Raw genomic sequence first — 112,866 nt, forward strand, 5'->3', positions numbered from 1 at the left:
TGTTGAGGGTGACGTAGACCTTTTTGCCGTTGCCGTGGGCGTAGGCGGTCATGCGCTCCATCTGGGAGAGGCTGAAGTTCTTCGCTTTGGCGCGTGCCGAGAAGTCCTTGAGACCTGCGTAGACCGCGTCGGCTCCCTTTTCCATGGCGGCGAAAAAGGCCTCCAGAGAGCCGGCGGGTGAGAGAAGTTCGGGTTTATTGATGACGTTGCTATTCTGTTTTAATGACATCCGCCTAGAGTACCTAAAGGGGTGGCACGGGTCAAGCGGGATCATCAGTGTGACGGGCGTTTAGCCGTTCAAGTGGCTGCCGGATGTGATCACTTCACGGGCTGGACGGGGATGTAACGGTAGCGGCGCTTCTTGCCGGTCAGGTCGGCCAGGGAGTAGAGGTCGGATTGCGAGATGCTCCAGCCGGACGACTCCTTCTTGAGGTTAATCCCCTTGGTGACGAACTCGGTGCCGGGTGTGCTGGCTTCGAAGCCCAGGCGTGCGTGCACCACGGCGCTATGGGCGGTTTTCATGGTCACGCGCGGTTCCTGGATCTTTTCCCAGCAGCAGGCGGGTTTGCGCGGCGCGGAGGAGAGTTTGTCGGTGAACTTTTCCTTGCTGTCTTTGCCGCCGGTGGTGCGCTGGTAAAGCTCTTCGTATTTGCCGTCGCGCCAGAGGTCGAGGATGGTTTCGAAGTCGCTAAGCACCTCGGCCTGGCCGGTGGTTGCGGTTTGACCGGCAGAGCCGGTGCCGCGTCTTGCTGCTTCGGCGGCGGGGACGGCGGCGAGCATGAAGACGACCAGCACAAGAAGCGTCAAGGGGCGCAGTAACATGGTTCACCTCCGGGCAAAGTTCTCCGAAAGCATACACGGAATGGGAACTTGCGCCAGCGCCGGTCAAAACAGTGGACCCGGCGGGCCGGTGAAGCTGGGGGGCGCAAAACTCCTTTCCCCGGAGGGGGGAGGCTGGGAGGGGGAATACTGCCCCTCCTGCCCCCCCATCTCCTGTTTTACAGCGTCTTCTCGGCTGCTTCAGCGAAGAGTCTGAGACGGTCCATCAGGGCGTGGAACTTCTTCGGCTTCAACGACTGCGGACCGTCGGAGGAGGCTTTCTCGGGATCGGGATGCACTTCGATGATGAGACCGTCGGCTCCGGCGGCTACCGCTGCGTACGACATCGGTGCGATGTAGTTGTAATGCCCGGTGCCGTGTGAGGGGTCGATGACGATGGGAAGATGGGTCTTCGATTTCAACACGGGAATCGCGGAGAGGTCGAGGGTGTTCCTCGTGGCGGTCTCGAAGGTCCTGATGCCGCGCTCGCACAAGATGACGGACTGGTTACCCTCGCTCATCACGTACTCGGCACTCATCAGGAATTCCTGGATGGTCATGGACATGCCGCGCTTCAGAAGTATCGGCTTGTTGATCTGCCCCACTTTCTTCAGAAGGGCGAAGTTCTGGGCGTTGCGGGCGCCGATCTGGAGCATGTCGGAGTAGGAGGCGACGAGATCGACGGAGTCGGGATCGATGACTTCGGTGACGAAGGGAAGCCCGGTGATCTCGCGGGCCTTGGCAAGAAGCTTGAGCCCTTCTTCTTCAAGCCCCTGGAAGGAGTATGGGGAGGTGCGCGGCTTGAAGGCGCCACCCCTTAGCATCTGCGCTCCGGCCGCCTTGACGGCGATGGCGGACTCGATGATCTGCTCCTCGTTCTCCACGGAACAGGGACCGGCCATCACCACCAGTTCCTTGCCGCCGATGGCGAGGGTGTCCGAGATGCGCACCACACTCGGCTCTTTCTTCACTTCCTTCGACGCGAGCTTGTACGGCTGCAGGATGGGAACCACGCTCTCAACGCCCTGCATCGACTCGATGGTCTGCAAGACGCTCTTGCCGCGCTCGTCCCCTACCGCGCCGATCACGTCGCGCAGCGTGCCGCGGATGATGTGCGCCGTGTACCCAAGCTCCTTGATCCTCTTCGTTACCGCATCCCTGTCCTTCTTCGCCGCTCCTGCCTTCATTACCACGATCATACTCACGCTCCTTTGGTCCCCGAAAGCGAAAGGGCCGGAGGATTGCTCCCCCGGCCCTTGTATGATGTTCGATGTTTACTTTGATCTGCTTCGAACCGTAAAGGGGGAGGAGAGTCCTGCCACCCCAGCTTTCGGTTCGGAATTTAGTACCTGCTACCTAAATTACACCTCTACCCGGGGCGACGGCCTAAAATAAAAGCCGTACCAAAAGTAAAAGTTAGTAAAGGTAAAGTAGCCGGTGTTGATCATGTCAGCGTAAATGCCACCTCGTGACTTTAATGTCAACACAAAAATGTCACCCTGATTAATTTCGATACATTGCCACCACATTCTAATGGAATGCTGTTTGACAATCAGCACCCTTTCCGCTAATTTGACCGGAATGCACGAGTGGCTGGTCAATTACGGGTTTTATTCCCTGTTTCTGCTGAGTTTTCTGGCCGCCACCCTCCTGCCGCTCGGCTCCGAGTGGCTGGTGGTCGCGCTCCTCGTTGCGCGGCAAAATCCGCCGGCCGTCGTGCTGGTCGCCACCGCAGGGAACTACCTCGGGGCGCTCAGCACCTACTGGATCGGTCTCTACGGCGGGGACTTCCTGACGCACCGGGTATTGCGCATGGACGAGGAGAGCACGCGCAGGGCGGAGCGGTTCTACCGGCGCTTCGGTTCCTTGTCGCTACTCCTTAGTTTCCTGCCGGTCATCGGTGACCCGCTCTGCCTGGTCGGCGGCGTGCTGCGTGTCGGTTTCATCCGCTTTTCTCTACTGGTGCTGACCGGCAAGCTCGCCCGCTACGCGGCGGTTGCCTGGCTTACCCTGAAGGGGGCGGCACTCTGAAGTTCGGAGGTTAGATGTTCAGTTGTACCAAGAAGGTCCTCCCCAACGGGTTGCGCCTCGTCTCGGTCGAGATGCCGCACCTGCACAGCGCGGAGATCGCCATCTACATAAAGGCGGGAGGGCGCAACGACACTCCCGGCAAGGCTGGTATCTCCCACTTCCTCGAGCACATGCTCTTTCGCGGCTCAAGCGAGTTCGCCTCCAATCTCGAACTCGAGATCGCCTTTGAGGCGATCGGCGGCAGCGTGAATGCGGCGACTGACGAGGAGACCACCTGCTACTTCTCGCGGGTGCATCCAGACCAGATCGGCGAGGGGATTCGCCTGTTCTCCTCGATGCTGCTCACTCCCACCCTTGAGGGGCTGGAGATCGAGAAGCGTATCATCACCGAGGAGGCGCTAGAGGACATCAACGAGCGCGGCGAGGAGACCAACACCAGCAACCTCTGCAGCAAGCTGTTGTGGCCGGACCATCCGCTTGGCACCCCGACTATCGGTTATCTCGAGAGCATCAAGGGAATCACTGTCGAGGATCTGCGCGCCTATCTCGCCGCCCATTACGTGCCGGGAAACGCCCTGATCGTCGCGGCAGGAAGGCACGATTCCGATGCGTTCTTCGCCGCCTGCGAGAGCCACTTCGCGGGATGGGGGGGAGGCAGGCCTCCTGCGCTGCTGCCGCCGGTCGAGCTGCAGGACGAGCCGCGCTCGCTCTTCGTGAAGGATTCCGACAGCCAAGTGAACCTGCAGATCGCCTTCCGCGGTTTCGCGCGGCAGGACAAGCGGCTCATGATCTTAAGGCTCATGCGGCGCATCCTCTGCGGCGGCGGGACCTCTCGTCTGCACCTCTCATTGAGGGAGAAGCTCGGCATCGTCTACTCCGTGGACGCTTCGCTTTCCGCCTACGAGGAGACCGGCGCCTTCGCCGTCGAGCTTGCCACTGCGCCGGAGAACCTGGTGCTTGCCGTATCCGAGGTGCTGCGCGAGGTGAAGAGTCTTGCCTTCGAGGAGGTGGGGGAGGCGGAGCTCGCGCGGGTCAAGGAAGGGTACTTCTACGATCTCGAGTACAGCGCCGATTCCACTTACGAGATGCAGGTGCGTTACGGCTGGGGCGAGCTTATGTCGCTTGTCCGGAGCATCGATGAGGATCGCATCGAGGCCGGTGCCATCGGGGGCGAGCAGCTCATGCACACCGCACACGCCCTCTTCGCGCCGAAGAACCTTACCCTCGCCGCAGTTGGGCCCTGGAAAGCCGGTGCGAAGCGCGCCGTGGAGAAGCTGATCCACGAGTACCAGAAAGGGTGGATGTAACGGCGGAACGGCCGTTCAAGGTTCAACGTTCAACGTTCGAGCCTGTACATCCATTTATGGCAACCTAACGGCGGCGGCAAGTACCCGAAGCCGAGGTGGGGATGCCAACGCCAAACAATTCAATTGAACGCTGAACGTTGAACGCTGAACGTTTTTCGAGGTTTTTATGAAGACAGCTTTGTTGCTCATGGCGCACGGCAGCAGGATCGCCGAGGCGAACAACGCGGTGAACGAGATCGCGGCCCGTGTTAAAAAGATGACCCAGTTCGAGATCGTCGAGGTCTCGTTCCGCGAACAGCACCTCCCGAACATCCAGCAGGGGGTCGACGCCTGCGTCGCCCAAGGGGCGGAGCGCATCCTCCTCGTCCCCTATTTCCTCTACATGGGCGCCCACGTACAGGAGGACCTCCCGGAAGAACTGGAAGAGGCGAGAAAGCGCCACCCCGGCGTGGAAATGGTGCTCGGCAAGCATCTAGGCGTGCACGACAAGCTGGCCGAGGTGGTGGTGGAGCGCGTCGCGGAAAGCCTCACCGAGCAGAGGTGGCACTGATGTCGGTGCACCTGCGCCCCGAGGAGATCGAGGCGGAATCCTTCCGGATCATCGAGGAGGAACTGGGGCAGCACGACTGGAACGCCCAGATGTGGCCCCTCGTGCGCCGCGCCATCCACACGAGCGCCGATTTCGATTACGCCCGCAGCATGGTGATCACGGAAAAGGCGGTGGCAAGCGGCATCGCGGCGCTCCGCGACGGACTCGGCGTGGTCACCGATACCAACATGATCATCTCCGGGATGAGCAAGGAACGGCTCGGACGCTTCAAGGTGCAGGCCTCCTGCTTCGTCGCGGACCCGCAGGTGGCGAAGGAAGCGAAAGAGCAGGGCGTCACCCGTTCCATCCTCGCCATGCGCAAGGCGGCAAGGGATGCGGCAAACGGCATCTTCGTCATCGGCAACGCACCGACCGCGTTATTCGAGCTGATCAGGCTCGTACGCGAGGAAGGGGTCCGTCCCAGGCTGATCGTGGCGCTGCCGGTCGGTTTCGTCGGCGCCGCGGAGAGCAAGGAAGCCATGAAGGAACTGGCCCGGGAATTCCCTGAGCTGCAGTTCGTCTCCAACACCGGCCGCAAGGGGGGCTCCAACGTGGCCGCCGCGGTGATGAACGCGATACTGATCCAGGCGGAAGCATCCGCATCGGCGCTTTGATGTAGTTTTGCCGGGACCCGTTACCGGCCTGCATTTGTGATGCAATTCAATAGAATGGTTTTCGTCTTCAGATGGGATGAAATATGAGCGGGAAAGAATTGAGATACGGCTACACGACAGGAGCCTGTGCCGCTGCTGCCGTTAAGGGCGCCGCCCAGATGCTACGCGACCAGACCCTGGTCGAGGAAGTTCAGCTCACGCTCCCCTGCGGCAAGGGTGCGCGTTTCCGGATCCACGGGGGCGTGCTGCGCGACAACACGGCATCCTGTTACGTGGTGAAAGACGCCGGCGATGATCCGGACGTGACCAACGGCGCGGAGATCCATGTCACCGCCAAGGCGGACATGTTCACCAAGAACCGCATCGTCGTCAAGGGGGGCGTCGGCATCGGTAAGGTAACCAAGCCGGGGCTCGCAGTCCCGGTGGGTGAATGGGCCATCAACCCGGTGCCGCGCAGCATGATCATGGAGGTGGTGAAGGAAGTCTTCGCCCTGCGCTGCATCCCGGCGACGCTCACCTTCACCATAAGCATCCCCAACGGCGAGGAACTCGCGAAGAAGACGCTCAACGAGCGGCTGGGAATCGTAGGGGGACTGTCCATCCTCGGCACCACCGGGATCGTCAAGCCGATTTCCACCAGGGCCTGGACCGACACGGTCGATGCTTCCATAGATGTCGCGCTCGCCTGCGGCTCCCGTCTCGTGGTCCTCTCAACGGGACGCACCTCCGAGCTCGTGGCCCAGCAGCAGCTTAAACTCACCGATGAATCCTTCATTATGATGGGGGATCATTTCGGTTACTCGCTGAAGAGCTGCGCAAAGAAAGGGGTGCCAGAGGTCGTGGTCGCCGGGCAGTTCGCCAAGCTGGTGAAGATCGCCTGCGGGCATGAACAGACCCACGTCACCTCGTCGGAACTGGATTTGGTCACGCTGGCATCGTGGATGAAGGCCGATCCGCGGACGGCGCACCTTGAGCATCTGGCCCACGGGGCGAACACGGCGCGTCATGTGCTCGAGGCTTCGGGTAACGACCCGGCGCTGATCGAACTGGTCTGCGGGAAGGTGGCGCAGGCCTGTTCCGATTTGGCGCCTTGGGTGAAGGCCCGGGTGCTCCTCGCGGGTTACCAGGGCGAGGTGCTCTACCTCGATAAATGATTTTCGCCCGCAGTACGGCTTCCCTCTGACGGGTCTCCTCTTTTCGCTTCGCGGCGGAAGGGAGAGCGGCCGAAGGGGGGGGCGTCTGGGGCGGCTTGAAGTTAGACCTTTGAATTGCGATGAAGAAAGGAGCGGGCCATGGCGGAGCAAAAGATCTATCTTGTCGGCGCCGGTATCGAAGGATGGGAAGGTTTCGGCAAACAGGCACTCGAGGTGATCGACCAGGCCGAGGTACTAATCGGCCACAAGCGTCTCCTGGACATCTTCCCCGACTTCAAGGGGGAGAAGCGTCCCCTGGAAGACCTCTCCATCATGCTGGAGCACCTGAAGCACACGGAAAAGCGGACCGTCGTTCTCGGCTCCGGCGATCCCAACTTCTTCGGTGTCGCGCGTTTCCTGCTCAGGAACCTCCCCAAGGAGCGGGTCGAGATCTACCCGAACGTCACCAGCATCCAGTACGCCTTTGCGAGAATCAAGGAGCCCTGGGACGACGCAACCTTCGTCTCGGTGCACGGCAGGGGGATCAAACCCGCCCTTGACCGCATCATCGCCTCGGAAAAGATCGCCGTCCTCACCGACAGCGTCAACACCCCGGCCGTCATCGCCAAGGAACTGATCGGGCGCGGCGCCGAGGGGTACGAAGCCTGGGTCTGCGAGGACCTGGGGCTCCCCACCGAGAAGTTCACCAAAACCGACATCCGCGGGCTGGCGGAAGTAACCTGCTCGCCGCTCAACATCCTCATCCTCATCAAGACCTGGGAGCCTAACCTCCAGAACTACCCGATGATCGGCATCAGGGACGACGAGTTCGCCACCGCCAAGAAGCTGATCACCAAGGAAGAGGTGCGCGCCATCACGCTCGGCAAGCTGCAGCTCCAGGACGACCTGGTGATGTGGGATATCGGCGCAGGGAGCGGATCGGTCTCCATCGAGGCGGGGAACCTGATGCCCAACGGGCGCATCTTCGCACTCGAAAAGAACCCGCAGTACCTGAGCTTTCTGAAGGAAAACCTCAAGAAGTTCGTGGCCAGAAATGTCACCGTGATGGAAACCTACGCCCCGGAAGGGCTGGAGGATCTCCCCGACCCGGACCGCGTCTTCATTGGCGGCTCCGGTGGCATGCTGGAGGAGATCATCGAGGCGGTCGACAAGCGCCTGAAGCCCGACGGCTTTATCGTGCTGAACGCGGTGACCCTGGACACCCTCACCAAGTCGGTGGAATTCCTCGAAGACCACGGCTACACCGTCGAGGTCACCTGCGTCAACATCTCCAAGACCCGCAGCCTCACCGAATACAAGATGTTCGCTGCCCATAACCCGGTCTACGTCATCTCGGCCTGGAAAGGGGAGGAGTAGTGGCGGTTGTCTACGCGGTAGGGGTAGGGCCGGGCGATCCGGAGCTGTTGACCAGGAAGGCGGAGCGGATTTTGAGGAGCGTGGATGTCATCTGCGCTCCGACCGGGGCGGCGGAAGGCGGGAGCTACGCGCTTTCCATCGTCGAGGAGTTCATCGATCGCAGCCGGCAGGAGGTGCTGGTCCAGCTCTTCCCGATGGTGAAGGATATGAAGGGGCTCGATCCTTATTGGGAGGAGGCCGCAGACCAGGTCGCGCAGCGCATCGCCCAGGGGAAGGACGTGGCCTTCGTCACCATCGGCGACCCGTTTCTTTACTCCACCTACCTCTACATCCACCGGATCTTCCTCGCCAAGTATCCCGAAATAAAGATAGAAGTGGTGCCGGGGATCTCCAGCATCCTCGCCTCCTCGGCCGTTTCCGGACTGCCGCTGGGGCTTGGGGCGGATCGGATCGCCATCCTTCCCGCCACCTACGAGAAGGACGAGCTGAAGCGGACTCTCGAGGAGTTCGATACCGTCGTGCTCATGAAGGTGAACCGGGTCTTCGATGCCGTGTACGCGGCGTTGAAGGAGCTGGGGCGCGAGAAAAGCGGCGTCTTCGTGCGTCGGGTCGGCTCCGCCGATGAAGAGGTGCACCACGACCTGGAGGCGCTCCTCGGGCGGAAACTCGATTACCTCTCCATGCTGATCGTCAGGAAGAATCTGCTGTAACGGACTGCAAACCATTAACGCAAAGGCGCAAAGGCGCGGAGACGCAAAGGTGAAACGGCATGAAGACCTCGTTTTTTGCCTTTACCCGTTTTACTTGTTTTCTTCGCGTCTTGGCGGCTTTGCGTCTTTGCGTTAAATGAATTGGGATTTGAAAGCATGATCCCTTTTTTGAAAGGTATCCCGTGTCGAAAGAGAACATAGTCCATTTTGTCGGCGCCGGCCCCGGCGACGCTGAGCTTATAACCGTTAAGGGAGCGCGCCTTTTGGGCGAAGCGGATGTCGTCGTGTACGCCGGAAGCCTCGTCGACCGCGAACTGGTGCGCACCTACGCCCCAAACGCGCGGGTCTGGGATTCGGCCGGCATGGATCTCGAGGAGACCACCGCCGTTCTGGCGGAAGCGATCGTTGAGGGACAACGCGTGGTACGGCTGCACACCGGCGATCCCTCGATCTACGGCGCCATCCAGGAGCAGATGGAGGAACTCGACCGCCTCGGCATCGGCTACGACGTTGTTCCCGGCGTCACGAGCGCCTTCGCGGCTGCGGCCGCGCTCAAGCAGGAACTGACCCTGCCGGAGGTGTCGCAGACGGTGGTCATCACCCGTCTCGCGGGGAGGACCCCGGTGCCGGAGCGGGAGCAGCTCTCCAGCATCGCCCGGATCGGCGCCACCCTGGTCATCTACCTTTCCGTCTCCATGATCGGGAAGGTGGTTGAGGAGCTTCTTTCCGGCGCCTACACGGAAGAGACGCCGGTGGCCGTGGTGGCGAAGGCGTCTTGGGCGGACGAGCAGGTAATCACCGGGACCCTCGCCGACATCGCCGCGAAGGTGGCTGAGGCGGGGATCGTAAAGCAGGCCCTCATCGTGGTGGGCGACGTGCTGCGCGCCCGCAGCGAAGGGATGAAGGCGAAGTCGCTTCTCTACGACAAGGGGTTCACGCACGGGTGCAGGGGGTAAAACCCCGTTCAACGTTCTGCGTTCAACGTTCTACGTTTTAGGTTAAAAAAACATGCGCGTTGCCATCATCGCAATAACCGCCAACGGCGCGAAGCTCGGGGCGACGCTTAAGAGCGGACTGCCGCTCACCTCGCTCTTCGTCCTTGAGAAGCATGCGACGGGTGAGGCCGTGCCTTTTGCGGAACGGGTACCGACTCTCATGGCGCGGCTTTGGCCCGACTTCGACGGCTTCGTCTGCATCATGGCGACGGGAATCGTGGTCCGGTCGATCGCGCCGCTGCTGAAAGGGAAGGATGAGGACCCGGCGGTGGTGGCGATCGATGACGCAGGACGCTTCGCCGTCTCTCTTCTTTCCGGTCACTTGGGCGGCGCCAACGCGCTTTCCGCAAGCTGCGCCGAACTTACCGGTGCCACGCCGGTGATCACCACCGCGACCGACGCGAACGAACTCCCCTCCTTCGACATGCTCGCCAAGGAAAACGGCTGGCGCATCGATGACCTATCTCGGGTTAAGGTGCTGAACGCACTGCTGCTCGAAGGAAAACGTATCGCCGTTCTCGACCCGACCGGCAAGGTGGCGGACTACTGCGGGGGGAAGGGGAACCTGCTCTTTTGCCGCGACGCGGATGACGCGCTTGCCGCCAGTGCGGACGGCATGGTCGTCGTCACCAGCGGGGCGGTGCCGCAAGGGCTCGATCCTTCACGGACCCTGGTCCTGCGCCCTGTCGAACTCTGCCTCGGCATCGGCTGCAACCGGGGGACTTCCGCTGACGAAATCGAAGCGGTGGTGGAGCGGCATCTTTCCCTGCTCTCACTTTCGATGAAAAGCGTTCGCTGCATGGCTTCTGCCGAGGCGAAGGCGGATGAGGAAGGGCTGCTGGCCTGTGCCGGAAGGAAAGGGCTCCCGCTTCTTTTCTTCAGCAGCGACGAGTTGAACAAGGTGGCGGTTCCCTCGCCGCCGTCCGAGCACGCCTTTGCCGCGATAGGGGCTCGCGGCGTCGCCGAACCGGCCGCGCTGCTCGCCTCGGACGGGGGCTCGCTCATTTTGAAAAAGGTGAAGGACGGCAACGTCACCATCGCCATCGCCATCGCACGCTGCGCCCATTACTGACTCGCCTGTTTCCCCCTCGCCCTCCGGGAGAGGGGCAGGGGTGAGGGCGTCGGCAGATGCAAATTACTCACTTCGTGGCAACGCCCTCACCCGCCCTGCGGGCACCCTCTCCCGGAGGGCGAGGGGGCTAGCCCAGCACACTTCGTAATAGAGGTCCAAGTTTAATGTCACAACTTTTCGTAGTAGGTATCGGCCCGGGCGGGCTAAACCACATGACTTTCGAGGCGCGCGAGGCGATCGAGAAGGCGGACGTGGTGGTCGGCTACCGGACCTACCTTGAATTCATCGAACCCCTTCTCGTCAACAAGACCCTCTTTTCCTCGGGGATGATGCGCGAGGTGGAGCGCTGCTCGCAGGCGCTCGCCATCGCCGCCTCGGGCAAGACTGTTGCCCTCATCTCCAGCGGCGACGCGGGGATCTACGGCATGGCCGGTCTCGCCATGGAACTCGCCGACGAACCGGACGCTCCCTTCGAAAACGTCGAGATCGTGGTGGTCCCCGGCGTCTCGGCTGTGCAGGCCGCAGCTTCGGTGCTGGGCGCGCCGCTCATGCACGATTTTGCCGTGATCTCGCTCTCCGACCTGCTCACGCCGCTTCCGAAAATCCGGAAACGTTTGAAGGCCGCCGCGAGCGCAGATTTCGTGGTGGCGCTTTACAACCCACGCAGCAAGGGGCGTGTCACCCAGATCGAAGAGGCGAGGGACATCCTGATCGCGGCGCGCGGTCCTCAGGTCCCCGTCGGCATCGTCCGCAACGCCTGCCGCGACGGCGAGGAGTGCATCATCACCACGCTCGGCGAGATGTTGCAGCATCCCATCGACATGTTCTCGCTGGTAATCATCGGCAACTCCTCGACGCGCCTTTGCCGCGACGGACGCATCGTCACCCCGCGCGGTTATGCCACCCGCGGCGACGACCAGAACCCCAACCGCAAAAAGCGCGCAGCCGTGGCGTCTCTGGGAGAGGTTAGCGAAGATCCGCATGCGGTGATGTTCTGCGGCACCGGTTCCGACGTCGGGAAGTCGGTGCTCGCGGCCGGTTTCTGCCGCATCCTGAAGCGTCGCGGCATCTCGGTGGCACCCTTCAAGTCCCAGAACATGGCGCTCAACTCCGCGGTTACCCCCGAGGGAGGGGAGATCGGCCGCGCCCAAGGGGTACAGGCGGAGGCCTGCGGCATCGCACCTCATACCGACATGAACCCGATCCTGTTGAAGCCCAACTCCGACACCGGAAGTCAGGTGATCGTGCAGGGCAAGGTCGTGCGCAACATGGGGGTCAAGGAGTACAACGCCTACAAGCCGAAGGCCTTTTTGAAGGCGCGGGAGAGTTTCGCCAGGTTGCGCGACCGCTACTCCTTCATCGTCATTGAGGGGGCCGGCAGCATCGCCGAGATCAACCTGCGCGACCACGATATCGCCAACCTGAAGGTGGCGGGCATGGCTGGCGCTCCCGTGATCCTCATTGCCGACATCGACCGGGGCGGCGTCTTCGCACAGATCGTCGGCACCCTTGAACTCCTGCAGCCGGAAGAAAAGGCGCTCGTGAAAGGGGTCATCATCAACAAGTTCCGGGGCGATGCTTCGCTGCTGGCCTCCGGCATCAAGTATGTCGAGGAGCGGACCGGGGTGCCCGTGCTCGGGGTGCTTCCCTGGTACAAAGGGCTGGCCCTGCCCGAGGAGGACAGCGTCGCCCTGCAGAAGAAGGAAACCGCGCCCCAAACGACGGAGCGGGGTGACAAGCTGCGCATCGGGGTGCTTCGCCTTCCGCGGATCTCGAACTACACCGACTTTGCGGCGTTGGAGGCGGAGCCGGACGTGGAGCTTTACTACGTCCGCTCGCCCTGGCTCGTCGAGACCATGGACCTCCTGATCCTGCCGGGCACGAAGGCCACCCTCGCCGATCTCGAGTCGATCAGGGATGAGGGGATCGCCGAGGCGGTTACCCGTTTCCGGGGACCGGTCGTCGGCATCTGCGGCGGATACCAGATGCTAGGGAAAACCGTGCTCGACCCGGAAAGGGTGGAGTCGGGTCCTGAACGCGTCGATGGGCTGGGACTTTTCGACGTGGTGACCACCATGCTGAAGGAGAAACAGACCCACCAGGCGGAAGCCAAGCTCTCCGCTGCAGGTGCGTCGGTAGCACCCGGCTGTGACGCTGCGGTAACCGGATACGAGATCCACATGGGTGAAAGCGTCCTCGGTCAGGGAGTCACCCCCTTTGCGCGCATCACCAGCCGTTCCGGAGAGGGCGTCACCGTGGATGACGGTGCCGTATCCGCCGATGGGCGGGTCTTCGGCACTTACCTGCACGGCATTTTCGACAATCACGGTTTCAGGACTGCCTTTCTGAACCGGATCAGGCGTGCGAAAGGACTGCCGGAGCAGGCGGAAGCGGTCCCGATGCCCGACCCGTTCGATGCCCTCGCGGCGCACATGGAGCGGCACCTGGATCTGGAGCGGATCTTCCGGATCTGCGGCATCTCGCCGCTGCGCGCCATGAGCAGTACGGCCGGTGATGGCACTCCTTGACCCGCACATAGCGATAGTGCTCGGCGCGGTGGTCATGGACCTCTTTCTCGGCGACCCGCGCACCCTGCCGCATCCGGTGGTCATCATCGGATGGTTGATTTCGTGGCTTGAACGGGTGTTGCGCCAAAGGATCTCCGATCCCCGCCTGGCAGGCGTTGCGCTGCTCGTCGTCACCGTCGGCGTCAGCTATCTCGTTGCCGCGGGGCTCATCTACCTGGGAACGCTGGTCGCCCCGGCGGTCGGCTTCCTTGTGGCGCTTTACCTCGCCTGGGTCTCCATTGCGGCCCGTTCGCTGCACGTCGAGTCGGCAAAGGTGGCGAAGGCCCTGGAACGGGGTGACCTTCCCGCCGCAAGGGTTGCGCTTTCCTACATCGTGGGACGCGAGACTGCGCAGTTGGACGAGCCGGAGGTCATCAGGGGGGCGGTGGAGACCGTGGCGGAGAATACCGGCGACGGCGTCGTCGCGCCCCTTTTCTATCTGATGCTGGGAGGCCCGGCGCTGGCGATCGCGTACAAGGCGGTCAACACGCTCGACTCCATGGTGGGGTACAAAAACGAGCGCTATCTGGAATTCGGCTGGGCCTCGGCGCGTTTCGACGACCTCGCCAACTTCATCCCGGCGCGGCTCACCGGCCTGCTCATGGTGCTTGCGGCGCCTCTTTGCGGCTTGAGCAGTGCGGGGAGTTGGCGCATCCTGCACCGGGACTGCCGCAACCACGCCTCCCCCAACAGCGGTTATCCGGAAGCGGCGGCAGCCGGTGCGCTCGGTGTCAGACTCGGCGGCGCGAACCGCTACTTCGGCAGGATCGTGGAGAAGCCGACCATCGGGGATCCGGTGCGGCCGCTCTCCCTTGAGGCATACGCGGGCGTGGTTCGCCTCATGTATTGCAGCGAGGCGATCATGGTGCTCGGGTGGATGGCGCTCATGCTGGCTTTGAAGGTGACGATATAACGGCCAAGTCTTCTCTAGGGCGAGGCCCTCACCCCCGCCCCTCTCCCGGAGGGCGAGGGGAGATATCTGCAGGGTTGGTAACAATGGCAATCCCACACGAACATGGCGGCAACGTTTTTGCCGTGGCAAGGGACCTCGGTCTTGCGCCGGAGCAGCTCCTGGACTTCTCGGCCAGCATCAACCCGCTTGGGATGGCGCCGGGGGTGCGCGAGGCGCTGACGGCGAGCTATGAGCGTCTGCTGCACTACCCGGACAAGGGGGCGACGGAGCTGAAGCTTGCTCTGGCCGCCTACCACGGCTGCGCGCCGGACGAGATCGCCGTCGGCAACGGTTCGACTGAGTTGATTCACCTGCTCCCGCGCGTCTTTTCCGGTCGCCGTGCCCTCGTCGTTGCTCCCGCCTTCGCCGAGTACGCGCTCGCCCTGGAGCGGGGGGGATGGCAGACTGACTACTTCAACCTCTCCCCTGCCGACGCTTTCGCACTGTCGGTCGATGCGCTGAAAGAGCGGCTTGGAGAGGGTTACGACATGCTCTTCATCTGCAATCCGGGAAACCCTGCGGGTAACCTGGTGCCGAAGGGGGATGTCGCCGGGATCGTCGACGCCTGCCGCGAGTGCGGTACCTTCCTGGTTCTGGACGAGGCCTTCATCGACTTCTGCGAGGAGGAGTCGGCTAAAGACCTGATTCGGACTGCGCCGCGCGCCGTCTTGCTGCGCTCCATGACCAAGTTCTTCGGCATCCCGGGGTTGCGGCTCGGTTACGCGCTTGCCCGCCCCGAGACCATCGCGGCGATTGCGGCACAGCAGGACCCTTGGAACGTGAACACGGCGGCACAGGTGGCGGGGATCGCGTCGCTTGCCGCGTCGGAATATTGCCACCGCACGAGAAGCTATATTGACGCGGAGCGGGTACGCTTTGCCGCGGCACTTTCCGCGCTTCCCGGTCTCGAGGTCTTTCCGGCCTGGGCCAATTATCTGCTGGTGCGGATAACGCGGGAGGGGATGACCGCAGGGCAACTGCGCGAGGCGTTGAAAGGTAAGGGGATTCTGGTCAGGGACTGCAGCAACTTCCAGGGGCTGGGCACCCGTTATTTCAGGATTGCGGTGCGGCTTAGCGAGGAAAACGACCTGCTGGTGAAGAGTCTCGCTGCGGTGTTTGCAGGATAGGCTACAACTCCTGAGGGACGCAGAACTCACTGAAAAAAAGGCCGGCGGATCTTCCGCTGGCCTTATTCATTGCAACTGCGCTCTATTCTATATCTCAGTCTGGTGAAGCATTAGCTGGTCGGTATGGAGTAGAAGTCCTTACGGCACATCCTGATGCGCTTGATCTCTTCGTTGCAGACGTAACGGACAATGGCGTCGCGGTCGCGCTCGTTGATGTGCATGAAACGCAGGCCCGCGCTGAATACGATCCCTTCGTTGCGGCGCAGCTCCTCGCTGTGCATCACCTGGGCGACGACAGGCACGATCTTCGGCTCGGGAAGCGGCAGGTGGAAGGTGGCATAGACGATGTCGTCGCGGGTCATCTCCATCTCGGTCTCGGTGCGCAGGCCGCCGCCGCTGATATTTACGATACGCGGCAGGCTGTTCTGCGCAGCCACCCGCAGTCCGGCGGCGCCGCTCTCTTCAGCGGTGCCGGCGGTCACGTTGAACAGGATCACCGGGATGTCGGTGCCGAGGCGGAAATATTCGCGCTGATCTTCGGGAGTTACCTTCTCCACGAACCCCACCCGCAGGTCCTCTTCAGCGTGATCGGCTAAGACTACGCATTTGCAGCGGTAGCTGTTGCCGCTCACCCCTACGCGTACCACCAGGGGGGATTCGCGACGCAGCAGCATACCATCGGGGAGCTTCTCCCTGGAAAGACGCAGGCGGATTCCTGTGTCGTCGATCTCCGTGACCACTGCGCCGTCGTTGAAAACCGTATCCCCCGATAATGACACCTCTACCCGGGCCTTCTGCCCGGCATGGAAGTAATCCTTATAGTTGTACGTTTCTCTTCGCATGTGACGCCGTCCGACTGGTGAAATAACCGCTTTGATGAATCATGAATTTTATGCAATACAAACGCCAAGAACCGCCACGGTCTGCGCCCGGTCAGCAACTCCCTAATCTGGCAGTGATGTCGCTTTTGAAGTGGTTAATGTTGGTGGTCCGGTTTACGTGAAAGGCCTGTTCCTCTGTGTCATTTGACCGAATCAGCCCGCTATGGCTACGGGAAGGTAGCACAAAGGCCCGTCGGGTGACATAAATTTTCTTGACTTTGAGACCCCGCCCGCTATTTTAAAACGAAATCATTTCTATTTAGAGGCTGGTATGGAGCAGCGTCACGCGACGGTACTCAAAGCGGCTGGTATGAAAGCGACCCCGAAACGGTTGGCCATTCTCGAGCTGCTTGAGGCTGAGTCGGGGTACGCGAGTCCCGAGGAACTCTGGAAGACGTTGAAGGGACGCTTCGATCGTCTCGGGTTACCCACGGTGTACCGCAACCTGGAGGAACTTTCCGAGAGCGGCGTCCTCACCAAGGTGATCCATCCCAACCGCCAGCTGTACTACTACTTCTGCAGCAACCCGGAACACCATCACCACTTCGTATGCCTTTCGTGCCGCAAGGTTGAGGACATCCCTTCTTGCGGCATCGATGCGTTGGAGCGTGAGGTGAGCATCCGTAACGGCGGGAAGGTGCTATCGCACATCCTGCAGTTGAACGGTCTGTGCGGCGGTTGCGCTAAAAAAGGGGAAAAGGCATGAAATGGCTTACGATGTTGCTCCTGGCCCTGGTCCTGATGCTGCCGGGATGCAGCCGTCAGGAGAGGCAAAGCGGAAAGCTGCAAGTAGTGACGACCCTGTTCCCTCTCTACGACTTCGCAAGGACGATCGGTGGCGACAAGGCGCAGGTGACGCTGCTCCTTCCGCCGGGAGTCGAGCCGCACAGCTTCGAACCGCGGCCGGAAGACGTGGTGCGGGTGAACCGGGCCGACCTCTTCGTCTACACCAATGCGGTGATGGAACCGTGGGCGGCTAACATCATCTCGGGGCTGGATAAGGGCAAGGTGGCGGTGGTTGAAGGAGGAAGGGGGATTCACCTCATGCAGGGGCCGGTATCGGACCAGCACCGCGAAGGGCACGATGATGCCCACGACGGGAAGGGGGGCGACCCGCACATCTGGCTCGACTTCGACAACGCGCGCACCATCGTAAGAAACATCCTCGCCGCCTACGTCACACGCGATCCCGCCAACAAGGCGTACTACGAGCAGAATGCCGCCGGGTTGGACCGGCAGCTGGCTGCACTGGACCAGCGCTTCAAGGATACCCTTGCCAACTGCCCGAAGAAGGTGCTGCTGCACGGCGGACACTATGCCTTCGGCTACATGGCGAGAAGGTACGGCCTGAAGTACATCTCGGCCTCCGCGGTGAACGCCGATGCAGAACCCACCCCGGCTAAGCTCGCTGAACTTGTGCAGATAATGCGCCGCGAGCATTTGGGTTACGTCTATACCGAGGAGTTGCTGAGTCCCCGCGTGGCCGAGACCATAGCGCGCGAGACCGGGGCCAAGGTCCTCATGCTGCGTGCCGGGCACAACGTCACTAAGGACGAGCTGCAAAAGGGCGTCACCTTCGTCTCCCTCATGGAAGAAAACCTCAAGAATTTGAAGACGGGGCTGCAATGACAGACAAAGCTCTCACCGTGCAGAACCTCTGCGCCGGCTATCACGGGACCGAGGTGCTGCAGGACGTCTCTTTCACGGTAAATCCGGGCGACTACGTGGGCATCTGCGGGCCGAACGGTTCCGGGAAGAGCACCATGATAAAGATCATCCTGGGACTTCTCGCTCCCACCTCCGGCGCCATTTCCGTCCTCGGTAAGCCGCTCGGGGGCTTCCACGACTGGCGCCGGATCGGGTACCTGCCGCAGGGGTTGCAGTTCTTCAACCCGCACTTCCCGGCCACCGTCGACGAGGTGATCCGGCTCGGCCGGCTTTCCGCGAAGAAATTCCCGCGGCGTTTCACGAAGGACGATACGCGAGCCGTGGAACAGACCATGGAGTGGATGGGGATCTCCCACATCAGGGGGAAGATGATCGGCGAGCTTTCCGGTGGGCTCAGGCAGCGGGTGCTCCTGGCGCGGGCGCTGGTGAACGACCCCGCGCTGCTCGTGATGGACGAACCGACGACGGCGCTCGACCCGGAGACCAGGGAGAGCTTCTACAAGCTCATCTTCGAGATGAACCGGGAGAAGAAGGTCACGGTGCTGCTGGTGACCCATGACACGGCCACCATCGGGAAATACGCCTCGCACCTGCTTTACCTGGACAAGAAGGTTATTTTCTACGGCAGCTTCGACGATTTCTGCAATTCCACCGAGATGACCGGGTTCTTCGGCGAGCACGGCCAGCACCTGGTTTGCCACAGGCACTAAATGACGGCGCAGGCAGGGCGGGCGAATGATGCTCCGCCCCCGCTTTTGAGGTTTATATGGATCTGAACGAGATGCTAAGTTACGGCTTCATGCAGAGGGCGCTCATCGGCGGGTCGCTGATCGCCATCCTCTGCTCTGTACTCGGCGTGTTCCTAGTGCTGCGCAGGCTTTCGCTGATCGGCGACGGTCTCGCCCACGTCACCTTCGGAAGCGTCGCACTCACGCTCCTTTTCCGCCTCCAATCGGTCTACATGACCCTCGCCGTCATCCCGGTGGTGCTCGCCTCGGCCCTCGGGATCCTGAAACTCGCCCAGAAGGCGCGCATCTACGGAGACGCCGCCATCGGCATGGTCTCCGCCATCGGGATCGCCACCGGCGTCCTCCTGGCCAGCGTTGCCGGGGGCTTCAACGTCGACCTCTTCAGCTACCTTTTCGGCAACATACTCTCCATCAGCTCGAGCGAGCTTGCCATCGCGGCGGGGCTCTTCGTCATCGTCATCGCCGGTGTCATCATGTTCTACAACGAACTCTTCGCCAGCACCTTCGACGAGGAACTCGCCAAAAGCTCAGGCCTGGACACGGACCGCATCAACGCCGTCCTCGTGCTCCTGACCGCGCTCACCGTGGTGCTCGCCATGAAGGTGGTGGGCATCATGCTGATATCGGCGCTGCTCATCCTCCCTGCCGTCACGGCGTTGCAGGTCGCCAAGGGGTTCAAGGCGGCCATAATCTCCGCGGCCGCCATCGGGGTCGGCACCGTCATCTGCGGCATCTCGGTATCCTTCGTCCTGAACCTCCCCACCGGCGCCACCATCGTCATCATCAACTTCGTCGTCTTCCTCTTGGCCTTTGCCCTGCGCGGCCTGCTGCGCCATTCCTAGCCGTTCCGCAACGCCGCAAGATTGCCGTCAACTTTCCCGACGCTCTGCCGATAAGCTCCAAGTGGAGCAGTCAAACTGATGACCGAGGCGGCCGGGATGGTAGAGGTAAAGGGTTGGATCAGCGCGGGCGACATAGCACGGCACACCGGTCACAAACGGGTGCTGTGCCTCATCGCCTGGCTCCTGGTCGGGCTGGTACTGCTCGACTCCTACCTGGTACCCTTCCCGGGGCGCGGAACTCTGCTCGTATCGATCCTCTCACTCACCCTCATCGGCAGCCTCACGCTAACCCGCATCTTCCTGAAAAACTTCCAGATGAAGGCCTCCCTCGACCTCGCCCTGCTGCTCGGCTATCTTGTGGCGGTCTGCTGGTTCACCGGGAAGGCCGACAGCCCCTTCGTCCCGGTCATCTACCTGATCTTGATGGCCACCTCGCTGATTCTCGGGAGACGGACCACCTACCTCATGGCGGGACTCGCGGTCGCCTGCTATTTCCTGCTCCTGGCCGGCGCCTCGCCCGCCTTTCTGGGCAACATCACCGGTCATCTCATCAGGGTGGTCCCCTTCGTCCTCATGGCGCACGTGGGGGCGATGCTCTCCGGCGAGGCCGAAGGGGCACGGGCCAACGTGGAGCGCCTGTCGCTCACCGACGACCTCACGGGACTTAACAACATGCGCAGCTTCGAGACTCTCGCCCTGCAGCAGGAGAAGATCTCGCGCCGCTACGGCACCCCCTTCGCCATCTGCATGCTGGACGCGGACAACCTGAAGCAGATCAACGATCGCTACGGGCATCTGGCCGGCACCGAGCTCATCAAGTGGACCGCCCGCATCATCCAGGCCAACATCAGGGAGAGCGACGTCGCGGCGCGCTTCGGGGGGGACGAGTTCATCGTCATGTACAACGACCACGACAGGGAGCAGATCCGTCCCGCCGTGGAGCGGATCGTGCGGGCCATGGACCACTGTCCCTTCAGTTACGAGGGGGAACTGATAGACTGCACCCTTTCCGCGGGAATTGCCTCTTACCCCGCGGACGGCGGCGATCTGAAGAGCGTGCTGAAGCAGGCCGATCTCGCCATGTACCGCAGTAAGCGCATGGGCAAGAACCGGGTCTCCCTGGCGGGATCCGGGGGGACGGAAACGGGTTAAAGGTAGGGGGAGAAGAGCTTCGCGGCTGCGTCGCGCAGCTTCGCGGCGAGCGGGCGGGCGTCCATCTCGGCGAGGGTGATCTCCCGGGATAGGGCGAGGGTGGCCATGCAGCGCCCCTCGAGGGCGGCGGCGAACTCCAGGTCGTAGACCTCCAGGTTGAACTCGAAGTTGAGCCGGAGGCTCCTCGGGTCGAGGTTGGCGCTTCCGATCAGGCTCCAGCTCCGGTCCACCACCATGAACTTCGTGTGCACGAACGGGGCGGGCTGGGCGTAGATGCGTACCCCCTGTTGCAGAAGTTCCCACAGGTAGGAGCGGCTCGCCCACTGCACGTAGGGGAGGTTGTTCACCTCGGGAAGCACCAGGGTGATCTCGACGCCGCGCAAAGCCGCCGTGATCAGCGACGAGATGAGCGGGCGGTCCGGGATGAAGTAGGGGGTCACGATGGTCACCGTCCTGCGGGCGCAGGAAAGGGCACCGAGGATGATCCAGTTGAGCTTGCGGAAGTCCTTGTCCGGCCCGTCGCTCACCGCCCGGGCGAGGGCGCTTCCAGCCTCTGCGAGTTCGGGGAAGTAGCGCGCGTCGGTCAGTTGTTTCCCCTTGGCGAAGTGCCAGTCTTCGACGAAGGTTCTCTGCAGGTCCGCCACCACCGGGCCGAGCACCTGGAAGTGCAGGTCCTTCACCACCGGCGCGGGCGTGGTCACCATGTGCCTGCTGCCGATGTTCATGCCGCCGGTGAATCCGATAGCCCCGTCCACGACCAGGATCTTTCTGTGGTTGCGCAGGTTCAGGTACCCTCCCGGACGCAGCGGCAGGAAATGGCGGAATTTCACGCCGCTCCCCTTCAATAGCTCCCGCGCCGTAGGCCTTGAGTACTTTTCCCCCAGGCTGTCCACGATCACCCGCACCTCGACCCCGCGGTCCGCCGCCCGGGCGAGGGCGGCGACGAAGCGCCTGCCGGTGTCGTCACCGTCGAAGATGTAGGTGGAGAGGTGCACCGAAGAGACGGCCGCATCGATGGAGGCAAGCATGGCCGGGTAGGCCTCCTCGCCGTTTTCAAGGGGGATCAGGTGGTTGCCCGGGAGAAGCCTCGTGCTTACGACGCGCTCGGAGAGGTTTCTTAATTCCCTCAGGTAGGCGAGCTCACCCGGGAGGCGCGCCGTGGGGACGTCCTTCACCGTCGGTGGGATGATGGGGAGGGCACCTGACTCGCGGTGCCAGCGCTTGGCGCGGCTGTAGATGCGGTTGACACCCATCCCCCAGTAGAAGATGGGGCCGAAAAGCGGAATGGCGAGGCAGGTGAGGATCCAGCCGAGCGCAGAGCGGGGATCGCGCTTGTTGACGAGGGCGTGCCCGGCCGAGAGGAGCGCGAGGGCAGCCAGCGAGGCGAAGAGAAGTCCGGTGAAAATGTGGTCCAGGGCATGCATCATAGAATCACATCATGAAAAGGGGGCGGCATGGCTGCCGCCCCCCATGTGGAATAAAAACCTGGTGCGGCTGAAAAGATCAAAGCAGGGTGAACGGCTCGGCGCGCCTTGTCCAGTCGCTCTCGGGATACTGGCTGGAGAGCTGCTGATAGATGTCTTTGAGGGCCGTCGGGTCGTGGCTCGCACTGAAACGCGCCACGCCGCGCAGGTAGACCGCTTCGGGTGCCGACGCGCTCTTCGGGCAACCGTTTAAAAGGGTGTTGAACTGGATCACCGCTTCGTTGAACTGCCCGTTGTCCAGGCAGACCTTGCCCATGCCGAGGAGCACCGAGCCGATCATGTCGGCGGGGGGAAGGAAGCCGACGCTGCGCTGGTGTTCGCGGCCGTACAGGTCGAGGGTGATGAGGGTAGGGGTCGAGCTCACCCGGAAGTCGGCGGTCTGGGTGACGGAACTGACCGGGATCCTTACCGGTATGACGTGGTCCGAGATGAAGTTGACGACCTGCGGGTCGGCGAAAGTTACCGCCTCCATCTGTTTGCAGCCGATGCATTCCGGGCTGAAGAACTCAAGCAGCAGTGTCTTCTGTTCCGCCTTCCCCCGAGCCAGCGCTTTTCCCATGTCCGTTTCCCAAGGTATCATGGTAAACCCTCCTCTCGGTTATCATTAAACCCAGGCTAAAGGGTAGCCCCTGTATTTCCTATGTCAAGTGCCCTAACCGCTTGCGATTTTGGGCGAAATGCATATAATGATTCCGGCCTCGCCCAGATCTTCACCCCTGAAAGGAAGTAATTTGTCCAGCAAAAACCCACGCCGCGCCGCCTTCGATATCCTGCTCCGGATCGAAAAAGAAAAGTCCTTCGCAGACATCCTCATAGACCACGAGCTCTCCAAGGACATCATCAAGGGGGCCGATAGAGGCCTTCTGACCGAACTGGTGTACGGCGTCCTGCGCCGCCAGGGGACCCTGGATTACATCATCGGGCAGTTCTCCAAGCAGAGGACCGAGAAGCTCGAGCTCTACGTGCTCCTCTTGCTGCGCCTCGGGCTCTACCAGTGCTTCTTCCTCGACCGCGTCCCGGTTTCCGCCGCGGTGAACGAGACGGTGAAGCTCGCCAAGGAGCTCGCGCCGCGCGCGTCCGGCTTCATCAACGCCATCCTTAGAAACGCGGACCGAAACCGCGACAACATCCGCTACCCGGACCGCGCCGAGAACCCGGCAGGGTACCTCGCCGTGCGCTACTCGCACCCCGCATGGCTCACCCGGCAGTGGGTCGAGCAGATGGGTGTGGAGGAGGCCGAGGCGCTGGCGGCTGCCATGTCGGAGCCCCCGCCGCTGACCGTGAGGGTGAACACGCTGCGCGTCTCGCGCGAGGCGCTCTTGGAGCGTCTGACCGCCGAGGGGGTGAGCTGCAGCGCGACCCGCTGGTCTCCGGACGGGATCAGGCTGAACCAGTCCGGGCAGATCACGAGGCTTGCCTCCTTCCGCGACGGCCTCTTCACGGTGCAGGACGAGTCGAGCCAGCTCGCCCCGCTCTTTCTCTCGCCGGAGAAGGGGGACCGTGTGCTCGACGCCTGCGCGGCGCCCGGCGGCAAGTCGACGCAGATCGCCCAGCTCATGGGGGATTCCGGCGAGATCTACGCCTGCGACGTGAACCACAAGAAACTTCGGCTCATCAAGGATACCTGCGACCGTCTCGGCATCGCCTCGGTGCGCACCTTCACCATGGACGCCACCTCCCCCTCCCCCGCGATCAAGGAGGTCGTCTTCCAGAGGATCCTGGTGGACGCCCCCTGCTCGGGGCTCGGCGTGATCCGGCGCAACCCGGAAGGGAAGTGGAGCAAGTCCGGCGACGATCTCCTGCAGCTCGCCCGGACCCAGATCTCCATCCTGGAGAACCTCTGCAAGTACCTGGAGAAGGGGGGGACGCTCCTCTACGCGACCTGCTCCACCAGCGTCCAGGAAAACGAGTTCGTGGTGGACACTTTCCTGCGCGACCACCCCGAATTCGTCGCAGAGGACCTGCGCGGGCTCTTCCCCGAACTGACCCCGCTTTTCACGGAGCGCGGCTTCTTCAGAAGCTGGCCGCACCGCGACGGCATGGACGGCTTCTTCGCCGCCCGGCTCAAGAAAATCAAGTAGGAGAAACCATGAAAAAGATCGCACCCTCCATACTTTCCGCCGACTTCGCCCGCCTGGGCGAGGAGATCAAGGCCATCGAGGCGGCAGGCGCCGATTACGTACACGTCGATGTCATGGACGGCCAGTTCGTCCCCAACATCACCATCGGCCCGCTCATCGTGGAGGCGGCGCGCCGTGCGACCACCCTGCCGCTCGACGTACACCTGATGATCGTCGACCCGGACCGCTACATCCCGGACTTCGCCAAGGCGGGGAGCGACATCATCGTGGTTCACGCCGAGGCGACCAACCACCTGCACCGCACCGTCCAGCTCATCAAGTCGTTCGGGAAGAAGGCTGGTGTGTCGCTCAACCCGGCGACGCCGCTGAACGTCCTTGACTACGTCATGGAGGAGCTCGACCTGATCCTGCTCATGACGGTGAACCCGGGCTTCGGGGGGCAGTCCTTCATCGAGGCGTGCATCCCGAAGATCCAGGCGCTCCGCTCCACCATGGACCGCCGCGGCATCGAGGCGGAGCTCGAGGTGGACGGCGGCGTGAAGATCGACAACATCGCCCGCATCGCCCACGCCGGTGCCGACGTCTTCGTGGCGGGGAGTGCCGTCTTCAACTCCCCCGACTACGCCGCCACCATCGCGGAGCTCAAGAAAAGGGCCAAGGAGCCGGTGCTCTGACCGCGGAAAACGGTCAGGACAGGGCGTTGGAGCCTGCCGAAGTGCGGGAGAGGCTGAAGCGCTCTCTCGCCGAGCGCCGGCGCGTCCCGATGGAGGCCGGGCCGGTTCCCGCCGCCGTCCTGATCCCGCTTTTCATGAAAGACGGCGAGTACCACGTCCTCTTCACGAAGAGGACCACCCACCTCACGCACCACAGCGGCGAGATCTCCTTTCCGGGGGGGCGCTGCGAGGAAAGCGACCGCGACAGCGCCGACACGGCGACGCGCGAGGCGTGGGAGGAGGTGGGGATCGATCCCGGGGACGTCGAGATCCTGGGCGAGCTGGACGACTGCCACTCCATCCACAACTACCTGGTCACCCCGGTGGTCGGGATCTTCCCGGAAAACTACCTCCTCACCGTGAACGACGCCGAGATCGAGCGGCTGATCAAGGTGCCGCTGTCGCACTTCTCGAAGCCCGGCGTCTACCGCGTCGAATACTGGAACCACAAGGGAATCGAGAACTACCCGATGTACTTCTACCTCTACGGCGAGGACGAGATCTGGGGACTGACCGCGCGCATCCTCAAGAACTTCCTGGACGTGCTCTGGGGGGTGGAGCAGGCGGGTGAGGATTCCGAACAGTTCTAGCTACTTCTTATTCGCCTCGGCGATGGTTTTGAAGTCCACGCCGAGGCGCTTCTTTTCTTCCTTCAGCACGAAGCCACGCTCTTTCACCCCGGCCTCAATCCCCTTCATGTGCAGCGCGCCCCAAGGGATCACCACGGTGTCGTATCCCTTCAGGGCCCGGTCCAGGTAGCTAAGGACCACCTCGTTGCGGCGGGTGAGGATGTCCTCCCTGATGACGTCGTACATCTTCGGGGTAACGTTCTTCTCGGCCCAGCTGTTGAGGCTCAGGACCCCATCGGCGACGGAGCCGTGGCTCCCGAGCTCCTTGCCGACCTGGTTCAGAAAGAGCAGGGTGTCCGGCCGGAAGGTGGCGAGGTCCGTGTCGGCGAGCACGATGTCGGGCCCCTTGCCCGCGGGGCGGCGCGCAGCGTCGAGTGCCTTTTCGTCGATGACGTTGCCGGAAAAGAGCATCTTCTCCTGGGAGGCGAGCCCCAGGAAGTCGGCCACCTTTCGGTAATCGAAGCGGTTTTTCAGCACCTGGCTGCGGTCGGTCACCCCTTCCGCCAGCACGACGGTGCGCCCCTGCACCGGCCCCTTGGTCACGTCCTCGTAGTAACCCTTCTCACCCACGTGGATCATCCCGGAAAGCTTCACGGTCTGGTTCCCCCGCTTGTAGACGCGCTCGGTCATGTACAGGCCGCCCGGCGCCACGCGCACGAAGCCCGCGGTGTTGAGGTTGGTCCAGGCGTCGGCGCTGCTAAGGGTGAAGAGGGTGAGAAAGACCGGGAGCGCCACCACGTTCGCCGCGGTGAACAAAAGGGTGTTTTTAAGGCCGAACACGGGGCCTTCGAAGCGCCATGGGGGTAGGGTAAGTCCGGGCTCCTTGCCGTCGCGGTACTGCGCGATGAGCATGGGAGGGACCCCGACCTGGATCAAGGACATGAGTATAGAGTAGATCCGTGATTCGCCGAGCGCCGGGATGAGCCAGGCGAGCATGGGGACCGCGAACGGGAAGAGGATCAGCGGGAGGAAGAGCCGCTTGGGGATGCGCCGGTCCACCCACATGCAGATGTAGAGGAGCACGGCGAAGAAAAGCACCGTGCTGGCGACCTGCATCCGGAACAGGGAGAGCGGCTCCACCGGTCCGAAAAGCGAGGAAATCTCGTCAAGAACGGAGAGGAAGCCGTCGGCGAAGAAGAGGATCAGGAAGACGTTGGCGAAGTTTCTCATGTGGCTCTCTATAAGGGTGTGGCGCAGCAGCAGGCGGCTTTCAGCGGGCATCCGTCGCAGACGGGCGTTTTCCGGCAGTGGCGCTTGCAGTGCTCCACGATCTGGGCGTGGTATTCGTTGAACAGCGGTACGTCGGGGGGGAGATGCTCCATGAACAGGGCGCGCACCTCGTGGTAGTCGTCCTTCTCACTGACCAGCCCCAGACGCGAGAATAGGCGGCGGGTGTAGGCGTCCACCACGAAAGATGGCTTGTGCCCGGCGTAGAGGAGGATCGAATCGCAGGTCTCCGGTCCGATCCCGGGGACCCTGACGAGCTCGTCGCGCAGCGGACGCCACTCTCCGGCGAACATCACGTCGAGGCTTCCGTGGCGTGTTAAGAGCCACTCCACGAACCCCTTGAGCCGCACCGTTTTCACGTTGAAAAAGCCGGAGGGGCGTATCAACTCGGCGAGCCGCTCCGGTTGCGTATCCCGGATCGCCTCGACCGAGAGGAGCCCCTCCCGTTTCAGGTTCGCTATCGCCTTTTCTACGTTCCCCCAGTTGGTGTTCTGGGTGAGGATGGCGCCGACGCAAACCTCGAAGGGGGTGTCGGCAGGCCACCAGTTGAGGGCGCCGTAGCGCTTGAAGAGCGCGTCGAAGAGCTCCATGAGCTGTTCGCGCCGGCGCGGAATCGTCTCCCCGCCCGTGTTGTTTTCCATCGTATGCATCGTCTCCGGACCGCGGCGGGCCCCGGTGAATCTTCTACTCGTTGTCGGTGCGGCGCGGCGTCGCCGGGTCTTCCATGAACTCGCGGGAGTAGCGGACGTAGTTTCCGGCCGAGCGTCCGAGCCAGGCGATCTCGTTCTCGGTCAGGTCCCGCTTGTACTTCGCGGGGGAGCCGACCCAGAGGGTGCCGGGTGGGATCACGGTTCCCTCGGTGACCAGAGCCCGGGCGCCGACGAGCGCCCCCTTGCCGACGACCGCCTTATCCATGATCATCGCCTGCATCCCGATGAAGGCGCCGTCCTCGATGGTGCAGCCGTGCAGGGTGACGCTGTGTCCGACGGTCACGTCGTTGCCGATGACGAGCGGAGCGCCCGGGTCCTCGGCGTGTTTCTTGTGCGTTACGTGCAGCATGGAGAGGTCCTGGATGTTGGTCCGGTCCCCGATGGTGATGGAGTTCACGTCGCCGCGCACAACGCAGTTGTACCAGATGCTCGACTCCTTGCCGATACTCACCTCGCCGATGATGACGGCACCCTCGGCGATGAAGGCGGAAGGGTCGATCTTGGGGTTCATGCCTTTGAAGGATCGGATCATGCGTCTCTCCTGTTTTAGTCCCTCGGGATGGCAAGCATGCGGTCCAGCGCACGCTTGGCCGGGACGCGGGTCTCCTCGGGAACCTTCACCACCGGGCGCATGTTGACGAGCGCCTCGTGCACGTCCTCCAGGGAGGTGAGCTTCATGTTCGGGCAGATGAGGGCAGGGGAGGCGAGGATGAACTCCTTGTCCGGGTTCTCGCGCTTGAGGCGCCAGAGGATGCCCGCCTCCGTGCCGATGATGAAGCGTTTCGCGCTTGATTTGCGGCAGTAGTCGTACATCCCGGTGGTGGAGCAGACGTGGTCGGCCAGCGCCACCACGGCCGGGTTGCACTCCGGATGGCAGACGAACGGGGCGCCCGGGTGCTGGTCCTTCAGCTCCACGACCACCTCGGGCCTCAGCCGCTCGTGGGTCGGGCAGTACCCTTCCCAGAGGTGGAACTTCTTGTCGGTGAAACGGGCGACGTAGCTGCCGAGGTTCTTGTCCGGGGCGAAGATGATCTCGTTCTCGCTCATGGACTGCACCACCTTGAGCGCGTTCGCCGAGGTGCAGCAGATGTCGCTCTCGGCCTTCACCGCGGCGGAGGAGTTCACGTAGGTCACCACCGGTACACCCGGGTACCTAGCCTTGAGCTCCTTCAGCCCTTCCACGGTGACCATGTCGGCCATCGGGCAACCGGCATCGAGGCGGGGGAGCAGCACGGTCTTTTCCGGTGCGAGGATCGAGGCGGATTCTGCCATGAAGTGAACGCCACAGAAGACGATCACGTCGGCGTCGGTTTTGGCCGCTTCCATTGAGAGGGCGAGGGAGTCCCCGGTAATGTCGGCGATCTCCTGAACCTCGTCGCGCATGTAGTTATGTGCCAGGAGCACGGCATTACGCTTCCTGAGCAAAGATTTAATATCTGACTTTAAAGTTTCCTGCGCCATGTTTATCACCACCAAAGCAATGTTTCTCATTTGAAATATATGGTAAACAGGACCGATAGTAGACAATGTTAGAGTCCATGTCAAACCAATTAAGACCGCGGCTTTGCAAGCTTGACACCGGTAGTCAAAACCTCTATTATTTCATCGAAATTTTACATATCTGACGGGCGTTTAAACGCCGCACACGCGAGGTAAATAGTATGTTTGGAATCGGGATGCCTGAACTGGTCATCATTTTGGTTATAGCGCTCATCGTCATCGGGCCGCAGAAGCTCCCTGACCTGGCGAAGTCCCTTGGGAAGGGGCTGGCCGAGTTCAAGAAGGCGACGGACGATTTCAAGCAGACCATCGAGGCGGACAGCAGGACCGACGAGGAGAAGGAACACCTGGCGAAGCTCGCCGAGGCTAAGAAGAAGGCCGAGGAGGAGAAGGCCAAGGAGGCCGAGGAGCTCAGGGCAAAGGTGGAAGGAAACGTCGCCGAGCCGGTGGCCGCCGCGGCAGCAACCGAGCCGGAAAAGAAGGCTTAGCCATATCGAAAAGAAACGTACTGGAAAAGGCGGGGTGACCCGCCTTTTTTTGTATCCGCAAACCCGGTATACTCTAGCATCCCAATCCCGCAGGTGACGCCATGTTCAACTGGTTCAGAAAGAAGCAAGAGGTGCTGCAGTTTGCCGACGCCCGGAGCGCCTTCGCGCACGCCTGCTCGATCGGCTACACCCCTCTCATCGGGGGGCTGGTCCCCGCGCTGGTCGAGGAATCCGGCGGGATGAACCGCGACGGCGAGCGCACCTTCATGGTGAGCCTCGCCGCCCCGGAAGGGGAGCTGAAGCTCTGGAGCTGCACCTTGAAGGGGGCCCCCGGATACCCGGAGGAGGGGGATTTCGTAGGCTTCCGGGTGGTCACCATCGCCTCCGACCTCCCCGAGCCCGCGAATCTGATCGGCTACATCGCCTGCCGTCTGCAGCCCTTGCTCGTCACGGGGAAGGGGTGGGCCGTCGGAGAGAACTTCACCCCCGAGAACATCAAGCCCGCCTTCAGGCCGCTGTAGGCGCCTCTTTCTTATCCCTTCTGCGTGAGCTTAAGCTCGGCCGGAACAGGCTCCGTCTCCCAGGTGATCTCCGGGTAGAGGGATTTGTCCAGCTTCAGGTAGGTACCGTCCACGCCGGTTTCAGCCCACCAGCACTCCTTCCCCTTGGTCGGGAGCTTGTCGAAAAGGTAAAGGTCGTTGTTTTTGTCTCTGGCCAGGAACATCGTCGTCTCCTTTGCTCTTGTACGTGTGGTGCCGAAACGGGAAGGCCCTCCCGTTTTTGGCAGGAGGGCCTTCTCGGAGTCCTTCCTGTGTTGCGGCTTACTTGATTTTGTATTTCTCCCTGGCGACCTTGGCTTCTTCGCTCTTCGGGTGCTCCTCCACCAGTTTTCTCATGATGTAGGCTGCGCTCTTGTTGTCGCCAAGTTCCCTGAAGGCCATACCCTGCTTAAGCATCGCCGCCGGAGTTTTTTCGCTCGAAGGGTAGTTCTTGATCACTTCCTGGAATTCCAGCACCGCCTGTTCCCAGTTCTTCTCGGAATAGTAACTCTCGCCGATCCAGTACTGTGCGTTGGCTGCCAGGGGCTGCTTGGGGAACTGGAGCAGGAATGAAGCGAAGATCTCGCGCGCTTTCGCCCTCTCTCCGCCCTTCAGTGCGTCATAGCCTTGCTGGTAGAGCACCTCCGGGGTAACCGGCGCAGGGAGCTGCTTCTTCTTCTGCTCCTCGAGCCCTTTCTCCAGCTTCGTCATGCGCTCTTCGATGGCGGACAGCCGCTTGTTCAGGTCTTCCTTTAACAGGGCGATGTCGTCTGCGGGCTTTTGGGCCATGATGCGGACGTCATCGATCTTTCCGGTGAGAAGCTGCATGTCCACCCGAGCGCTCTCGAGTGTTGCCTGCAGGTCGGCGCCCCCCTTGCGGATGGAGGCCATATCCTTCTGGTAGCCTGCGACGTCCGTCTGCAGCGTCTCCAGACTATGGCGGTAACCGGCCAGCGACTTCTCAACCCCTTCTTTCACCTCGCCGCGGACTTCGTTCAGCCCTTTGTCCAGGGTGAAGATGCGGTTCTTCATCTCATCCGTGTCGCGGCGGACCGATTCCAGATCACTCTGGCTGGCGCAGCCGAAAAAGGTGAGCAGAACCAGCGCACCCAGCGCCACCCTCGTCATTGACATGTCAGAACCTCCTAGTTAGCTGCCCTAAAGATAAAAAAAGGAGCCCGTAGGCTCCTTTTGTCGGTGCGCGCACGCGTTACTTGACGACGACGAATTCGTCCCTTCTGTTCTTCGCCCAAGCCGCCTCGTCGTGGCCCTGGTCTACGGGCTTTTCCTCGCCGTAGCTGATGGTGCTGATCCGGTCGGCGGCGATTCCGAGGTTGACGAGGTAATCCTTCGCCGACTTGGCCCTTCTCTCGCCCAGAGCCATGTTGTAGTCGTCGGAGCCGCGCTCGTCGCAGTTCCCTTCGATGCGGATCTTGATCCCCTGCTGTTTGCTGAGGTATTCCGCGTTCTTCGAGAGGGTGCTGCGGGAGTCTTCGGAGAGGTCCGAAGAGTCGAAGTTGAAGTAGACCTTCTGCAACTGCCCCTGCAAGTCGGTGCCCGTGGAACCAGTCGTCTGCCTGGTCGGTTCCGGGGCCACCACCGGCTCGCGTACCGGGGTCTGCTCGGTGACCGGGGCCTGCGGCTGTGCCTGCGGCTGGGCCGGTTTGGACACTTCTGGGGCGGGGGCCGTAACAGCCGGAGCCTGCTCCTCGGGCTTCACGATCTCTTTCTTGGCGCAGCCTCCCGCTACCAGCGCTCCTAAACTGAGAACAACAAGGCATCCGGTGATTTTATTGCGCATTCCCCACTCCTTTTACTCATATGGAATATGGCCGTAGGCGCCCGCCTCGTGCCCTGGAAAAAACGTCAGAAGTATACCCATCTTTTACCGGTTAATCAATGAACATTGAAAGAAGCATATCCTACCAGTTCACCGACCAGGTGGGGTGGGTGTTTAGTCCCTTGTTGGGGGAGATCCTGGTCTGAGTGCTGCCGTCGGCGCGCATCAGGTAGAGTCCCTCGCCGCCGTCCCGGGTGGAACTGAAGACGATGAAGCGGCCGTCCGGGGAGAATCGAGGATGCTCGTTGCTCCCGGTGCTGGTGAGCTGGGTGTCCTGGGTCCCGTCCGGATTGATGGCGTAGATCTGGAAAGCGCCTTCCTTGCGGGCGTAGACGATGCGGTCTCCCTTGGGCGACCAGCGCGGCGTCACGTTGTAGGAGCCGCTCGTGGTGAGGCGTCTTACGTTGCCGCCGTCAGAGTCCATCACGAAGATCTGGGGTTTGCCGAGGCGGTCGGAGACGAAGGCGATCTTTGAGCCGTCGGGCGACCAGGCCGGGGAAACGTCGATGGCGTGGTTTTTCGTCAGTCGGGAAAGTTCCTTTCCGTCTCGCGCAATGACGTAGATCTCGGAGTTGCCGTCCTTGGAGAGTACGAGGGCGATCCTGTTGCCGTCGGGAGAGAAGACCCCCATGGCGTTCAGGCCGCTGCGGAACGAGACGCGCGCCTCGAGGCCGGTGAAGAGCTCGCGACGGTAGAGGTCCGGGTTCCCCTTCTTATATGAGGTGTAGATGACCTCCTTGCCGGAAGGAGCGAAGTCGGGGTAGAGGTTGATCGAGCCGTTGTTGGAGAGCCGCTGGGCGTTGTGCCCGTCGTAGTCCATGATGTAGATCTCTTTGTTGCCGGAGACCTTGGATACATAGGCTATTTTGCCGGTGAAGGGACCCTTCTGGCCGGTCAAAGCGCGCAACACCTCGTCGGAGAAGGCATGCCCCATGCGGCGCAGGTCCTTGACCCTGCCGGTGTAGCGCTTGGCCGCCACCTCACGGTTCAGCACCTGGTCCACCAGGCGGCACTCGATGGTGGCCGTTTCGCCCTGCACGCCTACGGAGCTTTTCAATATCAGCGGGCTTGTCGCGTCAGCGCTGATATCGAAGGGACCGGCGATGGCAAGGTCGAAGCCGAAGAGCTCCGGGAGCTCCTTCGCCGTTTCGGCCGGGGCCTGACCGGAGAGCACGGTGGTCGGGGCGATGAAGAGCTTCAGCTTTCCGGAGACCGGAGCCGTTACGTCGATGTACCCCTCGGCGGCGAAGAGCCGGGGCGCCAAGAGGAGGAAAAACAGAAGGAAAAATGTTCTCATTTTATACCGACCCCTTCAGGCCTGAAACGAAACACCCGCTTGAAATAGGCGCCGTTCGGTGGTGGGACCAGCGTCTTTCCTGCGAGCGTCACGGCGCGCCGTACCGCGTCGTCGAAAAGCGGGTCTCCTGATGGTTTCTCCACGTGGTAGTCGATGTATCCGTCCGGCGACACGGTGATGGTCGCCATCACCTGCGGTGCCTTGGCCTGCATCGCCATGGTCTCTTTTAGCGCGTCTTTCAGGCGGGACTGCAGGTACGAGGAATAGTCACTTCCTGCCTGTGTTCCTTTGCCGCCGGGCATCCCGGTCCGGGCACTCCCCTTTTTCTTCAGCGCGTCGAGCGCTGCGGTCTGACGCCGGTCTTCCGCCTGCTGTTCCATCTTCGCCATGCGCTCGTTGAACGCCTTGGCCTCGGCCGCCTCCTTCTGCTGTTCCGCCTTGGCTTTTGCCGTTGGTGCTTTTGCGGCGGGCTTGGTCGGCAGAGCCATGGCCGGAGCGGCCGGTGCGGGAGGGGCCGGAGCCGGCGCGGCAGGGGCCTTGCTCTCCTGTTGGGAGGGTGCAGGGGTGCCGCTTTGCGGCGAGGCTACCGGGAGGGTAACCATGTCGACGTACGTGACCGGGGTTTCATCCTCATGGAACTGGGGCCGGATGTGCCAGTAGGCGATGACCAGGAACACGACCAGGTGGCAGATGAAGGAGAGTGCGAACATCCCCCCCGGTCCCGGGTAGTTGCGCCTTAACGCGTTTATCATTGCCGCTGCGGGGACTCCGTCACCATGCCGAGGCGTTCAACCCCGGCTCCCTTGATCTGGGCCATCACCTTGACCACGTCGCCGTAGGGAACGGCACGGTCGGCCTTGAGGAAAACCTCGCGTTTCTCCCTGCCGGCCAGCATGGTGGTGAGTTTCTCCTTCAGAAGGTCAGGGGAGATTTCCGAGGAGTTGATGAAGGTCTTTCCCGACTGTTCGATCGAGACTACCAGGGTGTCCTCCTTGGGCGCGAGAGACTTCGTCTCCGCCTTGGGGAGGTTGACCTGGACCCCCTGCTGCATCATCGGTGCGGTGACCATGAAGATGATCAGGAGCACCAGCATGACGTCGACCAGCGGGGTGACGTTTATCTGCGACATGGTGCCGCGATCGCCGTTTTCCCTGTTGCCGAACTCCATGGTTTATCTCCCGAAGTTGCGCTGCACGATGTTGAGGAACTCGGTGGAGAAACTGTCCATCTCGGAGATGAGCACCTTGATCTTGTGCTGGAAATGGTTGTAGCCCATGACGGCCGGGATGGCGGCTACGAGGCCGATCGCGGTGGCGATGAGCGCTTCGGCGATACCCGGTGCGACGACGGCGAGCGATGCGGAGCCGCTTTTGCCGATCTGCTCGAATGCGGTCATGATGCCCCAGACGGTGCCGAAGAGCCCGACGAACGGGGCGGTGGCGCCGGTGGTGGCGAGGAAGGTGAGGTACTTCTCCAGCCTGGTGATCTCGGAGGTGGTGGCGCGGCGCAGGGCGCGGGCTATGTTGTCCACCCCGCCCAGATCGGTGCTGACGATGTTGGGATCGGCCTTTTCCTCTACCTTTTCCTGCAGCCTTTTCAGTTCGCCGTACCCTTCCTGGAAGAGGACGGTGAGAGGGGAATGCTCGAAGCGGTCCAACTGGGAGCTGATGGCGTCGAAACGTTTGGCTTTCCAGAAGAATTCGAGGAAGCGCTCGGAGGCGCCGTTGGCGCGGTACACCTGAAGCAGCTTGTAGAAGATGATGCCCCAGGAAACGACCGAGAAATAGAGCAACAGCATAAGAACCAGTTTTACGACCAGGCCAGTCGAAGCAAGCATGCCCACGTAGCAACCTCCGCGGTTTGGGTTGAAATCAATCAGCAAAAAATATGCTTTACCATCGGCGAAGTCAACAGGAAAGACATGCCCCGCCCCGGGCTATACACCTCTTATTTCTCCTGAAGTCACCGATTCATCTTAGCCAAGACGCGTTTCCCCTCCGTCAGCCGCGTTGCAGCCTCGCTGCCGCTCGTCATCCGTTGCAGCAAGGTATAGGTCCGGAGGGCGGAATTGAGGTTTGGAAACTTGAGTGTCCGGTTCGGTTCGACGCACGAAGTGGAAGGTTTGGTGCGTGAATTGAAGTTTTGTTGAACGAAGTGAAGGTTCGCTGCGCAAAGTGACGTTTCGCTGAACGAAGTGAAGGTTCGCTGCGCGAAGTGACGTTTCGCTGCACGAAGTGATAGGTTCGATGAACGAAGTGATAGGTTCGATGAATTTGGCCGCCGAAGTGGCGGCCGTGTCCGTCGGTAGATGTCGTCTCGCCTATACGAGCCGTTTTGTCGGATGGAGTCGCGCTTTAGTAGCACTCCGGCCGTCTGTCCTGGAAGCAGTTGATGCTCTGACGCCAGGCCGTCACCTCGGCCGGGTCAAGAATCGCGGTCGGTTCGCAGTTTTCGTAACCTCCCTCGGCGAGGATTTCACCCTTCGGTCCGATCAAGAGGGAGGAGCCGAAGAAGTCGAGCTTGCCGACCAAGCCGCAGGTGTTGGCGGCGACGAGGAAGAGCTGGTTCTCGATGGCGCGGGCTCGGATCAGCGTGCGCCAGTGCTCCTCGCGCGGCTTGGGCCATTCGCCCGGTACCACGATGATCTCGGCTCCGTCCACCGCGAGGCGGCGGGCGAGTTCCGGGAAACGGAGGTCGTAGCAGATCATGGCGCCGATCTTGCCTACGCTGGTATCCACGAGGCAGGCGGAGTCGCCGCGGTCCAGGTGGCGGTCCTCGCCCATCATGCCGAAGAGGTGCATCTTACGGTAGCTCCCGGCAAGTCTGCCGCGGTCCATTATATAAGAGGTGTTGAAGACCTTATCGCCGTGCGGCTCCGGGAGGCTCCCGACGATAACCATGGAAAGTTCCGCGCTGAGGGCCTGTATCTTTTCGAGCACCTCCGGGGTGCGTTGCGCCAGGTTGTTCAGCTCCCGGTAGGCGAAGCCGCAGCTCCACATCTCCGGCAGAACGGCGAGCTCCACCCCTTCCCGGGCCAACTGGCGCAGCTTCTCAGTCGCATAGGCGACGTTGGTTTCGATATCCCCAAGCGCGATATTGAACTGCACCGCAGCGGCTTTGATGCTTTTATCCATATGAGTTTCCTCCTGTCATGCTGGTCTTACTTAGTCCTCGCCCCCGGAGGGGGAGGGTTAGGTAGGGGGCGCGCAGCGTCATGCTTCCCCCCTACCCAGCCTCCCCCCTCCGGGGGGAGGAGCAACTTGGGCGGCTGCGACCCGGGCGAAGCGGAGTGTAATCCGAGCATTAAAGTATTTCAAGCAGTATCGTAGGGTTGCGGTGCTTTTACGTGACAAGGAGAAGGCACTTCTGCTAGAAAGTTAGCTGGTGTATCAAGGAGCACCCAAGCATGCGAGCAGGTCTGTATGTACATTTCCCCTTCTGCCTGAAAAAATGCCTCTACTGCGACTTCAATTCCGCTGCCGGAACCGGCGAGGATGCGGAGCGCTACGTGGAGCTTCTGCTGCGCGAGATGGAGCTGCGTCATGCGGCGCTCCCGGAAGCGGTAGAGGCCCCGACCCTCTACTTCGGCGGTGGCACGCCCTCCCTCATGGCGCCGGAGCAGGTCGGACGAGCAATCGATGCGGCGGCCCGGCGCTTCGGTCTTGCAGCCGACGCCGAGGTCACCCTGGAGGCGAACCCGGGTACGGTCACCCCGGAGCGGCTTGCGGGGTATCGCGCTGCGGGGGTGAACCGGCTCTCCCTGGGGGTACAGTCCTTCGACGAGCGCCTGCTGCAAATGCTCGGCAGGGTGCACACGCTCAAGGAGGCCGTCTCCGTTTTTGACGAGGCGCGTCGTGCCGGTTTCGACAACCTGAGCATCGACCTCATGCACTCCCTCCCCGGACAGACGCTTGAAGAGTGGCGCGCCGCGCTCCGCCGTGCCATCGAACTCGCACCCGAGCACATCTCCGCTTACGCCCTCTCGGTGGAGGAGGGGACTCCGTTCGAGCGCCTCTACGACGAGGGGACGCTCGTTCTTCCCGGCGAGGAGGAGGCAGCGCGCATGTTCGAGACAACCTCGGAGATGCTGCAAAACGGCGGCTACCTGCACTACGAGATCTCCAACTTCGCCCGTCCCGGACGCTTTTCCCGCCACAACCTCTCCTACTGGAGCCGTCAAAGCTACCTGGGTTTCGGCAGCGGGGCCCACTCCTTCTGGAACACCGACGGGATCGGCCGACGCTGGAGTAACGCGGCCGATGCTGCTTCCTACCGGGACGAAGTCTCCGCTTCGGTGCTCCCTGAGCGCGACCGGCTTGAGCTCACGCCGGACGACGCAGTGGCTGAGAGCTTCTTTCTGGGCTTGCGCGTCCTGACCGGTCTTGACCTCGCCCCGCTCAAGGCTGCCTTCGATGACGAGCTGCTGGCGCCCCGCCTGGCGCAGGTGGACGAGCTTTTGCGCGATGGCCTTCTCGTCGCCGAAGGCGACACCATAAGGCTCGCCGACAGCAGCGTGATCATAGCCAACAGCATCTTCTCCCGCTTTCTCTAAATCCCCTTTTTCCCAGCTAGAGAACCCTTGACAAACCTTAGGGGCGTTGCTAACTTGAAGCGCGTTAGCACTCTGAGTTTTTGAGTGCTAATCGCTTTTGAGGGACAAGCCATGGAAGAACAACTTTCCGATCGCGGCAAACGCATCCTCGAGGCAGTCATCGAGGACTATATACAAACGGCCGAGCCGGTGGGTAGCAGGACCATCACCCGCAGCCACGCGCTCGCCCTTTCGCCGGCCACGGTGCGCAACGTCATGTCCGATCTCGAGGAGATGGGGCTTTTGACTTCGCCGCACACCTCGGCCGGTCGCATCCCCACGGACAAGGCCTACCGCCTCTACGTCAACTCGATCCTCGAGGCGAGGCAGAACCTGACCGCCGGCAAGCGCGACGAGATCCGCAGGCGCTGCCGGATGGCCGGAAAGGACCCGGCCGAGGTGCTCAAGGAGGCGAGCCGTCTTCTCTCCAGTACCTCGAGCTACATGGGGGTGGTGATCGCGCCCCGCATGGCCGCCAACGTCTTCCACCAGATGGAATTCGTGAAGCTCTCGAGCCACCGTATCCTGGCCATCCTGGTCTCTCAGAACGGGACGGTGCAGAACCGGCTCCTGGAGATCGACGAGGAGATCGCCCAGGAAGACCTGGTCCGGATGGCCAACTACCTGAACGGGATGCTGCAGGGGCTCACCATCGGGCAGGTGCGTGAGCGGCTTTTGGCCGAGCTGCAGAGCGAGAAGGTGCAGTACGACTCGCTGATGAAGAAGGCGCTCGCGCTTTCCGAGCAGACCATCAGGACCGATAGCGCGGAGATCTTTCTCGAAGGTCAGGCGAACATCCTCGAACAGCCCGAATTCGCCGATGCGGCCAAGATGCGCGAGATCTTCCGCGCCTTCGAGAAGAAGAGTACGCTCCTCGACCTCCTGGACCGCTCGATGCTGGCCGAGGGGGTGCAGATCTTCATCGGGGCGGAGTCGCCGCTTTTGAAGATGGAAGGGATGAGCCTCGTTACTTCGACCTACCTTACCGGTAAGGACACGGTGGGCGTTTTGGGGGTCATCGGACCGACCCGTATGGGGTACGGACGCGTGATCCCGATCGTGGACTACACCGCAAAGCTGATTAGCCGCATGCTCGAAGGCGAGTAGCGGGAGAAAAGGAGAGATTACAGGGATGGACAAGAAAAAACACGATGCGCACCAGCACGATAAGAAGGCGGAAGCCCATTCCGAGGAAAATGTGGAACTGACGCAGCCGCTTTCCGACGCGGATCGTATCAAGGAACTGGAAGAGGCGCTCGCCGCCAAGGGACTCGAGTCCGCGGCGAACTGGGACAGGTACCTGCGTGAGCGGGCCGATCTTGAAAACTACCGGAAGAGGGTGCAGAAGGAGAAGGAGGAGATCCTCAAGTACGGCAACGAGCAGATCGTACTCGAGGTGCTCCCGGCTCTGGACAACCTGGAGCGCGCCATCGACCACGCGAGCGAAGAGGACCCCATCATCGAGGGGGTTAGGCTCACGCTCACCATGCTCCTTTCCACCCTGAAGAAGTTCGGCGTGACCCCGATCGAAACGCCGCAGGGCACCCCCTTCGATTCGCAGTACCACCAGGCGATGACCCAGGTCCCCGCCCCGGACCAGGAGCCGAACACCATCGTGAACGTGTTCCAGAAGGGTTACATGATCAACGACCGTCTGCTCCGCCCGGCGATGGTCACCGTAGCCGTAAAGGCTTAAGGTCGGGACGGGCCCGGATTCAGGCCCGGAACTTTTTTTTACCGGTCCCCTTGTTTTTTAAAGGGGGCATTACTAGCTTGCTGAGTGACAGTTACCATATGAGGAGGCAAACACATGAGTAGAGTAATAGGAATCGACCTCGGGACCACCAACTCCTGCGTGGCAGTGATGGAAGGTGGGGAGCCGGTTGTCATAGCGAACGCAGAGGGTAGCCGCACCACCCCGTCCATGATCGCCTTCGCTGAAAGCGGCGAGCGGCTGGTGGGCCAGCAGGCCAAGCGCCAGGCGGTCACCAACCCCGAGAACACCCTTTACGCCATCAAGCGCCTGATCGGGCGCAAGTTCGATACCGAAGCGGTGAAGAAGGATATCGGCATCTCCCCGTTCAAGATCGTCAAAGCGGACAACGCGGATGCCTGGGTTGAGGTGCGCGGCCAGAAGTACTCGCCGCCGGAAATCTCCGCCATGGTGCTCATGAAGATGAAGAAGACCGCGGAGGACTACCTGGGCGAGACCGTCACCGACGCCGTCATCACCGTCCCCGCTTACTTCGACGACTCCCAGCGTCAGGCCACCAAGGACGCCGGCAAGATCGCGGGCCTGAACGTCCTGCGCATCATCAACGAGCCGACCGCCGCGGCGCTTGCCTACGGCCTCGACAAGAAGAAGGACGAGAAGATCGCCGTATTCGACCTGGGCGGCGGTACCTTCGATATCTCCATCCTGGAACTCGGCGAAGGGGTCTTCGAGGTGAAGTCCACCAACGGTGACACCTTCCTCGGCGGCGAGGACTTCGACCAGAAGATCATCGACCACATCGCAGACGAGTTCAAGAAGGATCAGGGGATCGACCTCCGTGGCGACAAGATGGCGCTGCAGAGGCTGAAAGAGGCGGGTGAGAAGGCGAAGTGCGAACTCTCCACCTCGCTTGAGACCGACATCAACCTCCCCTTCATCACCGCCGACGCTTCCGGTCCGAAACACCTGACCATGAAGCTCACCCGTGCGAAGCTTGAGGCGATCTGCGCCGAGCTGATCAACAAGCTCGAAGGTCCCTGCCGCACCGCGCTGAAGGACGCCGGTCTCTCGCCGTCCGACATCGACGAGGTCATCCTCGTGGGCGGCATGACCCGCATGCCGATCGTGCAGAAGAAGGTCCAGGACATCTTCGGCAAGGTTCCCAACCGCGGCGTCAACCCGGACGAGGTGGTCGCCATCGGCGCCGCCATCCAGGGCGGCGTGCTGCGCGGTGACGTGAAGGACGTGCTCCTGCTCGACGTCACCCCGCTCTCCCTCGGCATCGAGACCCTGGGCGGCGTGATGACGAAGCTGATCGACAAGAACTCCACCATCCCGTGCAGAAAGAGCCAGGTCTTCTCCACCGCGGCGGACAACCAGCCGGCGGTTTCCATTCACGTCCTGCAGGGCGAGCGCGAGATGTCTTCCGACAACAAGACCCTCGGGAACTTCGAGCTCTCCGGGATCCCGTCCGCTCCGCGCGGCGTGCCCCAGATCGAGGTTACCTTCGACATTGACGCGAACGGCATCGTCCACGTCTCCGCTAAGGACCTCGGCACCGGCAAGGAGCAGTCCATCCGCATCACCGCTTCCTCCGGCCTCTCCAAAGAGGAGGTCGAGAAGATGGTGCGCGAGGCCGAGGCGCATGCCGCCGAGGACAAGAAAAAGCGCGAGCTGATCGAGGCGAAGAACCAGGGGGACAACCTGGTCTACTCCACCGAGAAATCCCTCAATGAGTTCGGCGACAAGATCGACGCCGCCGAGAAGCAGAAGATCGAGGAAGGGATCGCAGGCCTCAAGAAGGCGCTCGAGGGGACCGATCTCGACGAGATCAAGAAGGCGAGCGACAGCCTCATGCAGGCCTCGCACAAGCTTGCCGAGGCGGTTTACGCCAAGACCCAGTCCGCCGGTGCCGAGGGTGGCGAAGCCCACGCCGAGCCGGAGGCTGGCGCCGCCAAAGGCGAGAAGGTGGTCGACGCCGACTTCGAGGAAGTGAAGGACGACAAGAAGTAAGAAATGGTTGCAAACCGGTGCCGCTTTGATAGAAGATGGCACCTTGTTAAATAACAACCGCGCAACGGGCAGCGTCTTCCGGATGGGGGACGCTGCTCTTTGTGTTACGAGGGACTAGCTTGGCTAACGGTGAAAAACAGGATTACTACGAACTGCTCGAGGTGAACAAAAACGCCTCCGAGACCGAGATCAAGAAGGCGTACCGGCGTCTGGCCATCAAATACCACCCGGACAAGAACCCAGGCGACAAGAGCGCCGAGGACAAGTTCAAGGAGGTCTCGGAGGCCTACGAGGTGCTCTCCGATGCGGAGAAACGCGCCCGTTACGACCAGTTCGGCCATGCCGGGGTGGGTGGCAACGGCTTCAACTCCGGCTTCAACGGGTTCGGCAATTCCCCCTTCGGCGACATCTTCGGGGACATCTTCGGAGAGGTGTTCGGCGGACGCCAGAAGGCCTCGCGCGGCAAGCGCGGCGACGACCTGCAGTACAACCTGGAGGTCACCTTCGAGGAGGCGGCCTTCGGGGCCGAGAAGAAGATCGACATCCCCTACGCGAAGCGCTGCGAGGCGTGCGGCGGCTCCGGTGCCAAGCCGGGGACCCAGCCGAAGACCTGCCCCACCTGCCAGGGTGCCGGGCAGATGCGCTTCCAGCAGGGCTTTTTCAGCGTTTCCAAAACCTGCTCGCACTGCAACGGCGAGGGGCGCGTGGTCGAGCATCCCTGCTCGAGCTGCCGCGGCGCGGGGACCGTGCGTGACAAGAAGACCATCTCGGTGAAGGTCCCCGCAGGTGTGGAGACCGGCATCCGCCTGAAGCTCACAGGCGAAGGGGGGCAGGGGACCAAGGGAGGCGCCAACGGCGACCTCTACGTCGCACTCAGCGTGCGCGAGCACCCGATCTTCAGACGCGAGGACAACGACGTTATCTGCGAGATTCCCATCAGCTTCACCCAGGCGGCCCTCGGCTGCGAGATCGAGGTGCCGACCCTGGACGGCAGGGTCAATATGAAGATCCCGGAAGGGACCCAGTCCGGCGCCATCTTCAGGATGCGCGGAAAAGGGGTGCCGGCGCTGCAGGGTTACGGGCGCGGCGACCACATGGTGATCGCCAAGGTGGAGACCCCCACGAACCTGAACAGGCAGCAGCGTGACCTCCTTGAGGAACTGGCTCGGATCAGCGGCGAGGACGTCAATCCGATGGGCAAGAACTTCTTCTCCAAGGTCATGGACATCTTCAGTTGAGAAAGGCCCTGGGCAGGGGCGCGGTGCTGGTCTTTTCCGTCCTTCTTTGGAACGGGCATCCCGCACCCGCCCTCTGCGCTCCGGCCGAGGCGACCGTCCTCGCCGATGCCTCCTACCAGGGGACTCTCAGGGAAAAGATACGCGGGGCGAAGAGGCGCATCATCTGCGCCTTTTACCTTTTCAAGGCCACCGATCGCAAGGGGAACGCCCCGGCGCTCATCGCCGCTGACCTCGCCGATGCGAAAAGGCGAGGGGTGGAGGTGAAGGTGATCCTCGAAGGGGACGACGAGGTGGCGCGTGAGAACCGCGCCGTCGCCGGGTACCTGACGCGCAAGGGGGTGCAGGTTCTCTTCCCGCGCGGCAGGAGGACCACCCATGCGAAGGCGGTGGTAATCGACGACCGCTTCGTCCTGATCGGAAGCCACAACCTCTCCCACGCGGCGCTCACAAAAAACCGGGAGCTCTCGGTGCTGCTGGATGCACCGGAACTCGCGGCGCAGGTGACGCGGTATCTGGACGAGCTCAGGTGAGCCGGATGGTGGGGGCGAGCCGGCGGACGGCTAAAACGGGCGAATGATTATTCGCCCCTACGGCACCCCTTGCTGATTACGAATCAGCTAGTCGAGCAACTCAGACTGGTAGGGGCGAATAATCATTCGCCCAGCGCTGTTGCCATATCATCTTCCCCTGCCATGGGGAAACCATAAGAACAACATCGGCGTCCACCTCCTTAAAAGGAGTAGCAACCTTGCTTTCCCGTCGGCACGCAGCAATCAAGAAGCTCTTCTCTCCCGTTCTCCTTCTCCTTGCGCTTTCCTTTGCAGTCTCCGCGCACGCCTCCATCGCGACCTACCCGGAACTCCCCACCGGCTACAGTTCCATCCGGGTCTTCGACGTGCAAAATCGTTACGTCGGGCGCATCCTCCCCACACAGCGCTACTGGGTCTCCATCGACCGCATCCCGCTCTTTTTGCGCAAGGCGCTGGTCGCCACCGAGGACGCCCGCTTCTACGAGCATGGCGGCATCGACGTGCGCGGTATTGCCCGCGCCCTGGTGAAGGACGTGGTGAAGGGGAGGCTCGCCGAAGGCGGCTCCACCATCACGCAGCAGCTGATCAAGAACAAGTTCCTGACCGGGGAAAAGTCGATCGACAGGAAAGTGAAGGAAGTCCAGCTCGCCATGGACTTCGAGAAGAAGTACACCAAGGACCAGATCCTCGAGATGTACTTCAACGAGATCTACTTCGGCAACGGCGCCTGGGGAATCGCGCAGGCGGCGCGGCAGTACTTCGACAAGAACCCGGAGGAACTGACCGAGGCGGAATGCTCGCTTCTTGCCGGGGTGCCGAAGAACCCGGGACGCTACAACCCGCTGGGCGACCTGGCGAAGGTGAGCGCGCGTCGCAGCACAGTCCTATCCCGCATGGTCGCCGTCAAGATGATCACCCCGCAGCAGAAACGGGCCATCGAGGCGCATCCGGCAACGGTGATCAAGCCGGGACAGGCGCAGGCCTATCTCGAGATCGTGCGCCGTCAGCTCGTCGAGCGGTACGGAGCGCACGTGGTGGAACAGGGGGGGCTGGACGTCATCGCCGCCCTCGACGTGAACCTGCAAAAGCAGGCGGAGCAGACGCTGCGCGACGGCGTGAAGAAGGTAAACCCGAAGCTGCAGGGTGCACTCATCTGCATGGACCTGAAGACCGGGGACATCCTGGCCGCGGTCGGCGGGGTGGACAACGCGAAGGGGGGCTTCAACCGTGCCTTCGCCGCCAAGCGGCAGCCCGGCTCCGCGATCAAGCCGCTCATCTTCGCGGCGGCGCTCGACCAGGGGTACACCCCGGCAAGCCTCATGAACGACACCCCGGTTTCCTACAACAAGGGGAACGGCCAGGTGTGGCGTCCGCACAACTACGAGAAGAAGAGTTTCGGGGAGATGCCGCTGCGGGCGGCGCTCGCCCATTCCAACAACGTGATCACCGTGAAGCTCCTCGAATCGGTCGGGGTGAACAACTTCGTCACCTTTGCGGGTCGCATGGGGCTTTCCCTGCGTTCGCCGAACGACCTCTCCCTGGCGCTCGGTACCGACGAGGTGACCCTGGATGATCTCGTCTCGGCGTATTCGCCCCTTGCCAACGGCGGCATCCGGACCGAGGGGCGCACCATCGTCAAGGTGTTCGACAGAAACCGCAAGAGCTGGACCGACAACCCGACGCGGAGCGCCCCGGTGCTCTCGCCGGCGACGGCTTACGTGACCACGGAGATGATGAAGGACGTGCTGACCTACGGCACCGCCAAGGGGCTCAAGAACTTCAGCCGTCAGCGTCCTGCCGCCGGCAAGACCGGCACCACCGACGACTACCGAGATGCATGGTTCGTGGGGTACACCCCGCAGCTGATCACCGGGGTCTGGGTGGGGTACGACAAGCCGAAGCCGGGAGGAAGGGGCTTCACGGGCGGGGTGGTTTCCGCCCCGATCTGGGAGAAGTTCATGCGCGTGGCGACGGCGGGTAAACCGGCTGCCGACTTCGCGAGGCCTGAAGGGGTGATCACGGTCTCCATCGACCCGACCACCGCGCAACTGGCCACGCCGGAGTGCCCGACCACGAAGGAAGAGGATTTCATCGCGGGGACCGAACCGACCGTTTACTGCACGAAACATGGCGGGGAGGGGATGCCCCCGATGCATCCGAAAGAGGGTGGCCAACCTGCACAAAGCGGGCAGCTCGGGGCGCCGGGCCAACCGGCCCCGCCGGAAAGCGCGCCGTCGCAGGGTGAGCCCCCGGCGCAGGACCAGCCGACCGACGACGGCGCGGGGCAGGTGGAAATGCTCCGCTAGGAGAGCTTGCCCGAGTCGCTCGCGTAGTAGTGGCGCACCGGCTTGAGGTCGTCGTCCAGCTCGTACACGAGCGGCGTGCCGGTGGCGATTTCCAGATTTACGATGTCCGAGTCCGAGACCCGGTCCAGGTACTTGATCAGTCCGCGCAGGCTGTTGCCGTGGGCGACCACCAGGACGCGCCGCCCTTCCCTGAGCGCCGGTGCGATTTCCTGCTGCCAGAAGGGGAGCACCCGCTCGACGGTGTCCTGCAGGCACTCCGTGTTCGGGATCAGGTGCTTCGCGAGCGTGCTGTAGCGCGGGTCGCGCCCGGGGTAGCGCTCATCCCCTTCGGGGAGCGCCGGTGGGCGCACGTGGTAGCTTCGGCGCCAAAGCTTCACCTGCTCCTCGCCGTACTTCTCCGCCGTCTGCGCCTTGTTCAGCCCCTGCAGCGCGCCGTAGTGCCGCTCGTTCAGGCGCCAGTCCTTCCGCTCCGGAATCCATACCAGATCCATCTCATCCAGGATGAGCCACAACGTCCGCACCGCGCGTTTTAGGACCGAGGTGAAGGCGACATCGAAGACGAACCCCTTCTCCCTCAGGAGTCGCCCGGCACGGCGGCTCTCCTCCTCGCCCTTTTCCGAGAGGTTCACGTCGGTCCAGCCGGTGAAAAGGTTTTCCTTGTTCCAGACGCTCTCGCCGTGTCGAATAAGTACCAACTGCCGCATCTCCCACCTCCTGCGCACACTTGCGACGCCGCTACTTGACCGCGCTCGCCTCTTTCGCGTCGGCCAGCTTGTCGGTCACGTTGTTCTTGATCCAGGAAGGATCCCACCATTCGATCGGGTTCACCTCCTGGCCGGAGACCACGACGCCGAAATGGAGGTGGTCGCCGCCGGCAAGCCCGGTGTCGCCGGTATCCCCGATGATGTCCCCCTTCTTCACCTGATCCCCTTCCTTCACGCCGATCCGACTTAGATGCCCGTAGAGGGTCTGCAGGCCCATGCCGTGATCGATGATCACGCACTGCCCGTAGATGCCGAGATCGTCCGCCCACACCACGCGCCCGCTGTTCGCGGCGGGAACCTTCGCATGTGCCAGGGAGGCGAGGTCGATCCCCAGGTGATACTGCTGGTCCACCTGTGCGCCCTTGTAGAAGTAGCTGCGGAACTGGCTGAAGGTCCCGCGCGGGGCCGAATTGGGCAGGCGCATGAAGTCGCCGCTCCAAAGAGGGGTCGGCGAGGTCTTGAGCCCGGTCTGGTACAGCGTCTTGCGGTCGGCACTTCTCACCTCGCTGTTCACCTTGAGGAACAGCTCGAGCGGGTTGGCCGCCTTGGGGAACCGGTCCTTGAACTCCGAGGAGACCTTCTCCAGGAAGGAGTCGGTGAGCTCGATGCGGTCCCTTGGGAAGGACTTCTCGAGGACGTGGAAATAGATCCCGGTCAGGCGCTCGTTCCCCGCCCGGTCGACGGCGAGCACCTTCGGGATGAAGCGCTCCTGCGGCAGATCGCTCGGGAAAGCGAAGAGGCAGGCGTAGAAACCGCCGGGCTGGCGGTAGCCGGGGAAAAAGCGGTCCGCGAAGACGATGCCGGTCTTCACCACCTCTCGGTTCACCGTGTACACCACGAGTCCGGAGCCGCCGCGCGATACGTTGTGCGCCGTGCTCAGCACGGTCACTGCAGGGGGCTTGTTCTGGTAGTCGAAGTCGATGGTCTCCTCAGAGCTGTTTCCTGATCCGAAACGGAATATCGAGCGGTCGACGGCGCGGATCAGCAGCTTGACCGCCCCTTCCTTGAGCCCAGGCTGTGCGACGAGCCGGAAGGTCTCCGAGGCGTCCTTCACGCCGGACGGATACTCCCTGGAGAGGATCGGGAAACTCTTCTGGCCCTGCACAATGGTGACGCTCAAGGACTTGAGCCCGGACCTGTCGCGAACCTTGAGGACTACGTCCGCCTTCGAAGAGATCGGCCCCGGCTGGCGGGAGAGTGCAACGGTCGGGCCCGAAGTGTCGAGGAAATAATAGACGCCGAAGGCGCCAAGGATGAGGATGATCAAAATGCCCAACACCGCAGTTGTTTTCATCGGTACCTCCCGCAGCGAAGGCCCGCGGCTGCGCTCCCCGTGAGGCTCTTCGCTGTCCTAGCGTTGGTCCAGGCTGACACCCCACGCAGTTTAGCATCCGCCCCTTTGAAGTCCAGCGGGGTTTGGCGGGCGAGGCAACCATGCGGTGCGTGCACCTTGTAGTAAAAAAATGGACACGACTCTTTTAAAATTTTTCGCTGGTGATATATTGTGTTACAGCTAGCTAGCTGTAACAGAATGTCTCGGAAAAGGAGGTATCGGTATCGAGGTAAACTCCACGGAAGAGGATTCTAACTTACACACAGCCTTAAGAGCTCCGATGCCGAAAGCGTCGGAATGACCCCTGTAAAGAGGGGATCGAGTATGACAAAAGAGGCCTGGCTAACTGACAGCAGGCCTCTTTCCTATTGTGGCACTTGCAGCCATAGCCCCGCCCGGAAATGTTGATGGCAATGATCCGAGCGTGGCTGGCTGATACTATGTATTCCCGGGGAGCGTTCGGTTTCCGGTGGTACTATCCAATCCGAAAGGGAGGAACACGTATGAAAAGAGTTACAGCGGCGATACTCGCCATGGTTATGGGGATGGTGTCCTTGCAGGGGTGCTACGGCAGAATGGTGCTCACCAAGAAGGTGTATCAGATCAACGGTCAGGTAAACGACAAGTTCCTGCGCAGCTTTGTCACCTGGGTCTTCGTCCTCATACCCGTGTATGGCGTTGCTGCACTGATTGACTTCGTGCTTTTCAACACCATTGAATTCTGGAGTGGACAAAACCCGATTGCCGCCGGCGAGAAGGACTTCATGTTCAGCGAAAACGGCGAGACCTTCAAGGTGCATGCAAACAAAAGCGGTGACGTCGTGCGCTACACGATGAACCATTACCGCGGCGATACCTATCTGGACACGATGACCATCGACTGGAACGTGAAGAGCGGTACGTCGGTGGCGTTCTTGAAGGAGAGGGATGGTGTAACGAAGTACCAGGCTATGCGTATTAAGGGTGGCGTCCAAGTCACCAGTTCCGGCCCGGGTGCTCTCAGCCGCGGACAACAGGCGTTGGCTCTCTATCAGTAGGTCGTGGTGTTGTCACAAGGGAGGGGTTGCAGCGCTGGGGAGGGTGGCCGACTGGGCAACTTGAGCAGTATACCTGTAAAAAAAAAATTTCAATAGACTGTTTCTTTTGTCCCGGCGGTGTTATGTTTGACTCAGCTAGCTAGCCAAGAGTAAAGAAGACAAGAGTAAAGAGGAATCTCGGACAAAGGAGGTAATCAGCATCAAAGAAACTCCACCGCAGAGGAATCTCACAACTTGAAGCTGTAACCTCCCGGTGTTCATAACGCCGGCAACACCCTTGAAAAGGGTACCCATCAAGCAGAAAAGTGAGGCCCGCCATAACGGCGGGCCTTTCAATTTTTGTGGCTCCGCGAAAGCCGAAGGCGGCAACCAAAAGCAAAGGGGCTACAGCTTGCGCCGTAACCCCCCTTTTTGTATGGAGCCGAAGAGCGGACTCGAACCGCCGACTTGCTGATTACGAATCAGCTACTCTACCAACTGAGTTACTCCGGCCCAATTCTATCAAGATGCCCATGCTTTGCTGTACTTAGCAGCCGGACGGCTTTTGCAGAGGTAACCTTTTACCGTAAAACAGCAACTCAGTCAATCCCTATATCAAACTACCCGCTTTTGCGCTCCTCCCGCCCAACCCTCTTTTACCAGGGCAGCAGGCAACGTGCCGGCAGTCTCTACCGCCCGTGGACAGCTAACACTGGGGGAGCCTGATCTCCACTTCCAGCCCCCCTCGCGGCAGGTTTCTGGCGGCGATGCTCCCGCCGTGCAGCGTGACCGTCTTCTCCGCGATGGCGAGCCCGATGCCGGTGCCGCCACTCTTTCGGTCGCGCGCTTCGGCCACGCGGTAGAAGGGGCGGAAGATGTCGGCAAGCTGCTCCTCGGGGACGCCGGGGCCGCGGTCGCTCACCCGAAGCAGCGCAGTCGCTTCCTCCCGCTCCAGAATTATCTCCACCGCCGTTTCCTCCGCGGTGTATTTCACCGCGTTTCTCACCACGTTCTCCAGGGCCCGGCTTAGAAAATCGCGGTTGCCGTGCACCGTGATCCTACGCGTCGCACTCCAATGCACGTGACGGTCCGAGGTGCACGCCTCGAACTTCGCGTCCCTGACCAACTGCTTGTGGGCGAGCACGAGCTTCTCCATGCGCGCCGCCATCAGGTTGAAGTCGCGCCCGAGGCGGGCTGGACCATGCCCGCATGAAAAAGGAGCGCGAACTGCGTGACCAGCTGCGCGGTATCGAGGAGGCTGTCCCCCTCAACGAGGCGGCGTTGCAGGGAGCGGCCCAGAAACTCGCGGCGCTGGAGGTGGAGCGCCTGGCTTCCAGGGCGAAAACCCACGCGAGGATCGAGGCGTTGCTCACGCCGGCCCAGCGCAGCCTCGCGGAAAGACTCAGGCCGCGCAAGGAAGATGCGAGGCGTGAGTCACCCTGCGGGTGCGGTCCGGACCGGCGGGCAACAGCGCCGCGCCCGATCCTGCAGACGCCTGCAGTACGTGCCCGGCCGCCTCACGTCCGGCCAGACCATTTTAAACCATCCTCGCAGGCTATTTGCTCGCGGCCGCTTCTGTGCTATGGTGAGCGCCGTTTGCGTCAAACCTGCCGCGGGGGAAGTAAATGAAGGAAGTGGTAACGCTCGCTCTGGATCTCTTCGAGCGGCTGGGGATCCTGGCCGTGCTCTTTTTCCTCATGATAAGATTCGAGCTGTTCCGCGGGCTTCTGGCGGGGACCCTTGCGCGCGGTGAGCGCCGGGAGCGACTCCTCGTCGCGGTCTGCTTCGGCGCCATGGCGATCTTCGCCACGGTGTGCGGCTTCGAGATGCACGGCGCCATCGCCAACCTGCGCACCGTTCCGGTGGTGATCGCGAGCATCCTCGGCGGCCCCTTCGTGGGGCTCGTCGCCGGGCTCATCGCCGGTCTGCACCGCTTCTTCTACGACCTGGGGGGCGTCACCTCGCTTTCCTGTGCCATCGCCACCCCCCTTGCCGGCGTCCTCGCGGGCGTCCTCTATCCGCGCCTGCAGCGAAGGCCCTTCGACGCGCTGGTCGCCTTCGCCATGGGGATGATCGCGGAGATGATCAAGATGGGGCTGATCTTCCTCCTTGCCCGTCCGCACGAAGCCGCCGCCGGGATCATCTCCTCGATCGGCCTTCCCAGTGTCTTCGCAAACGCCTTCGGCGTAGCCGTACTCGTAGAATTGATCGCCGTTCAGGCGCGCGAGCAGCAGCGGGCCATGGCGCAGCAGGCGCAGACCACGCTCGGCATCGCCTTCAAGACCCTTCCTCACCTGCGCAGTGGCCTGGACAGCTTGAACGCGGCGCAGACGGTGCACATCATAAAGGAGATGACCGGCATCGATGCGGTGTCCCTCTCGACGATGCAGGAGACCCTGGCGCACGAGGGGCTCGAGGCGGAGCGGCACGCGGCTGGAATGCGCCCGCTCTCGGCCGCCGCAGCTCGCGCCTTCGAGACCGGGAGCGTAGTGGTCGCAAAAACGAGGCGGGAGATCGGTTGCTCCTGCGGCGGGTGCCGGCTCGGTTCCGTCATCGCGGTCCCGCTCAAGAAATGGGAGAAGCCGGTGGCGGTGATGGAGCTCTACCGCCAGAAGGAGAACGGCATCGGCAGGCTGGACGAGGAGCTTGCCAATGGCCTCGCCCTGCTCTTCTCGAACCAGCTCGAACTTGGAGAGATCGAGCTGCAGCGCAAGCTCGCCTCGGACGCCGAGATCAAGGCGCTGCAGGCGCAGATCAACCCGCATTTCCTGTTCAACGCCATCTCGACCATCATCAGTCACACCCGTACCGATCCGCAGCAGGCCTCCTTCCTCCTGGTGAAGCTGGCGGACTTTTTCCGGCGCAACATAAGCCCCGGCGCAGTGCAGGTGCCGCTTTCCGTGGAACTCGAGCATTGCGAGGCGTACGTCGCCATAGAGAAGGCGCGCTTCGAGGAGCGTCTCTCCATCGTCTACGACATCGACGAGGCCGCCCTTTCCTGCCATCTGCCGCCGCTCATCCTGCAGCCGCTCGTGGAAAACAGCGTGCGCCACGGCATCTCCGCGCGCGAGGAGGGGGGCGTGGTGCAGGTCCGCGCCCGCAGAGGGGCGGGGCACGTCGCCATCTCGGTGCACGACAACGGCGTCGGGATCCCCCGCGACCGCATCCGCACCCTCCTTTCCGACAGCGCGGGGAGCCATTCCGGGACGGGGCTGGGCCTTGCCCTGCGCAATGTGAACAGCCGCCTCTCCGCCTTGTACGGCAAGGAGAGCGCCCTCAATATCGACAGCAAGGCGGGAGAGGGGACCACTGTCTCCTTCCTGGTACCGGTAACCCCATGAGCATTTCCGTTCTCATCATCGACGACGAGGCGCCCGCGCGCCGCGAACTCCGTTTTCTCTTGGAACAGGTCCCCGAGGTGGTTGTGGCGGGCGAGGCCGCGAACCCGTCCCAGGCGCTGAAGGAGATCCGCGAGAAACACCCCCGGCTGGTCTTCCTCGACATCCAGCTTCCAGGGCTGAACGGCATCGAGCTCGCAGAGGTGATCGCCGAGCTCCCCGATCCCCCGCTCGTCGTATTCGCCACCGCCTTCCAGCAGTTCGCCGTGGATGCCTTCAGCGTCGATGCCTTCGACTACATCCTGAAACCCTTCACCCTGGAGCGGGTGGCGAAGACGGTGCAGAAGGCGCTCCAGGCGCTGGCGGGGCCGGAGCGGCGTGCGACCACGCAGGAAACGCAGGGGATCAAGCGCATCCTGGTGCAAAAGCGCGGCAAGCAGATCCCCATAGCACCCGAATCGGTGATCTTCATAACCGCCGAGGAGGGAGAGGCGCAGGTGCACACCCGCGACGCGGTCTACAGCTCCAAAAGCACGCTGAGCGCCCTCGAGGAACTCCTCGCCCCGTATTCCTTCACGCGGGTGCACCGAAACGCCCTGGTGAACCTCAACTGCATCATCGAGATCATTCCCTGGTTCAGCGGCAGCTGCAAACTGGTGATGAACGACGCGGTGCGCAGCCAGGTGCTGGTAAGCCGGTACCATGCGAAGGATCTCAAGGAGAGACTCCTGCTGAACCGCTAGTCCTGAGCCTCTCCCTGCCTTTGCCCCCCTCCTTCTCGTGCCATTGAACGGCGCTTTGTGCCATTCACCCCTCTTTTTGTGTCATTCACGGCGTCGTGGATGTCCCGCCGCCTCTCCTTGCTTATCATGCAGATCACAAGAATCCGTAACGCATGAGAATCACAACCACAGGAGGCCGTTATGTCCATCGAATGCGAGGAAATGGAAGGCGGGAACGTAACCCGTCGCGACTTTATCAAGACCGCAGCAGTGGTCGGTGCCAGCGTGCTGGCGGTGCAGGCGGTAGGGCGCGGCGAGGCACGCGCCGCTGAAGAGGCGAAGACCGCGGCCAAGGCTGCAACCGCCACCGCGGCAGGGGGCGGGACCAAGAAGGTCGCCGACGTGCTCAAGGTGGCGCGCGAGAAGATGTACCCGCGCTGCCGCGTCTGTCCCGAGTGCGACGGCGTCGCCTGTTCCGGCGAGGTCCCGGGCATGGGGGGGCTCGATTCTGGCCGCGCCTTCAGGAACAACCTCCAGGCGCTCGCCAAGTACGACCTGAAGATGCGCACCTTCCACGACGTGAAAAAGCCCGACACCTCGGTCACCATCTTCGGCGCGAAGCTCTCCATGCCGATCCTCTCCGGCATCACCGGCGGGGTCACCTACAACATGGGGCTCGGCGGCAAGGTGGGTGAGGACGAGTACGCCGAAGGGATCATCGGCGGCTGCGTGCTCGCGGGCACCATCGGTTTCGCGGCCGACGGCATAGGCGACCCGCTTGCCACCTACGAGACCAGGCTGAAGACGGTCGCCAAGTACAAGGGGAGGGCGGTGGCCCAGATCAAACCGCGCAGCCAGGCCGACATCATCCAGCGCATCAGGCTGATCGAAGCGACCGGCGCCCCCTTCTTCGCCATCGACATCGACTCCGCCGGCCGCGCCGCGCGTGCCCTGCCGGGGCAGACCGTAGAGCCTAAGACCCTGGAGCAGTTGCGGGAGATCGCGCGCTCCACGAAGCTTCCCTTCGTCGTCAAGGGGGTGATGACCCCTGAGGAGGCCGTTGCTGCCTACAAGGTGGGTGCCGCCGGCATCGTCGTCTCAAACCACGGCGGTCGCGTCCTCGACCACACCCCGGGTACCGCCCAGGTGCTTCCCGCCATCGCGGACAAGGTGAAGGGGAAGATGACCATCTTCGTCGACGGCGGCATCCGTTACGGCGCCGACGTACTGAAGATGCTCGCCCTCGGCGCCGACGCCGTTCTCGTCGGGCGTCCGCTGGTACGCGGCTCGGTCGGCGGCGGGGCGGAAGGGGTTGCCGCCATCCTCAAGAAGATGCAGGACGAGCTGGTCGTCGCCATGACCCTTACCGGCACCGCGGACGTCAAGAAGGTGAGCCGCGACATCCTGGCCTAGCCCTCACCATGCACCCCCTCCCGCGCGGGAGGGGGATCTTTAACGATGCGACCCGCCCGCTGCGGTCGACGCCAGCGCCGGGCGGACCATCCGGAGACGACCGATGCGAAAGACAATTGCAACGATTTGCGCGCTCGCGCTGGCGCTCACCGCCGGCGTCGCCTGCGCGACCCACGACAAGGCGCTTCTTTACGGCGGGGCAGGGCAGGGGAAGGTGATCTTCGACGGCAGGCTGCACGCCTCCAAGGGGATGCTCTGCAACGACTGCCACGGCGCCCTTTTCAGCACCGCCAAGAAGGCCCTCATCACCATGGACGACCACGAGAAGCCGGTCGCCTGCTTTGCCTGCCACAACGGCACCCGGGCCTTTAACGACTGCGAACTGTGCCACCGCAAGTTCGACACGAAGCCCGCCGCCGCCCCCCCGCAGGTGAAGCTCTGCGGCGCGGCCAGCGTGGTCACCGATCTTGTCGCCCCGAACAAGGACGCCGTCGAGAAGGAGACCGGGGTGAAGCTCGTCGTGGACAAGAGCAACGCCGGCAAGGGGATGGTAGATCTCCTCGACGGCAAGTGCGATGCTGCCATGGCCTCCGCCTCCCTCGACGCCACCATCGGCGCGGGGAAATCCGCCGGCCTGTCGAAGCCGACGGACGGCCTGCAGATGGACATACTGGCGAAATCAGAGGTGGTGTTCGTGGTGCACCCCTTAAACCCGGTCAAGCGGCTCACCTGGGAGCAGATCAGGGACATTCATACCGGGAAGATCGTCAACTGGAAGGAGGTGGGAGGGAAGGATCTCCCGATCACCGTCTATACCGATGCGAAGGCGAGCGCCACCCGCGGTCTGATCAAGCAGGTGGTCATGGGGAATGCCGAGTACGTCGACAAGGCTAAGGCGGTGGACTTCGTGAAGCAGGTGAACGACCGCGTCGCCGCCGATCCTTCCGGCATCGGCGGGCTGGGGCGCGGGTTCGTGAACCCGACCGAGACCGCCGTGGTCGAGACGAAGAAGATCGAGCGTCCGCTTGGCTTAATCACGGTAGGGAAGCCCTCGGCGGACCTGCAGAAGGTTATGGAGTCCTTCAGGAAGCTGGGGGCTAAGTAGGAAAGAAAGCCGACAAACGAAAAGGCGCGAAGCCGCAAGGGTCAACCTGGTGCCCTTGCCTTCGCGCCTTTTTTCGTACCATGCCCAGTCGTTAGCAGACCTCAGGATTCGGCGCGGGCCACCTGCTCAAGCCGGATCTCGAAATAGCTGGGCCACATCTTGCCGGTCACCACCAGACGGTCGCTCTTCTCGTCGTAGGCGATCCCGTTCAGCACGTGATCGGGGTCGCGGCTGCGCTCGTTCAACGGCAAGAGCCCCTTCAGGTTCACCCACCCCACCACGGCACCGTTCGCCGGATTGATGCGCACGATGTAATCGGTCTTCCAGATGTTGGCGTAGATCTCCCCCTTCACGTACTGCAGCGCGTTCAGGTTTCTGAGCGGGGTCCCGTTGCAGGAAACCTCCACGCTCCGCTCGGTCTGGAAGGTTTCCGGGTTGATGAACTTGATGCGGTTGCTGCCATCACTCATGATGAGGTGCTTGCCGTCGTTGGTTAGACCCCAACCTTCACCGTCAACGGAGAATTCCCCTTTTCGGTGCAGCGTCTTGTGGTCGTATATGATCCCGTCGCCGGAAAGGGTGACCATGTAGAGCCTGTCGTGCAAGACAGTGATCCCCTCGGCGAAGTAATCCCTCGGAACCCCCTCGCTGCTCAGCACCTGTCCGGAACCGGGCCAGACCTTCATGATCGCCGATCTCTCGTACAGCCCGGAACTTTCGAGGAGCACGCCGTCCTGAAAGGTGAGTCCCTCGGTGAAGCTCCAGTGGTAGTGGGGCCAGCTCTTGACCACCTGGTAGGTGTAAAGCGGTATCTGCGTCGGCACGGGCGTGGCGCCGGACTGGGAGCGCCTCACCTGCTGCGGGTGAAGGCTGGTGGACTGGTGCACCAGCGAGTCCACGCTTGCACCGCACCCGAAAAGGGTGGCCATCACCGCCGTCGCACAGAGCCTGCGCGCTATCTTTTTCACCATGTCGCTCCTCCCATGCTCACACCGCTTCCTGGTGGGCGCTGCCTCGGATGGTCTCGCGCCATCCGTGTGCCGTTCCGGCAGGGGCGCTTGCCCCTTCGCCTGCCTCAACAGCGGTACCGCTCCCTTCACCAGCGGAAATAAAAATACCTTCTTCGGGCTCTCCCCGTGACGGGCGTGGTCCCGGTCGTTCCTGCCGCGTCCCGTGGTGCACCCCACCTCGATCCAGTTTGCCGCCTTGTAGCACGTGCCGGCGTACCTGCTGCCGTCGACGAGTGTCTCGGCGAGCAGCGGGCGCACCCCGAAACGCTCCTCCCAGTCGGCGGCAAGGCGGCGCAGCGCCAGCGAAAGGGCGGCACTGGCGAGGTTTTTCACCTGCACAGTGGGGAGCACCAGGAACCTGCTGTTGCACACCACCCGCTGCAGATTCTCCCCGCGCGCCGCGTCGTCCCACCCTATGTGGCGGTCGCGCGCCTCCATGCGCCAGGCGGGACTCGAGAACTGCAGGCACCCGACTATCACCGGGGACGGGGCGTGCAGCCTCACGAAGTACCTTATATGGGCGCCGAACGGGACCTTGTGCCCCAGGTAGTGATGCCGCTCCACCAGTGAGCGCCAGAGCGCCTGCTCTTTCTTCCCCGCGACCGGAACGATCTCGAGCGGGCCGAATGCGTGCAACGGTCCGGACAGGACGGAATCGCCCGTTTCCGACGCGCAGGTGGAGGTGCGCGAACCGCGGGGACGCCCCGGGCGTGTAGGCGGCAGTCGGAACAGGGTGCCGTCCAGCCCTTCGAGGAAGGCGCGGCACTCTGCCGTCTTCAGCCTGCCGCTCGGACGGCGCCAGTCGAGAAGTTCACAAACCGTGCCCGCGAGCTCGGTCCGTGAGATTCCGGGGCAGTCGTTGACGACACCCCTGATCAGTTCGAGCTGGCGTGCGGTGACAGGTTCGCCGCAAAAGCGCGGTGTTTTCTCGTGTGCCGAGTGCATCTTTTCCTCTCCGGTTTGGGTCGAGGGTACCCTAACCGAACGGGGGAGAAATGTCCAGCACTATTTTTGATTCCGGGTTTGATGCGGCAAATGAGCCGCATTGCCGGTTTTTTTCTGAGTGGAAGATGCCAGGAACTGCAGGTGGATTTTGCGTAGGGTTGGTTACTGGTTTGCGGGGAAGTGGCGTTCTCGCTACGGCAGGTTCCTTCAGAATCAGCGACGGGGCGGCCGCGTCGGCCGCCCCGTCCTATTTATAAATGTCTAGCAGGCCGCTGCGGCGTTGGCCTTCTCGCGCTCGGTGGCGTCGTCCATCACCTTGTAGGCGCAGAACTCGCCGCACATGGTGCAGGCGCCGTGGTCTGCGACGCCGGACTCCTCGCGCAGGCGGCGCGCCTTCACCGGGTCGATGGCGAGGGCGAACTGCCCCTCCCAGTCGAGCTTTTTGCGGCAGCGCGCCATCTCGTTGTCCTTCTCCATGGCGCCCTTCACACCCTTCACGATGTCGGCCGCGTGCGCCGCGATGCGCGATGCCATGACCCCTTCGCGCACGTCCTCGACGCTCGGGAGCTTCAGGTGCTCGGCCGGGGTCACGTAGCAGAGGAAGTCGGCGCCAGCGGCGGCGGCGATGGTCCCGCCGATCGCGGAGGTGATGTGGTCGTAGCCGGGGGCGATATCGGTGACCAGCGGCCCGAGCACGTAGAAGGGGGCGCCGTGGCAGAGCCTTTTTTGCAGCTGGATGTTCGCCTCGATCTGGTTCAGCGGCATGTGCCCCGGTCCCTCGATCATCACCTGTACCCCAAAATCCTGGGCGCGCTGGGTGAGCTCACCCAGGAGGATCAGTTCGTGGATCTGGGCGCGGTCGGTGGCGTCGGCAAGGCAGCCGGGACGGAAACCGTCGCCAAGCGACAGGGTCATGTCGTAGGCCTTGGTGATCTCGAGCAGGCGATCGAAGTGCTCGAAGAGCGGGTTCTCCTTGTTGTTGTGCGCCATCCACTCGATGGTGAAGGCGCCGCCACGGGAGACGACGTCCATGATGCGCCCTTCGCGGCGCATGCGCTCGACGGTGGCGCGGGTGACGCCGCAGTGCACGGTGATGAAGTCGACGCCGTCCTCGGCGTGCTTGATGACACCCTGGAATATGTCTTCCACGGTCATCTCGACGATCGCCTTCTTGTGCTTTCTGACCGCGTCGAGCGCCGCCTGGTACAGCGGCACGGTGCCGATGCAGGCGGATGTTTCGGCGATTACGGCGCGGCGGATCTCGTCGACCGGGCCGCCGGTGGAGAGGTCCATGATGGCGTCGGCGCCGCTTGCCACCGCCACGCGCACCTTTTCCAGTTCCTTCTCGAAATCGAGGTCGTCGGCGGAGCTGCCGATGTTGGCGTTTACCTTGGTCCTAAGGCCGCGGCCTACGGCGAGCGGGGTGCCGTTTGCGTGCTTGTTGTTATGGCAGATGATGATGTTCCCCGCGGCGATCCCGGCGCGGATGAATTCGGCGTCGACCCCTTCAGCGAGGGCGGCCGTTTTCATCTTGTCGGTGATGATCCCCTTACGGGCGTATTCGAGCTGCGTCATGGTTGCTCCTTTATTGAATGGCTCTTGTCAGGCAGTTAAAGTTCGTATCCCCTCGCCCTTCGGGAGGGGGTGGCCGAAGGCCGGGTGAGGGCGACGCCACGAAGTGAACCGGACGGTAGTTGCTACGCCCTCACCCCGCCCCTCTCCCGGGGGGAGAGGGAGGATGGACCCGCGGCTTCGGCTATTCCACCTGGTCCCGTGCCGCGAGGAAGTGGTTCACCGGCCCGTGCCCGCGGCCGAGTTGCTGGGCGTACTTGATGGCGCGGGTGACGAAAAGCTTCGCCCGCAATACCGCGCCGGGAAGGGGCTCTCCCTGGGCGAGATAGGTCGCGATCGCCGAGGCGAGCGTGCAGCCGGTGCCGTGGGTATTCCGGGTGAGGACGCGCGGGGCGCTGTAGCGGTTGAAGTTGTGCCCGTCGAAGAGGATGTCGGTGACGACCCCCTCGGTAAGGTGCCCACCCTTGATGAGGACGTGTTTCGCCCCCATGAGGTGCAGCGCCCGCGCCGCGAGCTCCATCCCGGCGGTATCGGTGATGGTGAGGCCGGTGAGCGCCTCGGCTTCCGGGATGTTCGGTGTGACCAGGTAGCTGAGCGGTACGAGGCGCTTTTTAAGCACCGAAAGGGCCTCGTCCTCGATGAGGGACACACCGCCTTTCGCGGTCATCACCGGATCGAGCACCACCATCCGCATCTCGTAGGCGGTCAGCTTGTCGGCGACGATTTCCGCGTTTTCAGGCGAACAGAGCATGCCGATCTTCACCACGTCGATCGGGATGTCCGAGAGCACGGCGTCGATCTGGTCGGCGAGGAACGCGGGAGGGGACGGGTGGATCCCGGTAACGCCGCGGGTGTTCTGGGCGGTGAGGGCCGTGATGGCGGAGGCGCCGTAGCTCCCGAGGAGCGTGACGGTCTTGAGGTCGGCCTGGATACCCGCTCCGCCGCCGGAGTCGCTGCCGGCGATGGTGAGCACCGCGCCGCGCGGGTGCAGCATGCGGCGGTTGAACAAAAGCGAGAGTTCCGTCGCCGCGAGCCCTGGAGAGCGCGCGGAGAGGACTGAGGAGATGACCGCGATGGAATCGGCACCGGCGTCGATTACCGCGCAGGCGTTGTCCCGGTTGATGCCGCCGATGGCGACGATGGGGAGCTTCACCTTCTCGCGCACGAGGACGAGCGCCTCCGGGCCCTGGATGTACTCGACGTCCTTGGTTTCGGTGGGATAGAGCGAGCCGAAGCCGATGTAGTCGGCGCCGGCTTCCTGTGCGGCCAGCGCCTCTTCAATGGAGTGGGTGGAGATGCCGATGAGCTTCTTCGAGCCGAGCGCTTCTCTCGCCGCGGCGAAATCGCCGTCCTCCTGCCCGAGGTGGACGCCGTCCGCGTCCAGTTCGAGCGCAAGCTTCAGGTCATCGTTCACGATGAACTTCACCTGGAACTCGGCGCACAGCCGCTTCAGGTCGTGCCCAAGCTCAAGGCGCTCGTCGTAGCTGCGCAGCTTGTCCCGGTACTGCAGTATGGCGACGCCCCCCGAGGAGAGCGCTTCGCGTACGCGCGGCAGCAGGCGATCGCCCTGGTCCGTAATCAGGTAAAGTCCCGCTACACGCCGTTCCCTGCCACTATGGTCCACCACGAGTTTCAACACGAGTCACCTCAAAAGCTGTAACGCAAAGACGCGGAGTCGCGAAGACGCAAAGATAAAACAAGAAGGTTTGTCTCTTGAAGCCTCTCTTGGCGTCTCTGCGCCTTTGCGTCTTTGCGTTGAGGCTTTGAAGGACAAAATAGAAAAGCCGCGACGGAAGGTCACGGCTCCATGAATCGAAAGGTCGGAGTGCGCGCCGCTTCCCTACGCCGGTGCTACCCGGATCAGGTTCAAAGGGTTCAGGTCGCCCTGTCTCAGTTCTCGCGAACTCCCCTAGCTGGCCTTTTTGCTGCGCGTAAACATAATGGAATCCTCTTGCAAAGTCAATCGCTTTCGGGTTTTTACCTTTACACTGAATGGCTAAAGTGGTAGAAAAATCACTGGCCGGGTGCTCCCGGCCTGATTTTATTCAGATAATCCTATGCAGGAAAAAATATGGACAGTCGTCCGACGGTAGTTGAGATAGATCTTGCCGCGCTTCGGCACAACTTCGGCCTGGTCCAGAAGCGAGTGCCCGAGGGGTGCGGCATCCTTGCCGTGGTGAAGGCGGATGCCTACGGCCACGGTTTCCAGTACGTCTCCGAGGAGCTGGAGAAGCTCGGGGTGGACGCCTTCGCGGTGGCCTTTCTCGCGGAAGGCGTGCAACTGCGCATGAGCGGCATCTACCGCCCGGTGCTGATCCTTGGCGGCATCTATCCGGGTGAGGAGCGCCGCTGCATCGGCCTCAACATCTCCACCGCGCTCTATTCCCTAGAGCAGGCGGCCGCGCTCGACCAGGCGGCGGTCGAGATCAAGTGTTACCGCAAGGCGAAGATCCACCTGAAGGTCGATACCGGCATGGGGCGCCTCGGGGTCACCTGGGACAAGGTGCCGGAATTCCTCGAACAGCTGAAGCAGTTCAAGAACCTCGAGCTTGAGGGGATCTTCTCCCACTTCGCGAGCGCCGACGAGCTCGACCCGGACGGCATCGCATTCACCAAACGCCAGGCCGAGCGTTTCAACGCAGCGGTGACCGAGGCGCGGCGCCAGGGTTACGAGCCCCGCTATATCCATACCGCGAACAGCGCCGCCATCCTCGCCGCAGATCTTCCCTTCTGCAACCTCGTGCGCCCCGGCATCATCCTGTACGGCGCCGCCCCCTCTTCGGACTTCGCGGACCAGGAACAATTTGTCCAGGTGATGCGGCTGAAAAGCCGGGTGGCGATGCTCAAGTGGGTTGAACCCGGGACCAGCATAAGTTACGGCAGGCGCTTCGTGGCCAAGGAGCGGGCCCTCATCGCCAGCGTTCCGGTCGGTTACGCCGACGGCTACTGCCGCAGCCTCACCAACAAGGGAGAGGCGCTCATCCGCGGGCAGCGCGCCCGGGTCTCCGGCACCGTATGCATGGACTGGATCATGCTCGACGTAACCAACATCGAGGGGATCCAGGTCGGCGACGAGGTGACCCTTTTGGGACCCGACCCGATGGGGGACCGCATCAGCGCCGAGGAGCTCGCCGAAAAGGCCGGCACGATACCCTATGAGATCATGTGCGGCATAGCGACACGAAGGGTGCGCAGGGTCTATATCGGCTAACGAAAGAAGTGAAAAAATAGATCGTTTGAATTTATGAAATTCAGAGGCTTTTATGACTGACAAGGTACGTCTCACAGCGATGGTGCAGGCGGCGGGTTGAGCTGCCAAACTGGGCCCGGCGGGCCTGGAAGATGCCATCCGCGACATAACCCGCTCGGACGACCCGAACCTCATCGTGGGGGTCGAGGGGGCCGAGGATGCCGGGATCTACCGCATCGGCGAGAGCCTCGCCCTGGTGGAGACGACCGACATCATCACGCCGCTTGTGGACGACCCGTTCACCTTCGGCCGCATCGCCGCGGCCAACGCCCTTTCCGACGTCTACGCCATGGGTGGGAAACCGGTGACCGCGATGAACCTCGCCTTTTTCCCGGCCTGCTCGCTCCCGACCTCGGTCCTCGCCGCGGTTCTCGCCGGCGGCGCCGATGCGCTCAAGGAGTCCGGGGCGTGCCTCGTCGGCGGCCACACCGTGGAGGACGACGAGATGAAATTCGGCCTCGCCGTCACCGGTCTCATCGATCCCTCCCGCATTGTCCGTAACTGCACCGCGCGCCCCGGCGACCTCCTTGTGCTTACCAAACCGCTTGGGACCGGTATCGTTTCCACAGCGATCAAGGCTGAGATGATCGACGCCGCCCTCGAGGCCGAGGCGATCTCCTGGATGACCACCCTGAACGCGAAGGCGTGCGAGTTGATGCTCGCCTGCAACGCCACCGCGGCGACCGACGTGACCGGTTTCGGCTTCATCGGGCACGCCTGCGAGATGGCACTCGGCGCCGGTGTTTCCTTCCGGATCGAACTCGCCGCGGTACCGGTCATGGCCGGAGTCCCCGCGCTCATCGACGACGGCATGGTCCCCGCCGGGTGCTACCGTAACCGTCAGCACTATGAGGGACACGTTACCGGCGCCACCGGCGATTCACTTCTGCCGCTCTTCGATCCGCAGACCTCGGGCGGCCTCCTCATCTCCCTGGCACCGGCAGACGCCCGCGAGTTCCTCTCCCGTGCCGAGGCTTCCGGCCTCTTCGCCGCAACGATCGGCGAGGTCGTTCCCGCTGCGGAGAGTACCCTTGTCTTCTTCTAGGGGGCTCGTCGCCGCTTTCGACCTCGGCACCACCACCATCGCTGCGTCGCTCCTCGACCCGGCAACCGGAACACGCCTCGCCGCCACCGGCGCCCTTAACCCGCAACGCCCCTGGGGCGCCGACGTCCTCGCCCGCCTCACCGCCGGAGAAAATCCCGAAACGCTACGCGTCATGCAGGTGGCGCTGGCCCGCGAGATGGAGCGCATGACCGCGGAACTCCTGGCGCAAGTCGGCGCCGGGGCTGAAGATCTCGCCTGCGTCGCCATCGCCGGGAACCCTTCGATGGAAACCATCGCGCTGGCGCTGCCGGTCGAGTCGCTCGCCCATCCCCCGTTTCGTCCCCTTTTCTCGGCCGGGAAATCCGTCTCGACCCTCGAGCTCGGCTGGAGCCGCGACTGTCCTGCCTACCTGCTGCCGCTCCCCGGCGGCTTCGTCGGCGGGGACCTCCTTGCCTTCCTCTTCGGTATGCCTGAGGCTCCCGCTGCCGGGACGCTCTTCCTTGACGTCGGCACCAACGCCGAGATCGCGCTTTTCGACGGCGAGCGCTACCTCGCCACCTCGGCCGCCGCAGGCCCCGCCTTCGAAGGGGGGAACCTGAAGTGCGGCATGGCTGCGCTACCCGGAGCGGTGAGCGGCGTGCGCATCGACGGGGACCGGGTCGTCATCACCGCCATCCCAGGCGCGCCGCCGCGCGGCATCTGCGGCACCGGCGTTCTCGACACTGTCGCGGCGCTCCTGGAGCACGGCATCGTCGACGCCACCGGCCGTCTGCTCCCCGCCGCGGAGATCGATTCCAACCTCGCGAACCGCGTGCAGGAGGTGAACGGCGTCCCCGCTTTTATCCTGCATCGCGACGCGAAAACCGTGGTCTACCTGGATCAGGAAGACATCCGCGCGCTGCAGCTTGCCAAGGGGGCGATGCGCGGCGGGATGGAGATCCTTTTGGGGAAGGCGGGGCTTTCCCCGGACGAGGTTTCCAGGGTGGTATTGACCGGCTCATTCGGGGCGGTGCTCGCGCCGGATGTGCTAAAAAAGGTTGGAATTTTCAACGAAAAGATGGTAAGAATCACCGGATTTGTCAGGGAAGGTGCGCTGGCCGGAGTGGAGCGGGTTCTGCTCGCCGCGGACGGCATCGACCGGATGGAGGACCTCGCGCAAAAGGTCCGCGTCATCCCCCTTTCCGGCACACCGCTCTTCGAAAAGCACTTCCTTGCGAATATAGACTTCCCCAAACAACCAAAAGCCTGACCACGAAGGACTCGGAGGTTCACAGAGGTCCCGGAGGAAAGGCTCAAGGCTTTAACGTTTCACCTTCTTTTTATCCTCTGTGTCCTCAGCGGACCTCGGCGTCCTCTGTGGTAATGCTTTCAAACAGTTGAAATCAACATCAAGGCTGCAAAAAAGGAGCGAGCAATGGCAAAGATTGGGCGCGCGCTGGTAAGCGTGTCGGAGAAGACTGGATTGGTGGAATTTTCCCGGGCATTGGCAGGTTACGGCGTGGAGATCCTCTCCACCGGCGGGACCGCGAAGCTTTTACGTGAGGCGGGCATCCCCGTGAAGGACGTCTCCGAGTTCACCGGTTTCCCCGAGATGCTGGACGGCAGGGTCAAGACGCTGCACCCGAAGGTCCACGGCGGCATCCTCGGCATGCGCGAGAACCCGGCGCACGTCGCCAAGATGCAGGAGCACGGCATCGAGCCGATCGACATGGTGGTGGTGAACCTCTACCCGTTCGAGGCGACCGTCGCCAAGGAAGACTGCACCATGGAAGACGCCATCGAGAACATCGATATCGGCGGCCCGACCATGCTCCGCTCCGCCGCGAAGAACAACCGCGACGTCACCGTCATCGTCGACCACGCCGACTACGCGACCGTTCTTGACGAGATGAAGGCTACCGGCGGCAGCGTCTCCCGCGAGACCAACTTCCGCCTAGCGGTGAAGGTGTACCAGCACACCGCGGCATACGACGGCGCCATCTCCAACTGGCTCGGTGCACGCACCGGCGAAGGGGTCGCCAAGTACCCGGACACCCTCACCATGCAGTACAAGCTGGCCCAGGGGATGCGCTACGGCGAGAACCCGCACCAGTCCGGCGCCTTCTACGTCGAGAAGGGGGCGAAGGAAGCCTCCATCTCCACCGCGCGCCAGATCCAAGGCAAGGAACTCTCCTACAACAACATCGGCGACACCGATGCGGCGCTCGAGTGCGTGAAGCAGTTCGACCAGCCCGCCTGCGTCATCGTGAAGCACGCGAACCCCTGTGGCGTCGCCGTTGCCGGCAGCATCATGGAAGCCTACGATCTTGCCTACAAGACCGACCCCGAGTCCGCCTTCGGCGGCATCATCGCATTCAACCGCGAGCTCGACGAAACCACCGCGCGCGCCATCGTGGAGCGCCAGTTCGTCGAGGTGATCATCGCGCCGAAGGTCACCGAGGCCGCGAGCGAGATCGTCGCCGCCAAGAAGAACGTCCGCCTCATGGAATGCGGTTTCTGGCCGGAGCAGCCCGCCGCGCGTTATGACTTCAAACGCGTGAACGGCGGGATGCTGGTGCAGGACGCCGACCTCGAACTCTTCAACGAGCTCAAGGTGGTGACCAAGCGCGCACCGACCGACCAGGAGATGGAAGACCTCCTCTTCACCTGGCGCGTCGCCAAGTTCGTAAAATCCAACGCCATCGTCTACGGCCGCAGCAACGCAACCGTCGGCGTGGGCGCAGGGCAGATGAGCCGCGTCAACTCCGCACGCATCGCCGCCATCAAGGCCGAGCACGCAGGGATTCCGGTCCAGGGCGCGGTCATGGCGTCCGACGCATTCTTCCCGTTCCGTGATGGTCTCGACAACGCGGCAAGCGTGGGCGTCACCGCCGTGATCCAGCCGGGGGGCTCCATGCGCGACGCCGAGGTCATTGCCGCCGCAGACGAGCACAACATCGCCATGGTCTTCACCGGCATGAGGCACTTCAGGCACTAATCAATTGACGATTGACAATGGACAATTGACGACTTCGCGTGGTCTTTGTCCATTGTCATTTTTGGGACCATCCCCGCCCCCGGAGGGGGAGGGTTAGGGAGGGGGACGACGGCATCCCCCCTCCCGCCCTCCCCCCTCCAGGGGGAGGAGATCTGAGGGAGATTATTTATGAAGGTATTGGTAGTAGGCAGCGGCGGGCGTGAGCACGCGCTGGTCTGGAAGATCGCACAGTCTCCGCTCGTGGAGAAGGTGTTCTGCGCTCCGGGTAACCCGGGGACCGCGACGCTCGCCGAGAACGTCGACATCGCCGTCGACAACCTCCAGGGGCTGCTCGACTTCGCCAAAAAAGAAGGGGTCGAGCTGACCGTGGTCGGACCGGAACTCCCGCTTTCGCTTGGGCTCGTCGACCTCTTCGAGGAGAACGGCATGAAGGCCTTCGGCGCGCGCAAGAACGCCGCCATCATCGAGGCATCCAAGGCGTTCTCGAAGGACCTGATGCAGAAGTACAACGTCCCGACCGCGGCATACGGCGTCTTCACCGAGATTCCCGCGGCGATCGAGTTCATCGACAATACCGGCATTCCCATCGTCATCAAGGCCGACGGCCTCGCGGCGGGCAAGGGTGTCATCATCGCCCAGACCCGCGACGAGGCGGTGGCTGCCGTCACCGACATGCTCTCCGGCAACGCCTTTGGTGCCGCGGGCTCCCGCGTCGTCATCGAGGAGTTCCTGAAAGGGGAGGAGGCGTCCTTCCTCGCCTTCACCGACGGCGAACGCATCATCCCGCTTGCGAGCGCCCAGGACCACAAGGCTGTCTTCGACGGCGACAAAGGACCCAACACCGGCGGCATGGGCGCCTATTCCCCGGCACCGGTGGTCACCCCCCCCATCCACGAGAAGGCGATGGCGGAAGTGATGCGCCGCACCGTGGACGGTATGAAGGCCGAAGGGCGCAGGTACCAGGGTGTGCTCTACGCCGGGCTCATGATCGACGGCGATTCGGTGAAGACCCTCGAGTTCAACGCGCGTTTCGGCGACCCGGAGTGCCAGCCCCTTTTGATGCGCATGAAGTCCGATATCGTTCCTATCCTCGTGGCGGTTGCCTCCGGCAGCCTTGAAGGGGTTGAGGTCGAGTGGCACGACAAGGCTGCGGTTTGCGTCGTGCTCGCCGCCGAAGGGTACCCCGCCGACTACAGGAAGGGGGACAAGATCGAGGGGCTCGACGCGGCCGGCAAGGTGGAAGATCTCGTCGTATTCCACGCCGGGACCAAAATGAGCGGCGATGCCGTCGTCACCAACGGCGGCCGTGTTCTGGGCGTCACCGCCCTCGGCAACACCGTCAAGGAAGCTATCGACCGCGCCTACAGCGGCGTGAAACTCATCTCCTGGCCCGGCATGCACAACAGGAAAGACATCGGTGCCAAGGCGATGAACCGTTAAACCATAAAACAGACGTTTCAGGAGATATACACATGTCCAATCCGACCGTTTTGATTCTGATGGGAAGCGACTCCGACCTGACCACCATGGAGGAGACGGCCAGGGTTCTTACCCAGTTCGGCGTCCCGTACGAGATGCACGTTTCCTCGGCGCACCGCTCCCCCGCCAAGACCTCCAAGCTCACCCGCGAGGCGGAGGGGCGCGGCATCCAAGTGATCATCGCCGCCGCGGGGATGGCTGCGCACCTGGCCGGCGTGGTCGCCGCCGAGACGCCGCTTCCGGTCATCGCCGTCCCCCTCGGAGGCGGGGCGTTGAACGGCCTCGATGCGCTCTACGCCATGGTGCAGATGCCGGGCGGCATGCCGGTAGCCACCATGGCGATCGGCAAGGCGGGCGCCAAAAATGCCGGGCTTCTCGCGGTGCAGATGCTCTCCCTGTCCAACCCGGAGATGCGCACGAAATTCGTCGCTTTCAAGGCCAGGATGGCCGAAGAGGTGGAAGAGAAGGATCAGGCATTGCAGGCGGCAAGGCAGAACTGATGCCGCTTTCCGGCTGATTTTGCTTGACAACTAAGCCGTGGTTGTATACCTTCGGCGCGTTTACATCCCAAAATATACGGAGGGAAAACTCATGAAGAAGATTTTTGCTGCAGTAGCTCTGACTCTCGTCTTCGCAGTTTCCGCAATGGCTGCAGACAGCGTCGTGTACCCGGCCAAAAACGGCAACGTGACCTTCAACCACAAGGCTCACCAGGGCAAGAACGAGTGCAAAGTCTGTCATGGTGACGGCGCACCCGCCAAGATCGCCATCAACAAGGAAGCTGCTCACGGCAAGGCTTGCAAAGAGTGCCACGCAGCCAAAGGCGGCCCGACCAAGTGTGGCGATTGCCACAAGAAGTAAGCTCCCTTTAGGGATAAAAAATGCAGTCTAGGGGTAACAGGTTCGCCTGTTACCCCTTTTTTATGTTCGCTACTGTATTCATCAATTTTTCTTTTGCGCTTATTGCCAATTTGTCTATAATACGTTCCCTGCTATGACAGCTGTACATAACCTATCGGGAGACGGCCTTGACTACGAACAAACGCGGATTTGCACAAGAGGTTTGGGATTTTTTCTGTTCCTTGAGACTTTCGATTTTTCTGCTTATCGGGCTGGCTTTGGTATCCATCATCGGTACCATCATTCCCCAGGGACAGCCGCCCCGTGAATATCTCGCAACGCTGAGTGAGACGAAGTTCAGGCTCTACAGCTCCCTTGGCTTCTTCGACATGTACCACTCCTGGTGGTTCATCCTGCTGCTGTACCTCCTCACGCTCAACCTGATCTGCTGCTCGATCAAGAGGCTGCCGCGCGTCTGGAAGGTCGTCTCCGAGCCGGTGCTCGAGATGGACGAGAACTTCGAGAAGTCCCTTCCCAACGTCAAGGACCTGAAGCTCAAGGGGACCAAGGAAGAGCTGAAGGAGCGCATGGCTTCCTTCCTGAGCGCCGAGTTCGCTGCTCCGGTGATCACCGAAAAGAACGGTGCCTATCACCTGTTCGCGCAGAAGAGCCCCTGGTGCCGTCTCGGCGTCTACGTGGTGCACCTCTCCATCATCGTCATCTTCGTCGGGGCGCTGATCGGCTCCTTCTTCGGTTACAAAGGATACGTAAGCATCCCCGAGGGTGGCGCCATCTCCCAGGTGCAGACCCAAGGCGGCAAGATGATCAACCTGGGCTACGAGGTACGCTGCGAGAAGTTCTCCGTCACCTTCTACGACACCGGCGCGCCCAAGGAATTCAAGAGCATCCTGACCGTTGTCGATAACGGCAAGCCGGTCCCGGGGCTCACCAGCCGCCCGATCATCGTTAACGACCCGCTTACCTACAAGGGGACCACCTTCTACCAGTCCAGCTACGGTCAGTCCGACGAGGGTGCGCTGTATCACCTCACCGTCCGCGACCGCAAGGGGGGCGCACCCGTCCAACTGACCGCCCGTCAGGGCGAGCGCGTCGCCCTTCCCGGCGGCTCGTTCCTTTCCGTAATGGAAGCCACCATGGACGTGCGTCCCTTCCTGAAGGGCTTCGACGGCCCGGGTGCCCAGGTCGAGTTCACCCCGGCCGGCGGCAACCCGCAGCCGTTCGTCATCCTCTCGGATAAATACGAGTCCTTCAACGCGCAGCATGGCGGGGACCTCCTGATCACCTTCAACGGCATGGACCAGAAGTTCTACACCGGTCTGCAGGTTGCCCACGATCCCGGCGTCTGGGTCGTTTGGGCTGGCTGCTTCCTGATGGTGGTCGGCATCTGCATGGCGTTCTTCATGTCCCACAAGCGTGTGTGGGCCCGCGTGACCGATTCCGGGGTTACCCTCGGCGGTTCCGCCAGCAAGAACCCGGCAGGCTTTGAGATCTGTTTCGATGACCTTGTTGAGAAAGTCAACAAGGCTTAGAGGATAAAAACCATAACTGGGGCTTGCCCCATCGCCGATCTAACTGAATGACCGGAGGGTAATATCGATGTCCAGTTCCATGCTTTTCAATGTGACCATGGTTCTTTATATGGTCTCGACCTGCATATTCTTCGCTTTCCTCGCCTCGCGCAGCAAGGCCGTGGGGCTTGGCGGCACCTATGCCGCACTGTTCGGCTTCCTGGTCCAGACGGCCGCCATCGGCCTGCGCTGGAAGGAGTCTTATGACCAGGGGCACGGCCATGCGCCGCTGTCCAACCTGTTCGAGTCGGTGGTCTTCTTCTCCTGGACCATCGTCCTGATTTTCTTGATCATCGACTTCAAGTACAAGTACCGCGCCATCGGCTTCTTCGTCATACCGTTCGCGCTCTTCGGTATGGCATGGGCCCAGCTCGGCCTCGACAGCGGCATCGAGCCGCTCGTCCCTGCGCTGCAGAGTAACTGGCTCATGTACCACGTCATCACCTGCTTCTTGGGCTACGCCGCCTTCGCGGTAGCCTGCGGCATCTCGATCATGTACCTGATCCGCGAGAAGATGGAGCAGGGTGGGGGCAACGCCCAGGCTGGCGGTCTTCTCTCCATGTTCCCGTCCATCAGGGTGCTTGACGACCTGAACTACAAAGCGATCATGATCGGCTTCCCGCTGCTCTCCCTCGGCATCATCACCGGCGCCGCCTGGGCCAACTACGCCTGGGGCACCTACTGGAGCTGGGACCCGAAAGAGACCTGGTCTCTCATCGTCTGGTTCGTGTACGCCGCGTTCCTGCATGCCCGCATTACCCGCGGCTGGGTCGGCCGCAGGGCCGCCATCCTTTCGGTGATCGGCTTCGCTGCGACCATCTTCTGTTACCTCGGGGTCAACCTCTTCCTGTCCGGTCTGCACAGCTACGGCAGGTAGTTATTCTGGGAAGGTAAACCGCCCGATGCGACAATCCTTTGCGGCATACTTCTTTTTCGCTGCGCTGTTTCTGTTCTGCGCCGGTGTCACCCTGCTTCCGGGTGGCGCCGGCGCAGAGCCGTTCAAGTGCAGCATCTGCCACAAGGACCTGATCCGCGGGCCGGTCCCCCATAAACCGGTCGCTGCCGGCAAATGTCTGGACTGTCACAAGCAGTTCAACGACAACCACCCGCTCGGCAAGGACAGCATGGGGTTCAAAGTCCCCAAGGAAAACCTCTGCGCCACCTGCCACGGCTATATCGTGCAGAAACCTTTTCTGCACAAGCCGGTCGGAAAGGGCGAGTGCACCTCCTGCCACATGGCGCACAGCGCCGACTACAAGTCGTTGTTGAAGGACCCGTCCCCGACGCTGTGCTTCCGTTGTCATCCGAAGGATCATTTCACCGGTACCTTCACGCACCAGCCGGTGGCGGAGGGCGATTGCCTCGCCTGCCACGACGCCCACCAGTCCGAAGGAAAATCCCTCTTGCGCAAGCCGGGGTCGGAGCTCTGCTTCATGTGCCACGACCGCAGCGCCTTCACGGGGAAATCGGTACACCAGCCGGTAAGAAACGGTGAGTGCGTCAACTGTCACATCATCCACGGTGGTCCATACAGGAAGCTTTTGAAAGAGGATTACCCGACGGTGCTGTACAAGCCGTTCGACAACGATGCTTTCCCCATCTGTTTCCGTTGCCACGACCCTCAGCTTGCCTCTCTCGACACGACCGAAGTGTCGACCAAGTTCAGAAACGGCAGCCGCAATCTGCACGCGGTGCACGTGAAGAAGGCGAGCAAGGGGCGCTCCTGCCGGATGTGTCACAACCCGCATGCCGAGGTGCAGGACCGTCTGATCTACCCGAAGGCTGTCGGGTTCGGCAACTGGGACATTCCGATTCGCTATGAGGCGACCCCCACGGGCGGTGGTTGCTCCGTGGGCTGCCACAGGACTTTGCGTTACGACCGGGTGAAGGCCGTTGAGCAGTAGCAGTTCCCATCTCCAGTCACTCCATTCAGGTCCAGCCGCTTCCCCTGTCTGCGCACCGGTCCCATGATGTTGCCGCGAATTTCCGTAGTCATACCGGTGAAGCCGGGAGGAGAGGTGCGCGCCCTTTCCGGGATTGCCCGCGCGACCTACCCCGAGGAGCTTTTGGAGGTGCTGGTCGCCTACGGGCGTCAGCCGAGCGTGCAGCGCAACATGGCGGCACGGGAAGCGCGTGGGGAGATTCTCTACTTCCTCGATGACGATTCACAGGTCGCACCGGATTTCCTGGAGCGGGTAGCGCAGCACTATCAGGACGAAAGGGTTGCCGCGGTGGGCGGGCCGTCCCTTACGCCGGCCGGCGACAACGCACTTCAGCGCGCCATCGGCATCGCCTTCGCTTCGAAGGTCGGCGGTGGGGGGGTGAGGAACCGCTACCGCAAGTCGGGGAGTGCGCGTTTCACGAGCGACAGCGAGCTGATCCTTTGCAACCTGAGCTTTCGGCGCGCGATCTTTCTGGCGCATGAAGGGCTCGACGAGAGGCTCTACCCGAACGAGGAAAACGAGCTCATGGATCGGCTGCAGCAGGAGGGGCATCTGCTTGTCCACGATCCTGAGCTGGCCGTAGTTCGCAGTCAACGTCCCACCTACCGGGCCTATGTGAAGCAGATGTACGGCTACGGGCGGGGGCGCGGCGAGCAGACGCTGATTGCCGGCAAGATGAAGCCGGTTTCGCTGGCACCTTCGCTGTTCCTGATCTACGCGTTGCTGGTTCCCTTTCTGCAGTCGGCGTTTTTCGCGCTGCCGCTTCTGGGGTACCTGTTAGTAATCTTGGCCGCCTCGATCCAGGGAGCCATCGATGGGCGCGCTGCCGCGCTTTTCCCGCGACTTTTGCTCGTCTATCCGACGCTGCACCTGGTTTACGGCGCGGGAGTTCTGCGCGGCCTGATATCCCCGCGCTACCGAGGCGGACAGCAGACGCACTGGGAAGTTGAAATCCAACGCCTCAACGACATAAAACGTTCAACGTTCAGCGTTCAACGTTCGCCGGAGTGACTCGCGGAGCCGACAGATATGGCGCTGCTTCGTCACCAAAACGGCAGCTTGCTGCCGCCAGGACTTAACTTGCTGGGAAATAGACAATTTCAATCGAACGTTGAACGTAGAACGTTGAACGTTGAACGTCTCTTTTGCTTTTAGGAGAAGATAGTGGATCTGAGCATAGTGGTGCCGATATTCAACGAGGAAGACAACATCCCGGTCCTGCACGATCGCATCAGCGAGGCGCTGATCGACACCGGGCTCGAGTATGAACTCATCCTGGTCGATGACGGTTCCTCGGACAATTCCTACTCCGCGCTCAAGCGCCTCGCTTCCAAGGACGACCGGGTCAAGGTGATCCGTCTGCGCCGCAACTTCGGCCAGACCGCCGCCATGTCGGCAGGTTTCGACTCGGCACTCGGGAGGGTAGTGGTCCCGATGGACGGCGACATGCAGAACGATCCGCTCGACATACCGCTGCTTTTGAACCGCATCGACGAAGGGTTCGACGTGGTTTCCGGCTGGCGCAAGGACCGCAAGGACACCTTCGTGAACCGCAAGCTCCCCTCCATACTTGCGAACTCCATTATCTCTAAGATGACCGGGGTCCACCTGCATGACTATGGCTGCACCTTGAAGGCCTACCGTCGCGACGTCCTCGAGGACGTGAACCTCTACGGTGAGATGCACCGCTTCGTACCGGCGCTCGCGCACCAGGTCGGGGCGCGCGTCACCGAGATGCCCGTGCGGCATCACGAGCGTCTGCACGGCCAGAGCAAGTACGGCATCTCCCGCACCATGAAAGTCATCCTCGACCTGATGACGGTGAAGTTCCTGCTGAGCTACTCCACTAAGCCGATCCAACTCTTCGGCCGCTGGGGGATCTACACCATCGTCGCCGGTATGCTGAGCGGCGCGGCCACGCTGTACATGAAGTTCTTCGAGCACACGAGCATGAACAGGAACCCGCTCCTCATCCTCACCGCCTTCTTGCTCTTCATGGGGGTGCAGTTCATCGTTCTGGGACTTCTGGCCGAGCTGAACGCCCGCACGTATTACGAGGCGCAGCGCAAGCCGATTTACAACATCAAGGAAAAGCTCAACTTTGGCTAGCGAGCCGCTGCGCGTACTGGTGCTGGCGCCGACCCCCTTCTTCGCGGATCGCGGCTGCCACGTACGTATCCTCGAAGAGGCCCGCGCCGCCATGGCGTGCGGCGTCGAACTGCGCCTGGTAACCTACCACATCGGGCGCGACGTTCCCGGCATCCCGACCGAACGCATCTCCGGATTCTCCTGGTATAAAAAGCTCGAAGCCGGCCCCTCCTGGGTTAAGCCCTTCCTTGACGTGCAACTGCTGCTCAAGGCATGGAAGGTCGCACGCGCTTTCAAGCCGCACGTAATCCATGCCCACCTTCACGAAGGCGCTTTCTTCGGGGCCTTCCTTAAGATGCTGCTCCGCATCCCCATGCTTTTCGACTGTCAGGGAAGCCTCACCGCGGAAATCACCGATCACGGCTTCGTAAAACCCGGCTCCATCCTGCAGCGCTTTTTTGCCACCCTCGAGCACTGGATCAATCGAAGTTCCGACTTCATCGTGACCAGCGCAAGCCCGACGGTAGAGCTGCTCCTGAAAGACGGCGTGCCTAAGGAACGGGTTCGGGCGCTGATCGACGGCGTTGATACCGAGGTGTTCGCGCCGCAACCCAAAGAAGCAATCCGTGCCCGACTCGGGCTCCCGGAGAAGCGTCCCGTTGTCGCCTATCTTGGTCTTATGAACAGTTACCAGGGGCTGGACCTGCTGCTGGAGGCGGCCGCATATCTGAAGGGGCAGGGGGCGAGGATCCACTATCTCATCATGGGCTTTCCCGACACCGCGTATCGCGAAAAGGCCGAGGAGATGGGCATCGCCGACATCATCACCTTCACAGGCAGAATTCCTTACGACGAGGCGCCACTTTACCTAAGTGCCGGCGATCTGGCCGTCTCCCCGAAAGTTTCCCTCACTGAGGCTAACGGCAAGCTATTCAATTACATTGCCTGCGGGCTCCCCACCGTTGTCTTCGATACGCCCGTCAACCGTGAGATTTTAGGAGACGCCGCGCTGTACGCCAAGTTCGGTGACGCTGCGGACCTCGCCGGAGCTATCGGGCGGCTGGCTGGGGACTGCGAACTGCGTGAGGAAGTCGGAGCAGAAGGCCGCGAACGGGCGGTCAGCATGCACTCCTGGCAGGCGCGAGGAAGGGAACTCGCGCAGATTTACCGGCAGGTCGCGGGAAATAGCTAACCAGTTCCACTTCGAGATCGGAAGTGACACTTCAGGTCTCGAAGTGACGTTTCAGATCTCGAAGTGGCGTTTCAGATCTCGAAGTAGCGTTTCAGATCTCGAAGTGACGTTTCAGATCTCGAAGTGACGTTTCAGATCTCGAAGTGGCGTTTCAGATCTCGAAGTGACGTTTCAGATCCTGAAGTGACGTTTCAGATCCTGAAGTGACGTTTCAGATCCTGAAGTGACGTTTCAAATCCTGAAGTGACGTTTCCGATCTCGAAATGACGTTTAAAATCCTGAAGTGACGTTTTCGATTGGAAGCGCAGCGTCATGTGTAAAAAAGTTGAAATGTTGTCATATTTATACTACTGTTCAGTCTATGAACGGTGATGATGAAAAGGTTTTAGATACTTATCGCTCTTTCCTCCTCCTTTCGGAGATCTCCGGGGAACAGCAACTCTCGCAGCGCGAGCTGGCAAAACGACTCGGCATCGCTCTGGGGCTGGTCAACTCCTACCTGAAGAACCTGGTTGCGAAGGGGTTCGTCCGGGTCGCCAACTTCCCGAAGAACCGCTACGCATATCTCCTCACCCCCAAAGGTTTCGCCGAAAAAAGCCGGCTCGCCTACCAGCACCTGAGCTACTTCTCCGGCCTCTACACCGTTGCCCGCCAGGACTACCTGAAGCTTTTCAAGTCGCTCTCCGCGCAAGGGGTAAAAAAGGTTGCCTTCTGCGGCATCGATGAGGTTGCCGAGATCGCCTATCTTTCCCTAAAAGAAGCGGGGCTTGAGCTGACGGTGGCAATGGACGCCGAGGGGGCAGGAGGCAAGTTCTTCGGGAACACGGTAGTCTCTCCGGCTATCGGTCTTCTGTCAGGTAATCACAGCATTGTCATCACATCAATGAAGCGTGGCGAAGTCTTGCGTGAGGAACTGCTGCGCATCGGCGTCGAGCCTGATCGGATTCACCAGGTGGTTAAATTATGAATCAGGCATGGGTTGCCTACCTTCCCGCTTTCCTAAGAAAAAAGGTGGAAGGCCGGCACGAACTACAGAAGGTGCTCACTAACACAGGGTGGCTTTTCGGCGACCGACTGCTCAGAATGGGCGTCGGGCTCTTCGTCGGAATCTGGATCGCCCGCTACCTGGGGCCGACCCAGTACGGCCTGCTGAGCTATGCCGCGTCCATGATAGCGGTGTTCTCGGCGATAGCAGTGCTCGGGCTCGACTCCATCGTCGTCCGGGAAATAGTGAGAGAGCCCGAGAGCGAACGGGAGATCCTCGGTACCGTTCTCACCCTGCGCCTGCTGGCAAGTTTCTCCGCATACATCCTGACCGTCGCCACCACCTTATTGCTGCGCCCCGATGACCGTTTGTCCCAGATCCTTGTCGCCGTCATGGGATGGGCCATGATTTTCGGCTCTTTCGACACCATTGACCTGTGGTTTCAGTCCAAGGTCTTGTCGAAGTTCGTCGTTTATGCAAAAAACACCGCATTTCTCATCGCGTCCATCGTACGGGTGGTGCTTGTAGTTATCAAGGCGCCTGTAGTTGCTTTTGCGGCAGCCAATTCACTGGAATTCGGCCTCGCGGCCATCGGCCTTTGCTACGTATATCGCAGCAACGGGCAGATGATCAGCCACCTCAGGACGAGCTGGACCCTCGCACGAAGGTTACTTCGCGACTGCTGGCCCCTCGTCTTGTCGAGCGTAATTTTCATGGTGTATCTGCGTATCGACCAGATCATGCTTGGGCAGATGGCGACCTCGCATGAGCTCGGCATCTACGCCTCAGCCGTGAAGATCGCTGAAATTTGGTTCTTCATCCCGACAGCGATCGTGTCGTCGGTCTTTCCCAATATCGTGCGGGCGAGGGAAGTGGACGAGAAGGAGTTTTACAACCGTCTGCAGAAGCTTTACAACCTCCTTGCGTTCCTTGGGTACGCGATTGCCATTCCAACCACGTTCTTAGCGAGCATTGTCGTTTACCTCTTCTATGGTGAGGCATACGCAAGCGCCGCGCCTATGCTGGTGCTCCTCATCTGGAGTGATGTCTTTGCCAATCTTGCAGTAGCCAGGAACACTTTCCTTATGGCGATGAACTGGACCAGGGTCCTCCTCGTGATGACGTTTCTGGGGGCTGCGGCGAACATCGCCTTGAACTTTTGGTGGGTGCCGAAGTACGGCGGAATCGGTGCGGCGGCCGCTTCATTGATTTCCTATTGGTTCGCGGCGCACGGCGGTTGCTTTCTTTACAAGCCGTTGCGCAGAACCGGCGGCATGTTGACTCGGGCCTTGATCTACCCGCGATTCTGGTAGCCTGGCTTCTGATACTGCGGACCGCAGGGAAGGGTCCGAAAGGAGATCGCAGGAAATGCACCTCGATGAGTCCATCGTCGGCCTCGCCTCGATGACAGGGAAAAAATTAGACTATCGCGACCTGGATGGGATACAGGAACTATTGCGGCAAGTGTCGCATGAGGTTTGTCTTGGAAACGCAGCACCTGACCTGCCTCTAGCCGGCATCGTAAAACCCGGGAGTTCGGTTCTCCTGAAGCCGAACTGGGTGCTTCACCAGAATTTCAGTGGCAAAGGGAACGACTGCCTCGTTACGCATCCCAACTTCGTCCTTGCGGTGCTGAAAGAGGTGTTCAGCTGCTCTCCTAAGAAAGTGGTCATAGGGGATGCGCCGGTGCAGGGTTGCGTGTTCGATAACATCGTCACGGAGAGCTGGCGAAAAGAGGTCGAAAAAATAGCCACCTGCCCGTACGAAATCGTCGACTTCAGAAGGACCGTCCTGAAAGAAGGCGGGCTGGCAGCCGGGCAGGTGACCGACGCGCGTCCTGAGGAGAGGTTTCTTCTGTTTGACCTCAAAGGGGACAGTCTTCTGGAACCGGTAAGCAAGAAGAACGTTGCTTTCCGGATAACCTGCTACGACCCTGACATCCTCGCCAAGCGTCATCACAAAGGGAGACACCAGTACCTGCTGTGTAAAGAACCCTTTGAAAGCGACGTCATCATCAATCTCCCGAAAGTGAAAACGCACAAGAAAGCGGGGCTGACCGCGGCACTGAAAAATCTGGTGGGCATCAACGGGAACAAGGAATATCTGCCCCATCACCGTGTCGGAAGCCGGGTCGAGGGAGGAGACTGCTACCGTCAGCTCTCCCCCCTGAAAAGGGTTGCGGAATACTGCCTGGACGAGGCGAATAGAAACATCGGGACGCAGGCTTGTTCGAGATGGATGAAAGGGTTCGAGTCGCTTATAAAGGTGCGCTCCCGGTTCGGCGATACCGAGATCGAGGGGGGCTGGTACGGCAATGACACGGTCTGGCGGATGGCGCTCGACCTGAACAGGATCGCGCTTTACGGCAGGCCGGATGGCACCATGTCCGATGAAAAGCAAAGGCACATCTATTCCATTGCGGACGGGATCATCGGCGGTCAGGGGGAAGGGCCTCTGGCGCCGGACCCGTTGGAACTGGGTATCTGCACCCTGGCCGCGTCGTCCGCCTACGCCGACCTCGTTCACAGTTACCTGATGGGGTTGGACTTCAGGAAGATCCCGCTGGTGCGGGAGGCTTTCGGGGATTTCCGATTCCCGTTGGTCCCACGGGATGCGGCGTCCTGCCGGGTGGCGGCACGGCAGAGGCTGTACCAGCCGATGGAAGTCGCGGCCGAATTCGGACGAAGGGCGGTCCCTGCGAGAGGGTGGCAAGGACACATTGAGTTATAGCTCCTGCAAGGAAGCTAAGGAGATGGGAATGTTGATAGGGATACATCCGGATCATGTCTGGGGGACCAGCTTTTCCGACAAATGGATACCGTTTTTGAAGACTCTGGACGTGGAGGTGAAGATCCTGGATTTGCTTCGACAGGACGCACTTGATCAGGTCAAAGGATGCGACGGCGTCATGTGGCGCTGGGCGCACCGGGCGCAGGACAAGCAATCGGCGAAGATGATCCTGTACGTGATCGAGCAGTATCTCAAGCTGCCCGTCTTCCCTGATAACGGAACCGCATGGCACTTCGATGAAAAGGTTGCGCAGAAATACCTCCTGCAAGCGCTGGATGTGCCGCTACCGGAGCAGTGGGTCTTCTGGAGCCACGAAGAGGCGTCGGAATGGGCCAGGAGCCAAGCCAAGTATCCCGTCGTCTTCAAGCTTTCGGTAGGTGCCGGAGCCTCGAGCGTGGCCAAGGTGGATTCTTGTGCCGAGGCCGAGCCTTTCATAGACAGGATGTTCAAGAGGGGGATCTTCCCCATGACCATGAACGAGTTCCGTCCCCGGATCATTCCTGCCAGCCGCCGCGAGGCGAAGAACGCTCTCCATCGCTTCACCGACACCTTCGGTTATATGATGCTGAACCAGTACCCCCGGCTGGACGCGGAATGGTGGAAGCCTGAAAAGGGGTACGCACTGTTCCAGGAGTTTCTTCCCGGCAACGATTACGACACACGGATCACCGTCATAGGCGACAGGGCTTTCGGGTTCAGAAGATATAACCGGCCCAACGATTTCAGGGCGTCCGGCAGCGGGAACATAGATTACGATCCGGCCGGCATCGATCTCGAGATGGTGAAGATAGCGTTCGAGACTTCAAGGGGCGCAGGCTTCTCGTGCATGGCATACGACTTCCTCTACAGGGACTCAAAACCGGTGGTTTGCGAAATCAGCTACACTTTCGCCGATCATGCCATCCATTCCTGTCCCGGGCACTGGGACGGCAACCTCAACTGGCATGAAGGGCAGATGTGGCCGGAAGATGCCCAGATCATCGATTTCGTCGAGACAATCCGCAGGGGAAGAACAGCGTCATGAGGATCGGTTTTGTCACCACAGAATACGTGACGGAAGAGCAGAACTACGATGGGGGGCTCGCCAATTACCTGAGCAGGATCTGTCTCGCGTTGAAGGACAAAGGTCACGAGCCGGTCGTCATCGTTGCATCGTCATGCGACGGGAGGCTTCGTCATAACGGCATTGAGGTCAACAGGGTGAAGGCCCTGTGTTACCGCAAAAGGTTGATGAAGATCCTCCAGTTCTTTCCCGGGCTCGACTGGAAAATCGTCAGCCGACAACTGAACGATAAAATCAGGAGCCTGCACAAGGAGAACCCTTTCGACGTGGTTCAGTACGCGAGCGTGGGAGCCACCGTGCTCTCACGGCGCGCGGACATACCCTCGGTGGTGAGAATTTCAGGGAACCAGAAACTTTGGGACATCGCCTACGAGGAGGCGCCGTCCCGCAAGAAGCGCGTCTACCAGAACCTCGAGATCGAGGGGTTGGCGCGGGCCGATTCCCTCTATGGTCCCAGCAGGGTCATCGCCGATTACCTGAAGACCAATCACGACTTCGACATCCAAATAATCGAGACTCCGTTCGTTCAGGAGTGCAGCTCATTCGACGCCGGGCTCTACAACGCGATACGCACGGAAGTGCCCGGTGATTATCTCCTGTTTTTCGGGTCGCTGGGACTCGCGAAGGGGGTCAAGACCATAGCCGACATGGTGCATGAACTGCTGGAAAAGCATCCGGCACTGGCGGTTGTGTTCGTGGGTAAAGACATGGGCTACAACGGTCGGCCCATCATGGACTACGTTCGCGAAAAAGCGGGAGAACATGCCGACAGGGTCGTCTGGCACGACCGGGTGAAACATGAGCAGCTTTATCCTGTCATAGAAGGGGCGAAGCTCGTCCTGCTGCCCTCGAGGATCGACAACTTTCCCAATTGCTGTGTCGAGGCCATGGCTTTCAAGAAGGTGGTGGTCGGAACAAAAGGCGCGAGTTTCGAGCAGTTGATAGATGACGGCGTGAGCGGGATGCTGGCCGTTCCCGATGATCCGCGGAGCCTGCTCGCTGTGGTAACGAAGGCGCTTTCCTTGTCGGAGGAAGAACTGCGGGAGATGGGAGAGCGGGCCGCACGCCGCACCATGGAGCTGTCCCCGGAAAGGATAGTCGAGCAGTTGCTGGCCTACTATCAGGATGTGATAGGGCGGGTGAAGTAGAGTGGCCGGTTTGCACGAACCCCTGCGTGGGAAGAGGGTTGTTTTCGTCTTCGGAAGTCTCGATCTTGGCGGCGCCGAGCGGCGCGGTCTCTTGTTGGCGGTGCACCTCCAAAAAAACGTCGGGGCCGTCGTTCGGGTGGTCGGGCTGAATGAGACCCCCGGAAGGCTTTCCGCCCTGTGCGATCAGCTCGGCATCCCATGGAGCGGCGTCTCCTTTCATTGGGGATTGAGGCGTCGCGTTCCCTCCTTCCTGAGGGCGCTCCTGGCGGTCCGCCGAACCCGGCCCGATGTCGTTCTTTCCTATACCCGTGTTCCCAACCTTGTCTGCGCCTGGGGGAAAAGGTGGCTCGGTACGAAACTCCTCGTTTGGAACCAGGCCGACGAGGGGTTGCTGCTGAACGGTTCCGCGCCGTTTCGCCTCGCGGCTCAGGCGCCGGACTGCTTCATTTCCAATTCGAAGGGGGGGCGGGCTTTCCTGATCGACACCTACGGCATCCCCCAGGAAATGGTGCAGGTGGTGCCAAACGGCGTGGCGATGTCCGCGCCGCGGATTGGAAGGGATGCGTGGCGTCGGCAGTGGGGCGTCTCTTCGCAGGTGCCGGTCGTCGGCATGGTTGCCAACCTCAGCGTCTACAAGGATCACGACACCCTGATCAGGGCCTGGAGCAGGGTCGTTGCTGCCGGGTGGGAGCACCCTCCCGTGCTGGTGCTTGCCGGACGGTGCGACGGTACCGAGCAGGGGCTGAAAAATCTTGCCGGCGCGTTGGGGATTTCCGAACTGGTGAAGATCGTTGGGGCTGTCGACGATGTGCCCGGCCTGCTGCAGGCGCTCGATCTCTTCGCCTACTCCTCCAAAAGCGAGGGGATCCCGAACGGGGTGCTGGAGGCGATGGCATCGGGTTTGGGGGTGGTCGGCACCGACATCCCCGGCATCAGGGAGGCGGTCGGCCCTGAGGGAGAGGCGTACCTCACCCCGGTAGGTGATGGCGACGCAATGGCAGAGCGGATAGTGGCGTTGCTGAAGGATGAACCCTCCAGGCGGCGCCTGGGACAAGCCTTGCGTGAGCGGGTCGCGCAGAGCTTCTCCCTTGACCTCATGTGCCGGAGTTCGGAGGAAATCATTTCCGGTGCATTTCTTGGATGCCTGAGTAAGGCTGCAGCCGTGGAGAACGGGTGAACATGACGCCCCTTGAAAAAGATATGCTCGCGGTGCGGTTGAACGAAAGCCGTTTCGTGCGGTGGGTTGCCGCCTTCGGCATGCTGCTTGGCAGGTTGCTCCCGGTCGACAAAGGGACTCCGCTGTTTTTTTTCTTCCCGTTCTTTCACGTGGGCGGCGCGGAAAAGGTGCATGCGGCGATCGTCAGATGCTTCGCTGCGGAACGGCCGTGGGTTTTTTTCACCAAGAAGTCCGCAAATGACGGCTTCCTTTCGTTGTTCGGAACAAGTGCGCGGCTTTGCAACCTCTGGCAACTCCTGAAGTACGGCTATCCTCTCAGCGTCGGAATCATGGCGGGGTTCATCAATCGTCACCGCCGACCGGTGGTCTTCGGTTGCAACAGCCTCTTTTATTACCTGCTTCTTCCCTATCTGAAGAAGGAGGCCCGCTGCATCGACCTCATGCATGCCTTCGGTGGGGGCTCCGAGCATTTCAGCCTTCCTGCCGCGCAAAGGCTCGACGCACGGGTGGCCATCAACGAGAGGACCGTTGCGGATCTGAAGGCCCAATACCATGCCGAGGCGATGCCCGCTTCGTTGGCGGACCGGATCGTCCTGATCGAAAACTGCGTGAAAGTGCCGGATGAACTGCCGCAGAAAGCGCGGGGTGAGAAGTTGAAGGCGCTTTACGTCGGCAGGGGATCGGAGGAAAAGAGGGTGCACCTGGTGGGGCGGATCGCGTCGCGCTGCCGGCAGCAAGGGATACCCGTTGAAGTCGTCATCGCGGGGGATGCTCTCCATGCGGTAGAGGAGCAGGATCGCGCCAACTGCGTCTTCCTTGGCGAGATCTCCGATGAAGAGCAGTTGCAGGCGGTGTACCGCGACGCGGACCTGCTACTCCTCACCTCCAGCCGCGAAGGTTTCCCGATGGTCATCATGGAAGCCATGGCGTTCGGCGTGGTCCCCATCTCGACCGCGGTCGGGGGAATCCCCACCCATGTGCAGCCAGGGACGAACGGCTGGCTCGTTCCCGATACCGCGGGCGAAGAGGAGATCGTGGGCATGATGTGCCGGTGCGCGACCGCCATGTGCGAGGAGCGCGACCTGCTCGAGAAGCTGTCGCAAAATGCCTATGCATATGCAAAAGAGAAGTTCAGCGGGGAATCGTTTTGCGCCGCCTACCGCAGGGTTCTTATGGGTGAAAGATGCTGATATCAATCCTCGTACCCGTGTTCAACTGGGACATTTCCCGGCTGATCAACTCCCTTTTGACAGAGATAGACGCAACTGCTTCAGAGGGAGTCGTCGAAGTCATCGTGGTTGACGACGCATCTACGGACGCTGCGCTTCTTTCGGCAAACAGCGCCTTTTTGAGCAGCCATTCCCGCCCCTTTTTAAGGTACCTTCCGGGCACCCAAAACCTGGGGCGTGCCGGGGTGCGTAACCGGCTGGCCGCTGAAGCCACCGGGCGTTTTCTTTTGTTCCTTGACTGCGACGTGCTCCCCGATGCCGCCGATTTCATCGGCAACTACCTCTCGTGTGCGGAGGCAGACAGTCATGACGTCGTCTGCGGCGGAATAAGTTACCGCACAAGGGTGATGTCCGGCGCCGAGTTCGACTACCACGCCTATCTCGGCAACCGCAAAGAGGTCAAGCCCGCCGCCCAGAGGAACCGGGAGCCGTGGCGCCACATTCTGACCTCGAACATCATGGTCAGGAAAAGCGTCTTTCAGGACAACTCTTTCGACGAGCGCTTCATAGGCTATGGGTATGAAGACATCGAGTGGGGAATCCGGCTTTCGAAACGGTACCGGATCCTGCACATAGACAACACGGCTTCGCATCTTGGGCTGGCATCGAAGGCGACGGTCTACCAAAAGATGCGTGCTTCGGTGCGGAACTACCTGCTGCTCAAGGAGCTTTGCCCGGAGGCTTTCCATGCTTCGGCCGTCAGCAAGCTGGTTCATTTGCTGGAAATCGTTCCGGCTCCGTTTCTGACGGCGGCGGATCGGCTGCTGAAAACGAGCTTCCTGGCGGCCCCTTTTAACAAGCTTTGCTTCGTCTTGTTTCAGCTCAATTTCGCCGTGTTGCTGGCTCATGCCCTGAAAAGGAGTGCGGCCGGGCTGCCGCCGCAGGACGCTGCCGCAGGAGGCGCACCTTGAAGATCATCTTTTGGGCACCGTTCGGGATACGTCCCAAGGGGACCGTCATTGCACGCATGGTCCCGCTGGCCGCTGAACTTCAGGCGTCGGGGCACGAAGTCGTCATCGTGGCGCCCCCGTACACCAACCCGGAAGACTCCGGGAAGACCGAGGTGGTCCGTGGGGTACGGCTTGCCAACGTCGACCTCGGACCGAAGCACAAGGCCTTGGCCGTACCGTTTCTTGCCTGGCGCATGCTTCGGGTCGCGCTGAAGGAGAAGCCCGACCTCATCCATCTCTTCAAGCCTAAGGGGTACGGGGGGATCGCGGCGATGCTCCTCATTGCGCTGCAAACCCTCGGCATAAGGACTCCGCCGCTCTTTCTCGATACCGACGACTGGGAGGGAGAAGGCGGCATGAACGAGCTTCATGACTACGGCACAGTCGAAAAGCGCTTTTACCGCTTTCAGGAGCAGTGGATCACCCCTCGCGCCCTCGGGGTGACCGTCGCGAGCCGGGGGCTTGAGCACCTGGTCGGTCAGATGGAGGTGCAACGAGACCACCTGCTCTACCTGCCGAACTGCGTTGCCGCGGCGACGGCCGGTGACGGGCAGGCGGTTCGCGCCGGGCTCGGGATCGCGCCCGATGCCCCCGTTCTTTTGCTGTACACCCGTTTTTTCGAGTTCAGCCAGGAGAAGCTGCATTTCATCTTTGCCGAGATCCACAGGCAGGTAACCGGGGTCCGCTTTCTGGTCGTGGGGAAGGGGAGGCGTGGGGAGGAGGATCTGCTGCTTCAATCGGCCAGAGAGTCCGGTTTCGATGCCGCCCTGGTGATGGCAGGGTGGATTGCTCCTGAAGCCATACCGGATTACCTTGCGGCCGCGAACGTCGCCGTCTATCCGTTTGCCGATACGCTGGTCAACCGATGCAAGTGCCCGGCGAAGCTTACGGAGATCCTTTTGGCGCAGGTTCCGGTTGTGGCGGACCGGGTGGGGCAAATCTCCGAGTATATCGATGACGGCAGGTCAGGGATTCTCTGTGATCCTGACGATTGGCATCAAATGGTCGACCGCGTCGTCGAGTTGCTTAAAGCCCCGGCGCTGCAGCAAAGGTTTGGCGGGGCCGGACGCGCACATCTTCAGGAAAACTTCAACTGGGGAGCGGCCGCCGGGTCCCTCCACCGGTTTTATCTGTCCACGCTGCAAGGCGGCGCACCGGCACATCCCCAAGGGAGGGGATGACGGAACCTGCCTTAACAATTGCACAAATTTGCAAATGTGTGGATAATGCGACGCTGGCTACGGTCTCTCAACAAAAGGTGAGGCCGATTTTTGCCTTGATCATGGAGTGTAAATCGCGATGACCCCCCGCAAGAAAGATCTGCTCATTCTCTCAGGACTCCTGGCAGTTCTCTTGATCCTTTTTTCAAAGATCCTCTTCACCACGCAGATAATCCGGGCTCCGGATATTCTCAACGAGTTTTACTGGGGGATAAAGGATTTCGGCAACAGGCCGTTTTGGTCCATCTTCAGGGTGGACCTCTCAAGCGCGGGGTGGAATCCGTTCATAAACTCCGGACACACCAACGAAGGGGGGATGGCCTCTGAGCAGTTCCTCTTTTTCCGCAACCTCGTCTTCTGGATTTTCCCTGCTCCGGCCAACGTGGCGTGGTACATCGTGCTTCAGCTTTTCATCGGCGCCGCCGGTGTCTACTGCTTTTGCAGGCTCCTCGGTGTCGGGGTGTGGGGGGCGTTGGTCGGTGGGCTCGTCTTTGCGATCGCACCGGAAAACGCTTCTTTGATCAACGCCGGGCACGTGATGAAGATCGCAACCATCACCTTTGCCCCTTGGGCTTTTTACTTCCTGGAAAAAGGCTTCAGGACGAAACGACTTTTCTACTTCCTCACGACGGCCTTCGTTCTGGCGTACCAGTTCTTCCACACCCACTGGCAGATCGCCTACTACACCTGTCTCGCCGTCGGGGTCTACGGCATAGCGCGCTCGCTTTTGGTAGTTTATGGCGACCACGGGGGGCAGAAGGAGTTCCGTCGCCTGTTGGCCTTGAACCTGGCGCTGCTTTTCTTCTTTCTCACCACCGTGGCGATGTCGCTGGTCCCCCTGACGAACTGGTCCAAGGAGACCAACCGTGGCGTCAACAGCGGAGCGAACGTTACCGCTTCAGCGGGGCAAACCGAGGCGAAGGGGGGGCTCGCGCGCGAGGAGGCGATGTCCTGGTCCATGCCGCCAGAGGAGGCTGCCGCCTTCATTATCCCCGGCTTCTTCGGATTTTCGCGCCAGGAGGCGGGGCCGAACCCTGCCAACATCGAATCCTATTACTGGGGGAGGATGAACTTCACCCAGACTCTGAGCTACATGGGGCTTCTCCCCTGGCTGTTGCTCCCCCTGCCGCTCATCTTCCGGCGTGACCGCTACACCTGGCTCGCGCTCTCGGCGGTCGTCGTCGGCATCCTGTTTTCCATGGGGAAATACACCCCCTTCTACAACCTGCTCTTCGACTACTTCCCGGGGATCAACCGTTTCCGGGTGCCCAAGATGATCATGTTCATCCCGGTGCTGGGGCTTGGTGTCCTCTCCGCCTTCGGGCTCGACCTGTTGCTCGACCCCGCGGTCCGTTCCCGGCGGGAATTCAAACACTACGTGGCCGGGGTAATCCTGCTTCCCGTGCTTTTGATGGTGCTCGCGGTGGTGGAGCTTGCCACCGGTAACTTCTGGGTGAACCACTTCATCGACATCCTGGCGCGCCCCACCCGTTACGAGGCGCAGAGCCAGCAGCTCGTGCTGCAGCGCTGGCACAACATCATTACCGAGACCTGGATCGCCGCGGGGCTTTCGACCCTCTTCGCCGTCGTCTTCTTCCTCTACTATCGCGGCAAGCTGGCCGCCAAGGCGCTTCCCTTCGTGCTGATCGGGCTCTTCCTGCTCGACACCGGGCGGGTGAACGCGAAGTTTTTGTTCCTGGTGGATGAGCCGCACCGGGAGGCGACCGCCAAGGCGCCGGAGATCGCCTACGTGAAGGGAGCGGGGATCGAGTACCGTACCCTGCCGCTTGGCGGCGATCCCATGCCGTATGCCGCCGCGGGCGTACCGGTGATGTTCACCTCGAACGCGGTGCAGCAGCGTCGCTGGCAGGAGTATCTCGACAACTTCAACCTGATCTCCGGGATGCCCGACATCCTCAACGTGAAGTATCTCGTGCTGACCAAAGATCAGCTCGAACAGGACAAGGCGGGGCTCTCTGCGAAGTACCGCCCCGTATATACCACCCCCGCCGGGCTGGTTGTCCTTGAGAATCCGACCGTGCTCCCGAAGGCGTGGCTTGCGCCGGTGGCACTGCAGGTCGAAAAGCCGGAAGAGATGCTGGCCGCGCTGCAGAGCCCGCAGTTCAACCCGCGCACCATGGCACTTGTGGAGACGCCTCCTCCCATTGCTGTCGCCAGGGATCCGAAATGGAACGCCCCCGCCGACGCGGCCGGGCAGGCGCGCGTCACCCGGTACGAGGGCGAGCGTATAGACGTGGATGCGGTGGTGAAGCTGAACTCGATGCTGGTCTTGGGGGAGAAGTACTACAGGGGGTGGAAGGCGACCGTCGACGGCAAGGCGGCCGAGATCTACCCGGTAGACCATGTCCTGCGCGGCATCTACCTCACTCCCGGTTCGCACAAGGTGGAGTTCGTCTTCGATCCGACGCCGTTCAAGGTCGGCAAGTACCTGACCCTGGTCTCCTTCGCGATCTTCGCGCTCTTCCTCGGCCGCGAGGTCTGGTTGAGAAAAACGGAAGGCGAGGCTAAAAGCGGAAAGGCTTAACGCAAAGACGCCAAGGCGCGGAGGCGCAAAGAAGGCAGGGGAAAAGGGGGGAAAACCTCGTAGAACCATTCTTTTAGTTTTAACTTTGCGCCTTTGCGGCTCTGCGACTTTGCGTTGAAGCATTTAATTCGGAAATGCCCAACGCAAAGACGCCAAGGCGCGGAGACGCAAAGATAAAAAAATGAAGTGAAGTCTTTTCCGGCTATGCTCTTCTTGCCTTATCGATTTCAGGCTTGGAGGTGCGGGATGACGGAAAATGAACTAAGCACGCATATCGTCGATTGCGCCGTCGAAGTTCATAGAAATCTCGGCGGCCCTGGTCTTTTAGAAAGTGTGTACGAGGAGTCTCTGGCCTGGGAGTTGAGCCAGCGCGGCTTTGCGGTGGGAAGGCAGATGGCTGTACCGGTCACCTATAAGGGGCATCAACTGTCAGTCCCGCTGCGGCTGGATCTCTTAGTAGGGAACATGGTTGTAGTTGAAGTAAAGGCCGTGACTCAATACAACCAAATCTTTGAGTCGCAGGCGCTAACCTATCTGCGCATGCTTAATTTGAAACTGGCGCTGGTAATAAATTTTGGTGAAAAGCTCGTCAAAAACGGAATTCACAGAGTTGTGAATGGTTTATGACAAAAAGCAAAAAGGCTTAACGCAAAGACGCCAAGGCGCGGAGGCGCAAAGAAGACAGGAGGAAAGCAAGGGTAGAACCGCTCTCCACGGTTTTAACTTTGCGTCTTTGCGGCTTTGCGTCTTTGCGTTGAGTCTTTTGGGATTTTGAATGTTGAACCTCGACTCTGAGATGGAAACCCTGGACGAGCTGTCCGGGTATGACTTGCGCATCATACAGCCGCGGCACGGCTACCGCTTCTCGGTGGATCCGCTGCTTTTGGCTGACTTCGCCGGGGTGCGCCAGGGGGAACGCTGCGCGGACCTGGGGACCGGTTGCGGTGTGATCGCGCTGCTTTTGGCACGCATGGCGGAAGGCGCATCGGTTACCGCGGTGGAGTTCCAGCAGGTGATGGCGGGGATCGCGCAGCGTAACGTGCGCCTGAACGGGCTCGCCGGGCGCGTCGATGTCGTCGAGGAGGACATCGTCTCCCTGAAGGCGCATTTCCCAGTGGACAGTTTCGACCTGGTGGTCTCTAACCCTCCCTACCGCCGCCCCGGAACGGGGAAGGTGAGCCCCAGAAGGGGACGCGACGAGGCGCGCCACGAGACAAGCGCGACGCTTTCCGATTTTCTGGCCGCGGCCAAATACCTGGTGAAGCCTTCGGGAAGGATCTGCCTCATCTACCACACCTGCCGCCTGGCGGAGCTGATGGCGCAGGCGGCGGTGCAGAAGCTCGCGCCCTTGAGGCTGCGCATGGTGCACGGCAACACGCGGATGGACGCCCGCATGTTCATGATCGAGTTGGCAAAGGGAAGGACGGGCGAGCTGAAGGTGGAGCCGCCGCTCTTCGTGCGCGGCGAGGAAGGTGGGTACTCCGAGGAAAAACTCAAAATCTACAGGCGCCAACGCGAAGACGCGGAGCCGCAAAGCCGCGAAAACTAAAGCGAGTAAAACCTTAAGCCTTCTTAGCGTCTCCGCGCCTTTGCGCCTTTGCGTTAGTTGCTTTTAGATTTTGATGTTGCTGCGGTTGGTTACTTCTGGTGTTCCCGGTCCCTGCTGATGAGCCTTTCGAACACGGCACGCAGTTCCGGATCGTCGACGGCCTGGGCCTGTTCCTTGATCCAGACCTGCTCCTCCTCGGTCAGCTTGCGCCGCTGCACGGCTTGCTGGCTTTTCTGGGCGGTGGACCGGACCTTGCCGCTCTTCAGGTACAGTTCCTTGACCAGCTCTTCGTCCAGAGCCTCGTTAACCTTGACGATGAGGTCTTTCTTCAGGTAGGTGAGTTGCTGCAGCCAGGGACCGCTGTCGACGTGAAGGGTGAGGGTGCCTTCGCGGAAGGCGACCGGCTGGGCGTGGGAGGCGATCTTGCTGCCGACCGCTTCGTCCCAGACTTCCCAGATACGTCCCTCCTTGAGGCGCATCTCGGCAGGGGTGCCCCGAAGGATGCTCCCCAAAAGGTCGGTGACGGATGCCGGACGGCGCATCCTGGGGCGTCTAGTCTTCATTGACGGGATGTCTCTTCCGATAGGTCCTGCCGCCGATAATCTGGCCGAGCACGGCGCTGGAGATGCTGAAGGGGATGAAGCCCCAGCCTAACCCGGACTTGATCCTGAAGTAGATGATGGCGGGGATGGAGATGTGGACGTAGAAGTACCAGGCAAAGGAAAACTTCGGGTAGGATTGCCTCTGGTAACCCAACGGGATGTTAACTAAGGTGGCCAGCACCATCAGGGTGGCGGCTTTAAGCACTGTTTCCATGTTGACCTCTTGGGTCGGTAATACTATGGGTTTGACCTCTCTTTGTCAATGTGCTTCTATTGCACTGGTTTTGACTTGAAAAAGGAGTGCTTGTGATAAAAGACGGAGACTTCATAGCCATCTTCAACTCCATCCACCGCGTCATGGAGGCGGAGCGTCTGCTCAAGGATCAGGGCCTGAAGATCCTGCTCATTCCGGCACCGCGCTCACTTGCCGCGGACTGTGGGCTCGCCATCCGCTACGCGGAGGACGTGAGGCCCCAGGTGGAAGCGGTGCTCTCCGGGGCCGGCCTTTTACCGCGTGACCTTTACAGAAAAAACGGAGACAACTTCGAAAAGATAGGAGAAGAGAAATGAGCAAGCTTGACGTCAGGGGGATGGCATGTCCGCTTCCGGTTGTGCAGGTGAAGAGGGCACTTGAGGCGGCCCAGGGGGAGGAACTCCACGTTCTTCTCGACGACGGCGCGCCGCGCGAGAACGTGAAGCGCTTTGCACAGGGGCGCGGCTACCAGGTGCTGGAGGAAAAGCTCGAGGACGGCTTCGCCTTCACCATCACCGGTGCGGGTGCGGCAACCGCGCCGCGCGAAGCGGCTCCCGCTGCGGCGGCCGGCCCGACCGTTATGCTGATCGGCACGGATCGGATGGGCGACGGCGCCGAGGAACTGGGGCGCCTTTTGATGAAGAACTTCATCATCACCCTCCTCGATCTGAACGACCTGCCGGACCGCATCTTCTTCGTCAATTCCGGTGTCCTTCTCGCCGCTGAAGGGTCCGAGGTCATCGAGGCGCTGGAGGAGTTGGGCAACCGCGGCGTCGAAGTTCTCTCCTGTGGCATCTGTCTCGATTTCTACAAGAAGAAGGAGCACCTCGCCGCCGGCGGTGTCACCAACATGTTCACCATCGCGGAAAGCATGCTGAAAGCACGCTCGGTGGTGCGGCTGTAACTGACGTTGTGGCCGATAATTTCGCTTGACAATTTGCGGTTCTATCCACTAAAGTGACTCTCTTGCCGCGGGATACCTGTGCGCTTTTGCCGGGACATGCGGTTTTTTGAGAAAAATTAACTCGTCATTTCGATGACTTATGGGTTCATAGATGTTCGCGACTCTTTCCGATAAACTCGACCTGGTCTTCAAGAAGCTCCGCGGTCAGGGTGTGATGACCGAAGACAACGTCAAGGACGCGCTGCGTGAGGTGCGTCTTGCGCTGCTCGAGGCCGACGTTAATTTCAAGGTCGTCAAGGATTTTGTCGAAAAGGTTCGCACGCGCGCCGTCGGTACCGAGGTGCTGCAAAGTCTCGCCCCCGGGCAGCAGGTAATCAAGATCGTCCATGACGAGCTCGTGCTTCTCATGGGTGGCAGCGAGGACAACTCGCTCGACCTCGCCGCGAAGCCGCCGGTCGCCATCATGCTGGTCGGTCTGCAGGGCGCGGGTAAAACTACCTCTTGCGGCAAGCTCGCCAAGTACCTCAAGGGGCAGCGGAAGAAGCCTCTGCTTGTCCCGGCCGACGTTTACCGCCCGGCCGCGATCGAGCAGTTGAAGGTGCTCGGGCGTCAGCTCGACATCGAGGTGTTCAACTCGCTGGCGACCCAGAAGCCGCTCGACATCTGCCGCGAGGCGCACCGCTACGCGACGCTGAACGGCTTCGACGTCATCATCTACGATACCGCCGGCCGCCATCAGATCGACGACTACCTGATGGAGGAGCTGGAAGGGATCCGCGACGAGCTCGCCCCGCGCGAGATCCTCTTCGTGGCCGACGCCATGACCGGTCAGGAAGCGGTCAACGTGGCCCAGGGCTTCAACGACAGGCTCGGCATCACCGGCGTCATCCTCACCAAGCTGGACGGCGACGCCAAGGGTGGCGCGGCTCTTTCCATCAAGGCGGTTACCGGCAAGCCGGTCAAGTTCGTGGGCCTTGGCGAGAAGCTGGACGCGCTGGACGTGTTCCACGCCGACCGTCTCGTCTCCCGCATCCTCGGCATGGGCGACGTGCTCACCCTGATCGAGAAGGCGCAGTCGACCTTCGACGAGAAGGAAGCGGCCCGCCTGCAGCAGAAGATGAAGAAGAGCGGCGGCCAGTTCGATCTCGAGGACTTCCGCAGCCAGTTGCAGCAGATCAAGAAGATGGGTTCGCTCGAATCGATCATGAACCTGATCCCCGGCATGGGGAAGGCGATGAAGCAGATGCAGGGCGCCCAGCCTTCCGAGAAGGAGCTGAAGAGGATCGAGGCGATCATCGACTCCATGACTGCCAAGGAGCGCGCCAACCACACTATCATCAACGGCAGCCGCCGTTTGAGGATAGCCAAGGGGAGCGGCACCAGCATCCAGGAAGTCAACCAGCTCCTCAAGCGTTTCACGGAAGCTCAGAAGGTCGTCAAGCAGTTGCAGAAGATGGGTCCGAAGGGACTTATGAAAGGGATGAAAGGCATGGGCAAAGGGATGCTCCCCTTTTAACTCATCGCCTTTGACTATTGCACCAACTATAGATACAGTTACCAGACTCACAAAAACAATACGCAATGGCGGATCTCAAGGGTCCGAGAATACCAGGAGGAAGAAATGGCAATAAAGATCAGACTTGCACGTGCGGGCGCTAAGAAGAAACCCTTTTACCAGGTAGTAGTTGCTGACTGCCGCAGCCGCAGGGACGGGCGCTTCATCGAGAACGTCGGTACCTACGACCCGAACAAAAACCCGGCGGTTTACAACCTGGAAGAAGGGAAGACCCTTGAGTGGCTTGGCAAGGGCGCTCAGCCGACCGACACCGTCAAGCAGATCCTGAAGAAGACCGGCATCTGGGAGAAGTTCGTCGCCCCTGCCGCTTAATATCTCTTAGTACCGGCCAGCCGGATATCCCACACTACAGAGGATAGCGACATGAAAGAGCTTGTTGAGACCATCGCCAGGGCACTTGTAGACGATCCGACCCAGGTGAAAGCCACCGAGGAGTTGGAAGAAGAGACCAACGTAATCAAGCTGACCGTCGCAAAAGAGGACATGGGGCGTATCATCGGCAAGGAAGGTCGCACGGCAAAAGCGATCCGTACTTTGCTCAACGCTGTCTCAACAAAGGATAACAAGAAAGCCATCCTTAAAATCGTAGAGTGATAGATGTCCGGTAGTAACAAAGTATTGATCGGCAAGATCCAGGGACCACACGGGATCAGGGGACAGTTGCGGGTGATCCCTTTCGCGGGGGATGCCTCGAGCATCTCGCAGTTGAAGAGCGTTTTTCTCAAGTCTCCGAAAGGGGCCATGGAAGAGTTCTCCGTGGTCTCCGCCAAGAATAACGGCAAACGGATCATCCTGACCCTGAAGCCGTTTGACAACATCAACCAGGTGCTGCACCTGGTCGGCAGCGAGATATATGCCGACCGGGTGGCGCTCCCGGAACTCCCCGACGACGAGTTCTACTGGTCCGACCTCCTGGGGCTCCAGGTTTTTACGTCGGATGGGGAAGAGCTGGGAGAGCTGGTCGACATCATCGAAACCGGCAGCAACGACGTCTACGTGGTAAAACACAACGGGCGCGAGGTGCTTATCCCCGCACTCGAGGACGTCGTATTGTCTGTTGACCTGAAGGCAGGACGGATGACGGTCTCTCTTCTCGAGGGGCTGCTCGATCTATGAAGTTCGACATCCTGACCCTGTTCCCGGCGATGTTCGAGGGGCCGATGACCGAGAGCATCCTGAAGCGCGCGAGCGACAAGGGATTGATCGAGGTTGGGCTGCACAACATCCGCGACTGGGCCTTCGACAAGCACGCCACTGCTGACGACTCTCCTTACGGAGGGGGCGCCGGCATGGTGATGAAAGTCGAGCCGATCGCGGGCGCCATCGAGGCGGTCAAAAAGATGCGACCGGCTTCCAGGGTGATCCTCACCACGCCGGGCGGTCGTCCTTTCACGCATCAGGTGGCTGAGGAGCTCTCCCGCGAGGAGGGGCTCGTCATCATCTGCGGCCGCTATGAAGGGGTCGACGAGAGGGTGCGTGCACTGTTCGTCGATGACGAGATCTCGCTTGGGGACTTCGTCCTAACCGGCGGGGAGCTCGCCGCCATGGTCGTCGTCGACGCCGTATCCCGGCTCGTGCCGGGGGTACTGGGGAGCGAAGAGTCCGCCCAGTACGATTCGTTTGCAGACGGGCTTTTGGAGTACCCGCAGTACACGAGGCCTCCCGAATTCAGGGGTGAGAAGGTTCCCGACATCCTCCTTTCCGGCAACCATGCCGAGATCGCCAAGTGGCGCAGGAAGGAGCAGATCCGGAGAACGCTCGCCTCACGTCCCGAGCTCCTCGAAGGTATCGAGTGGAGCAAGCAGGACAAGAAACTTCTGAAAGAGCTGGGTCTCGACGCGGACCTGAAAGCCAAGAGGCGCGACGTGTCCGCCGAAGCTTTAGCGAAGGTGGAAGGCGGAACGGCATGACCTCGGCAGCTAATTTCAGCATGGCGCTGATCCACTTCCCGGTGTACGACAAGCACAAGGACGTGGTGGCGACCTCGGTTACCAACCTGGACATCCACGACATGTCGCGCATGACCCGGACCTTCGGTCTGGCACGCTACTACATCGTGACCCCGGTTGAGGAACAGATAAAGCTCGTTGAGAAGGTGCGTGAGCACTGGCTCTCCGGTTGGGGCTCGACCTACAACCCGAAGCGGAAGATGGCGCTGGAGACGCTGCAGTGCGAAGAGTCGCTCGAGTCGACCATCGCCGACATCGAGAGCCGCACCGGACGCCGCCCCAAGGTGGTCGTGACCGGCGCCTCCGGCAGGCCCAACAGCGTGAGCTTTGCCGAACTGAAGGATCTCATCGACGCCGACCCCGAGCAGCCCTATCTGCTGCTTCTGGGCACCGGTTGGGGGATGATCGAGCAGGTGTTCAACAAAGGTGATCTGGTGCTGGAGCCGATCAGGGGGGCAGGTGATTACAACCACCTCTCGGTGCGCTCCGCGGCGTCGATCATGCTGGACAGGCTTTTCGGGCGCTAGGCGCCGGATGGATAGGAGCAGTCGAGGTAACGCAGGTTAACTGTCAGTATTAAGTCTTATGCTAGAGGTTCCAGATAAGGGAGGAAGTACCAAATGAACAAGATTGACATGATTGAAATGGCGCAGATGAAGAAGAACATCCCGGTTTTCGTTCCCGGTGACACCATCAAGGTGCAGGTGAAGATCGTCGAGGGTGACAAGAGCCGTATCCAGGCTTTCCAGGGCGTGTGCCTCGGCCGTCAGAACGGCGGCATTCGTGAGTCCTTCACCGTGAGGAAGATCTCCAACGGCGTCGGCGTGGAGAGGGTGTTCCCGCTTCACTCCCCGTCCATCGAGGCGATCGAGGTAGTGACCCGCGGCCAGGTACGTCGCGCGAAGCTCTACTACCTGCGCAAGCTGCGCGGCAAGGCTTCCAGGATCAAGGAAAGGAAGTACGTCGCAGGCCAGTAACAGGCTCGCAGTTAAAAGCCCCGGTCCAGCGACCGGGGCTTTTTTTGTTCGCGGCGTGACTGCGGGGGGCACATCCCCTTTGCTTTCGGTCCGTCCAGCCAAGGCAGATGCAAATCCCCCCTGTCCCCCCTTCGCAAAGGGGGGGACCTTAGGGCGCACTTTCCTTTCATCAATTTAGCGGATTGCCATGACCGGTCTTTTCCCCGATAGCCCGAATAGCCCCATCGACATGCTGGCCCTCGAGGCGCAGGCGTTGCGGCGCGGCTATGCGCGCATCGCAGGGGTGGACGAGGCGGGGCGCGGTCCGCTTGCCGGGCCGGTGGTGGCTGCTGCCGTGATTCTCCCGACGGGTGTACTCCTCCCGGGGGTTAACGACTCGAAGCAGCTCTCCGAAGAGAAGAGGGAAGAGCTCTTCGATGTCATCTACCGCGAGGCGATCTCTGTCGGTGTCGGCATAGGCGATCACGCGCTCGTCGACAGCATCAACATCCTCCAGGCGACGCTGCGCGCCATGAGCGACGCGGTTCGCTCCCTGAGCGTCACGCCCGACTTCATTCTCATCGACGGCATATCCAGCATCCCGATGAACATCCCCCAGCGCACCGTGAAAAAAGGTGACTCCTTGAGCCTCTCCATCGCCGCCGCCTCGATCATAGCGAAGGTGACCCGCGACCGGATGATGGTCGAGTTCGACGCGCGCTATCCCGGATACGGCTTTGCCAGCCACAAGGGTTACGGTGCCGCCTCGCATCTCGCAGCCATCGCCGAGTTGGGCCCTTGCCCTATCCACCGCAAGAGCTTCAGCGGAGTCAAGGAACACTGCCCCTCCGAGCCGGGCTCCGCTTCCACCGGAACTCAATCCGGCCTCTTTTCTTTCTAGTATTTTCCAGCTACGCTACACGCCCACAGAACTTGCTGCTACACTGTTGTCTTGTTTGCGTGATGCGCTGTCTCAACAGGGGCGACTATGCCAGTCAAAAGCGGTAACAGTGCACTCGGCGGAGTGGGCGAATCGATCGCGGTGACCTACCTCAAGGGGCAGGGGTTCAAGATCGTCGAGTGTAACTTTCGCGCTTCCTGCGGGGAGATAGACATTGTTGCGCGTGACGGGCGTACCATCGTGTTCGTCGAGGTGAAATGCAGGAACAATTACAACTACGGACCGCCGCAGTTAGCGGTGACGCCTTTCAAGCAGCGACAGATATCAAAGGCGGCACTGGTCTGGCTGTCACGCAAGAAGCTCTACGATGCCGATGCCCGTTTCGACGTAGTAGCCATCATGCTCCATGACCATGACGTGCCGGAGATAGAGCACATCAGAAACGCCTTCGATCTGGCTTACTAGTATAGTAGCGCTGGCGAGGAAGGAATAATCGCTTCGCAAATGTAGGGCGAACAATCATTCGCCCTGTTGATCCAATGGAACCACAAGGAGGAAAGACATGCAGGTCGTAGCAGCAATTTACCGTCTGGCAATCGCTCTCTGGCTCGGAGGAGCCGCCCTCTTCACCTTCGTGCTCACACCCATCCTGTTCCGTTCGGAAAGCCGCGACGTCGCCGGGCGCATCGTCGGCCTCTTCTTTCCCGGGTACTTCCGCTGGGGCATCGCCTGCGGCGTGATCGCCATCGTCTGCCGACTCGTCATGGGCGGGAAGTGGACCGCCCCTGCCGCAGTCATCATAGCCCTCATGCTCACCCTCTCCTCGTTCCAGGCCTTCTACATCGAGCCGAAGGCGGCCGAGATCAAGAAGCAGATCGTTTCTTTCGAGACCACCCCGAAGGATGACCCGATGCGCAGGCAGTTTTCAAAGCTGCATGGCGTCTCCGCGGTCTGCAATCTTTCTGTCATAGCGGGCGGCGTTGTGCTGGTGATCCTGCTTTAACTCATGAAGCGGTTTACAAAGCCTCTGCCGCTGTGCTAGTAAAGAGAGAAAAAATTGCGGAGAAGCTCATGGATTTTACCGTTGCCCTGGCCCAGATCAAACCTAAGCTGGGCTGCCTGGACGACAACATGGCGTTGGCCGAGGCCGCCATCGAGAAGGGGATCGCCGCCGGCGCCGACCTCGTGGTGTTCCCCGAGTTGGCTCTCACCGGTTACTTCCTGAAGGATCTTGTGCCCGAAGTGGCGCTGAGCCTGGACTCCCCCCAGATACAGAGGCTGAAAAAGCTCTCCGAGCGCATCTCGATCGCCATCGGTTTCGTCGAGGTCTCCTCCGATTTCCGCTTCTTCAACTCCGCGGTCTACCTCGAGGCCGGGGAAATCCGACACGTGCACCGCAAGGTCTACCTGCCCACCTACGGTCTATTCGACGAGCAGCGCTACATGGCTCGCGGCGAGCGCTTCCGCGCCTTCGATACCCGTTTCGGCCGTGTCGGGATGCTGATCTGCGAGGACATGTGGCACCTCTCCGCCCCCTACATCCTTGCCATGGACGGCGCCATGACGCTCATCTGTCTCTCCTCCAGCCCGGGGCGCGGCGTGAGTGAGTCGGAAGGGCTCGGTTCGGCCGCAGCGTGGCAGAAACTCACCTCGACGAGCGCCATGTTCCTCAACTGCCGCGTCTTCTACTGCAACCGCGTCGGCTACGAGGACGGCGTCAACTTCTGGGGCGGCTCCGAGGCCATCTCGCCTTCAGGAGAGGTCACCGACCGCGGCGCCCTTCTCGAAGAGGACTTCGTGCTGGCCAAGGTGGACGGCGGGGCGCTCAGGCGCGAGAGGATCTTCTCCCCCATGATGCGGGACGAAAATCTTGCCATCACCGTGAAAGAGCTGAAACGCATCGACAAGGAGAAAGACTGCTAATGGCGGGCTTGACGGTTAACACAAATCTTCTGCGCCGGATCCTCGTGGGGTTCGTGCGTGACGAGGTCTGCAAGGTCGGGGTGCGCAAGGGGGTGCTAGGTCTTTCCGGGGGCATCGATTCCGCACTGGTTGCCTACATCGCCGCCGAGGCGCTTGGGCCGGAGAACGTTTACGCCTACTGCATGCCGTACCGGACCAGCAACCCCGAGAGCGAGGCGCACGCGCGGCTCGTTGCGGAGAGTCTCGGGATCAACTTCAAGGTCATCGAGATCACGCCGATGATCGACGCCTATTTCAACGTCACTACCGATGCGGACAACATGAGGCGCGGCAACAAGATGGCGCGTGAGCGCATGACCATCCTGTACGACCACTCCGCAGCGGTGGGCGGCCTCGTCTTGGGCACCAGCAACAAGACTGAGTTGCTCCTGGGCTACGGCACCCTGCACGGTGACATGGCGAGCGCGCTGAACCCGATCGGCGACATCTACAAAAGCCAGGTATGGGAGCTTTCTGAGGCGATGGGGGTGCCGCGCGAGGTGATCGAGAAGAAGCCCTCTGCGGACCTGTGGGCGGGGCAGACCGACGAGCAGGAGCTCGGTTTCACCTACCGCGAGGCCGACGAGCTTTTGTACCGCATGGTGGACCAGCGCATGAGCCGCGAGGAGCTGATCGCCGCCGGTTTCGACGCGCAGTTCATCGACAACGTGGCCAGGAAGGTGCAGGGCTCACACTTCAAGCGCCGTCTCCCCATCATCGCCAAGGTATCCAACCGCACCATCGACCGCGACTTCCGCTACGCGCGGGACTGGGGGAAATAGAACAAGTTCTATGTTCTAAGTTCTACGTTCTACGTTAAAGGCCTGGCTTTTAAACCTAGAAGGTAGAACCTGGAACGTAGAACGGCTTCTGCCGTTATGCCTGGAACTCTCTACATCGTCGCCACGCCGATAGGCAACCTCGAGGACATCACGCTGCGCGCCCTGCGCATCCTGAAAGAGGTCGACCTCATCGCGGCCGAAGACACGCGCCATTCGCGCAAGCTCCTCACCCACTTCGGCATCTCCAAGCCGCTCACCTCCTATTTCGACCACAACAAGGAATTGAAGGGAGACCAGATCCTGGACCGGCTGCGGGAGGGAAAGAGCGTCGCCCTCATCACCGACGCCGGCACTCCCTGCATCTCCGACCCCGGCTACCAGCTCGTGCGCGACGCCGCGGCCGAGGACATCGCCGTCGTTCCGATCCCGGGCGCCTGCGCCGCGGTCACCGCGCTCTCCGCCTCGGGCCTTCCCACCGACTACTTCAGCTTCGCGGGTTTTCTCCCCAACAAGCAGGGCAAAAGACGCGAACGGCTGTTGTCGCTCGCCTCGGAGCGGGCGGTGCTGATCTTCTACGAGTCCCCCAAGCGCCTGTTGGCGACCCTGGAGGATATGCTGGAAACGCTCGGGGACCGCGATGTGGTGGTGGCACGGGAACTGACCAAGATGTACGAGGAATTTCTGCGCGGCAGGCTTTCCGGTCTCATCGAAGAGCTGAGCGGGCGGGAGGTTCGGGGTGAGGTGGCTATCCTGGTGAGCCCGGCGCCGGAGTCTGACTCCGACGACGGGCCGGGGATGGAAGAATTGCTGCAGAAGTACCTTGCGTCCGGGGAGATGTCGCTAAAGGACGCCGTGAAAAGGGTGACCCAGGAAACGGGCCTCCACAAAAGCGCCGTCTACGCGGAGGCGCTGCGCATCAGGGGATAGAACCTATCCCTTTCCTTTATTTGCCCCCCCTGCGGGCGACTTCCTGCTTCATCGCGGCGAGGATCGGCTTCAAGATGTCACCACGCTCGCGGCAGGTGAGCGAGAGTTCCCTTGCCGTACCGCCGTCCCCACCATCTGCCACCGCCTTCTGGGCCCGGTCCTTCGCGGTCTCAGCCATCCGGTTCAAATCGAGAAAGCTGTTTTCCACCTGGGTGATCAGGTCCAAGAGGTCCGGCGTCGACTTCTGCTGCAAAAGCCCCGGCAGACTCCGGTTCTTCGCCTGCAAAAGCACCTTGTTGCTCCAGCGCATTGCCTCGGCCGTTTCCAGGTCTCCAGCTGCCGTCTGCACGGAAAGGAAATCCTCCAGCGGCGGCTCGCTCACCTCCGTTACCACAAGACGCCCCGGAATGCCCCCTTCAAGAAGCGCCGTCACCGAAACCAGCGACTTAGCCGTCCGTTTCAGATACGCCGATACCGGCAGCCAGCGCCCGTTGCCGTCGCGGCGCGCCACGATCGCCGTTTCTAGCGGCTGCAGGTCCGGGCGCGGCTTCTCGCCGTAGAGGAGCAGGACGAACTGATCCGCTTTCTCCTGCTCGCTCCCCTTGCTGAACGCGGTGGTGAGGACGGACCAGTAGCTGTTCCCCTCGATACGGATCTCCCTGAGCCTCGCCAGACGGGCTTTTCTCACCTGGGCCAGTCGCTCCGGCGGGAGCTCCTTCAGGGCCGTTACCAGCGCCTCGATCAGCGAATCGGTGGTGAGCTCGCTCGATTTGCGCAGGTAGCTCTCCCCGGAGAGGTCGAAAAAGACGGTATCCCTCGGCACCAGCGATCTGCCAGGAACCGGCAGACACCCAAGCGGGCCGAGAAGGCTCATCCACATGCTGTTTTCACGGGTGAACTTGACCGGTGTGGCGGCGACTTTATCCCCTTGCTCATCCACGATCGATACCTTCACCTCGTAGTCGGTATGCTCGGAACTGGGGAAGGGGATGAGTCCCAGCGTAAAACCGGTCATCATGGGCCCAAGCGCCCCAAGCGGTTCGTAGTTGGTGAGTGCTGTGGCGGTTACCGGAACCGCGCTCCAATCGTCCACGAAGACCTGTGGGTAGAGCACCCTGGCGCGCCCCTTCATCTCGGCAAGGTTGGTCCCGAACTGCATGCTCCCTCCCGCCGGAGTTTTGGGCTTGGGAGCTACCGTGAAACCGGCAATGTTGAAGCGTTCGGAGAGGGTGAGCTGCGTGTCGCCTGACGGCCTCAAGGTGCTGTCGAAGCGGGCCGACCCGCACCCGGAAAGAAGATAAACAAAAAAGAGCATGGACAGGATCTGGTAATATTTCACCCGCATCACGAACCCCCTTGGAAAAATTGCACTATGCGTATATAACATGCCGGGGGTGGGGTCACAATCATTTCCACCCATTTTGAGAGGAAAATGACATGCGCACCTATCTCACTTTCGCCGCGTTAGCAGCGTTGGCGGCGGGTCTGCTGGTTACAGCGCCCTGTTCCGGAGCGGAGCCGGAGAGCAAGGAAGACGCTGATTTCCGCGCATCCATGGAACGGGTGGCGGTTCAGTCGCTGGTACGCAAGGGGGCGTGGGAAGAGCTTTACGCACGAAGCGTCACCGCCTTGGGCGCGCACCCAGATGACCCAGTTTTCCTGCGCGGCAAGATCCGGGCCCTGCGGGAACTGGGCTACGGGACCGCCGCCCGCGGCACCCTGCAAAAAGCACGAGCCGCACATCCCGATGATACCGGGCTGCTGGAGGAAGAGCTCTGGCTGATCGTAGCGTCGGGCGACTGGCAAAAACTTCTCAGGGAGACGGAGCAGCCGGCGGCGCGCCCCGATGCCGATGCCGACCTGCTGATGCTGCGTGCCTTGGCCCTGCGTGAAACCGGCAACAGCGAGGGGGGCATCGCCCTGTTCACCCGCATCCTGAAAACCGAGCCGGAGAACTGCGTGGCCCTCACCAACCGGGGTAGGCTCCTCGCGAAGCTCGGGAAGAAGGACGAGGCCCTGACGGATCTCACCGCCGCGATCAAGACTGCTGCCGGGCACGCCGAACCCCTGGTCGCGCGTGGCAGGCTGCTCTGCGCCATGGGGCGGTATGCCGAGGCCGAAAAGGATCTGACCGCTGGGCTCGCCCTCGATCCGGTAAACGTAGCGGCGCTTCTCTCCAGAAGCGAAGCGCGCTTCGCCGCCGGGAACGTTTCGGGCGCCCGAAGCGATGTGGAGGTCGCTCGAAAGATTGCCCCTAAAGACCAGCGTGTCGGCACGATGACCTGCCGGGTGGCCCAGGCCTCAGGCGACGTGACGGCTCTTGCCGGATGCGCTGAAGAGTTGACCCGTCTGACCCCGAAGGACCCGGCCGCGTGGCGGGCGCTCGGGAGGGTGCGTCTGGAGTCTGGCGATTTTGACGGCGCGCTGGTCTGCTACGATACGCTGGTGCAGCTCACCCAGGGGGAAGCCAAGTCGCGCCTGGAAAGGGCCACAGTCAGGCTGCTCCGGAGCGACTACGCCGGGGCGGAAGGAGACTGCACCGCAGTGATCGAGCAGCAGCCGGTGCCCCTCGCCTATGCGCTGAGGAGCATGGCCCACCTCCGTTCCGGTGCCCTGCCTCAGGCGGAAGAGGACAGCACAAACGCCCTGGCTTTGGATCGCAACGAGCCCAACGCGTTATTGGTGCGCGCGAACCTGGCCCTTGGGCGCAACGATCTGCAACGGGCCGCCGCCGACTGCGAACGCGCCATACGTCGCGCCCCCAATTCCCCGTGGGCTGCCGTCACCTGCGGCAAGATTCAGTTGCAGGCCGGAGAGCTTGATCAAGCCGCGTCGTATGCCGAGCGCGCCAAAAAGCTCGCTCCGGCGGACTTCGAAACGCGGGAACTTATCGCCGCAGTCGCCGCTGCGCGCTCCGCGGGGGCTCCGGCCAAGGCTGGGGGCAAGGCTGTATCCGAGTCAACCGTTCCGGGCAAAGGAGAGAAGCGATGAGAAGAACCGTTACCGCACTCCTCGTTCTGTCTCTGACAGCAGCCGCCGCGCCGCACAGTGAGGCCATTGCTTCGGCCCTTGGCCAGTTGGAAGGTCTCGCCGGACGCAGCGCGGGGAGCGTCAATGTTCCCATGCCCTCCGCCCCCAGCCCGGTAGGCGGCATGGGTGCCGTGAAGGGGCTGGCCGGTGCCGCCTCCGGCAAAGGGATGTCGGGTCTGAACGCCCTCGACTTCGGGATGCAGCTCCTAAACATCATCGATTCCATGGATGCTCCCTCTCCTGCCGCCGCTCAGCAGCAGCAACTGCAGGAACAACAGCAACGCGAACAGGAGAGGCTGCGTGCGTTACGCCAGCAAAGCGCGGAGCAGTTGCGCAGCAGTTGGGACAACGCCGACGCCGCCCATGCGGATGCGGTGGATGGCGTGCTCGACGTGCCGATCCGTCAGGGGACAGCGTTTTTCGGGACGCAGCTCACCCCCGGCGGACCCCTCCCCGGGGCAGCCCCCGCTGCTCAAACGGCGGCGCAACCGGCGACCCCCTCTGCGCCGCGAGCTGCGGTGCGGCAGTCCGGTGCGTACGCTGCCGTGCAAGAACCCCCGCAGTCGACGACGGAAATCTCCCCACCCCATGCGGAGATCCTTGCCAAGGGGGCCGAGGAATTTTCCCGTAACGCCACCAAGGACATGCTCGAAAACGCCTTGGAGAAGGGAATTGCCCTCCTTCCGAACCAGTGGAGGGCGGAGCTTATCTACGAGCACCAGAAGAAGATGCGCGGCTTCATCGACGAAATATTCACCCACCTGGACGCCCGCCGACTGGTGAACACCATCGCCCGCGGTACCCCCGCCGAGATGGCGGAGCTCGAGCAGGAGATCAGCAAGGGAACGCGCGAGAGTGCGAGGAAACTGGCGATGTCCGACGATCTGCTCCAGGATGAGGAGCCGACGTACGCGCTAAAGCTGTTCAAGGGAGAGAAGGTTTCCGCGGCGGAGACATGGAGCCTCATCAAGGGGAGGGTCTATAACGCGGGGATTGAAAAGACGACCGGGAACCTGCTCTTCGGCGGCGACTAGGACCGCTCTTTGGCTGTAGAAGTTAAAAAGGGAGCCTGCGTGAGCGGCTCCCTTTTCGTTCTAAAGATGATCTTCTCACCCCGACCGTTCCCAGAGGGAGAGGGGCGGGGGGGCTGCCTCCGTTTTAGCATAGCCTGCTGCCGTTTGGGACCGGGCGCTCCGGTGCGGCGAGGACGATGTCGCCGTTCTCGTCGGCAAAACCGGTCACGAGCACCTCGGAGAAGAAGCGCCCGATCTGTTTCCTCGGGAAGTTGCACACGCCGATCACCTGCCTCCCCACCAGCTCCTCGCGGGTGTAGTGTTTGGTGATCTGGGCGCTCGACCTCCTGACGCCAGCCTCGCCGAAATCAATCAGGAGCTTATAGGCCGGCTTCCTCGCCTCGGGGAACTCCTCCACCTCGAGCACCGTCCCGACCCGCAGCTCCACCTTCTCGAAATCCCCCCACGTTATCTCGGACATGTCACTTCCCCTTTCCGGCGAAGAAGCGCTTGAACGCGGCAACGGTCCGCTCGACGTCGGCGCGCTCCACGTCCAGGTGGGTGACCAGGCGGATCATGTCGCCGCCACCGATCAGGATCCCCTCGGCGGCCAGGGCCTCGCGCAGCGCGGTGGCGCTTCCGGCGGGCGGGGTGACGAAGAGGATGTTGGTGCGGGCCTGGCTTACCATGAGCTCGTCGATATGGGAGAGTCCGCTCGACAAAAGCTCTGCATTCTCGTGGTCATCGGCCAGCCGTTCTACGTTGTGTTGCAGCGCGTGGATCCCGGCCGCGGCGAGTATGCCGGCCTGCCGCATCCCGCCGCCAGCCACCTTGCGCCAGCGGTGCGCCCGGTTGATCAGTTCGGCGCTGCCGCAAAGGACCGAGCCGACCGGTGCCCCGAGCCCCTTGGACAGGCAGACCGATACGGAATCGAAGTGGCGCGCGACCTCGCGCACCGGCACACCTAGGTAGACGGCGGCGTTGAAGATGCGGGCGCCGTCCAGGTGCATCGCGAGGCCCAGCTCTTTGGCGACGCGGGACGCATCACCGAGGTAGGAAAGGGGGAGTACCCTGCCGCCTTGGGTGTTCTCCAGGCAGAGGAGCCTGGTAACGGCATGGTGGTGATCGGCGGGCTTGACGGCGTTGCGCACCCTGTCGAGGTCGAGCGTGCCGTCCTCTTCGAAGTCCAGGGGCTGGGGCTGGATACCGCCGAAGATGGCGCCCCCTCCTCCTTCCCAGCGATAGATATGGGCGTCCTGCCCGGCTATGTACTCATCCCCGCGTCCGCAGTGGGACAAAAGGGCGGTCAGGTTGCTCATGGTGCCGCTGGGGACGAAGATCGCCTTCTCCTTCCCGAGGAGCTCGGCGGCCATGGCCTCCAGCCGGTTTACCGTCGGGTCCTCCCCGTACACGTCGTCGCCTACCTCGGCCGCTGCCATCACCCTGCGCATCGTCTCGGACGGGCGGGTCACCGTATCGCTTCTAAGATCTACCGTTTTCATCTGCTCCTGCTTCCTCCCTATTCGAATTGCTTTACTTTTGCCGCGCTTTGAAGCGGCTCTCCCAGATCCGGGGCGCTGCGGTCATCTCGATCCCGTGGTCGGGGTTCGCCGCCAGGTGGCGCAGGATGCTGAATACCGTCTCTACCTCTTCGGGACGCGCGAGCGTCATGGCCAGGTCTTCGCAGGTGAACTCACGGCTGGGCTGGCGCCGCAGCATCTCCAGGATCTCTCCCTGAAGCTTCAGCACCACTCCGGCCGCCTTCTTTCCCGCCTCGACGCCGGGCTGGTGGTAGGCGTTCACGTTGATGAGCGAGGCGTAAAGACCCACGGCGCGCTCGTACAGGGCGATCAGCGCCCCGACGGTGGCCGGGGTGATTTCGCGGATCGTGATGGTAACCGATTCCCGCTCCTTTTCATAGAGGGCGCTGCGCGTTCCTTGCAGGAATCCGGAGAGGTAGTCGCCGGAAGTGGCGCCGGGTTCGACCTCGAACGAGGCCCCCTCCCGGTCCTTCAGCACCTCGATGAAGGTGGCGAAGAAGTTCGGTACACCCTCGCGCAGCTGCTGCACGTAAGCGTGCTGATCGGTGGACCCCTTGTTGCCGTAGACCGTTATCCCCTGCAAGACAAGGTTGCCGTCCCGGTCGAGCTCCTTCCCGAGAGATTCCATGATGAGCTGCTGCAGGTAGCGGGAGAAGAGGATCAGCCGGTCTTTGTATGGAAGGAGCACCATGTCGCGCGCCCCTTTGCCTTTTGTTGTGTGGTACCACGACAGGGCGAGTAGCGCCGCCGGGTTTTCACGGGTCGAGCGGCTCCTCGTGCTCTGGTCGCAAAGCCGCGCCCCTTCGAGCAGGCGGTCCACGTCGATCCCCTGCAGTGCGGCCGGGAGAAGACCTACCGCCGAGGTGACCGAGGTGCGCCCGCCGACCCAGTCCCACATCGGGAAGGTCCCGAGCCACCCCTCCTGCGAGGCGGTACGGTCGAGCTCGCTGTCGCAGCCGGTGACGGCTACGGCCTGGGCCGCGAAATGCAGCCCCGCATTCTCAAAGGCCCGGCGCGCCTCCAGCATGCCGTTGCGGGTCTCCTTGGTGCCGCCGCTTTTCGAGATCACCACGGCAAGGGTGTGCTTGAGACCAGCACCGATCTCGGCCACCACCTTGTCCATGCCGTCCGGGTCGGTGTTGTCAAAGAAGAAGACGCGCATCCGGTCGCGCGCGCTCCCCAGGCTATCGGCTACGAACTGCGGGCCGAGGGCCGAGCCGCCGATGCCGATCACCAGCAGGTTCACGAACTTCTGGTTGTCCGGCGCGGCGATGTTTCCCTGGTGCACCGAGGCGGCGAACGCCTTCACCGACGCGAGGGCCCCGCGGATCTCGTCGCCGAGTTCTGCCGTCGGTGCGAGCTCCGGCGCCCTCAGCCAGTAGTGCCCCACCATGCGCTGCTCGTCGGCATTCGCTACCGCTCCTTCCTCCAGTTCGGTCATCTCCTGGTAGGCCTTCTGCAGGCGCGGTTCCATCTCGCTGAGAAAGGTGTCGGCATAATTCATCCGGCTCGAGTCTACGGAAAGCTCGAGTCCGGCATCGTGGTAGAGGCGGCCTTTGTACAGTTCCCAAAGCTGCTTCTTCTGCATGTACCCTCCTGCTGCGTTCGTTAGTGTGAAGGGGGCTTCTCTCTCATGTGCGTCGGGGCATCATATCATAGATTAATTTTTGTTCAAGCAAAGCGAGAAGGAGGGCTGGGGGGGCTTCTCTGCGCCTGGCGGGCGGCGTGAGCTTGCCAGGCCCGAGTTGTCGCTCTTTGCACACCGAACCCTTTTTTGTGCAAGGTGTGAACAACGGGGATGGGCGGGTCTAAGGTCCCTAGCTGCGGTGAGCCTCGTGGAAAAGGGCGAAGTTACGGTGGCTTATGCGGAGTTGTCGCCGGGGCGCAGAATTGGTACGGCTGTTGTAAAGCAAAGGGTGCATCGGAACTTGATACCGTCACTGGGAGGTGGGGCATGGTGGACAAACATGCGGGCGCGTGTATGGAAGGAGACGGGTTCGGCGCGATGGAGGTGGTGCTGGCCAAGCGGCAGCACCCCCCTCAGGGAGAGCGTGTCGCCGTGGTGCTCACCCTTGCCAGCGACCCGGACGTCTGGCGACTGGTGAACGAGGATATGGACGAGATCGCTGCCAACCTTATGAGGGTACGAAAGATGAACACGGAAAACAGGATGCATGTAGACGAGAACGCACGGCTTTTTCAGGGGAGTCTCGAGCCGTTTTTTACCCTCATCTCGGCGACCGCGAAGGAGCACATCATGGACAAGCTCTCCGCCTCGCTCAGGAAGGCGCTGCTGCTCATGGCGATGGAGCGCTACAACTGTAACCGCGAGAAGGTCTGTCGGGCCCTGGGGCTCACCAGAACGAAACTGGACAAGGAACTGAGACGCTGCGGGCTGCTGGCGCAGGATCAGCAGGCAGCGTGAAACAAGGGGCGGACCGCAAGGTCCGCCCTCTTTTTTGCCTTTATTTTCAACCGGATCTCCTCATCCCTCCTTTCTTTCCGCCCCTTTTCCGTAGACGAAATGCCTTGAATAATGAATGTGATTTTGTTAGAGTGCTGCGTCGTTTCCCATTAAAATTGCCAGCCCGGCTGGCACTGAAAACGGCGCGAATTCGTGCCGTTCATATTTTTGAGCGTTATACGCCGTAGCGCTAGTCGCAGAACCGAGGCCTGATATGGATGCAGCGCTTACCCTCATCGGGGAAGACCTGAAAAACGTGGAACTGCAGTTCAAGAAAGACTTGCAGTCGGATGTCCCGCTGATACGCAAGGTGGGTGAATATGTACTTTCCAGCGGCGGGAAGAGGATCCGTCCCGCCCTGGTGCTTCTGGCCGCCAAGCTGTGCGGCTACGGCGGTGACCGCAGCGTCCCGCTCGCCAGCGTGGTGGAGTTCATCCACACCGCGACGCTTCTGCACGACGACGTGGTGGACAACGCGAACCTCAGGCGCGGTCAGGCTTCCGCCAACACCCTCTGGGGTAACGAGGCCTCCGTCCTCGTCGGCGACTTCCTGTTCTCCAAGTCCTTCTCGCTCATGGTGGCCGACGGCGACCTGAACATCCTGAAGGTGTTGGCCGACGCCACCACCATCATCGCCGAAGGCGAGGTGCTGCAGCTCGTCTGCACCAGCGATCTCGACATCACCATCGAACGCTACATCGACGTGGTGCGGAGCAAGACGGCGATACTGCTCTCCGCCGCCTGCGAGGTGGGGGCCATCCTCGGCGGCGCCACTCCCGAACTCAGGCAGGCGCTGGCCGACTACGGCATGGATCTCGGCATCGCCTTCCAGCTCATGGATGACACCCTAGACTACACGGCCAGTGAGGAGCAGTTCGGCAAGAGCATCGGCCACGACCTCGAGGAAGGGAAGATCACCCTGCCGCTCATCCACACGCTGAAGCTCTGCAGCGATGAGGAGCGCGACCTGGTCGCCTCGGTGGTGGAGAAGGAGCTTCTCTCCGACGAGGATTTCGAGCAGGTGCTCGCCCTCGTGCAACGCTACGGCGGCATCGAGCACACCATCGAGTCCGCGAGGGAGCACGTAACTCTTTGCAAGGGACACCTGGCGAAGTTCCCCGCCGGCCCGGTTCGCGAGGCTCTGGCGGAACTCGCCGACTACGTGGTTACCCGGGTCAAATAACCGTCTTGCGCCCCGTCATTTAGCGGCGCCGCGATCCCGTATTTCGAAAAAAGACATACCCCTTCCGCTTTGTCACACCATTAATGAGCGTCGGTTATCCGGCGCTCATTTGTGTTTACAAGGTATCACGGGCTTTTTGCCGTCACTGCGCATCTTCTCGGCTCCTTGGTGCGGTTCTTGCTCTCTGAGCCTGACTTCATTTTATGCGATGTGTTTTTTGGGGGGGGATGTGGACGAAGAGATGTTACTGCACTCGTCTGAGTTGGAAGTTAACGGTGAAACCTTCAGCATAAGCGTCTTCTGCAGCGCTGCCGGCCGCTTCTTCGCCAAGACCTGCCTTGGCGAGGAGGATTTCATTATCACCGACGGCCCTTCGCTGACAGAGACCCTGAAGCGCCATGAGGACCTGCTGCCGCTCGCGGTAGGCACCAGAGAACTGACCCAGTGCTACCTGGGGAATCCGCGCCGGCCCAGAGGCCGCCGCCCGTAGCATAAGGCCGCGGCCCCCATTCAGGGCAGAACGGCCCCTTTTCCTGCACCACCTCTCGGGTGGTGCTCGGCCTCCCTTTTTCTTTTTCCCGCCTTATAGATGCGCGGCCCCTTTAGGCACCGCTCACGTCCGCTTCCCTGCCGCTTGACTCCCCAAGCCCCGCTGTTCCGTGTCCGAAATGAGAAGGCCGGCGGGGGGGGACTCATTATAAAAAGGGTTGCCCTACCCCCGCAAATCGGTTACAAATTGACGTTGGAGTTCCATTAATATCCCGTCACCCTCGTCAGGAATCCCATGCCCCCAAAGATTCTCATCATCGACGACGATAGTTCGCTGCGGCGCGTTCTCGAGTACAACCTGGAGCAGGAGGGGTACCACGTCTACACCGCTGAGGACGGGGCGGCCGGCCTGAGACTTTTCGAGGAGAGGTCGCCCCAACTGGTGATCACCGACCTGAAGATGCCGGGTATGACCGGCTTCGAGGTGCTCTCCGCGGTCAAGGAGCGGGCCCCGGCAACGGTGGTGATCGTGCTTACCGCATTCGGCGCCATCGATACCGCGGTGGAGGCGATGAAACTCGGGGCTTTCCACTACCTCACCAAGCCGTTCAACCGTGAGGAACTGAAGATCACCGTGCTGAAGGGGCTTCAGCTCCAGGGGCTCTCTGAGGAGAACCGCCTGCTGAAGGAGGAGCTCTCGGGGCGCACGGAATTCAACAGCATCGTGGGCACCTCCCGTGCCATGGAAGGGGTCTTCTCCGTGGTGCGCAAGGTGGCCGACACCGAAGCCACCGTCCTCATCACCGGTGAGTCGGGAACGGGGAAGGAACTCGTGGCCCGGGCCATCCACTCCGGCAGCTCGCGCCGGGAAGCCCCCTTCATCGCGGTCAACTGCGCGGCCATTCCGAAGGACCTCCTGGAAAGCGAGCTTTTCGGGCACGTGAAAGGCGCCTTCACCGGCGCCATCCGTGACAAGGAGGGGAAGTTCCAACTGGCCGACGGCGGCACCATCTTCCTCGACGAGGTGGGGGATCTCCCTCTCGAGCTGCAGCCCAAGCTGCTTCGGGTGCTGCAGGAGCGCGTGGTGGAGCCGGTCGGCGGCACCTCGCTGCAGAAGATCGACCTAAGGGTGGTCGCTGCCACCAACGCCGACGTCGAGCGCTCCATCGCGGAGGGGAAGTTCCGCGAGGACCTCTACTATCGACTCTGCGTCATCCCGATCCAGCTCCCGCCGCTACGCGAGCGCGCCGAGGACATCCCGCTACTGATTCGATATTTCTGCGCGAAGTTCGGGGCCGAAGGGGTCTCCTTCACCAAGGAGGCGCTCGCGCGGCTCAAGGAGTACGCCTGGCCCGGCAACGTGCGCGAACTGGAGAACACGGTGGAGCGCCTGCTGATCATGCGGGAGGGGGACCAGATCGGGGTGGACGAGCTCCCTGGTAAGATCTCCGCCGTCCCACCTCCTGCCGAGGGGGGGGTGCTGCGCCTCCCGGCAGGCGGGTACTCGCTCGAGCAGCTCGAGATGGAGGCGGTCATGGAAGCGCTCAACCGCTGCGACTGGAACCAGACCGCAGCGGCCAGATTCCTGCGCATCCCGCGCCACACGCTGATTTACAGAATGGAAAAATACAGTATCGTACAACCGGGGAGGAAATGATGAGGCGTTTGTTCGGTTTATTGTTGGTGGTCGTGCTTTTTGCCGGCGTTGGGTGTACCAAGAAGGAAGCCGCGCTGCCGGCCACGGAAGGAAACCCCGCTCCGGAATTCACGCTTAAGGACCTCTCTGGAAAGTCGGTGCAGCTCTCCTCCCTCAAGGGGACGGTGGTGCTGGTCAATTTCTGGGCCACCTGGTGCCCCCCCTGCCGCGAAGAGATTCCCTCCATGGTGAAGCTGAACCAGGCGATGCAGGGTAAAAACTTCCAGATGCTCGCCATCTCCATCGATGAAGGCGGCAAGGGGGCCGTCGAGGACTTCTTCAAGCAGGGAGGCGTCACGCTCCCGGCACTGCTCGACACCGACGGAAAGGTCGCGCGCCTCTACGGGACCACCGGTGTCCCCGAGACCTTCGTCGTCGACACGAAGGGTATGATCGTCAAAAAGGTGGTCGGTGGCATGGACTGGAGCAACCCCCAGGTGATCCAGGCCCTCGAGCAGTTGATGTCCGGCAAGTAGCACGACCGCCCCGCTGCCGCGGGGCGTACGTACCGTGTGAGGAGGAAAAAACATGGAAACAACCAACATCAGCATGATCGGCGCATTCGTGGCGGGCTTGCTGTCTTTTCTTTCTCCGTGCGTGCTGCCGCTCATCCCGTCTTACATCACCTACATCACGGGCCTTTCCTTCGCGGACCTGAACGCGGAGCACCCAAGCCACAAGGTGCGGCAGCAGACCATCATCCACTCCCTGCTCTTCATCGCCGGGTTTACCTGCGTCTTCGTCCTGCTGGGCGCCTCGGCCACCCTGGTCGGGGACTTCCTGCATGAGCACAAGACCGCCATCCGGCGCATCGGCGGCATCCTCATCGTCGTCTTCGGCATTCACGTTGCGGGCTTCTTCGACATCACCATGCTC

At 61.6% G+C, this 112,866-nt stretch carries 112 protein-coding genes, 1 tRNA gene and 1 riboswitch (2 of these 114 cut by a window edge); of the genes, 82 read left to right on the forward strand and 31 right to left on the reverse strand.

Going from position 1 to position 112,866, the window contains the following annotated elements; all coding sequences use genetic code 11:
* The 3 genes from E4633_RS06615 to aroF form a co-directional block, all read right to left on the reverse strand.
* Positions 1-229, reverse strand: the 5' end (the start) of a protein-coding gene (locus E4633_RS06615) for a peptidase U32 family protein (protein ID WP_135869428.1). The gene continues 2,150 nt to the left of window position 1, outside the view; 229 of the gene's 2,379 nt are visible here — the first part of the coding sequence; its start codon is at positions 227-229; its stop codon lies beyond the left edge, outside the window.
* A gap of 89 nt (positions 230-318) precedes the next feature.
* Entirely contained in the window at positions 319-822 is a 504-nt protein-coding gene (locus E4633_RS06620; protein WP_135869429.1) for a hypothetical protein, read from the reverse strand.
* Positions 823-998: 176 nt separating this feature from the next.
* A complete protein-coding gene (gene aroF / locus E4633_RS06625) occupies positions 999-2,018 on the reverse strand; it encodes a 3-deoxy-7-phosphoheptulonate synthase (RefSeq protein ID WP_135869430.1) in 1,020 nt (339 codons plus the stop codon).
* A 382-nt stretch (positions 2,019-2,400) separates the two neighbouring features.
* Between aroF and E4633_RS06630 the strand changes: the two genes are divergently transcribed.
* From E4633_RS06630 to cobD, 12 genes are all read left to right on the forward strand, one after another.
* Entirely contained in the window at positions 2,401-2,850 is a 450-nt protein-coding gene (locus E4633_RS06630; protein ID WP_135869597.1) for a YqaA family protein, read from the forward strand.
* A 14-nt stretch (positions 2,851-2,864) separates the two neighbouring features.
* Positions 2,865-4,157, forward strand: a complete 1,293-nt coding sequence (locus E4633_RS06635) for a M16 family metallopeptidase (protein WP_135869431.1) — start codon at positions 2,865-2,867, stop codon at positions 4,155-4,157.
* Positions 4,158-4,323: 166 nt separating this feature from the next.
* Complete coding sequence (locus E4633_RS06640; RefSeq protein WP_135869432.1) at positions 4,324-4,707, forward strand: sirohydrochlorin chelatase; 384 nt, start codon at positions 4,324-4,326, stop codon at positions 4,705-4,707.
* Complete coding sequence (locus E4633_RS06645; protein ID WP_135869433.1) at positions 4,707-5,360, forward strand: precorrin-8X methylmutase; 654 nt, start codon at positions 4,707-4,709, stop codon at positions 5,358-5,360. The genes E4633_RS06640 and E4633_RS06645 overlap by 1 nt, the downstream gene beginning before the upstream one ends.
* A gap of 83 nt (positions 5,361-5,443) precedes the next feature.
* The gene (locus E4633_RS06650; RefSeq protein WP_135869434.1) at positions 5,444-6,514 is read left to right on the forward strand and encodes a cobalt-precorrin-5B (C(1))-methyltransferase; all 1,071 of its coding nucleotides are present in this window, start codon (positions 5,444-5,446) and stop codon (positions 6,512-6,514) included.
* Between the two features lie 138 nt (positions 6,515-6,652).
* Positions 6,653-7,870: a precorrin-6y C5,15-methyltransferase (decarboxylating) subunit CbiE gene (gene cbiE, locus E4633_RS06655; protein WP_135869435.1), complete on the forward strand. Its 1,218-nt coding sequence runs from the start codon at positions 6,653-6,655 to the stop codon at positions 7,868-7,870.
* Entirely contained in the window at positions 7,870-8,580 is a 711-nt protein-coding gene (cobI, locus tag E4633_RS06660; protein WP_135869436.1) for a precorrin-2 C(20)-methyltransferase, read from the forward strand. The genes cbiE and cobI overlap by 1 nt, the downstream gene beginning before the upstream one ends.
* A gap of 182 nt (positions 8,581-8,762) precedes the next feature.
* Positions 8,763-9,536, forward strand: a complete 774-nt coding sequence (cobM, locus tag E4633_RS06665; protein WP_135869437.1) for a precorrin-4 C(11)-methyltransferase — start codon at positions 8,763-8,765, stop codon at positions 9,534-9,536.
* Between the two features lie 52 nt (positions 9,537-9,588).
* Complete coding sequence (locus E4633_RS06670; protein ID WP_135869438.1) at positions 9,589-10,647, forward strand: cobalt-precorrin 5A hydrolase; 1,059 nt, start codon at positions 9,589-9,591, stop codon at positions 10,645-10,647.
* Between the two features lie 164 nt (positions 10,648-10,811).
* Complete coding sequence (locus E4633_RS06675) at positions 10,812-13,175, forward strand: cobyric acid synthase (RefSeq protein WP_135869439.1); 2,364 nt, start codon at positions 10,812-10,814, stop codon at positions 13,173-13,175.
* A complete protein-coding gene (gene cbiB, locus E4633_RS06680) occupies positions 13,162-14,127 on the forward strand; it encodes an adenosylcobinamide-phosphate synthase CbiB (RefSeq protein WP_135869440.1) in 966 nt (321 codons plus the stop codon). Before E4633_RS06675 ends, cbiB begins: the two co-directional genes overlap by 14 nt.
* 83 nt (positions 14,128-14,210) lie before the next feature.
* Entirely contained in the window at positions 14,211-15,293 is a 1,083-nt protein-coding gene (gene cobD, locus E4633_RS06685; RefSeq protein WP_135869441.1) for a threonine-phosphate decarboxylase CobD, read from the forward strand.
* A 110-nt stretch (positions 15,294-15,403) separates the two neighbouring features.
* On the opposite strand, the gene E4633_RS06690 is transcribed toward cobD, so the two are convergent.
* Positions 15,404-16,135 carry a PilZ-like domain-containing protein gene (locus E4633_RS06690; RefSeq protein ID WP_135869442.1) on the reverse strand — a complete coding sequence of 244 codons (732 nt, stop codon included), beginning with the start codon at positions 16,133-16,135 and terminating at the stop codon, positions 15,404-15,406.
* A 310-nt stretch (positions 16,136-16,445) separates the two neighbouring features.
* Between E4633_RS06690 and E4633_RS06695 the strand changes: the two genes are divergently transcribed.
* The 5 genes from E4633_RS06695 (at position 16,446) to E4633_RS06715 (ending at position 20,585) form a co-directional block, all read left to right on the forward strand.
* The gene (locus E4633_RS06695) at positions 16,446-16,880 is read left to right on the forward strand and encodes a Fur family transcriptional regulator (protein ID WP_135869443.1); all 435 of its coding nucleotides are present in this window, start codon (positions 16,446-16,448) and stop codon (positions 16,878-16,880) included.
* Complete coding sequence (locus E4633_RS06700; RefSeq protein WP_135869444.1) at positions 16,877-17,803, forward strand: metal ABC transporter substrate-binding protein; 927 nt, start codon at positions 16,877-16,879, stop codon at positions 17,801-17,803. The genes E4633_RS06695 and E4633_RS06700 overlap by 4 nt, the downstream gene beginning before the upstream one ends.
* Complete coding sequence (locus E4633_RS06705; protein WP_135869445.1) at positions 17,800-18,552, forward strand: metal ABC transporter ATP-binding protein; 753 nt, start codon at positions 17,800-17,802, stop codon at positions 18,550-18,552. The genes E4633_RS06700 and E4633_RS06705 overlap by 4 nt, the downstream gene beginning before the upstream one ends.
* A 56-nt stretch (positions 18,553-18,608) precedes the next feature.
* A complete protein-coding gene (locus E4633_RS06710; RefSeq protein WP_135869446.1) occupies positions 18,609-19,433 on the forward strand; it encodes a metal ABC transporter permease in 825 nt (274 codons plus the stop codon).
* 96 nt (positions 19,434-19,529) lie between these two features.
* Positions 19,530-20,585 (forward strand): GGDEF domain-containing protein, encoded by a 1,056-nt coding sequence (locus E4633_RS06715; RefSeq protein ID WP_246037938.1) that lies wholly within the window; start codon positions 19,530-19,532, stop codon positions 20,583-20,585.
* On the opposite strand, the gene cls is transcribed toward E4633_RS06715, so the two are convergent.
* Both cls and E4633_RS06725 read right to left on the reverse strand, forming a co-directional pair.
* Positions 20,582-22,009, reverse strand: coding sequence for a cardiolipin synthase (gene cls / locus E4633_RS06720; protein ID WP_135869598.1), 1,428 nt, complete (start codon positions 22,007-22,009; stop codon positions 20,582-20,584). The two genes, E4633_RS06715 and cls, sit on opposite strands and share 4 nt — an antisense overlap.
* Positions 22,010-22,088: 79 nt before the next feature.
* Positions 22,089-22,649, reverse strand: coding sequence for a thioredoxin fold domain-containing protein (locus E4633_RS06725; RefSeq protein WP_135869447.1), 561 nt, complete (start codon positions 22,647-22,649; stop codon positions 22,089-22,091).
* A gap of 151 nt (positions 22,650-22,800) precedes the next feature.
* On the opposite strand from E4633_RS06725, the gene rsmB reads away from it, so the two are divergent.
* The 3 genes from rsmB to E4633_RS06740 are packed head-to-tail and all read left to right on the forward strand — an operon-like array spanning position 22,801 to position 25,453.
* Positions 22,801-24,150: a 16S rRNA (cytosine(967)-C(5))-methyltransferase RsmB gene (rsmB, locus tag E4633_RS06730; protein ID WP_135869448.1), complete on the forward strand. Its 1,350-nt coding sequence runs from the start codon at positions 22,801-22,803 to the stop codon at positions 24,148-24,150.
* Between the two features lie 8 nt (positions 24,151-24,158).
* A complete protein-coding gene (gene rpe, locus E4633_RS06735; RefSeq protein ID WP_135869449.1) occupies positions 24,159-24,824 on the forward strand; it encodes a ribulose-phosphate 3-epimerase in 666 nt (221 codons plus the stop codon).
* 26 nt (positions 24,825-24,850) lie between these two features.
* A complete protein-coding gene (locus E4633_RS06740) occupies positions 24,851-25,453 on the forward strand; it encodes an NUDIX hydrolase (protein WP_246037940.1) in 603 nt (200 codons plus the stop codon).
* Here E4633_RS06740 and E4633_RS06745 read toward each other — a convergent pair whose 3' ends face one another.
* The 4 genes from E4633_RS06745 to nadA are packed head-to-tail and all read right to left on the reverse strand — an operon-like array spanning position 25,454 to position 28,890.
* Positions 25,454-26,662: a hypothetical protein gene (locus E4633_RS06745; RefSeq protein WP_135869450.1), complete on the reverse strand. Its 1,209-nt coding sequence runs from the start codon at positions 26,660-26,662 to the stop codon at positions 25,454-25,456.
* Between the two features lie 8 nt (positions 26,663-26,670).
* Positions 26,671-27,360, reverse strand: a complete 690-nt coding sequence (locus E4633_RS06750; RefSeq protein ID WP_135869451.1) for an endonuclease III domain-containing protein — start codon at positions 27,358-27,360, stop codon at positions 26,671-26,673.
* A gap of 43 nt (positions 27,361-27,403) precedes the next feature.
* Positions 27,404-27,961 (reverse strand): gamma carbonic anhydrase family protein, encoded by a 558-nt coding sequence (locus E4633_RS06755; protein WP_135869452.1) that lies wholly within the window; start codon positions 27,959-27,961, stop codon positions 27,404-27,406.
* 14 nt (positions 27,962-27,975) lie between these two features.
* Positions 27,976-28,890: a quinolinate synthase NadA gene (gene nadA / locus E4633_RS06760; RefSeq protein WP_135869453.1), complete on the reverse strand. Its 915-nt coding sequence runs from the start codon at positions 28,888-28,890 to the stop codon at positions 27,976-27,978.
* A gap of 200 nt (positions 28,891-29,090) precedes the next feature.
* Here nadA and tatB point away from each other — a divergent pair, with 200 nt between their 5' ends.
* Together tatB and E4633_RS06770 are read left to right on the forward strand one after the other, a co-directional pair.
* A complete protein-coding gene (gene tatB, locus E4633_RS06765; protein WP_129124583.1) occupies positions 29,091-29,417 on the forward strand; it encodes a Sec-independent protein translocase protein TatB in 327 nt (108 codons plus the stop codon).
* 101 nt (positions 29,418-29,518) lie between these two features.
* A complete protein-coding gene (locus E4633_RS06770; protein ID WP_135869454.1) occupies positions 29,519-29,938 on the forward strand; it encodes a hypothetical protein in 420 nt (139 codons plus the stop codon).
* 11 nt (positions 29,939-29,949) lie between these two features.
* Here the strand turns inward: E4633_RS06770 and E4633_RS06775 are convergent, their stop codons facing one another.
* From E4633_RS06775 to E4633_RS06810, 8 genes are all read right to left on the reverse strand, one after another.
* Entirely contained in the window at positions 29,950-30,141 is a 192-nt protein-coding gene (locus E4633_RS06775) for a hypothetical protein (protein ID WP_135869455.1), read from the reverse strand.
* Positions 30,142-30,238: 97 nt separating this feature from the next.
* A complete protein-coding gene (gene ybgF, locus E4633_RS06780) occupies positions 30,239-31,090 on the reverse strand; it encodes a tol-pal system protein YbgF (protein ID WP_135869456.1) in 852 nt (283 codons plus the stop codon).
* A gap of 76 nt (positions 31,091-31,166) precedes the next feature.
* A complete protein-coding gene (gene pal, locus E4633_RS06785; protein WP_135869457.1) occupies positions 31,167-31,757 on the reverse strand; it encodes a peptidoglycan-associated lipoprotein Pal in 591 nt (196 codons plus the stop codon).
* A 121-nt stretch (positions 31,758-31,878) separates the two neighbouring features.
* On the reverse strand, positions 31,879-33,093 hold the full coding sequence (gene tolB, locus E4633_RS06790) for a Tol-Pal system beta propeller repeat protein TolB (protein ID WP_135869458.1): 1,215 nt from the start codon (positions 33,091-33,093) through the stop codon (positions 31,879-31,881).
* Positions 33,090-33,845: a TonB C-terminal domain-containing protein gene (locus E4633_RS06795; protein ID WP_135869459.1), complete on the reverse strand. Its 756-nt coding sequence runs from the start codon at positions 33,843-33,845 to the stop codon at positions 33,090-33,092. The genes tolB and E4633_RS06795 overlap by 4 nt, the downstream gene beginning before the upstream one ends.
* Entirely contained in the window at positions 33,842-34,261 is a 420-nt protein-coding gene (gene tolR / locus E4633_RS06800) for a protein TolR (RefSeq protein WP_129124576.1), read from the reverse strand. Before tolR ends, E4633_RS06795 begins: the two co-directional genes overlap by 4 nt.
* A 3-nt stretch (positions 34,262-34,264) precedes the next feature.
* Complete coding sequence (gene tolQ / locus E4633_RS06805) at positions 34,265-34,936, reverse strand: protein TolQ (RefSeq protein WP_129124575.1); 672 nt, start codon at positions 34,934-34,936, stop codon at positions 34,265-34,267.
* A gap of 511 nt (positions 34,937-35,447) precedes the next feature.
* On the reverse strand, positions 35,448-36,227 hold the full coding sequence (locus E4633_RS06810) for a carbon-nitrogen family hydrolase (RefSeq protein ID WP_135869460.1): 780 nt from the start codon (positions 36,225-36,227) through the stop codon (positions 35,448-35,450).
* A gap of 272 nt (positions 36,228-36,499) precedes the next feature.
* On the opposite strand from E4633_RS06810, the gene hemW reads away from it, so the two are divergent.
* The 7 genes from hemW to E4633_RS06845 all read left to right on the forward strand — a co-directional run bounded on the left by hemW (position 36,500) and on the right by E4633_RS06845 (position 45,485).
* The gene (gene hemW, locus E4633_RS06815) at positions 36,500-37,645 is read left to right on the forward strand and encodes a radical SAM family heme chaperone HemW (protein ID WP_135869461.1); all 1,146 of its coding nucleotides are present in this window, start codon (positions 36,500-36,502) and stop codon (positions 37,643-37,645) included.
* A 111-nt stretch (positions 37,646-37,756) separates the two neighbouring features.
* Complete coding sequence (gene hrcA, locus E4633_RS06820) at positions 37,757-38,791, forward strand: heat-inducible transcriptional repressor HrcA (RefSeq protein WP_135869462.1); 1,035 nt, start codon at positions 37,757-37,759, stop codon at positions 38,789-38,791.
* Between the two features lie 25 nt (positions 38,792-38,816).
* Positions 38,817-39,380, forward strand: a complete 564-nt coding sequence (grpE, locus tag E4633_RS06825) for a nucleotide exchange factor GrpE (RefSeq protein ID WP_135869463.1) — start codon at positions 38,817-38,819, stop codon at positions 39,378-39,380.
* Between the two features lie 114 nt (positions 39,381-39,494).
* Positions 39,495-41,411, forward strand: coding sequence for a molecular chaperone DnaK (gene dnaK / locus E4633_RS06830; RefSeq protein WP_135869464.1), 1,917 nt, complete (start codon positions 39,495-39,497; stop codon positions 41,409-41,411).
* 119 nt (positions 41,412-41,530) lie between these two features.
* Positions 41,531-42,649 (forward strand): molecular chaperone DnaJ, encoded by a 1,119-nt coding sequence (gene dnaJ / locus E4633_RS06835; RefSeq protein WP_135869465.1) that lies wholly within the window; start codon positions 41,531-41,533, stop codon positions 42,647-42,649.
* Positions 42,646-43,179, forward strand: a complete 534-nt coding sequence (locus E4633_RS06840) for a phospholipase D-like domain-containing protein (protein WP_135869466.1) — start codon at positions 42,646-42,648, stop codon at positions 43,177-43,179. The genes dnaJ and E4633_RS06840 overlap by 4 nt, the downstream gene beginning before the upstream one ends.
* 218 nt (positions 43,180-43,397) lie before the next feature.
* Positions 43,398-45,485 (forward strand): penicillin-binding protein 1A, encoded by a 2,088-nt coding sequence (locus E4633_RS06845; protein ID WP_135869467.1) that lies wholly within the window; start codon positions 43,398-43,400, stop codon positions 45,483-45,485.
* Here E4633_RS06845 and gpmA read toward each other — a convergent pair.
* Together gpmA and E4633_RS06855 are read right to left on the reverse strand one after the other, a co-directional pair.
* Positions 45,482-46,189: a 2,3-diphosphoglycerate-dependent phosphoglycerate mutase gene (gpmA, locus tag E4633_RS06850; RefSeq protein ID WP_135869468.1), complete on the reverse strand. Its 708-nt coding sequence runs from the start codon at positions 46,187-46,189 to the stop codon at positions 45,482-45,484. The two genes, E4633_RS06845 and gpmA, sit on opposite strands and share 4 nt — an antisense overlap.
* A 31-nt stretch (positions 46,190-46,220) precedes the next feature.
* A complete protein-coding gene (locus E4633_RS06855; protein ID WP_135869469.1) occupies positions 46,221-47,543 on the reverse strand; it encodes a M23 family metallopeptidase in 1,323 nt (440 codons plus the stop codon).
* Positions 47,544-48,085: 542 nt separating this feature from the next.
* Here E4633_RS06855 and E4633_RS06860 point away from each other — a divergent pair.
* On the forward strand, positions 48,086-48,619 hold the full coding sequence (locus tag E4633_RS06860; protein WP_135869470.1) for a DUF3332 domain-containing protein: 534 nt from the start codon (positions 48,086-48,088) through the stop codon (positions 48,617-48,619).
* Between the two features lie 416 nt (positions 48,620-49,035).
* On the opposite strand, the gene E4633_RS06865 is transcribed toward E4633_RS06860, so the two are convergent.
* Positions 49,036-49,111: transfer RNA gene (locus E4633_RS06865), tRNA-Thr, on the reverse strand.
* Positions 49,112-49,304: 193 nt separating this feature from the next.
* Complete coding sequence (locus E4633_RS06870; RefSeq protein WP_162604947.1) at positions 49,305-49,754, reverse strand: ATP-binding protein; 450 nt, start codon at positions 49,752-49,754, stop codon at positions 49,305-49,307.
* 469 nt (positions 49,755-50,223) lie between these two features.
* Between E4633_RS06870 and E4633_RS06875 the strand changes: the two genes are divergently transcribed.
* From E4633_RS06875 to E4633_RS06890, 4 genes are all read left to right on the forward strand, one after another.
* The gene (locus E4633_RS06875) at positions 50,224-51,939 is read left to right on the forward strand and encodes a LytS/YhcK type 5TM receptor domain-containing protein (protein WP_246037941.1); all 1,716 of its coding nucleotides are present in this window, start codon (positions 50,224-50,226) and stop codon (positions 51,937-51,939) included.
* Positions 51,936-52,679, forward strand: a complete 744-nt coding sequence (locus tag E4633_RS06880; RefSeq protein ID WP_135869472.1) for a LytR/AlgR family response regulator transcription factor — start codon at positions 51,936-51,938, stop codon at positions 52,677-52,679. The genes E4633_RS06875 and E4633_RS06880 overlap by 4 nt, the downstream gene beginning before the upstream one ends.
* Before the next feature lie 180 nt (positions 52,680-52,859).
* Positions 52,860-54,071, forward strand: a complete 1,212-nt coding sequence (locus tag E4633_RS06885; protein ID WP_198419393.1) for an alpha-hydroxy-acid oxidizing protein — start codon at positions 52,860-52,862, stop codon at positions 54,069-54,071.
* A gap of 103 nt (positions 54,072-54,174) precedes the next feature.
* The gene (locus tag E4633_RS06890) at positions 54,175-55,176 is read left to right on the forward strand and encodes a substrate-binding domain-containing protein (protein ID WP_135869473.1); all 1,002 of its coding nucleotides are present in this window, start codon (positions 54,175-54,177) and stop codon (positions 55,174-55,176) included.
* Positions 55,177-55,277: 101 nt separating this feature from the next.
* On the opposite strand, the gene E4633_RS20540 is transcribed toward E4633_RS06890, so the two are convergent.
* The 3 genes from E4633_RS20540 to thiD all read right to left on the reverse strand — a co-directional run bounded on the left by E4633_RS20540 (position 55,278) and on the right by thiD (position 60,342).
* Complete coding sequence (locus tag E4633_RS20540; RefSeq protein WP_198419394.1) at positions 55,278-57,131, reverse strand: glutaminyl-peptide cyclotransferase; 1,854 nt, start codon at positions 57,129-57,131, stop codon at positions 55,278-55,280.
* 261 nt (positions 57,132-57,392) lie between these two features.
* Positions 57,393-58,706, reverse strand: a complete 1,314-nt coding sequence (gene thiC / locus E4633_RS06905; RefSeq protein ID WP_135869474.1) for a phosphomethylpyrimidine synthase ThiC — start codon at positions 58,704-58,706, stop codon at positions 57,393-57,395.
* A 181-nt stretch (positions 58,707-58,887) separates the two neighbouring features.
* Complete coding sequence (gene thiD, locus E4633_RS06910; protein WP_135869475.1) at positions 58,888-60,342, reverse strand: bifunctional hydroxymethylpyrimidine kinase/phosphomethylpyrimidine kinase; 1,455 nt, start codon at positions 60,340-60,342, stop codon at positions 58,888-58,890.
* Positions 60,343-60,523: 181 nt separating this feature from the next.
* Positions 60,524-60,624: riboswitch (TPP riboswitch) on the reverse strand.
* A 150-nt stretch (positions 60,625-60,774) separates the two neighbouring features.
* Here thiD and alr point away from each other — a divergent pair.
* The 25 genes from alr to E4633_RS07035 all read left to right on the forward strand — a co-directional run bounded on the left by alr (position 60,775) and on the right by E4633_RS07035 (position 89,762).
* Positions 60,775-61,914, forward strand: coding sequence for an alanine racemase (gene alr, locus E4633_RS06915; RefSeq protein ID WP_135869476.1), 1,140 nt, complete (start codon positions 60,775-60,777; stop codon positions 61,912-61,914).
* Between the two features lie 52 nt (positions 61,915-61,966).
* The gene (gene selD / locus E4633_RS06920; RefSeq protein ID WP_135869477.1) at positions 61,967-62,998 is read left to right on the forward strand and encodes a selenide, water dikinase SelD; all 1,032 of its coding nucleotides are present in this window, start codon (positions 61,967-61,969) and stop codon (positions 62,996-62,998) included.
* Positions 62,985-64,247: an ASKHA domain-containing protein gene (locus E4633_RS06925; RefSeq protein ID WP_135869478.1), complete on the forward strand. Its 1,263-nt coding sequence runs from the start codon at positions 62,985-62,987 to the stop codon at positions 64,245-64,247. The genes selD and E4633_RS06925 overlap by 14 nt, the downstream gene beginning before the upstream one ends.
* Positions 64,248-64,412: 165 nt before the next feature.
* Positions 64,413-65,975 carry a bifunctional phosphoribosylaminoimidazolecarboxamide formyltransferase/IMP cyclohydrolase gene (gene purH / locus E4633_RS06930; RefSeq protein ID WP_135869479.1) on the forward strand — a complete coding sequence of 521 codons (1,563 nt, stop codon included), beginning with the start codon at positions 64,413-64,415 and terminating at the stop codon, positions 65,973-65,975.
* Between the two features lie 168 nt (positions 65,976-66,143).
* Positions 66,144-67,415 (forward strand): phosphoribosylamine--glycine ligase, encoded by a 1,272-nt coding sequence (gene purD, locus E4633_RS06935; protein WP_135869480.1) that lies wholly within the window; start codon positions 66,144-66,146, stop codon positions 67,413-67,415.
* Positions 67,416-67,447: 32 nt separating this feature from the next.
* Positions 67,448-67,954, forward strand: a complete 507-nt coding sequence (gene purE, locus E4633_RS06940) for a 5-(carboxyamino)imidazole ribonucleotide mutase (protein ID WP_135869481.1) — start codon at positions 67,448-67,450, stop codon at positions 67,952-67,954.
* A 91-nt stretch (positions 67,955-68,045) separates the two neighbouring features.
* Positions 68,046-68,315: a cytochrome c3 family protein gene (locus tag E4633_RS06945; RefSeq protein ID WP_135869482.1), complete on the forward strand. Its 270-nt coding sequence runs from the start codon at positions 68,046-68,048 to the stop codon at positions 68,313-68,315.
* Between the two features lie 167 nt (positions 68,316-68,482).
* The gene (gene resB / locus E4633_RS06950; protein ID WP_135869483.1) at positions 68,483-69,844 is read left to right on the forward strand and encodes a cytochrome c biogenesis protein ResB; all 1,362 of its coding nucleotides are present in this window, start codon (positions 68,483-68,485) and stop codon (positions 69,842-69,844) included.
* A 67-nt stretch (positions 69,845-69,911) separates the two neighbouring features.
* Entirely contained in the window at positions 69,912-70,760 is an 849-nt protein-coding gene (ccsB, locus tag E4633_RS06955) for a c-type cytochrome biogenesis protein CcsB (protein WP_135869484.1), read from the forward strand.
* Between the two features lie 25 nt (positions 70,761-70,785).
* Positions 70,786-71,787, forward strand: coding sequence for a cytochrome c3 family protein (locus E4633_RS06960; protein WP_135869485.1), 1,002 nt, complete (start codon positions 70,786-70,788; stop codon positions 71,785-71,787).
* Positions 71,788-71,853: 66 nt separating this feature from the next.
* A complete protein-coding gene (locus tag E4633_RS06965; RefSeq protein WP_135869486.1) occupies positions 71,854-72,837 on the forward strand; it encodes a glycosyltransferase in 984 nt (327 codons plus the stop codon).
* A gap of 153 nt (positions 72,838-72,990) precedes the next feature.
* Positions 72,991-73,935: a glycosyltransferase family 2 protein gene (locus E4633_RS06970; RefSeq protein ID WP_135869487.1), complete on the forward strand. Its 945-nt coding sequence runs from the start codon at positions 72,991-72,993 to the stop codon at positions 73,933-73,935.
* Complete coding sequence (locus E4633_RS06975; RefSeq protein ID WP_135869488.1) at positions 73,928-75,106, forward strand: glycosyltransferase family 4 protein; 1,179 nt, start codon at positions 73,928-73,930, stop codon at positions 75,104-75,106. The genes E4633_RS06970 and E4633_RS06975 overlap by 8 nt, the downstream gene beginning before the upstream one ends.
* Before the next feature lie 361 nt (positions 75,107-75,467).
* Entirely contained in the window at positions 75,468-76,073 is a 606-nt protein-coding gene (locus E4633_RS06980; RefSeq protein WP_135869489.1) for a winged helix-turn-helix transcriptional regulator, read from the forward strand.
* The gene (locus E4633_RS06985) at positions 76,070-77,404 is read left to right on the forward strand and encodes a flippase (protein ID WP_135869490.1); all 1,335 of its coding nucleotides are present in this window, start codon (positions 76,070-76,072) and stop codon (positions 77,402-77,404) included. Before E4633_RS06980 ends, E4633_RS06985 begins: the two co-directional genes overlap by 4 nt.
* A 55-nt stretch (positions 77,405-77,459) precedes the next feature.
* The gene (locus E4633_RS06990; RefSeq protein ID WP_135869491.1) at positions 77,460-78,821 is read left to right on the forward strand and encodes a DUF362 domain-containing protein; all 1,362 of its coding nucleotides are present in this window, start codon (positions 77,460-77,462) and stop codon (positions 78,819-78,821) included.
* Positions 78,822-78,849: 28 nt separating this feature from the next.
* Positions 78,850-79,905: an ATP-grasp domain-containing protein gene (locus E4633_RS06995; protein ID WP_135869492.1), complete on the forward strand. Its 1,056-nt coding sequence runs from the start codon at positions 78,850-78,852 to the stop codon at positions 79,903-79,905.
* Positions 79,902-81,092 carry a glycosyltransferase family 4 protein gene (locus E4633_RS07000; protein WP_135869493.1) on the forward strand — a complete coding sequence of 397 codons (1,191 nt, stop codon included), beginning with the start codon at positions 79,902-79,904 and terminating at the stop codon, positions 81,090-81,092. The genes E4633_RS06995 and E4633_RS07000 overlap by 4 nt, the downstream gene beginning before the upstream one ends.
* Before the next feature lie 10 nt (positions 81,093-81,102).
* Positions 81,103-82,269, forward strand: coding sequence for a glycosyltransferase (locus E4633_RS07005; RefSeq protein ID WP_246037942.1), 1,167 nt, complete (start codon positions 81,103-81,105; stop codon positions 82,267-82,269).
* A gap of 2 nt (positions 82,270-82,271) precedes the next feature.
* Positions 82,272-83,459: a glycosyltransferase family 4 protein gene (locus E4633_RS07010; protein WP_135869495.1), complete on the forward strand. Its 1,188-nt coding sequence runs from the start codon at positions 82,272-82,274 to the stop codon at positions 83,457-83,459.
* On the forward strand, positions 83,453-84,409 hold the full coding sequence (locus tag E4633_RS07015) for a glycosyltransferase family 2 protein (protein ID WP_135869496.1): 957 nt from the start codon (positions 83,453-83,455) through the stop codon (positions 84,407-84,409). The genes E4633_RS07010 and E4633_RS07015 overlap by 7 nt, the downstream gene beginning before the upstream one ends.
* Positions 84,406-85,629 (forward strand): glycosyltransferase family 4 protein, encoded by a 1,224-nt coding sequence (locus E4633_RS07020; protein ID WP_135869497.1) that lies wholly within the window; start codon positions 84,406-84,408, stop codon positions 85,627-85,629. Before E4633_RS07015 ends, E4633_RS07020 begins: the two co-directional genes overlap by 4 nt.
* Positions 85,630-85,801: 172 nt before the next feature.
* Positions 85,802-88,213: a YfhO family protein gene (locus tag E4633_RS07025; protein ID WP_342791898.1), complete on the forward strand. Its 2,412-nt coding sequence runs from the start codon at positions 85,802-85,804 to the stop codon at positions 88,211-88,213.
* 246 nt (positions 88,214-88,459) lie between these two features.
* Entirely contained in the window at positions 88,460-88,840 is a 381-nt protein-coding gene (locus tag E4633_RS07030) for a GxxExxY protein (RefSeq protein WP_135869499.1), read from the forward strand.
* 148 nt (positions 88,841-88,988) lie between these two features.
* Entirely contained in the window at positions 88,989-89,762 is a 774-nt protein-coding gene (locus E4633_RS07035) for a tRNA1(Val) (adenine(37)-N6)-methyltransferase (RefSeq protein WP_135869500.1), read from the forward strand.
* 89 nt (positions 89,763-89,851) lie between these two features.
* On the opposite strand, the gene E4633_RS07040 is transcribed toward E4633_RS07035, so the two are convergent.
* The gene (locus E4633_RS07040; protein WP_135869501.1) at positions 89,852-90,325 is read right to left on the reverse strand and encodes a DUF721 domain-containing protein; all 474 of its coding nucleotides are present in this window, start codon (positions 90,323-90,325) and stop codon (positions 89,852-89,854) included.
* Positions 90,315-90,578 carry a hypothetical protein gene (locus E4633_RS07045; RefSeq protein WP_135869502.1) on the reverse strand — a complete coding sequence of 88 codons (264 nt, stop codon included), beginning with the start codon at positions 90,576-90,578 and terminating at the stop codon, positions 90,315-90,317. Before E4633_RS07045 ends, E4633_RS07040 begins: the two co-directional genes overlap by 11 nt.
* Positions 90,579-90,670: 92 nt before the next feature.
* Here E4633_RS07045 and E4633_RS07050 point away from each other — a divergent pair, with 92 nt between their 5' ends.
* From E4633_RS07050 to rsmI, 15 genes are all read left to right on the forward strand, one after another.
* Complete coding sequence (locus tag E4633_RS07050; protein ID WP_135869503.1) at positions 90,671-90,934, forward strand: DUF3343 domain-containing protein; 264 nt, start codon at positions 90,671-90,673, stop codon at positions 90,932-90,934.
* Entirely contained in the window at positions 90,931-91,521 is a 591-nt protein-coding gene (gene yedF / locus E4633_RS07055) for a sulfurtransferase-like selenium metabolism protein YedF (RefSeq protein WP_135869504.1), read from the forward strand. Before E4633_RS07050 ends, yedF begins: the two co-directional genes overlap by 4 nt.
* Positions 91,522-91,672: 151 nt before the next feature.
* Positions 91,673-93,037, forward strand: a complete 1,365-nt coding sequence (ffh, locus tag E4633_RS07060; RefSeq protein WP_135869505.1) for a signal recognition particle protein — start codon at positions 91,673-91,675, stop codon at positions 93,035-93,037.
* Between the two features lie 105 nt (positions 93,038-93,142).
* On the forward strand, positions 93,143-93,409 hold the full coding sequence (gene rpsP / locus E4633_RS07065; RefSeq protein ID WP_135869506.1) for a 30S ribosomal protein S16: 267 nt from the start codon (positions 93,143-93,145) through the stop codon (positions 93,407-93,409).
* Positions 93,410-93,460: 51 nt separating this feature from the next.
* Entirely contained in the window at positions 93,461-93,691 is a 231-nt protein-coding gene (locus E4633_RS07070; protein ID WP_129124527.1) for a KH domain-containing protein, read from the forward strand.
* A gap of 3 nt (positions 93,692-93,694) precedes the next feature.
* Complete coding sequence (gene rimM, locus E4633_RS07075) at positions 93,695-94,213, forward strand: ribosome maturation factor RimM (RefSeq protein ID WP_135869507.1); 519 nt, start codon at positions 93,695-93,697, stop codon at positions 94,211-94,213.
* A complete protein-coding gene (gene trmD / locus E4633_RS07080; RefSeq protein WP_135869508.1) occupies positions 94,210-95,007 on the forward strand; it encodes a tRNA (guanosine(37)-N1)-methyltransferase TrmD in 798 nt (265 codons plus the stop codon). Before rimM ends, trmD begins: the two co-directional genes overlap by 4 nt.
* Positions 95,004-95,573 carry an RNA methyltransferase gene (locus tag E4633_RS07085; protein WP_135869509.1) on the forward strand — a complete coding sequence of 190 codons (570 nt, stop codon included), beginning with the start codon at positions 95,004-95,006 and terminating at the stop codon, positions 95,571-95,573. Before trmD ends, E4633_RS07085 begins: the two co-directional genes overlap by 4 nt.
* Before the next feature lie 93 nt (positions 95,574-95,666).
* Positions 95,667-96,023 carry a 50S ribosomal protein L19 gene (gene rplS, locus E4633_RS07090; protein WP_129124523.1) on the forward strand — a complete coding sequence of 119 codons (357 nt, stop codon included), beginning with the start codon at positions 95,667-95,669 and terminating at the stop codon, positions 96,021-96,023.
* A gap of 187 nt (positions 96,024-96,210) precedes the next feature.
* The gene (locus E4633_RS07095; protein WP_135869510.1) at positions 96,211-96,903 is read left to right on the forward strand and encodes a ribonuclease HII; all 693 of its coding nucleotides are present in this window, start codon (positions 96,211-96,213) and stop codon (positions 96,901-96,903) included.
* Positions 96,904-96,990: 87 nt separating this feature from the next.
* Positions 96,991-97,368: a YraN family protein gene (locus E4633_RS07100; RefSeq protein ID WP_135869511.1), complete on the forward strand. Its 378-nt coding sequence runs from the start codon at positions 96,991-96,993 to the stop codon at positions 97,366-97,368.
* A 97-nt stretch (positions 97,369-97,465) separates the two neighbouring features.
* The gene (locus E4633_RS07105; protein WP_129124520.1) at positions 97,466-97,906 is read left to right on the forward strand and encodes a DUF4149 domain-containing protein; all 441 of its coding nucleotides are present in this window, start codon (positions 97,466-97,468) and stop codon (positions 97,904-97,906) included.
* A gap of 68 nt (positions 97,907-97,974) precedes the next feature.
* Complete coding sequence (locus E4633_RS07110) at positions 97,975-98,826, forward strand: nitrilase-related carbon-nitrogen hydrolase (RefSeq protein ID WP_135869512.1); 852 nt, start codon at positions 97,975-97,977, stop codon at positions 98,824-98,826.
* On the forward strand, positions 98,826-99,647 hold the full coding sequence (locus tag E4633_RS07115) for an NAD+ synthase (RefSeq protein WP_135869513.1): 822 nt from the start codon (positions 98,826-98,828) through the stop codon (positions 99,645-99,647). Before E4633_RS07110 ends, E4633_RS07115 begins: the two co-directional genes overlap by 1 nt.
* A 96-nt stretch (positions 99,648-99,743) precedes the next feature.
* The gene (gene rsmI, locus E4633_RS07120) at positions 99,744-100,574 is read left to right on the forward strand and encodes a 16S rRNA (cytidine(1402)-2'-O)-methyltransferase (RefSeq protein ID WP_135869514.1); all 831 of its coding nucleotides are present in this window, start codon (positions 99,744-99,746) and stop codon (positions 100,572-100,574) included.
* Between the two features lie 16 nt (positions 100,575-100,590).
* On the opposite strand, the gene E4633_RS07125 is transcribed toward rsmI, so the two are convergent.
* Positions 100,591-101,919 (reverse strand): hypothetical protein, encoded by a 1,329-nt coding sequence (locus tag E4633_RS07125; RefSeq protein ID WP_135869515.1) that lies wholly within the window; start codon positions 101,917-101,919, stop codon positions 100,591-100,593.
* Between the two features lie 92 nt (positions 101,920-102,011).
* On the opposite strand from E4633_RS07125, the gene E4633_RS07130 reads away from it, so the two are divergent.
* Both E4633_RS07130 and E4633_RS07135 read left to right on the forward strand, forming a co-directional pair.
* Complete coding sequence (locus E4633_RS07130) at positions 102,012-103,565, forward strand: tetratricopeptide repeat protein (RefSeq protein WP_135869516.1); 1,554 nt, start codon at positions 102,012-102,014, stop codon at positions 103,563-103,565.
* Complete coding sequence (locus tag E4633_RS07135; RefSeq protein WP_135869517.1) at positions 103,562-104,638, forward strand: hypothetical protein; 1,077 nt, start codon at positions 103,562-103,564, stop codon at positions 104,636-104,638. The genes E4633_RS07130 and E4633_RS07135 overlap by 4 nt, the downstream gene beginning before the upstream one ends.
* Positions 104,639-104,762: 124 nt before the next feature.
* On the opposite strand, the gene E4633_RS07140 is transcribed toward E4633_RS07135, so the two are convergent.
* From E4633_RS07140 to E4633_RS07150, 3 genes are read right to left on the reverse strand one after another with little or no spacing between them, the layout of a single operon-like run.
* Complete coding sequence (locus E4633_RS07140; protein ID WP_135869518.1) at positions 104,763-105,098, reverse strand: tRNA-binding protein; 336 nt, start codon at positions 105,096-105,098, stop codon at positions 104,763-104,765.
* Between the two features lies 1 nt (position 105,099).
* A complete protein-coding gene (gene ltaE, locus E4633_RS07145) occupies positions 105,100-106,119 on the reverse strand; it encodes a low-specificity L-threonine aldolase (RefSeq protein ID WP_135869519.1) in 1,020 nt (339 codons plus the stop codon).
* Positions 106,120-106,150: 31 nt separating this feature from the next.
* Positions 106,151-107,746 carry a glucose-6-phosphate isomerase gene (locus E4633_RS07150; RefSeq protein WP_135869520.1) on the reverse strand — a complete coding sequence of 532 codons (1,596 nt, stop codon included), beginning with the start codon at positions 107,744-107,746 and terminating at the stop codon, positions 106,151-106,153.
* A gap of 366 nt (positions 107,747-108,112) precedes the next feature.
* Here E4633_RS07150 and E4633_RS07155 point away from each other — a divergent pair, with 366 nt between their 5' ends.
* The 6 genes from E4633_RS07155 to E4633_RS07180 all read left to right on the forward strand — a co-directional run.
* Entirely contained in the window at positions 108,113-108,583 is a 471-nt protein-coding gene (locus tag E4633_RS07155) for a hypothetical protein (protein WP_135869521.1), read from the forward strand.
* A 253-nt stretch (positions 108,584-108,836) separates the two neighbouring features.
* Positions 108,837-109,805 carry a polyprenyl synthetase family protein gene (locus E4633_RS07160; protein WP_135869522.1) on the forward strand — a complete coding sequence of 323 codons (969 nt, stop codon included), beginning with the start codon at positions 108,837-108,839 and terminating at the stop codon, positions 109,803-109,805.
* Positions 109,806-110,034: 229 nt separating this feature from the next.
* A complete protein-coding gene (locus E4633_RS07165) occupies positions 110,035-110,295 on the forward strand; it encodes a hypothetical protein (RefSeq protein ID WP_246037943.1) in 261 nt (86 codons plus the stop codon).
* Between the two features lie 294 nt (positions 110,296-110,589).
* Positions 110,590-111,951 (forward strand): sigma-54-dependent transcriptional regulator, encoded by a 1,362-nt coding sequence (locus tag E4633_RS07170; RefSeq protein WP_135869523.1) that lies wholly within the window; start codon positions 110,590-110,592, stop codon positions 111,949-111,951.
* Entirely contained in the window at positions 111,951-112,466 is a 516-nt protein-coding gene (locus tag E4633_RS07175) for a TlpA disulfide reductase family protein (protein ID WP_135869524.1), read from the forward strand. Before E4633_RS07170 ends, E4633_RS07175 begins: the two co-directional genes overlap by 1 nt.
* Positions 112,467-112,518: 52 nt before the next feature.
* Positions 112,519-112,866, forward strand: partial view of a cytochrome c biogenesis CcdA family protein gene (locus E4633_RS07180; RefSeq protein ID WP_135869525.1) — the 5' end (the start) only. 369 nt of this gene lie beyond the right edge of the window; 348 of the gene's 717 nt are visible here — the first part of the coding sequence; the start codon lies at positions 112,519-112,521; the stop codon falls past the right edge of the window.

This window comes from Geomonas terrae, from assembly GCF_004791675.1.
GTDB classification, from domain to species: domain Bacteria; phylum Desulfobacterota; class Desulfuromonadia; order Geobacterales; family Geobacteraceae; genus Geomonas; species Geomonas edaphica.

Excerpts from the sequence above, each read along its gene's own strand:
- E4633_RS07010 (WP_135869495.1), top strand. The coding sequence starts at position 82,272 with ATGACGCCCCTTGAAAAAGATATGCTCGCGGTGCGGTTGAACGAAAGC.
- cobD (WP_135869441.1), top strand. The coding sequence starts at position 14,211 with ATGGCAATCCCACACGAACATGGCGGCAACGTTTTTGCCGTGGCAAGG.
- E4633_RS07155 (WP_135869521.1), top strand. The coding sequence starts at position 108,113 with ATGGTGGACAAACATGCGGGCGCGTGTATGGAAGGAGACGGGTTCGGC.
- rpe (WP_135869449.1), top strand. The coding sequence starts at position 24,159 with ATGAAAAAGATCGCACCCTCCATACTTTCCGCCGACTTCGCCCGCCTG.
- E4633_RS06750 (WP_135869451.1), bottom strand. The coding sequence starts at position 27,360 with ATGGAAAACAACACGGGCGGGGAGACGATTCCGCGCCGGCGCGAACAG.
- E4633_RS06860 (WP_135869470.1), top strand. The coding sequence starts at position 48,086 with ATGAAAAGAGTTACAGCGGCGATACTCGCCATGGTTATGGGGATGGTG.
- E4633_RS07040 (WP_135869501.1), bottom strand. The coding sequence starts at position 90,325 with ATGAAGACTAGACGCCCCAGGATGCGCCGTCCGGCATCCGTCACCGAC.
- trmD (WP_135869508.1), top strand. The coding sequence starts at position 94,210 with ATGAAGTTCGACATCCTGACCCTGTTCCCGGCGATGTTCGAGGGGCCG.
- E4633_RS06960 (WP_135869485.1), top strand. The coding sequence starts at position 70,786 with ATGCGACAATCCTTTGCGGCATACTTCTTTTTCGCTGCGCTGTTTCTG.
- E4633_RS07100 (WP_135869511.1), top strand. The coding sequence starts at position 96,991 with ATGCCAGTCAAAAGCGGTAACAGTGCACTCGGCGGAGTGGGCGAATCG.
- ffh (WP_135869505.1), top strand. The coding sequence starts at position 91,673 with ATGTTCGCGACTCTTTCCGATAAACTCGACCTGGTCTTCAAGAAGCTC.
- E4633_RS07150 (WP_135869520.1), bottom strand. The coding sequence starts at position 107,746 with ATGCAGAAGAAGCAGCTTTGGGAACTGTACAAAGGCCGCCTCTACCAC.
- E4633_RS07000 (WP_135869493.1), top strand. The coding sequence starts at position 79,902 with ATGAGGATCGGTTTTGTCACCACAGAATACGTGACGGAAGAGCAGAAC.
- E4633_RS06745 (WP_135869450.1), bottom strand. The coding sequence starts at position 26,662 with ATGAGAAACTTCGCCAACGTCTTCCTGATCCTCTTCTTCGCCGACGGC.
- E4633_RS06890 (WP_135869473.1), top strand. The coding sequence starts at position 54,175 with ATGCGAAAGACAATTGCAACGATTTGCGCGCTCGCGCTGGCGCTCACC.
- thiC (WP_135869474.1), bottom strand. The coding sequence starts at position 58,706 with ATGACGCAGCTCGAATACGCCCGTAAGGGGATCATCACCGACAAGATG.
- E4633_RS06880 (WP_135869472.1), top strand. The coding sequence starts at position 51,936 with ATGAGCATTTCCGTTCTCATCATCGACGACGAGGCGCCCGCGCGCCGC.
- tolR (WP_129124576.1), bottom strand. The coding sequence starts at position 34,261 with ATGGAGTTCGGCAACAGGGAAAACGGCGATCGCGGCACCATGTCGCAG.
- E4633_RS07030 (WP_135869499.1), top strand. The coding sequence starts at position 88,460 with ATGACGGAAAATGAACTAAGCACGCATATCGTCGATTGCGCCGTCGAA.
- E4633_RS06650 (WP_135869434.1), top strand. The coding sequence starts at position 5,444 with ATGAGCGGGAAAGAATTGAGATACGGCTACACGACAGGAGCCTGTGCC.
- tatB (WP_129124583.1), top strand. The coding sequence starts at position 29,091 with ATGTTTGGAATCGGGATGCCTGAACTGGTCATCATTTTGGTTATAGCG.
- ccsB (WP_135869484.1), top strand. The coding sequence starts at position 69,912 with ATGTCCAGTTCCATGCTTTTCAATGTGACCATGGTTCTTTATATGGTC.
- E4633_RS07035 (WP_135869500.1), top strand. The coding sequence starts at position 88,989 with ATGTTGAACCTCGACTCTGAGATGGAAACCCTGGACGAGCTGTCCGGG.
- E4633_RS07170 (WP_135869523.1), top strand. The coding sequence starts at position 110,590 with ATGCCCCCAAAGATTCTCATCATCGACGACGATAGTTCGCTGCGGCGC.
- E4633_RS06875 (WP_246037941.1), top strand. The coding sequence starts at position 50,224 with ATGAAGGAAGTGGTAACGCTCGCTCTGGATCTCTTCGAGCGGCTGGGG.
- cls (WP_135869598.1), bottom strand. The coding sequence starts at position 22,009 with ATGCATGCCCTGGACCACATTTTCACCGGACTTCTCTTCGCCTCGCTG.
- tolB (WP_135869458.1), bottom strand. The coding sequence starts at position 33,093 with ATGAGAACATTTTTCCTTCTGTTTTTCCTCCTCTTGGCGCCCCGGCTC.
- E4633_RS07125 (WP_135869515.1), bottom strand. The coding sequence starts at position 101,919 with ATGCGGGTGAAATATTACCAGATCCTGTCCATGCTCTTTTTTGTTTAT.
- hemW (WP_135869461.1), top strand. The coding sequence starts at position 36,500 with ATGCGAGCAGGTCTGTATGTACATTTCCCCTTCTGCCTGAAAAAATGC.
- E4633_RS06985 (WP_135869490.1), top strand. The coding sequence starts at position 76,070 with ATGAATCAGGCATGGGTTGCCTACCTTCCCGCTTTCCTAAGAAAAAAG.
- purD (WP_135869480.1), top strand. The coding sequence starts at position 66,144 with ATGAAGGTATTGGTAGTAGGCAGCGGCGGGCGTGAGCACGCGCTGGTC.
- E4633_RS06715 (WP_246037938.1), top strand. The coding sequence starts at position 19,530 with ATGGTAGAGGTAAAGGGTTGGATCAGCGCGGGCGACATAGCACGGCAC.
- E4633_RS07085 (WP_135869509.1), top strand. The coding sequence starts at position 95,004 with ATGACCTCGGCAGCTAATTTCAGCATGGCGCTGATCCACTTCCCGGTG.
- ybgF (WP_135869456.1), bottom strand. The coding sequence starts at position 31,090 with ATGTCAATGACGAGGGTGGCGCTGGGTGCGCTGGTTCTGCTCACCTTT.
- ltaE (WP_135869519.1), bottom strand. The coding sequence starts at position 106,119 with ATGAAAACGGTAGATCTTAGAAGCGATACGGTGACCCGCCCGTCCGAG.
- E4633_RS06675 (WP_135869439.1), top strand. The coding sequence starts at position 10,812 with ATGTCACAACTTTTCGTAGTAGGTATCGGCCCGGGCGGGCTAAACCAC.
- purH (WP_135869479.1), top strand. The coding sequence starts at position 64,413 with ATGGCAAAGATTGGGCGCGCGCTGGTAAGCGTGTCGGAGAAGACTGGA.
- E4633_RS07135 (WP_135869517.1), top strand. The coding sequence starts at position 103,562 with ATGAGAAGAACCGTTACCGCACTCCTCGTTCTGTCTCTGACAGCAGCC.
- E4633_RS06700 (WP_135869444.1), top strand. The coding sequence starts at position 16,877 with ATGAAATGGCTTACGATGTTGCTCCTGGCCCTGGTCCTGATGCTGCCG.
- E4633_RS06995 (WP_135869492.1), top strand. The coding sequence starts at position 78,850 with ATGTTGATAGGGATACATCCGGATCATGTCTGGGGGACCAGCTTTTCC.
- E4633_RS07105 (WP_129124520.1), top strand. The coding sequence starts at position 97,466 with ATGCAGGTCGTAGCAGCAATTTACCGTCTGGCAATCGCTCTCTGGCTC.
- E4633_RS07070 (WP_129124527.1), top strand. The coding sequence starts at position 93,461 with ATGAAAGAGCTTGTTGAGACCATCGCCAGGGCACTTGTAGACGATCCG.
- E4633_RS06755 (WP_135869452.1), bottom strand. The coding sequence starts at position 27,961 with ATGATCCGATCCTTCAAAGGCATGAACCCCAAGATCGACCCTTCCGCC.
- grpE (WP_135869463.1), top strand. The coding sequence starts at position 38,817 with ATGGACAAGAAAAAACACGATGCGCACCAGCACGATAAGAAGGCGGAA.
- cbiB (WP_135869440.1), top strand. The coding sequence starts at position 13,162 with ATGGCACTCCTTGACCCGCACATAGCGATAGTGCTCGGCGCGGTGGTC.
- E4633_RS06640 (WP_135869432.1), top strand. The coding sequence starts at position 4,324 with ATGAAGACAGCTTTGTTGCTCATGGCGCACGGCAGCAGGATCGCCGAG.
- E4633_RS07115 (WP_135869513.1), top strand. The coding sequence starts at position 98,826 with ATGGCGGGCTTGACGGTTAACACAAATCTTCTGCGCCGGATCCTCGTG.
- E4633_RS06710 (WP_135869446.1), top strand. The coding sequence starts at position 18,609 with ATGGATCTGAACGAGATGCTAAGTTACGGCTTCATGCAGAGGGCGCTC.
- E4633_RS06770 (WP_135869454.1), top strand. The coding sequence starts at position 29,519 with ATGTTCAACTGGTTCAGAAAGAAGCAAGAGGTGCTGCAGTTTGCCGAC.
- E4633_RS06690 (WP_135869442.1), bottom strand. The coding sequence starts at position 16,135 with ATGCGAAGAGAAACGTACAACTATAAGGATTACTTCCATGCCGGGCAG.
- E4633_RS06725 (WP_135869447.1), bottom strand. The coding sequence starts at position 22,649 with ATGATACCTTGGGAAACGGACATGGGAAAAGCGCTGGCTCGGGGGAAG.
- E4633_RS07140 (WP_135869518.1), bottom strand. The coding sequence starts at position 105,098 with ATGTCCGAGATAACGTGGGGGGATTTCGAGAAGGTGGAGCTGCGGGTC.
- hrcA (WP_135869462.1), top strand. The coding sequence starts at position 37,757 with ATGGAAGAACAACTTTCCGATCGCGGCAAACGCATCCTCGAGGCAGTC.
- E4633_RS06980 (WP_135869489.1), top strand. The coding sequence starts at position 75,468 with ATGAACGGTGATGATGAAAAGGTTTTAGATACTTATCGCTCTTTCCTC.
- rplS (WP_129124523.1), top strand. The coding sequence starts at position 95,667 with ATGAACAAGATTGACATGATTGAAATGGCGCAGATGAAGAAGAACATC.
- gpmA (WP_135869468.1), bottom strand. The coding sequence starts at position 46,189 with ATGCGGCAGTTGGTACTTATTCGACACGGCGAGAGCGTCTGGAACAAG.
- E4633_RS06775 (WP_135869455.1), bottom strand. The coding sequence starts at position 30,141 with ATGTTCCTGGCCAGAGACAAAAACAACGACCTTTACCTTTTCGACAAG.
- E4633_RS06945 (WP_135869482.1), top strand. The coding sequence starts at position 68,046 with ATGAAGAAGATTTTTGCTGCAGTAGCTCTGACTCTCGTCTTCGCAGTT.
- E4633_RS06870 (WP_162604947.1), bottom strand. The coding sequence starts at position 49,754 with ATGGAGAAGCTCGTGCTCGCCCACAAGCAGTTGGTCAGGGACGCGAAG.
- E4633_RS07130 (WP_135869516.1), top strand. The coding sequence starts at position 102,012 with ATGCGCACCTATCTCACTTTCGCCGCGTTAGCAGCGTTGGCGGCGGGT.
- E4633_RS06630 (WP_135869597.1), top strand. The coding sequence starts at position 2,401 with ATGCACGAGTGGCTGGTCAATTACGGGTTTTATTCCCTGTTTCTGCTG.
- E4633_RS06885 (WP_198419393.1), top strand. The coding sequence starts at position 52,860 with ATGTCCATCGAATGCGAGGAAATGGAAGGCGGGAACGTAACCCGTCGC.
- E4633_RS07045 (WP_135869502.1), bottom strand. The coding sequence starts at position 90,578 with ATGGAAACAGTGCTTAAAGCCGCCACCCTGATGGTGCTGGCCACCTTA.
- purE (WP_135869481.1), top strand. The coding sequence starts at position 67,448 with ATGTCCAATCCGACCGTTTTGATTCTGATGGGAAGCGACTCCGACCTG.
- alr (WP_135869476.1), top strand. The coding sequence starts at position 60,775 with ATGGACAGTCGTCCGACGGTAGTTGAGATAGATCTTGCCGCGCTTCGG.
- E4633_RS06705 (WP_135869445.1), top strand. The coding sequence starts at position 17,800 with ATGACAGACAAAGCTCTCACCGTGCAGAACCTCTGCGCCGGCTATCAC.
- E4633_RS06695 (WP_135869443.1), top strand. The coding sequence starts at position 16,446 with ATGGAGCAGCGTCACGCGACGGTACTCAAAGCGGCTGGTATGAAAGCG.
- nadA (WP_135869453.1), bottom strand. The coding sequence starts at position 28,890 with ATGGCGCAGGAAACTTTAAAGTCAGATATTAAATCTTTGCTCAGGAAG.
- dnaK (WP_135869464.1), top strand. The coding sequence starts at position 39,495 with ATGAGTAGAGTAATAGGAATCGACCTCGGGACCACCAACTCCTGCGTG.
- pal (WP_135869457.1), bottom strand. The coding sequence starts at position 31,757 with ATGCGCAATAAAATCACCGGATGCCTTGTTGTTCTCAGTTTAGGAGCG.
- E4633_RS07015 (WP_135869496.1), top strand. The coding sequence starts at position 83,453 with ATGCTGATATCAATCCTCGTACCCGTGTTCAACTGGGACATTTCCCGG.
- E4633_RS07095 (WP_135869510.1), top strand. The coding sequence starts at position 96,211 with ATGACCGGTCTTTTCCCCGATAGCCCGAATAGCCCCATCGACATGCTG.
- E4633_RS06810 (WP_135869460.1), bottom strand. The coding sequence starts at position 36,227 with ATGGATAAAAGCATCAAAGCCGCTGCGGTGCAGTTCAATATCGCGCTT.
- rsmI (WP_135869514.1), top strand. The coding sequence starts at position 99,744 with ATGCCTGGAACTCTCTACATCGTCGCCACGCCGATAGGCAACCTCGAG.
- rimM (WP_135869507.1), top strand. The coding sequence starts at position 93,695 with ATGTCCGGTAGTAACAAAGTATTGATCGGCAAGATCCAGGGACCACAC.
- E4633_RS06670 (WP_135869438.1), top strand. The coding sequence starts at position 9,589 with ATGCGCGTTGCCATCATCGCAATAACCGCCAACGGCGCGAAGCTCGGG.
- aroF (WP_135869430.1), bottom strand. The coding sequence starts at position 2,018 with ATGATCGTGGTAATGAAGGCAGGAGCGGCGAAGAAGGACAGGGATGCG.
- E4633_RS06620 (WP_135869429.1), bottom strand. The coding sequence starts at position 822 with ATGTTACTGCGCCCCTTGACGCTTCTTGTGCTGGTCGTCTTCATGCTC.
- E4633_RS06990 (WP_135869491.1), top strand. The coding sequence starts at position 77,460 with ATGCACCTCGATGAGTCCATCGTCGGCCTCGCCTCGATGACAGGGAAA.
- E4633_RS07175 (WP_135869524.1), top strand. The coding sequence starts at position 111,951 with ATGAGGCGTTTGTTCGGTTTATTGTTGGTGGTCGTGCTTTTTGCCGGC.
- rpsP (WP_135869506.1), top strand. The coding sequence starts at position 93,143 with ATGGCAATAAAGATCAGACTTGCACGTGCGGGCGCTAAGAAGAAACCC.
- E4633_RS06855 (WP_135869469.1), bottom strand. The coding sequence starts at position 47,543 with ATGAAAACAACTGCGGTGTTGGGCATTTTGATCATCCTCATCCTTGGC.
- E4633_RS06795 (WP_135869459.1), bottom strand. The coding sequence starts at position 33,845 with ATGATAAACGCGTTAAGGCGCAACTACCCGGGACCGGGGGGGATGTTC.
- E4633_RS06965 (WP_135869486.1), top strand. The coding sequence starts at position 71,854 with ATGTTGCCGCGAATTTCCGTAGTCATACCGGTGAAGCCGGGAGGAGAG.
- cbiE (WP_135869435.1), top strand. The coding sequence starts at position 6,653 with ATGGCGGAGCAAAAGATCTATCTTGTCGGCGCCGGTATCGAAGGATGG.
- E4633_RS20540 (WP_198419394.1), bottom strand. The coding sequence starts at position 57,131 with ATGCACTCGGCACACGAGAAAACACCGCGCTTTTGCGGCGAACCTGTC.
- E4633_RS06645 (WP_135869433.1), top strand. The coding sequence starts at position 4,707 with ATGTCGGTGCACCTGCGCCCCGAGGAGATCGAGGCGGAATCCTTCCGG.
- E4633_RS07160 (WP_135869522.1), top strand. The coding sequence starts at position 108,837 with ATGGATGCAGCGCTTACCCTCATCGGGGAAGACCTGAAAAACGTGGAA.
- E4633_RS07110 (WP_135869512.1), top strand. The coding sequence starts at position 97,975 with ATGGATTTTACCGTTGCCCTGGCCCAGATCAAACCTAAGCTGGGCTGC.
- E4633_RS06635 (WP_135869431.1), top strand. The coding sequence starts at position 2,865 with ATGTTCAGTTGTACCAAGAAGGTCCTCCCCAACGGGTTGCGCCTCGTC.
- yedF (WP_135869504.1), top strand. The coding sequence starts at position 90,931 with ATGAGCAAGCTTGACGTCAGGGGGATGGCATGTCCGCTTCCGGTTGTG.